Here is a 115343-nt window from a genome sequence, read left to right on the forward strand (position 1 = left end):
TTCGTCTGCAAGCAGGCTGTCATCATTCGGATAAACCGTCGCGTTTAATTGGTATTGCTCAACGACCTTTTGTGCAGCTTCTTGATTAACATCCGTTACAGCTACGATTTCTGCGCCGGACAGCTTGTTCGTGATGCGGTTAATATGTTCTTTTCCGATTGCTCCAGTTCCAATTACGCCAATACGTAAACTCATTGACAGCCACTCCTTCTGTTGATTACATAATTTTGCTTTCTGTTCCTTGCTTTACTTGGCTCTGAGGAGATCCGTAGAGTTCCTCTTGAATTTGTTCAAGCGACTTGCCAGACGTATTCGGCGCAAAGAGCAGCCCGATGATCATACTGGCCGTCACACATCCGAGAAGAATTGCAGCCATCGTTCCAATGCCGAAATTGGTGATAATCATTGGGACAAACAGACTCCAAATCCCTATTGAAATACGGACAAGGAAAAACATCAGTCCTTGTGCGGAAGCACGATATTGCGTAGGAAAGATTTCGCTGGCCCATAACTGATAGTTCGCTTGCTGCCCTGCTCCGTTATTGATGCCGATCACGACAATAAACAGGAGCAGAATCGGCAGGCCTTCAACTGGCAGCAGAAACAGTGTCCACCCGATCACCGCCATGAAAGCGGCGATTCCAAATACGGTTTTTCTATATTTGTCGGCAAAGGGCATGAAGATCAAGGCGACCCCCAATCCTGTGAAGATAAACAGCCCCATTTGCAAAAGGTTGGCCATGTTGGCAGATACACCGCCGACCTGCTGATAAATGTATGGCATAAAGAAGCCCATGACCCCGGCGGCTAGGTTCCAAACCAAGTACACACCCATCAAAAACAGTATGCTTTTTAGATACATAGGCTTGAGCAAATCAAAATACGATGTCTTATTCAATACAGCCGGCTTCTCTGCCTGAGCTTCCTCCGGCTGATTTTTTGTCTGCCAGGCGTCTGATTCCGGAAGCCTGATTCTCAGGATGTACGTAATCAGCGCAATCACAAGCAGATGGGCAAATACGATTTTATTCCCCAAGAGTCCCAAGTCACCGGCCAGTACGGAGAGGAGCAGTACAACGACAGCGCCCGCGGCCCAAGCGACTTGTGCTACGCCGCAATGCCTGGCCCGATTCTTCTTTGGCGCATTTTCCGCAATAATGGTCCATGACGCGGTTATGTCAGCTCCTACTGATAAACCGATAATGATGTAACCGCTTAACAACATGGGGAAATTAACCCCGAACAAAACCAAACAAATCCCTAGTGCATAAACCAGCATACTATTGGTATAAACAGCCTTCCGTCCGACTTTATCAGCCAAAAACCCGCCAAGCAGCGCACCGACAGCGGCAGAAATCGCATTTGCGCTCAGCGCGCCAAGCAGCCCGATTTGCGTATCGGATAGCTTAAGGTAACTGACCCATAATGATAAACCGGCGGAGCCTGCCACAATTGAACCGGCATCAATATAGTTGGCCAATGCTGCCGCGATTGTCCGTTTATTGAAGGCTGAATCTCCATTGGTATTGCCCATATGTTCATTCCCCATTAAGCCAGATCCAACAACTGCTGATCAATATAGTTTCTCGCAATCAATGCATACTCCAGCGGGTTTGCAACATCGGGGTCTTGTTCAGCTTCAATGACAATCCATCCGGAATAACTGTGCTTCAACAGCAGCTGATATACTTCTCTAAAGTCAATGCAGCCGTCACCGGGAACCGTAAACATGCCTTTTAAAAATGATTGCCGGAACGATTGTCCTTCGAGCCTGCATTGTTCCATGACATTCAGGCGGGCATCCTTAAAGTGCACATGCTTAATGCGGCCGATATGCTTCTCAAGCATCCCCATGTAATCGCCGTCAGAAATATACGCATGGCCTGTATCATAGAGGAGGTGTACATGCGCAGGGTCTGTTCCTGCCATCAGGCGGTCCACTTCTTCCGCTGTTTGGACACCAGTGCCGAGATGATGATGATAGACAAGCTTCAAGCCATGCTGAGCGGCAATTTCGCCAAGGTGATTCAGCCCTTCGCAAAGCCGCTCCCATTCATCATCCGTAAAGTGCGGCTTCTCTGTGAACACGTTTTTCTCCAAGCTTTGCACGCTGTACGTTTGTTCAGAGACAACTGCGACATCCGCGTTTACTTGCTGCAAATACTCACAATGCAGGGTAAATGTCTTTGCCGCTTCACCAAGTCCGTCACGCAAAATAAAACTGCTGAACCATTTTCCTGCAATGCGTAAGTTCCGAAGCTTCAGCTCTTTGTTCAGGATGGCAGGTTCGGGGAAAAAGCCCCCGACCTCCGTGCCTTGAAAACGTGCGACAACGATATCACTTAACAAATGCTGAAGTGTATTTCCCGCTCCAATTTCAGGCATGTCATCATTCCGCCACCCAATGGGAGCGATTCCCCACAGGATTTCATTTTTGCCCATCTATGGTGCCTCCCCTCTAATACTGCTTCGCAGATTCCAGCTTTTTCTCTTTTGCTTCGTATGCTTTCTGAACGCTTTCTTGTTCAGATACCTCTGCCACCCCGACATGCCACCAGCTGTCATAGCCGTCCGTCATTGTTTTAGGCAGCACCTTCATTTCAATTAATGTTGATACATTCTGTTTCTTCGCATCCTCTAACGCCGCTTTTAATTCTTCTACTGTGTTTGCGCGGTAGGTTTTCGCGCCGTATCCCTCAGCGACTTTCGCGTAATCGACATTCAGGATTTGGTTGTCGTCTGTGCGGAACTCGCAATAGTAGCTGCCGCTGCCGTGATCCATTTGCAGGTTGTTGATGCATCCGAATCCTGAGTTGTCAAAGAGCAGCACATTGATTTTCTTGTTGTATTGAATCGCCGTGATCAATTCAGAATGAAGCATCAGGAAGCTGCCGTCTCCGACGATTGAATACACTTCTCTGTCAGGGTGGGCCAGTTTAAGACCGAGTGTCCCGGACACTTCATAGCCCATGCAAGAATACCCATACTCCAGGTGATACGTATTCGGAACATTAGAATGCCACAGACGCTGCAAATCTCCTGGGAGTGAGCCTGCTGAACAGATGATGACACTGTCTTCAGGAATCGTCTCGTTGATTGTCAGCAATGCCGTTGTTTGCGGAAGCTCCGTATTCAACGCGTCAGCATATTCATTCAGGACCTCTTGAGAAAAATGATGTTTGATTTCCGGATCAAATGCTTCCCGCTTAAACGTCACTTTGCTGAGACGCTCGCGTTCAGCTAGCCATTCGTCCTTCAGCTCCCGAATCGTTGTGCCGAACTCGCTCTCATAGCCTTCAAGCAAGGCATGCAGTTTGCCAAGCGTCACTTTCGCATCTGCTACCACTTGGAATGCATCAAGTTTATACGCCTGCATTCGGCTGACGTTAATGTTCAAAAACTTCGCCTTATCAAAATCAAAAGCGGTCTTAGAGGATGTCGCAAAATCTGTATACCTTGTGCCGATGCCAATAATCAAATCAGCTTGGCGGGCCGCTTTGTTTGCCGCAAGTGTACCTGTGATGCCCATTCCGCCAAGGTTGTTCGCAAAATCAGCCTCAACAGTAGACTTTCCTGCCTGCGTTTCAACTAACGGAATGTTATAGGCTTCAGAAATGGCGACCAATTCATCGCGCGCACCGGAATATTTTGCGCCTCCGCCGACGAGAATCACAGGTTTTTTGCTGGATTTAATCAGCTCCGCCGCTCCTTGAAGCTCGCGCTCGCTCGGCTGCATGCGATCAATATAGTGAACCCGTTTGACGAAGAAACTTTCATCAAAATCGTATGCTTCCCCTTCAACATCCTGAGAAATACAAATCGTTGCCGGACCTGCTTTTGCCGGATCAGTCATGACTTCAAACGCGCGCAGCAAACTGCTCATCAGCTGCTCAGGGCGCGTAATGCGGTCCCAGTATCTCGATACAGGCTTCAATGCATCGTTTGTCGTAATCGCCGCACTGTATTCTTGCTCCATTTGCTGCAGTACAGGGTCTGGCTGTCTTGTCGCAAATGTGTCTGCCGGAATCAAGAGAACTGGGATATTGTTTGCCAATGCAGTGCCGGCTGCCGCCACCAAGTTAGCCGCTCCAGGTCCGACGGATGTAGACACCGCATATATTTTTCTTCTCAGCATTTGCTTGCTGTACGCCATGGCCGCATGCGCCATTCCTTGTTCATTTTTCCCTTGATAGACTTTCAAATGGCCTGCATCCTGCTCAAGCGCCTGCCCGATCCCTAATACGTTTCCATGACCGAAAATCGTGAAGATCCCTTCGACAAAAGGCTCTTCCTTTCCATCTACATGGATGTACTGCTGGTTTAAGAATTTAATCAGCGCCTGTGCTGTTGTTAAGCGAATTTTCTTGCCCACAAACGATCCCACCTTTACTCGATCTTTTTCAATTATGACTGTGCTTCAATAAGCTGTACGATTTCATCAGCAGTCGGCATCGCTTCTGACGAACTGTGCTTGCTCACCACAATGGAAGCTGAAGCACTGCCGTATTTCAATGCCGTTTCGATGTCTTTTCCGGTGACAAGGCCATAGATAAAGGCTGACGCATAGGAGTCACCGGCTCCAAAAGTTTTCAGCACTTTTGTCTTGTACGCTTGAGCGCGGAATACCTCGCCGGATTTGCTGTATGCGTAAGAGCCTTCGACGCCGTGTTTGATGACAACGAGGTCGGCTGAATGGCCAAATAAATGATTGACGGATTCTTCATTGCTTCCGCCTGTGCGGTTTTCCATCACATCAAATTCATCGCGTGTGCCGATGACGATATCAGACTGCTCGGCAACCAAAGAATAATAAACGGCTGTTTCATCTGATGACTGCCACGTATACGGGCGGTAATCCAGTTCGAACACCACTTTAACCTGATGCTTCTTCGCGTATTGAACAGCTTTTAATACCGCTTCCCGTGACGGGCTTTTGGCGAGCGCTGTCCCGGAAACAAGCAGCATTTTCGCATTTGCGATGTAGTCCTCGCTTACATCTGAAGGCGCAAGATAAAGATCCGCCACATCATCGCGATACATTAAAATGCTGCATTCTTCAGGGCTGAGGATTTCTGTAAATGCAAGGCCTGCTTTGTGTCCATCTTGATCAACAACCATCTGTGTTGTATCAACGCCGGTCTTTCTCATATAGGACTCTATGAATCTTCCATGCTGGTCATCTGGAATTTTGCCGATGAAGCCCGCTTTTAAGCCAAGCTTCGCGCTGCCGATCGCGATATTCGCAGGTGAACCGCCGACATATTTCGAAAATGTCATCGTTTCTTCCATTGGGCGGTTGTATTCGACTGCGTTCAGATCAATACATGCCCGGCCGATGGCAACAATATCAAAAGCCTTCTCTTCATTGAATGTATACTTCATCGTAAACAGCCACTCCTCACTTGTTAACGTTCTAAAATCCATTCATGCGCCGGGTCATTATGAAACTTCCATTTCCGCGTCGGCCCTGCCATGACATTTAAATAGTAGGATGTGTATCCGTCCGGCACACCTACCGGGTGGTATCCCGCAGGAACGATGACAACGTTTTCATTTTCTACAGTCATTGTCTCATCAATAGAACGGTCATCTGTGTATATGCGCTGAAACACAAAGCCCTGCCCCGGGTCTAACTCATGGTAGTACGTTTCTTCTAAGAAAGATTCTTCCGGCAAGTTGTCTTGATCATGTTTGTGAGGCGGGTAGCTGGACCAGTTGCCGCTGTCTGTATAGACTTCAACTACTAATAGGCTGTTAGCTGAAGGGTCTGAATCCGGAAGAATGTTATGAACAGTACGTTTGTTTGAAAACTTCCCGCGATGCTCAATTCCGTTGTCTTCCGCTTTGATTAGCTTTGTCGGCAGCTGTTTTTCCGATGGAGAATAGCAAAGCGCCACTCTTGCGTCGCTGACCGCTGTAATCTCAAATGCACGGTCATTTGACATATAGACGCTGTCTGTCGGTTTTCGTTCAAATACGCTTTCACGCGTACCGATATTCTCAAAAGTCGACTCATGGTCCGTCACTGTAATTTTTCCCGTTACCGCCACAATACAGATTTCTTGTTTATTCAATTCTTCTGCATAGCTGGAACCGGAAGCTAGATCTAACACCTTAAACTCTACATAAGTGAGATCAGAGTTGGATTTCGTTACTTCGTGCACGAGTTTGACCCCATTAGACACTTCATGCGACTGCGGCTTACGCAACAAATAACTCATAGAGAAGCCCTCCTCTTTCTATTGGCAGAATGAGTCCGAACAGCGCACATGGACGCCGTTCGGCTGTTCGTCGTTTAGTTGAAATCAGGTGCCGGATATCTTGCCGTCACCACTTTTTTACGTGTATAGAAGTCGACGCTGTCTTTTCCGTTCGCATGCAGCGTTCCAAAGAATGAAGATTTCCAGCCTGAGAATGGGAAGAACGCCATTGGAGCCGGCACACCAAGGTTGATGCCTAGCATTCCCGCATCAATGTTTTCACGGAAGTAGCGGATTGCGTTTGAGTTGGATGTGAACAAGCAGGCGCCGTTCGCAAACTCAGACTTATTGGCGATTTCAATCGCTTCTTTCAGGTTTTTCACACGGATGACAGATAAGACCGGAGCGAAAATTTCATCTTTCCAGATCGTCATTTCTGTTGTGACATTGTCAAAGATCGTCGGGCCGACAAAGTAGCCGTCGTCAGACACATTTTCACGTCCGTCACATACGAGTCTGGCACCTTCTTCAAGACCTTTTTCGATATAGCTGAGCGTGCGCTTCTTGTTGTCTTCGCGAATCACCGGTCCTAAGAACACGCCGTCATCAAGGCCGTTACCGATTTTAATGTCCGCCACTTTTTCCTGCAGCTTCGCCATAAATTCATCGGCGATTCCTTCTTCAACCGTCACAACCGCACAAGCCATGCAGCGTTCACCGGCAGAACCGAAGGCAGCTCCGACGATGTTTGTGACCGTGTCTTCAAGATTCGCATCGTTCAAGACAATCGTATGGTTTTTCGCGCCAGTCAGAGATTGAACGCGTTTTAAGTTTTCGCTTCCTTTTTTGTAGACGTATTCGCCGACTGGCTTGGAGCCTACAAATGAAATCGCTTTAATCTCGGGATGCTCGAGAATGCCGTTCACAACGTCATGCGCACCGTATACGACGTTGAATACCCCTTTCGGAAGGCCCGCTTTTTCAAAAAGCTCAACCAATTTCTCTGTTAACAGCGGAGTTCGCTCAGATGGTTTTAAAATAAATGTGTTGCCGAGCGCGATCGCCATCGGGAACATCCAGCAAGGAACCATCATCGGGAAGTTGAATGGCGCGATTCCGCCGACAACTCCGATTGGGTAACGGTAGTTCGCCGCTTCAACGTCCGTTGCGATGGAAGCAAGTGAGTCACCCATCATCAGGGAAGGTGCTCCAGCGGCGAACTCTACGTTTTCAATCCCGCGTCCCACTTCACCTAAAGCTTCTTTTGTGTTTTTTCCGTTTTCAATGGTAATCAGATGAGCCAGTTCTTCTTTATGCTGGGACAGCAGCTGCTGGAAGTTAAATAGAATTCTGGCACGGCGCGGAACCGCCACCTTCGACCATGTTTTAAATGCTTCAGCCGCTGTTTGCGCTGCGTAATCAATATCTTCTTTTGTAGAAATCGGCACTTGGCATAGCACTTCTTTCGTCGCCGGATTGACGACATCTTCATATTGATCTGTTTTGCTTTCAACCCATTCACCGTTGATATAGTTTTTTAATTTTCTGATTTCTGCCATTCTTATTGCCTCCTTCATTAGTAAACACATACACTTGTATGGATGGTTCAGGATAGATTCATATCAATATCCACTTTTCAGTAAGCCAAGAATTAAACGCTTTCAAAAAAACCAAAAAAATAAATGGCGGATGCATATTTACATACAAGCAACCATTTCATGCACAACAGGTTACTTTTTGGTCATTTCTTGGTTATATTCTAATCGCATAATACCCATAAGTCAATCATAAACACTAAATTTTTTCATTATTTTTATTATATTAATCTTTTAATCAAGTAAGAGAGGTAAGAGAAGGCCGTAGAATCTTGCAAAAGATATACACCGATGTTATCATTTTTTAAGCAACTATTGATTAACTTTTGGTTTTTATTATATATTTATGTTACGTAAAGATTCAAGAAGGAGTTTTTTATATGAAACTGATGCGGATTCAGGAAATGGAGGAGTACATTTTATCGCATGGCACTGTTTCCTTAGATGAGCTGTGCCAGGTGTTCAATGTCTCCAAAAACACAGTCAGACGTGATATCAACAAGCTAACAGAAAAGGGTGCGATTGAAAAAGTATACGGCGGCGTAACATCTATTGAAAAAACCGCATTAGTTCCTTTTGAAAATCGCACCATTCAGCACCAGGATGAAAAAACAAAAATCGCCCATTATGCTTCCCGATTTATTGAAGATCACGATTTGGTCTTCATTGATTCAGGAACGACGACAAAGTCTATTCTTGATACGCTTGATCCAGCCAAAAATGTCACCATCTTAACCAACAGTTTAGACATTATCAATGCGGCGTCAGCTTTGAAGAATATCAACTTAATCATTATCGGAAACAACTATAAGAGAAAAACCCGCTCCTTTGTCGGCATGGACGACCCGGCTATGCTTGATAAGTACAATATCAACAAAGCCTTTATGTCCGCTACCGGAACGACGCTGACTCACGGATTGACCAATTCGGATCTGCTGGAGTATGAAATTAAAAAGAGGATTTCGGAAAAAGCAAAAGAAGTGTATCTATTGGCTGACCATTCTAAATTCGGAAAATCAACGCTTCTGACGTATGCACCGTTTGACAGGCTGCATTGCATTGTGACCTCTCAGCCATTAGACGACGAGTACACGCAGTACTGCAATGAGCATCAAATCGGCATTCATCTGGCCTAACGTTTACAATAGTGTTGAGAGTCTATCATCCATTTTATTCTAGGAGGCAGATCATGAAAAAAGCGAAGCTCGGAAAATCAGACTTGCAGGTATTCCCTATCGGATTAGGAACAAATGCTGTCGGAGGACATAACCTCTACCCGAACCTAAATGAAGAAACCGGAAAAGAATTGGTGCGCGAGGCGATCCGTAATGGCGTGACAATGTTAGACACCGCTTATATTTACGGGATCGGCCGTTCCGAAGAATTAATTGGTGAAGTGCTGCGTGAATTCAACCGTGAAGATGTTGTCATCGCTACAAAAGCCGCTCACAGAAAACAAGGCAATGACTTTGTCTTTGATAATTCACCAGAATTTCTTAAAAAATCAGTTGATGAAAGCCTGAAACGCTTGAATACCGATTATATCGATTTGTTCTACATTCACTTCCCTGACGAACATACGCCTAAGGATGAAGCCGTTAACGCGCTGAATGAGATGAAGAAAGCCGGAAAAATCCGCTCCATCGGTGTATCCAACTTCTCTTTAGAGCAATTGAAAGAAGCAAACAAAGACGGTTTGGTAGATGTATTGCAAGGCGAATACAACCTGTTAAACCGTGAAGCGGAAAAAACATTCTTCCCGTATACGAAGGAGCATAATATTTCATTTATCCCTTACTTCCCTCTCGTATCAGGTTTATTGGCAGGAAAGTATACAGAAGATACAACGTTCCCAGAAGGCGACCTGCGAAACGAACAGGAACACTTCAAGGGCGAGCGTTTCAAAGAAAATATCAGAAAGGTCAACAAGCTTGCGCCGATTGCCGAAAAACACAACGTGGATATCCCTCACATCGTATTGGCCTGGTATTTAGCAAGACCGGAAATTGATATTTTAATCCCGGGAGCAAAACGTGCCGATCAGCTGATTGATAACATCAAAACAGCCGACGTGACGCTTTCTCAAGAGGATATTTCATTTATTGATAATCTGTTCGCATAAGAAGAAAACAGCCTTCTCCAATGGAGAAGGCTGTTTTTTTGTGCGATAAATTCCTAAATAACTGATTTTGAAGCAAAACCTTACAAAATGAGCCATAAATCCGATAAAATAAAGGTAGTTTATCTCAGAAAGAAAGTGATTGAGAAAGCAAAAGTATGAAACGTTCATATCATCCAGCTCATATGAAATAAAGCTGACCCAGCTTCTTTTATTTGCTGGTCAGAATAGCAGACCGTTTCGATGGTCTATGGGGGAAACCGAATGAAACTTAAATATGTAAAAGCCTTAGTTGCAGTAACCGTTGCTTTAGGTCTACTGCTGCCATCAACGATTTCTCATGCAAAGAGCTTTAGCGGCCGCTCATCATCTAGTTACAGCAGCCGGAGTTCAAGCTCGTCATACAGCGGAAGCTATAAATCAAGCCCGAAATCAAGCTACAGCTCAGGATCAAGCTCTTCTAGCAAAAAATCCAAGACGTCTGACGATTCATCATCATCGATTTCGCTTAAAAAGAAGCCTTCGGAAAAGGCAAGCTCATCAAGCTCTAAAAAATCGTCAGGGACCTTTTCCGGCGCTACATCAAAAGTAAGCGGAAAGACATACAGCGGAAAAACGTCTAAAGCTTATGTTGGCGGACGTTATGTTTCAGTGAATCATTACTATCACGCAGGTTTCGCGCCATCAGGATGGTTTGGATATTATAGCGGATTTACAATGGGTATGTTCATGATCAGCATGATGCACCCATGGGGTTACACCTATCATCCAGTCGGAGGCCCAGGCTATGTTTCGTATGGCGCTTCACCCATTGCCTGGATCGTTGATATCATTGCTTTGATCATTATTTTAATCATTGTCATCGCGTTGATTCGCGCATTTAAAGCACCGAAGACGTACAGAAGGAGATTTTAGGCAATGAGATTAATATTAAATGAGCAAGAAATTGTAGACGGAATTTGCGTGTATATTTCCAATGAAGAAGATATCTACCCTGAAGACGTTGAAGTAAAAGAACTATCGTACAACAAGCGTACAGGGTTCTTCGCTGAAGCCACATTTGGCCTGCACCACAAGCAGCTTATGTCAGATGACATTTCAGAAGGCATTATTCAGTTCTTAGAGGAATACCACAACTTCAATCCGGACGTTACCGTCGTTGAATTGCAATTTGATAAGAAAAAAGGCTTCTCCGCCTTGGTTTTCGTCAACGAAGCAGAAGAATAAAAATGTCTTAATCAAAACCTTACTCCGCGCGGGTAAGGTTTTTTTAATGGTTTCTCTGAGCATAAAGTTATTTCGTTTTTCCTAAACTCAGCGGATCTGTGATCATCTCTTTTGGCTTTAATGTTTCCGTTTGTTCAAAACAAATGTTTCAAATGAGATAGGAAATGGGTACTAATCTATTAACTTTGTTATACATTTTAGATACTCATTGGCTCAACAACTGAGGAGGAGACATTTGTGAAGAAAGACACAAGGAAATATATGATCTACTTTTTCGGCGCTTTAGGGGGACTGCTATATGGTTACGATACAGGCGTTATCTCAGGAGCACTCCTGTTTATCAATAACGATATTCCTTTAACGACATTGACAGAAGGATTGGTTGTCAGCATGCTGCTCCTTGGCGCGATTTTCGGTTCTGCCTTGAGCGGCACATGCTCAGACCGCTGGGGCAGGAGAAAGGTTGTATTTGTCCTTTCCATCATTTTTATTATCGGTGCGCTCGCTTGTGCATTTTCTCAAACAATCGGCATGCTGATTGCATCTAGGGTGATACTCGGGTTGGCCGTCGGCGGTTCAACGGCACTTGTGCCCGTGTATCTTTCCGAAATGGCACCGACGAAAATTCGCGGGACACTCGGCACAATGAACAACTTAATGATTGTCACCGGGATTTTGCTCGCCTATATCGTTAACTACCTGTTCACACCGTTTGAAGCGTGGCGCTGGATGGTCGGTCTGGCCGCAGTACCTGCCGTGCTTCTATTAATCGGCATCGCGTTCATGCCGGAATCGCCAAGATGGCTCGTGAAGCGCGGCCGTGAAGAAGAAGCGAGACGCATCATGAACATCACTCATGACCCCAAAGACATTGAAATGGAATTGGCAGAGATGAAGCAAGGAGAAGCGGAGAAAAAAGAAACGACACTTGGCGTGCTGAAAGCCAAATGGATTCGCCCCATGCTTCTGATTGGCGTCGGCCTTGCCATTTTCCAGCAGGCGGTCGGCATTAACACGGTCATCTACTACGCGCCAACCATTTTTACGAAGGCCGGTCTTGGCACATCAGCTTCGGCGCTCGGCACAATGGGAATCGGCATCCTCAACGTCATCATGTGTATCACTGCCATGATCTTAATTGACCGTGTCGGCCGCAAAAAACTTCTGATCTGGGGAAGTATCGGCATCACACTGAGCCTTGCTGCTTTATCAGGCGTGCTCCTAACGCTCGGACTTTCCGCATCAACAGCGTGGATGACAGTAGTCTTTCTAGGTGTCTATATCGTCTTTTACCAGGCGACATGGGGTCCGGTAGTGTGGGTGCTCATGCCTGAGCTCTTCCCGTCCAAAGCACGCGGAGCCGCGACAGGGTTCACGACTTTGGTGTTATCGGCGGCCAATCTGATCGTGTCGCTCGTCTTCCCGCTGATGCTAAGCGCGATGGGCATCGCATGGGTCTTTATGGTTTTCTCAGTCATTTGTCTTCTCTCATTTTTCTTCGCGTTCTACATGGTACCGGAAACCAAAGGGAAAAGCTTGGAGGAAATTGAAGCAAGCCTGAAAAAACGGTTTAAAAAGAAGAAAAGCACCCAAAACCAAGTGCTGAATGAGCGTACATTATAAAAAAAGGAATCGTCTCCTTATGGGACGATTCCTTTTTCTGTTTACACCATGACCTTGCAAATATTGTTCGTAAATTCCACAGGGTCCTGAATCGGCAGGCCTTCGATGAGAAGCGCCTGATTGTACAGAAGGTTTGTGTACAGGCTCAGCTTCTCTTTATCTTGTTCAAACGCGTCCTGCAGCGTTTGGAATACCTCGTGATTCGGGTTGATTTCCAGCACTTTTTCCGCCTTCACATTTTGGCTGTCAGGCATCGCGTTTAAGATTTTTTCCATCTCAATTGTCACTTCGCCGTCAGCAGCAAGGCAGACTGGATGTGATTTAAGCCGTTTTGAGATTCTGACGTTTTTCACTTTGTCTGACAGAATGTTTTTCATTTCCTCAAACAGATCCTTATACTTGTTTTCCTCTTCCTCGGACTGCTTTTGATCCTCATCCGTGTCTATGCCAAGGTCTCCGCTTGATACGGACTTGAATTCTTTTTCCTGATAAGAAGCCAGCATTTTAATTGCAAACTCATCGATGTCCTCAGTAAAGTAGAGGATTTCATAGCCTTTGTCCGCCACCATTTCCGTTTGCGGCAGTTTCTCAATGCGGTCGTAAGAATCACCGGTCGCGTAATAAATGTATTTCTGCTCCTCTGGCATTCTGGAAACATACTCGTCTAAGCTGACCAGTTTTTTCTCTTTTGAAGAGTAGAATAATAGGAGATCCTTCAATTGATCCTTATTCGCGCCAAAATCATTGTACACGCCGAATTTCAGCTGTCTGCCGAACGACTTGTAGAACGTCTCGTATTTCTCGCGGTCTTTTTTCAACAGGCTTTGCAGCTCGCTTTTGATTTTCTTGCTGATGTTTTTCGCGATCAGCTTCAGCTGGCGGTCATGCTGCAGCATTTCTCTGGAAATATTCAGCGACAGATCCTCAGAATCGACCATGCCCTTCACAAAGCTGAAGTGGTCCGGTAGCAGGTCTGCGCACTTATTCATGATCAGCACGCCATTGGAATACAGCTCCAAGCCTTTCTCATATTCCTTGGAATAGTAGTCAAACGGCATGTTTTCAGGGATGAATAGAATCGCGTTGTAGCGAACGGCTCCATCCACGCTGATATGAACGTGTGTGAGCGGTTTATCAAACCCGTAATGCTTTTCAGCATAGAATTTTTCATAATCCTCATCTGTCAGCTCGCTTTTGTTTTTTCTCCAGATCGGCACCATGCTGTTGACCGTCTGCTCTTCCTGCACCTCTTCAAATTCATTTTCGCTTCCTTCCTTCGGCTTATTAATGGTGGTATCCATTTTGATCGGGTAGCGAATGAAGTCGGAGTACTTCTTGATGATCGCTTTTAAACGATATTCCTCTAAAAACTCGTCATAGCTGTCATCTTCTGTGTTCTCTTTGATTTTCAGGATAATGTCTGTACCGACAGAATCCTTTTCACACGGCTCAATCGTATAGCCGTCTGCACCCGCAGACTCCCATTTATAAGCCTCTTCGCTGCCAAGCGCTTTACTGATGACTGTCACGACATCGGCAACCATAAATGCCGCGTAAAAACCGACACCGAACTGCCCGATAATGTCATGTCCGTCTTTCAGCTCGTTTTCCTTTTTAAACGCGAGGGAACCGCTTTTTGCAATTGTTCCAAGATGCTGTTCAAGCTCATCCTTTGTCATTCCGATCCCCGTATCAGAGATGGTTAATGTTCTCGCATCTTTGTCAGCTGCGACCTTTATGTAGTAACTGTCTTTATCAAACGTAAGCGCATCGTCCGTAAGCGCTTTGTAATAGATTTTGTCAATCGCATCACTCGAATTGGAGATTAACTCGCGCAGGAAAATTTCTTTTTGGGTGTAAATGGAGTTAATCATCATATCCAGCAAGCGTTTAGACTCTGCTTTAAACTCTTTTTTCGCCACTCTTGATCGCTCCTTTACCATTATGTAAACCCTTTTCAGCATCTATTTATCACATAAGATGACAATTGTCAATTAGATTGATAGATGCATATATATGTAAATTTAACATTAGTTGGATTTGTTTTCACTCTTTTTCTCACTCATTCTCATAAAAAAGAGAGGCTTCATCATCCTCTCTTTTTTTCTGTGTCATTCCAGCGGCCAAACTCCCGCTTCATCCATATATGCACCGGGTAGAAAAACAAACCGAACGGTATTAAAAACAATAGATTATGCCATGAAGCATTCAGAAATGCGCTTGCAGTCACCGGAAACGTAATCTCTTGCAATAAAAAAGAGATGACAGTCAGCACAACAAATGCAGATGGAATGGTAATGAAGCAATAAAACTTGAGCTCCTTCTTATGCTGTACCTTCAAACATACAAACCTCCCAACAATTTCTAATTCATCTTAACATATGCTGGCCTTTCTTTTCTCGCATGTTTATCACTGCACATAGCGGGAAGACAAATAGAAAAAGGAGGTCTCGTATCATGGGAAGACTTGAAAACAAAACAGCAGTGATCACAGGCGCCGCGACAGGCATTGGGCAAGCGACGGCAGAGGTTTTTGCCAATGAAGGCGCGCGTGTGATCATCGGAGATATCAATAAAGATCAAATGGAGGAAACAGTTGACACAATCAGAAAAAACGGAGGACAGGCAGAATCCTTTCACCTCGATGTGTCAGATGAAAACAGTGTGAAAGCATTTGCTGATCAAATCAAGGATGCATGCGGAACGATTGATATTCTGTTTAATAATGCCGGCGTTGATCAGGAAGGCGGAAAGGTGCACGAATATCCGGTTGACCTGTTTGACCGCATTATCGCCGTCGACCTGCGCGGCACGTTCCTTTGCAGCAAATATCTGATTCCGCTCATGCTCGAAAAAGGAGGCTCCATCATCAATACCTCCTCCATGTCAGGCCGGGCCGCGGATCTCGACCGCTCCGGCTACAATGCTGCAAAAGGCGGGATCACGAACCTGACTAGAGCGATGGCGATTGATTACGCTCGAAACGGCATCCGCGTCAATTCTATCTCACCGGGCACGATCGAAACACCGCTGATTGATAAACTGGCAGGCACCAAAGAACAGGAAATGGGCGAACAATTCCGCGAAGCCAACAAATGGATCACGCCGCTCGGACGTCTTGGCCAGCCCAAAGAAATGGCAACAGTGGCCCTGTTTCTCGCGTCAGACGACAGCTCATACGTCACGGGAGAAGACATCACCGCAGACGGCGGCATCATGGCGTACACATGGCCTGGGAAGATGCTGATTGATGAGAAATGGAAGGAAGAAACGAAATAAGAGAGGGAGCCCCCTCTCTTTTTGTCTTTTAAAGCAATACAACCTTATATTTCTTCACATCCAAAAACTGCAAAAACTCCCTCGCCAGCACTTCTGGCTCATGTGTCTTTCCTTCATCCAGCCGATACAAAAGCAACCCGATAATCATTGCGGATACATAATGGGCATAAAGCTTTTTCTCTGCGTGAATATCAGTTTGCTGATGCAGATAAAACGATTCCAGCGCTTTGAACATATCAGGTATCACATGAGGAACACCCCATTCCCGATTGAGAAAATGGACAATGGGTATGTTTGACAAAGCAGAAAGCAGACTGGCGAGCGCCTTCTCCGCTTCCTTTAAGGAAAATTCATTCGGGCTGGAGGCAATCGTCAGGTGATCAATGATCTCCGCACATGATCGCTGTATCATGGTTTGGAGCAATTCCTCCTTATTGGCATAGTGATCATAAAAGGTTGCACGGCGGATATTGCTTTTCCGGGTAATATCCGAAATCGTGATGGCTGCGTAGTCTTTTTTCTCCGCCAGCACGTCCAGAAATGCCTTCTGGAGCGCCTCTCTCGTTCGAACCACCCGCCTGTCGATTTGCTTGTCCTTCTCTCGCTCTCCTGGCACAGCTTGTCCAAACAGCCAATAAAATCTCTTTTGAGAAACAAGCTCCCATACCTTTTGGCTGATAGCTTCCGGAGTCGCGGCCGCATCCTCATTCAGCCAATACAGGATGATCGCGTACGTGTACAAGGCCCGGTAATGTCCGTAAATTTCCCGTTCGATCGGCGTCAAATTCACATGGACCGGAGTCAGCAGAACATCCTGCTGAAACACATCCTTAAAAAAACGATGGAAATGCCCTCTGTTCATCATCACAGAAAAAAAGGATCGATGTTCATGAACAAAGGATAGCGTCGGATGCACCGTTTGCCGTTTTTTGTTCAAATGGAGGGTATCCATATGACTGAAGGCGTCAAAAAGCGCTTTGCCCAGCCCTTCCTTCATGTCTTCGATTAAATCCTCAATGATTGAAAACTTATCCTCATAATAAAGGTAGAGCGATCCGCGGCTCACTTTGGCCTTCTCAGCGATTTCTTTCATTGTGATGTGTTGAATATCTCTTTCTTTCAATAAGGCCAGCAACGCCTCTTTCACTTGAGCTTCGGCAGATTCCGGCACAAAAGACACCCCCAATCATTAGACAAATGTTCGATATATGTACGGTAACGTATAGATGGTTCACCGTTGTCTTTCTTACAGAAAAGGTACCCCCTTATAATAGGTCCGAGAAAAGAAGAAAGCAAATGAGGGGGATTTTACAATGGAACAGCAAGTAAAGGACGACATTCAGCGCGTTTTTCAGCTTCAGAAAAAACAGCAAAAAGCCTTGCGCGCTTCAACAGCGGAACAGCGGAGAGAAAAGCTTCAACGCTTTTTAGATTCCGTCATCGCCCATGAAGAAGAAATCATCGAAGCGATCCGCAAAGACGTCCGCAAACCATATCACGAAGTCAAAAAAGCGGAAATCGAAGGAACAAAAAAAGCGATCAGAGATAATATGAATAACCTGGAACAATGGATGGCGCCTAAAGAAGTCGGTTCATCGTTAAGCCCTGACGCAAACGGAATTCTTATGTACGAGCCTAAAGGCGTCACACTCATCCTCGGCCCGTGGAACTATCCGTTTATGCTGACGATGGCGCCGCTTGCCGCTTCTCTCGCAGCCGGAAACAGCGCGATTGTGAAGCTGTCCGATTTCACGATGAACACGAGCAACATTGCCGCTAAAGTGATAAGAGACGCTTTTGATGAAAAAGAAGTCGCGATTTTTGAAGGAGAGGTTGAGGTGGCAACCGAACTACTTGATCAGCCGTTCGACCATATTTTCTTCACTGGAAGCACAAATGTCGGGAAAATCGTCATGACAGCGGCTGCCAAACACTTGGCATCTGTCACACTTGAGCTTGGCGGCAAGAGCCCGACGATTATCGACAGTGAATACGATCTGATGGACGCAGCGAAAAAGATCGCCGTCGGGAAATTCGTAAACGCCGGCCAAACCTGCATCGCACCTGATTACCTGTTCATTAAAAAAGACGTTCAGGACCGGTTCGCGGGGATTTTACAAACAGTCGTCAACGCTGGATTTATGGAGGATGATCACAACCCAGACCGCAGCAAATTTACGCAGATCGTCAATGACCGCAACTTCAACCGCGTCAAAGATCTGTTCGACGATGCCATCAAAAAAGGGGCGGAAGTGGTGTTCGGCGGCGTATTTGATGCCAGCGACCGCACGATTTCGCCAACCGTTTTGAAAAACGTCACGTCCGACATGAAAATCATGCAGGAGGAAATCTTCGCACCGATCCTGCCAATGATGAACTATGAAGACATCGACGAGGTCATCGATTACGTAAATGACCGCGATAAACCGCTTGCACTTTATGTGTTCAGCAAAAACCAAGACCTGATTGACAACGTCCTCCAGCACACGACATCAGGAAATGCCGCCATCAATGATGTCGTCGTCCATTTCAGTGACGTCAACCTGCCATTCGGCGGCGTCAACACAAGCGGAATCGGCTCCTATCATGGGGTATACGGATTCAAAGAGTTTTCTCATGAGAAGGGTGTATTTATTCAGGCCTCTAAATAATCGTAATGAAGAGAATCTGCATCACCTTGCAGATTCTTTTTTTATCTTTATATCACCTAAATAAAGAGATTAAAAGTGATAAAATACCATTTTCACTACGAGACCAAATTCCTCTAGTCTATCTCATTGAAACCCTGCAGCCTCTAACGTATAATATCCCAGAAAACTTCAAAGGAGTAAAATGATACATGGAAAAACCAGCAGGATTTTTTGAATCGGGCAGCAGCCTCTATTATTGATGTATTCATTATAGCTATATTCTCTTTCATTATGATTTTCATTAACACCTTCATTGTGTTGCCACTCATTGATGCAGCAGGTACACACATGTCAGAAGCCCAATATGAGTTTTTCATGTTGATCATTGGCACAATCCCTGTTTTGGCCATCATATTTATTTTCGCTATTCTTTACTATAGCTTGCTGACTTCTTCAAACATGCAAGCAACATTGGGAAAAAAACTCAGGGGCATCATCGTTGTCAATCAGTATGGCGAGCGTATTTCTTTTTGGCACAGCTTCGGCCGTTTCTTCGCTTACACATTATCTAAGATCTTATATATCGGTTTTATCATGGCGGCCTTTCCCTCTAAACTGGCATTACATGATTATATTTGCGGGACAAAGGTTCTCTATAAAAATAAATATCTTGATTGATCAAAAAAACAGGCTGGCGAGGTTAACCTCGCCAGCCTGTTTTACTATTTCCCAAAAGCCATCAGCTTCGTATAACTTCCAATATAAAGTGTTCCGTCCTCAGCGAGCTGAGGAGAAGACACGACGTTACTGTCAGTTTGATAGCTCCATAATTCATTGCCGTTTGCGTCTGCCGCATAAACCTTCATATCATCTGACCCGAAATACACCGTTCCCTTCGCGTCAATCAGCGGCGCCGTTCTGACAGGGCCGTCTGTATAGAATGACCAGTTCATATCCCCGTTTTTGCTGATGGAAAACAGCTCGCCGCTTCCTGAGCCGATGTAGATATTGCCATTATGATCAATCGCAGGAGATGAGCTGGAGAACCCGTTTAGCGGGAATGTCCATTTCAAACTGCCTGTTGATGTATAAGCATACAGCTGTCCATCTTGGTTGCCGGCATAAACGTTGCCGTCCTTATCAATCACCGGATATCCTTTAAACGCATTTGACGTCGTTCTGGACCATTTCACCTGTCCGGTTCCGGAGTTGATCGCATAAAACACGTAATTATATGTGCCGACATACACGGTGCCGTTTTTGGCAAGCACCGGCACAGAGCTGACGACACCATTTGTTTTCAACTTCCAGCGCTCTGTCCAAGTTGATTTTGACGTCGGTTTGATCGCGTGAACATAATTATCAAGTGTTGAGAAATACAACGTCCCGTCTGAACCGATCACCGTTTCAGAGCTTGGCCCGCCGCTTAACGGAACCGTTGTTAAAATTTCTCCCGTTTCTTTGTCAATAAAATAAATCTTTTTGTCATAGGATGCCAAATAGATAACGCCGTTGGTCCCAAGTACAGGAGATTGCGTATATGTTTTTCCAAGATTGCCCGTCACCCATTTGACTGAGCCGTCTGGATTAAAGGCTTTCATTTCCCCGTCTCTGGAATGAAGATATACTGTGCCGTCTCCGTCAATCACAGCCCCCGCTCCATTTTGCGGAGTCGTTCTGATGTCGTTTTGCCATTTCAGCGTCCCGTCTGTATTTCCGGCGAACCGGCTTTCGCGTGACCAGTTAAACATGGCAGGCGCCATCGCTTGTACCTCATATCTTCCTGTCAAAAAGCCAGATGCTCCATTATTTTGAGAAAATACCGTTTCCGCCGCATAAGCAGCTGTCGGCTGAAACACTTTGGCAGCGGGCACATCAGAAACAGCACCGGCCGAAACAGCCGCCGCCACCGCAGCTCCCGCAATCAAAGCTTTCATACGAAATGACTTGACCATCATTGAGACCCCCATTATATGTAACTTCTAATTTGTGACCATCATAACATATTCATCCATTTTATAAATATATTTCACAAAAACATCACAAACTAGAAAACTATGTAAGAGTATTCACGGACGTTTTTTCAGCACCCGGCCGAAATGCAGCCACAAACCAAATGACGTTGACAGCAGCCGCAGCGAGACTAATTCCGAAAACAAAGATCACCTCAGAAAGCAGATGGTCACTAAAGAAACTAAACATCAAGATAAAACCGGCCGAAGACAAATGAATCAAAAGCCCGAAGCCGCAAAGCACCGCCATGACATACCTCATTGCATCGACTCCGAGCATATAAACGAGAAATGGAATGAAATACAATACAAGGATCATACCGACAGCTGACCACATGCCAACCGAATTAAACTGATTGGCCGCCGCTCCCGTTCCGGCCAGCGGCGAAAGTGAAGCCGCCACAATCACGGCGCAAAAAAGAAACGCAGAAATGGTTGTCATGATCGCCACGCTATTTTTTTTAGACATCAAACTCCTCCTTTAATAGAAATATTAACCTTTTTTATTATAAGTAAGTTGAAAGTTATATTCATTATATTTTTTAAAAATCCAGAACATACAGAAATGATATGATTATTTCTAGTATATTTATATAGTAAAAAACAAAGGATAAAAGACTCATTTTTCTGTAATATCAGGATTTTATCACCATACTATATTGCATGTACTTGTTTTTCAAAGTATACTATTCCAGATTAATTCAGAGGAGAGAGAAAAATACATGGAAAAACCAGCAGGATTTTGGATTCGTTTTTTAGCTTATTTTATTGATGGCATTATTGTATCTGTTCCTAGTTATATTATTCTATTTGTGATCAATTCTGTTTTTGTAGCTGGGGCTGTGGCAACAAACCCTTACATGACGGAAGAAGAGTATTTAGTGAAATACATGACGCTTGCATTTTTGCCTACTATGCTGATCATGATCGTCATCAGCGTGTTATATTACGGGCTGCTCACAGCTTCTAAAATGCAAGGCACACTTGGCAAAAAAATTCTTGGCCTGAAAGTGGTCAATGAACAAGGTGAACGGGTTTCTGTCGGACAGGGAATTGGCCGTTACTTTGCCTATATCTTATCTGGAATCATCTTTTATATCGGGTTTATCATGATCGCCTTTGGAGAGAAAAAAGGCCTGCATGACATCATTTGCAAAACACGTGTCGTGTATAAATAATAGAAAAAAGTCTAGACGCCAATAGGCATCTAGACTTTTGTTTTCTTTACAATAGGCTGCCACGACAGATACGTAGCGCTTCTCCACAGCCACTCAAACGGCCCCATCCGAAAGACACGAAGCCAAAGGTGGCTGAAGACCATTTGAACGGCACAAACAGCAATTGTAATGAGCACACCGGCAGCAGGGTACACTTTTCCATACAGGCCCAAGCCGTAATGATAAAAAATCCAAGTACATACAATAGACTGCATCAGATAATTGGTAAATGCCATCCTCCCAACAGCGGAGAATGATTGCAGCACTGTTCTCACTCTTGTTTTATGATAAAGATAGACAACCGTTGTAACATAGAAAAACATGAGGAAAGGCGCGCCAATCAGCAAACATATTTCTTTATCCGTTACACTGTACAGCACCTGGGCGCCGATGCCGATGACAAGCCCAGCCATCCACAATCGTTTTAGTCCTTTGCGATGCTTTTCTGGTTCATGCAAGTACCGAGATTTCGCTGCCGCAGCTCCCAGCAAAAACATGCTGAAATATGGAATGGATGCAAAGAAGAAGTTGAGCGGATTATACGTAAGCATGCCATTCGAAGACATGTAAACAAGACGGTCGTGGATCCGCTGTTCTGCAATATCCTTCAGGCTGCCGCTTCCATAAACATGAATCGCTTGTTTTGCCTGCTGTGTTACCGCTTGTACCCATTCCTGTCCATTTGATTGATCAAAACTTGTCAACATGAACGGAATGGAAAACAGAAGATACAAAGAGACCGCCCATATCAGCAGTGTTTTCGGCTTTGCTTTTCGAAACAAGAGCAGGACAAATCCGAGCAGGGCATATTCTGTTAAAATATCCCCGTCCCATATCAAAAAGGCATGAATCGTTCCAAACAAGAGAAGCGCCATTAACCTTCTCACATATAACGGAACAAACCGTTTCCCTTTGTTTTCTGCTCTCTCCATCATGACAACCATGCCAAATCCAAATAAAAAGGAAAACAATAAAATACATTTTGTTTGAATGAAGAATTTCAGTATGTCTGCGGCGGCAAAATCAGCTTCAGACCACTTATCCATGAAAAAATTCTCTTTTCCAAGCATAGACAAATACATATCCGGATAACTGAAATGTGCCAGATTGACAAATAAGATGCCGAAAATCGCCATTCCTCTCAGCACATCAAGCACACCGATCCGCTCATTTGCCAAAGTCGGCTGTAATGAAGACATAGCCATCACGCTCCTTTTTTCTGTACCTTAAGGGTATGAAAAAATGAAGCGCGGAAACATCGATTTAGGTGTCAGGCCGGCATGAAAACCTTACAATCTTGTCATCTTTATGGTTTCATCACCTTTAAATCTAATGCTTCGATATTCTGCAAAACGCGATCAAAACGCAAAGCCTGAGGCTCACATGGGAAGATGTGGCCTTCATACGGGTCGCCCAACGTCCGGAAAAACGGTTCAAATAAACCAGGAACCAATACGCCCACCATCTTTGTATAGTGAGAATCAAGGCGATAGGAGTGAACGGTATTTGCAGGGACATGCAGGAAATCTCCCGGATTCAGCTGAATTTCCTGGCCATCTGCCCACATCGTCATCTGGCCTTCAAGGCAATAAAATGTTTCTGTATGATGTTCATGGTAGTGATCAACGATTCGGTCACCTTTAGGGCCTTCAGATGATACGACGATAAACTGGCCATCTGTATTTTTTTGTGCAGCCACAATGCGGTGAAGCTGATCTCCAGTCAACAGGCGATCTCCTTCTCCAGATTCAAGAACGTATGGAACGGCTCCATCTGGCAGCTCTGTAAGTTCCGCTAATTTGGCCGAACATGCAGGCTTTTCTTCATCTAGAAATACAATGTCCGCTACAGCGGCTGCTTCTGCAAATCGCTCGTTTGAGACTTCTTCGCTTGCGTACGGCGGATGTTCAGCGTGATCATACGGATTCCCAATAACGGAATACAAGTGCGCTACGTTTCCTTTCATCGTGTAAGATACCAGTCTTGTTCTGTGGCTCTGCATCCGGTAGCTGTGCGGTGTTCCCGCCGGAATGTTGGCATAATCACCTGATATTAATAAATAGCGTTCACCATCAAGTGTCAGTTCCAGTTTCCCGTCCAAAACGAGAATTCCTTCATGTGTGTCCTTGTGGACGTGAAGCGGAAAGGCATCTCCTTTTCCCCCGGAAAGAAGCACGATCTCAAACAAATCACCTGTGCTCCTCCCATTCGCCATCACCGTGGCAACCTGTCTGCCGAACAGATAGCGCTCGCCTTCTCCGCTCCGGAGCAAATAAGGCATTTTTTCTTTAGGCAATGAATGTGTACATAATGTTTTCATATTATCGCTTCCTCCAATTTAGACCAGTCTATATATTATCATTTATTTGTCTAGACCGTTCTATATAATTGTAGGAGAAAGGATAACAAAATGCTACCCTTTTTTTCTCACCAGCACTGGTATTTGTTCGGCAATGAGAAGAAGGGGCGTTTTGTCTTTATTCGTTAACGAAAGCATGATGCCGCCCTCAATCATCGAATTAATCAGCGTTCCAAGCTGATTTGCTTCTTCTTCTGCAAATCCGTTTTCCATTAATTTTCTGGCAAAAACCGCTTCCCAGCTTTTAAACACCTTCATGCAAACCGTCCGCAGCGGTTCACTGATTAACGCTGTCTCACTCGCCAGCAAACCGACTGGAATACCTTTAATGCTTTCTGTGTTATCAAATTGGCTGGCTGTTTTTTTGATAAAAAGCTGAATCGCTTCTGTTGGATCAGAGGACTCATCCATGCTTTGCTGTATCAGATGTTCAACAATCTTACCTGTATATGTAACCGCTTCAATTGCTAATTCTTCTTTGCCATTCGGAAAAAAGTGATAAAGCGATCCCTTAGGAGCACCGCTTTCCTTTACAATCTGGTTCAAACCTGTCGCGTGATATCCTTGCAGCTGGAACAGACGTGACGCCGTGTGAAGGATTTTTTCACGTGAATCTCCTCTGCTAGTCATTAAAACATTCCCTCCTAGGTATGGTAGAGCGACTTATATAATATAAAAAAGAACCCTGTGATTGTCAAAAGGGGTAAGACCCTTCCGGATGGGGTAATGTACAAAAACAGCGTCTAGGAGGGATCTCTCAATGACAATCGATCATTCAGTCACGAATACAGAACAGCTTGAACGACAAAACCCAGCCGTAAAAACAAAGCTCAAACTGAAAAAGCTTAAGGATCAGGTGATCGTCATTACCGGCGCTTCAAGCGGAATCGGACTTGTCACGGCGCGAATGGCAGCTGAAAAAGGCGCAAAGGTCGTGGCAGCAGCGCGAAATGAAGACGCGCTGAAGGAGCTCACTGATGAACTAAAGAAAAAAGGGCACGACGCCATATGGGTAAAGGCGGATGTCGGAAAAGAAGAGGACGTCAACCGCATCGCAGAAACCGCGATCAGCACATTCGGCCGCTTTGACACATGGGTCAACAATGCGGCCGTCTCGACTTTCGGACATGCCATGGACGTCACCGTCGAAGACATGAAGCGCATGTTCGACACAAATTTCTGGGGACCTGTTTACGGAACAAGAGCGGCTGTCAAACACTACACCGGCAGAGGTGTGCCGGGCGCACTCATTAATGTAGGAAGCCTGTTCGGAGACAGGGGAACAGTCATTCAATCCACATATGCGTCTGCCAAATTTGCGCTTCACGGCTGGACGGAAAGCATCCGAATGGAGCTTGAAAAGGAACAGGCGCCCGTCTCGGTAACGCTCATCCACCCGGGCAGAATTGACACACCATATAACGAGCATGCGCACAGCTACCTCGACAAACAGCCGGCTCATTACCGCTCCATGATCTATCCGCCGGAAGCGGTCGCCGAAGCGATCCTGTTTGCCGCCGAACACCCTAAGCGCGACATGTACATCGGCTCACAGGCCAAAGCCATCGCCATGCTGGGCGCGCTTTTTCCTCGTCTGACCGACAGACTGATGGAAAAAATCATGTATCACAGCCAGCATGCCGAAAGACCGTCCAAACCGAGAGAAGAAAGCGCTCTTTATGATGCGGGCTGCGGTATGCATGACAGAGGCACAAATAAAGGATGGATGAGGTCAAGAAGCTACTACACAAAAGCGACGAAGCGCCCAATTGTATCGGCGGCTGTTGTTGCCGGACTAGTGGCTTGGGCTGCCGCCAAACGATGCAGGTAATCTCTGACCATAAGAAAAACCCATGCTGTTCCAGCGAACCATGGGTTTTTTAGCTGTTAATCGATAAAAGCCTTGTTCATACGCTGCAGCAGCTCGCCGAACATCTCTTTTTCCTGTGTTGACCATTCTTTCAGCATCTGTTCATAACGTTCAAGGCGCTTTTGCTGATCGGCTTTTAATAGTTGTTTGCCGAGTTTTGTAATGGTAAACAGGCTGACTCTCCCATCAGATGGGTCTGAGAAACGATAGATGAGCTCCTTTGCCTCTAATGCAGCTGCTTGTCTTGAAAGAGTAGAAATATCAAGCTTAAACGATTCAGCCAATTCCTTAACACGAGCAGGCCCAAACTCATCCAATTGTCTCAGTAATAAGTACGAAGATCTCTCCAAATTCCCTGTTCTTTTCTCTGATTGATCCAGATAAACAGCTCTCCTGATAAAAGTCGTCAGCTCATATTCAATTAATTCAACTGGATTTTGATTTTGCAATCGCTCTCGCTCCCTATTCCAATCTCCGGCATTGACAACATCATATATACTTGTATAATACAAATGTACATTAACTGAATAAATACAAGTCGTTATATGACTAAATCAATTATTATACTTGTATAGTACAATCATATAAAAAGAAAGTAAAGCGATTCCTCAGAACCATCCTAGAAGCAAGCACCAGAAAGGAGGAAGCTGTTCTGATTGGAGAGCAGCACTTGATGTGAAAGTCATACGAATTATCTTGCAAGTGTTGATATTATATGTATTTTTTATGATCGGGGAAGCCATTCAGCATCTGTTTCATTTACCCGTGTCAGGAAGCATCGTTGGATTGGTATTGCTTCTGATCTGCTTGGGCCTCCGTATTGTTCCCGTCTCCATCATTGAAGACGGAGCAGGGTTTTTATTATCCTTCCTTCCATTGTTGTTCATCCCGGCAATGACAGGAGTGATAAACTATCCGTCTCTCATTTCATTCAATGGTCTGATGCTGCTGATTACAGTCGTTCTGAGCACCATCGTCACGATCATTGCGGCTGGATTCGCCAGCCAGCTATTAGAGAAAAAAGCAAAAAAACGGGAGGAGAAAGAGAAATGCAGCAAGCATGTATCGCGATCATTATAATTCTTTTAACAGTTGCCGCTTATTTAGCGATGGTCAAACTCTATAAGCGATTCCCGCTTCCATTTCTGATCCCCGTTCTCACAACGACCATTTTGATTGTAGCGGCTTTGATGATGTTTCATGTTTCCTATGAAGGCTATATGATCGGGGGGAAATGGATCAATTCTTTGCTTGGGCCGGCTGTTGTGGCGCTGGCCTATCCGCTTTATAAGCAATGGCATATCATTGTCAAACATTGTGTTCCCATTTTAGGCGGCGTCCTGGTCGGATTATGCATGGGAATGATCAGCGGGCTGATCTTCGCAGAAGCATTCGGGATTGATCATGATCTCTTATTATCCATTCTGCCAAAGTCGATCACAACCCCTGTCGCTATTCAGATCGCCGCCGGTCTTGGCGGCGTCCCTTCCATGACAGTCGTATTTGTCATGATTGCGGGCTTTTCAGGCGTCATCCTCGGGCCGCTTTTCCTAAAATGGCTTCGCATACGCAGCTCCCTAGGACAAGGCATTGCATTAGGCAGCGCCTCCCATGCACTGGGCACCTCCAAAGCATTGGAATATGGGGAACTGGCCGTATCCATGAGTTCCGTCTCCATGACGCTTTGTGCGGTGCTCGGCTCATTCTTCGGCCCGCTCGTCGTCTGGCTGTTTCATATTTAACAAAGAAAGACTGCCCCGGGGGAGGGCAGTCTTTTTTGTTTAAGAAGCAAAAAAATCAATCAGCGGCTGAAAGTCCTTAGATAAATCAACGTCATTCGGTTCTGCTTGAAGCAGGCGGTCAATCATGTGCTCCAGTTCCTCAATATGATGTTGATCTGTATATTCAATGAAGTTTAAGCTTTCAAGCCAATCCCGATATGAATGTTTGGCTTTGCCATAGCTGTTCCCAAAGACAAGGCAAGGTGTTTTGGTGATAATCGAGAAAATCATCGCGTGAAGGCGGTCGGTAATCACCAATTTACTGGAGCCAATGCGGTCTAGCATCTCCATAAAATGCTTTTCACGATCGGCGTAGTCGATGGTGTCGACCGTATCCAGCACCGTATCGGTACGCTCTGTGTAAGTTGTTTTTTCTGCCCATTGCTTCATCTGTGAAATAAAATCTTCGTCAGTTACTTTCTCCTTATCCGCTCTTAAAATAAAGAGAACGCCGTCCCGCTCGAGCTCTCGCGGCACAATATCCAAGGAAAGCACCATGTCCGGTGTAAAGATCACATTGGAGTTGAAGGTCTCCTTCACAACATCCAGTGTTTGCGTCTCACGCGCAGCAATCGTTAAATTTGTATTTTGATGGTACGCATCCTGTGTTTTTTTCTTTTCCTTCTGTCCTTCCTCTGTATCCTCAAAATAAACGGATTGTGGCAGAGAAATTGATTTGTAGTCTTTAAACGCCGAAAAGACCTTTCTTCTGTCTTCCTCAATATCAAGATAAAGGTTTCCTAAATTCCCTCCGCCTGTAAAGCAGACAATATCGTCTTCACGAATGATCTCCTTCACCAGTTCAATGCCCTCATCCGTCGCATAATCCATAATCTCAATGTATTCATAATACGGAAAATGATTTTTGATAAATTTCTCTTCCGCATACGCAATCGCTTGGTCGCCAATGTTTGTGTAACTAGGGGAACCAAACAAAAATACTTTTCGTTTATCATTTAACAGAGCTTCCGGCTCCACATTTGGCGCAATGCCTTTTACTAGTTTTTTTCCTTTGATTTCTTGTACAGTCATATCTGCGTCCTCCTTCTGGGATGAATTCCTCATTGTGTGTTAACTGTCTCTACCCAAAAAGAAGGATGGCTATGCATTGGCGTGTGCATCGGCTATATCAGAAACATCGTTTTCGCCAATTGGATAGACGCTGCAATGTCTCGCGCCGTTCTTTCCATATATTCCGCGGCATGTTCAAACGCGTCTTCTAGCGGCACGGCTCCGGGAACGATGCTGAAAAGCGCATCGATTCCGTGTTGATAGACGGCATCACTGTCTCGTGATACTGATCCCGCAATACCGATGACGGGCACATCATATGATTTAGCCGCTTTGGCTACGCCGATCGGCGTTTTTCCATGAACCGTTTGGCTGTCGATCCGTCCCTCGCCGGTAATCACAAGATCTGCATCCTGAACGATACTTTCAAAATCAACCGCATTAAGGACAATATCAATGCCTCTTTTCAGGTCAGCCTGAAGATAAGTCAGCAGGCTCCATCCAAGACCGCCCGCTGCACCGGCGCCCTCTGTATCTCGGAAGGTTGATCCGAGCTCTTTTTCTGCCATATCAGCGAAATGGCTTACGTTCTGGTCTAGTACATCCAGCATGTCGGCCGTCGCGCCTTTTTGCGGCCCGAAAACAGCCGTAGCACCCTTTGGTCCTGTTAACGGATTGTCCACGTCACAGGCAACTTCCAGTTTGACATTCCGCAATCTGGAATCAAGCCCGCTAACATCTATTGATGCAAGCTGAGATAACGCGCCGCCCCCTGGGCCAATCTCGCTGCCTGAGTTATCAAGAAGCCTTCCGCCCAATGCCTGAATCATCCCGGCTCCCCCGTCGTTCGTGGCGCTTCCGCCGATTCCGATGATCAATCGCTCCGCTCCCGCATCAAGAGCTGCTCCGATTAATTCTCCCGTTCCCCTTGTTGTAGTGATGAGCGGATTTCGCTTATCTACAGGCACCAGATGCAATCCTGAAGCAGCAGCCATTTCAATCACAGCTGTTCTCCCATCCCCCATCATGCCAAAGAAAGCTCTCACCGGTTCCCCCAGCGGCCCTGTGACAACTTGCTCTATGATCCTTCCGTTGGTCGCATCGACCAGAGATTGAACAGTTCCCTCGCCGCCATCCGCCATCGGCAATTTTCTGTAATCAGCACCCGGAAAGACCGACTTGAAACCTCTTTCTATCGCGTCTGCGGCCTCCAGAGCTGATAAGCTTTCCTTAAAAGAATCAGGTGCAATGATGATTTTCATCCAAATCGCCTCTTTCAAAACATGATTCACTTATGCTAGTTATCTCCAATGTACCATATTCCATTTAGAAATAAATACCATAATGATTAGGAAAAATTTTATTAAAAATTAGAAATGAAAGTGTTTGCATAAAAGAAATATTCACGTTATCATACTTGTATACAAGTATACTTCTTGAGTGAGGAAGGTGAGTGTATGCTAGACTCCAAAGACCTGTTGTATCCCGCAAAATGGCTCTCAAAAGCGTCAACCGGGGTTCGTGTCGCATACGAGCTGAGAATGCGGATCGTTTCAGGCCTGATTGAAAGCGGTACCATTTTATCAGAAAATACAATCGCCGCCGAGTTTTCAGTAAGCCGTTCGCCGGTTCGCGAAGCGCTAAAAATACTCGCATCCGAAAAAATCATCCGCTTAGAACGAATGGGAGCGGTCGTAATTGGTTTAACTGAGAAGAAAATCGCGGAAATTTATGATGTGCGTTTACTATTAGAAACATTTGTCTTTGAACGGCTTGTCAAAATAGACATTGAGCCTTTAGTTAAGGATCTCAGCAAAATTCTTGAAATGATGAAAGTCTCAATCAAATATGAGGACGCTGACGAATTTTCATTTCAAGATGTGCTGTTCCATGAAACCATTATCCGAGCGATTGATCATTCATACATTCAGATGATCTGGAACAATCTAAAACCCGTCATGGAAAGCTTTATTCTTTTATCGATGCGGGTACGGTTAAAGGAAAAGTATGAAGACTTCACAAGGATTTTAGATAACCACGAGCTTTATATTCAAGCCATCAAAACAAAGGATAGGGCGCTGATGATTCAGTCTCTTCACCAAAACTTTGATGATGTGCAGGATAAGGTAGAAGACCTATGGCTCTCACAACAAATGCTGGCAAAAGGAGCTGAATACAACAATGACTAGTTATATGTTAGGAATCGATATCGGCACGACAAGCACAAAAGCTGTGCTGTTCAGTGAAAACGGAGATGTGGTACAGAAAGAAAGCATCGGCTACCCGCTCTATACACCGGACATCTCAACAGCTGAACAAAATCCGGAAGAGATTTTTCAGGCAGTCATCCATACAACAGCGAGAATTACAAAACAGCATCCCGAAAAACAAATCTCTTTCATTTCGTTCAGCAGCGCCATGCACAGCGTCATTGCAATCGACGAAAATGACAAGCCGCTGACGCCATGCATCACATGGGCCGACAACCGAAGTGAAGGCTGGGCGCATAAGATCAAAGAGGAATTGAACGGACATGAGGTGTACAAACGGACGGGAACACCGATTCATCCGATGGCACCGTTAAGTAAAATTGCCTGGATCACGAATGAACGGAAAGAAATCGCTTCCAAGGCAAAGAAATATATCGGCATCAAAGAGTACATTTTTAAACAGCTGTTTAATGAGTATGTCATCGATTACTCCTTGGCATCAGCGACAGGCATGATGAACCTGAAAGGCTTGGATTGGGACGAAGAGGCACTGCGCATCGCAGGCATCACGCCGGATCACTTATCCAAACTCGTGCCAACAACCGAGATCTTTCAGCACTGCAGCCCTGAAATAGCGATCCAAATGGGAATCGATCCGGAAACGCCTTTTGTCATCGGCGCCAGCGACGGCGTGCTGTCCAACCTCGGCGTCAACGCCATTAAAAAGGGCGAAATCGCCGTCACCATCGGTACAAGCGGTGCCATCCGTACGATTATTGACAAGCCGCAAACCGATGAAAAAGGGAGAATTTTTTGCTATGCCTTGACGGACAAGCATTGGGTTATTGGGGGACCTGTGAACAATGGGGGCATCGTCCTTCGCTGGATCAGAGACGAGTTTGCCTCCTCCGAAATCGAAACAGCGACACGGCTGGGCATTGATCCATATGACGTGCTGACGAAAATTGCCCAACGCGTCAGACCCGGTTCTGACGGTCTGCTGTTCCACCCATATCTCGCCGGAGAACGCGCTCCGTTGTGGAATCCGGATGTACGCGGCTCATTTTTCGGCCTGACCATGTCGCATAAGAAAGAGCATATGATACGCGCGGCATTGGAAGGCGTCATTTACAACCTGTACACGGTGTTCTTGGCGTTAACTGAATGCATGGATGGCCCGGTAACCCGCATCCAAGCGACAGGGGGATTTGCAAGGTCGGAGGTTTGGCGCCAAATGATGTCGGATATCTTCGAATCAGAGGTTGTCGTTCCGGAAAGCTACGAAAGCTCATGTCTCGGCGCCTGCATTTTAGGCCTGTATGCAACAGGAAAAATTGACTCTTTCGACGCCGTGTCCGACATGATCGGCAGCACATACAGACATACGCCGATCGAAGACTCAGCCAAGGAATACAGAACATTAATGCCGATTTTCATCAATCTATCAAGATTATTAGAAAATCAATATACACAAATTGCAGATTATCAGAGGGGCTTAATCACACACAAATAGTACATGACATGAAGGGGAGGGCATTACCATGCCGTTAATCATCGTTGCACTTGGGATCTTAGCATTACTATTTCTGATTATGGGCTTAAAATTAAACACATTTATTTCCCTGCTGGTCGTATCGTTCGGCGTGGCACTGGCACTCGGGATGCCGTTCGATAAAGTTGTCAGCTCCATCGAAGCAGGAATAGGGGGGACTCTTGGCCACATCGCGCTCATCTTCGGACTCGGTGCGATGCTGGGCAAGCTGATCGCGGATTCAGGAGGCGCACAGCGCATTGCGATGACGCTCGTCAACAAATTCGGCGAGAAAAATATTCAATGGGCCGTTGTCATTGCCTCATTTATTATTGGGATTGCGTTATTTTTTGAAGTAGGACTGGTTCTATTAATTCCGATTGTCTTTGCGATTTCAAGAGAATTGAAGATTTCTATTTTATTTCTCGGAATCCCGATGGTCGCGGCACTATCCGTCACACACGGTTTCCTGCCGCCGCACCCGGGACCTACGGCGATCGCCGGTGAGTATGGCGCAAACATTGGAGAAGTGCTGCTGTACGGCTTTATCGTTGCTGTTCCGACAGTGCTCATCGCAGGGCCGTTATTTACAAAGTTCGCGAAAAAAATCGTTCCTGCATCATTTGCGAAAAACGGCAATATTGCATCACTCGGCACACAAAAAACGTTTAACCTTGAAGAAACACCCGGCTTTGGAATCAGTGTCTTTACTGCAATGCTCCCGATTATCATCATGTCGGTCGCGACCATTATCGACCTGCTTCAAGAAACAATCGGGTTTGCAGATAACGGAGTTTTAGCTTTTATCAGATTGATTGGAAACGCATCGACTGCTATGATTATTTCGTTATTGGTCGCAGTCTATACAATGGGCATCAAGCGCAACATTCCAGTCAAAACCGTGATGGATTCTTGTTCAACTGCCATTTCACAAATCGGCATGATGCTTTTGATCATCGGAGGAGGCGGCGCCTTCAAACAAGTGCTGATCAACGGCGGTGTCGGCGATTACGTAGCAGACTTATTCAAAGGAACGGCATTATCGCCAATCATTCTGGCATGGCTCATCGCGGCGATCCTGCGCATTTCTCTAGGATCAGCGACTGTTGCCGCACTAAGCACAACAGGTCTGGTCATTCCGTTATTGGGTCATTCTGATGTTAACCTGGCGTTAGTCGTGCTCGCAACAGGCGCCGGAAGTGTCATCGCTTCACACGTCAATGACGCCGGCTTCTGGATGTTCAAGGAATACTTCGGATTAAGCATGAAAGAAACATTTGCCACATGGACATTGCTGGAAACCATTATTTCCGTTGCTGGACTGGGATTCATTTTATTGTTAAGTTTAGTTGTATGAAATTAAGAAGGAGCTGTAACACATGTTCAATACGATTGGTGTCATAGGCTTAGGCGTAATGGGAAGCAATATCGCCTTAAACATGGCAAATAAAGGCGAAAACGTCGCTGTCTATAATTACACCAGAGATTTAACGGACCAGCTTATCCAAAAGCTGGATGGACAATCTCTCAGCCCGTATTACGAGCTTGAGGACTTTGTTCAATCGTTAGAAAAACCAAGAAAAATCTTTTTGATGGTCACAGCGGGAAAACCCGTAGATTCCGTCATCCAATCATTAAAGCCTTTGCTTGAAGAAGGCGACGTCATCATGGATGGAGGAAACTCCCATTATGAAGACACAGAAAGAAGATATGACGAACTGAAGGAAAAAGGGATCGGTTACCTGGGAGTCGGCATTTCCGGCGGTGAAGTCGGTGCATTAACAGGGCCTTCCATCATGCCGGGCGGAGATCGCGACGTCTATGAGAAAGCCGCTCCTATCCTGACGAAAATCGCAGCCCAAGTCGGGGATGACCCTTGCTGTGTCTATATCGGACCAAAAGGGGCAGGGCACTTTACAAAAATGGTGCACAACGGCATTGAATATGCAGACATGCAGCTGATTGCAGAAGCGTATACGTTTCTAAGAGAAACGCTTCGTCTGCCGCTAGATGAAATTGCATCTATTTTTGAAACATGGAATCAAGGTGAGCTGAAAAGCTATTTAATAGAGATTACAGCTGAGATTTTACGCAAAAAAGACGAAAAAACAGGACAGCCTCTGATCGATGTCATCCTTGATAAAACCGGCCAAAAAGGCACTGGAAAATGGACGAGCATGCAGGCGATTGATAACGGTATCCCGTCCACGATCATCACAGAGTCCTTGTTCGCCCGCTACTTGTCATCCTTAAAAGAAGAACGGATGGCAGCTCAAGACGTATTAGCAGGCCCGGAAGCCGAAGAAAAACACTTGGATAAAGGCACCTGGATTGAATACGTCAGACAGGCTCTTTACATGGGGAAAGTATGCGCCTATGCACAAGGCTTTGCCCAATATAAGATGTCATCTGAGCTTTACGGCTGGAATCTGCCGCTCAAAGACATTGCCTTGATTTTCCGAGGCGGCTGCATCATCCGCGCTGATTTCCTAAACGTGATCAGCGAAGCATTCAGTGAGCAGCCAAATCTGGCTAACCTGCTGATCGCGCCTTATTTCACAGATAAGCTCCATGCCTATCAAACAGGCCTGCGAAAAGTCGTTTGCGAGGGTATCAGCACTGGAATCTCTTTCCCATGCTTAACTACCGCGCTCTCTTATTACGACGGCTACCGCACAGGGCGTTCCAATGCGAACCTCTTGCAGGCACAGCGCGATTACTTTGGCGCTCACACGTACGAACGGACTGATATGGACGGCGTTTTCCATACGAATTGGTCTGAATAACCTGTCATCAACACGGTCAGTTTTCAACTGAACCGTGTTTTTTTCTTCTATCCCAAACAACAGAAGACATAAGTTATGTTTTAAATATCATAAACAGTGATACAATAATAGCTAGAAACAATCCCCAAGATCATCATGTGACAGCAGCTTGCTGTTCCGTTCTATTCTGCTTTTGGCCATTGTCCTTTGCCCTTGACCATGGTGTCATAAAATGTTCAAATGCCAAAACGGCCTGTCATTCTGATTTATAAAAGTCCCTGAAAACCTTGTCTAATTGAGAATCAGCCTCTCATTTGTTATAAAAGAAATGCATAAATCCTACCTGTCACACCTTTAGTAAGATGAAAAAAAGTAGGTTATGGCTTGACAAAAAATATATATTAATTAATAATTCATATATAATTAGAATTATTATTGAAAGCGAATATGCTTTCTAATACATTTTTAGGAGGAATATACATTATGTCTTTAATCGGTAAAGAAGTACTTCCATTCGAAGCAAAAGCATTCAAAAACGGTGAATTCATCGATGTAACAAACGAAGATTTGAAAGGCCAATGGAGCGTATTCTGCTTCTACCCAGCAGATTTCTCTTTCGTATGCCCAACTGAGCTTGAAGATCTTCAAGAACAATATGCTGCTCTTAAAGAATTAGGTGTTGAAGTATACTCTGTTTCTACAGATACTCACTTCGTACACAAAGGCTGGCATGACAGCTCTGAAAAAATCAGCAAAATCACTTACGCAATGATCGGTGACCCATCTCAAACGATCTCTCGCAACTTCGATGTTCTTGACGAAGAAACTGGCCTTGCTGACCGCGGAACATTCATCATCGATCCAGACGGCGTTATCCAAACTGTTGAAATCAATGCAGGCGGTATCGGCCGTGACGCAAGCAACCTTGTAAACAAAGTAAAAGCAGCTCAATACGTTCGTCAAAACCCAGGTGAAGTTTGCCCGGCTAAATGGGAAGAAGGCGGCGAAACTCTTACACCTAGCCTTGATCTAGTAGGTAAAATCTAAGGAGTGCATTCAATTGGTACTTGATGCAAATATCAAAGCACAATTAAATCAATATATGCAGCTAATTGAGAATGACATTGTTCTCAAAGTTAGCGCAGGCGAAGATGACATTTCAAAGGACATGCTGGCTCTCGTTGATGAGCTGGCTTCCATGTCATCGAAAATTTCAGTTGAAAAAGCTGAATTAAACAGAACGCCGAGCTTCAGTGTCAATCGTGTCGGAGAAGACACTGGCGTGACTTTCGCCGGTATCCCTCTGGGCCACGAATTCACATCATTAGTGTTGGCGTTGCTCCAAGTGAGCGGCAGACCGCCTAAGGTGGACCAAAAAGTCATTGATCAGGTGAAGAAGATCAGTGGTGAATACCACTTCGAATCTTATATCAGCCTGACATGCCACAACTGTCCTGATGTTGTACAAGCTTTAAACATGATGAGCGTGCTGAACCCGAACATTACGCACACGATGATTGACGGTGCAGCATACAAAGCAGAAGTTGAAAGCAAAAACATCATGGCAGTGCCGACCGTTTACCTGAATGGCGAATCCTTCGGAAGCGGCCGTATGACGCTTGAAGAAATTCTTGCGAAAATGGGCAGCGGCACAGATGCATCTGAGTTTGCTGACAAAGAGCCGTTTGACGTTCTTGTGGTCGGAGGCGGACCTGCTGGTGCAAGTGCAGCGATCTACACTGCACGTAAAGGCATCCGCACTGGTGTTGTCGCTGAGCGCTTCGGCGGACAGGTTCTCGACACCATGAGCATCGAAAACTTCATCAGCGTCAAAGCGACGGAAGGACCGAAGCTTGCGGCAAGTCTTGAAGAGCATGTGAAGGAATATGATATTGATGTCATGAACCTTCAGCGTGCGAAACGCCTTGAGAAGAAAGATCTGTTCGAACTTGAACTCGAAAATGGCGCTGTCCTGAAAAGTAAAACAGTGATCCTTTCAACAGGTGCACGCTGGCGCAATGTCAACGTACCTGGTGAACAAGAGTTCAAAAACAAAGGTGTCGCATACTGCCCGCACTGTGATGGGCCATTGTTTGAAGGCAAAGACGTAGCGGTTATCGGCGGAGGAAACTCTGGTATCGAAGCAGCAATTGACCTTGCAGGTATTGTCAATCACGTTACCGTGCTAGAATTTGCGCCGGAACTGAAAGCAGACGAAGTACTGCAAAAACGTCTCTACAGCCTGCCTAACGTTACTGTCGTGAAAAACGCACAAACAAAAGAAATCACAGGTGATCAGAGTGTTAACGGCATCACATACGTAGACCGCGAAACAGGCGAAGAAAAACACGTTGAACTTCAAGGTGTATTCGTCCAAATCGGTCTCGTGCCAAACACAGAATGGTTAGAAGGAACAGTTGAACGCAACCGCATGGGCGAAATTATTGTCGACAAACACGGCGCAACAAGCGTACCAGGCTTATTTGCTGCCGGCGACTGCACAGACAGTGCGTACAACCAAATTATTATTTCTATGGGATCAGGTGCAACTGCCGCTCTCGGCGCGTTTGATTACCTAATCCGTAACTGATATAAGAAAGCCGCAATTGCCAGATTGGCAGCATTGCGGCTTTCTTTTTTATTCCAAAAATATTGCAAGTTTTATACAACTGTAATATAGTTGTAATGTTAGTGATTGGTCACTTCACACTCAGCATATTTGCTGTTTTTAAAGCGATACGCACTGATTTTCTATTTAACGTGCCCTGATACTTTTTGACCTTTTTTTTCAGATCTTTAATGGTTTTTTCCTTTTTGGCATTTTCTAATGCCATCAGCGCTTCCCAGCGTTTCGCTGTTTCTGTGGAACTGCAGCCGCTAACTGTAGTCACAGGCGGAAGAAGCTTCGTATTAGATAGTTTTTCGTCAAAAGGAACGGTATCAGGAATCGCTTTCTCTTTATAAATATGGTCTAATTCATTTTGATTCAAGAAGCTGATGAAATGGTCAAAGTTTTGCGCTTGCCGTTTCTCAGGCTGATGAAAATCAAGTGTTTCAATTAATTCTGACAGTTTTGTCTGATCGGTTATCTCATTTGCCATGACATGCGTTAATTGATGGTACTCAGCTAATTCACGCATTCTGGCATCTTTCGGAAGCAACAGGCTCGGTGTACCGGCAATCGTCGCTGCGATATTTCCATGCAGCCTTGCGCCAAAGCTCAAATCGGCTTTTCTCAGGAAATCCAGCCAAGTCGGCACATTTAAAAAGAATCGGACTCTATCATTCTGATAAGCCGGGTCTTCCATGCTGACCGGATAATTATCAGCAGGCTTCGCTAGCGCAGGCGCACCCGCATACGTCAGAATCATTTCTTTTCGCCATTGCGGGATAAAGTAATGATTCGGGAACTCTTTCATGCTTCTCGTAATGAAGTCCAGCACATGCTTTGGAGACAGCCTTGATGAGTTAACCGTCACCATAGATTCTGTTGTGATATTAGTTTCTCTTATCTTCAGTTCTCTGCCAAACGCATACATAGAAGGACACCCAATCACCGTATGGTCAATGCCTTCACGGAAACCTAATCTGGAAAGGTATTTCGCTGTAATTTCACCGCGGACACCGATCATATTTGATCTCTCCAGCACAGCACTTACAAACGCTTTTACATCCTCATCAAAAGGAAAACCTTCATTTAATTTTGGTTCAAACGGAGCCCGCAAACCAACACCAATCACAACAACCGGAATGGTTAGTTTCTTAATTAATTGGGTATATTTCCGTAAAGAAGGCACGAAATCCTCGCGGAATGCATCTGCCAGCGGAATAATATACATATCATAATTTTTATTAATTTGTTCAGCATCCGCTGGATTAATCCGATAATAATCAGGAGTAATCGTCGTTCCTTCTGTCATCAGCGTGCGAAACACACTGTAGGCATATACTAGGTTTCCTACGTTGCCGCCAATGGAGTTGCGAACAATCATTTCAGCTGCATTAAATGTATCAAATGGTGATATGCCAGCTCTTATTAAAATGTTTTTCAATGTGATGTTGCCCCTTCCTCGCCAAATTTTTTTCAGGAGATTTGCTTAGGGAACTCTATCATGATCTTAAAACTTCAGCCGGACACCCGCTTTCATCCCTTTTTACTCACAAACTCTCTCCCTTTCTTCCATTCTAATATTAAATTATACAAAAAAGGATCTTACAGGTGAAATCATAACATACAATCAGCGCTAGTAATCTATTCCCATTATTGGATATCGGGTCGGATCATGCCAAAAACCCGAACCAGGCACTCCGGTAAAAGTGCTCGATTCGGGCCAGCTTCTTATAGTTCCTCGCCATTCGTTTGAATGACATTTTTGTACCACTCAAAGGAATCTTTCTTATACCGCTTCATGGATCCGTTTCCTTCATTGTCACGATCAACATAGATCATGCCGTAGCGTTTTTTCATTTCGCCAGTTGTGAAGGAGACAATATCAATAATGCCCCACGGCGTGTAGCCAATTAAATCAACACCATCGTACGTGACCGCTTTTTCTAATGCTTCAATATGCGATTTTAAATATTGAATGCGCTCCGGATCATGAACCTTGCCGTCCTCCTCCAGCGTATCCACTGCGCCAAAGCCATTTTCAACGATGAATAACGGGATTTGGTATCGGTCATAAAAACGATTTAACGTATATCTCAGCCCGGTTGGATCAATCGCCCATCCCCAGTCACTCGAAGTGATGTACGGATTTTCGACACCATTCGGCAAGCCGCCATTTACAATATCGCCAGTGTTATCATTTTTCACATCGCTTTTCACAGTTGTTGACATGTAATAGCTGAAGCCTAAGTAATCGACGGTTCCGTTTCTTAAAATCTCATCATCGCCGTCTTCGAATGTGATGTTGTAGCCTTCGCGTTCAAATTCCTTCAACGCGTAGCTTGGATAATAACCGCGCACCTGCACATCAGGGAAGAAATAGCGCTGCCTCATTTCTTCTTCAGCCAGCATCACATCTTTAGGATTGGAGGAGAAAGGATAAATCGGCACGTGTGATACCATGGCCCCAATCTGGAACTCTGGATTGATGTCTTTTCCTTTTGCCACTGCTAAGGCGCTCGCCACTAATTCATGGTGCGCCGTTTGATACATGACTTCCTTGGCGTTTTCGTTTTCGTCAACCACAACACCTGAATTCGTCCATAGGAACAACGGATTGTTCACATCCATTTGGTTGTTAATCTCGTTAAATGTCATCCAGTACTTCACTTTATCTTTGTAACGGGTAAAGCAAGCCTCTGCGAAGTTGACGAAGAAGTCCACGACTTTCCGGTTTCTGAAGCCGCCATATTCTCTTGCCAGGTGCAGCGGCATTTCAAAGTGAGACAGGGTAATGACCGGCTCGATCCCATGCTTCAGCAATTCATCAAACACATCATCATAAAACTGCAAACCAGCTTCGTTCGGTTCAGTCTCATCGCCTTTCGGAAAAATCCGGCTCCAGCCGATGGACGTCCGCAGACATTTTAATCCCATTTCCGCAAACAAAGCGATATCTTCCTTGTATCTGTGATAGAAATCAATGGCTTCATGGTTTGGATAAAATTCGTTTTCTTCAATCGTGTCCGTGATTTTTCTCGGCACGCCGTGCGCACCCGCTGTCATCACATCGACGACACTCGGCCCTTTACCGCCTTGATTCCATCCGCCTTCAAATTGGTGGGCAGCTAAAGCACCGCCCCATAAAAAATCCTTTGGCATGTTTCCCATGTTTAATTCCTCCTCAGCTTACGACTGTAAATATTTTTTGATGTAATGCACTTTCCTCAATCTCTTCAATGAAAGCTTATCAAACTCAACAAGCACTTCGCCTTTTTTGACGGTATCGCCTTCTTTTACCTTCAAGGAAAAAGGAGTGCCGCCTAATGTCACCGTATCCAGCCCGATGTGCGCAAGCAATTCGACGCCGGACGCTGAACGCAGGCCAATCGCATGCTTTGTAGTCGCAACCATGACAACCGTAATGACGCCGGGATGGTAGCATCGATTTCACGATATCCTTCGCTTTAGGGGTAGACCGCTTCAGCACCAATCGAAGTCTGGTAGCGCAGCGAGAAGCCCCAATCACATTCTCTTCCCCGCCTACGGCCTCTAAAATGTCTTTTGCTAGTCTCGTATAATCTCTCACTTTCCCCGACATTTCACCCACCCCTTTGTTTTGGTTGCGCTTTCATTATAATTGTACCGGTATAATATATCAATACCGAAACAAAATATTTACGCACTAACTATCATTGTAAGCGGTTTATGCTATAATTTTGGCAGTGAAACTAAACGAATAAATGAGGAATGCGTATGTTAAAATACCAGCAAATCGCAGCGGAAATTGAAACATATATAGAAGAACACCAGCTTCAGCAGGGAGACAAACTGCCAGTCCTAGAAACCCTCATGGCCCAGTTTGAAGTCAGCAAAAGCACAATCACAAAGTCCCTCGAGCTATTAGAGCAAAAAGGCGCGATCTTTCAGGTCAGAGGAAGCGGCATTTTCGTCAGAAAACATAAACGAAAAGGCTATATCAGCCTTTTGTCGAATCAGGGATTTAAAAAAGACCTCGAGGATTTCAACGTCACCTCAAAAGTCATCGAACTGGACGTGAGAAAGCCAACACCGGAAGCGGCGGAAAATCTGAACATCGAAATAAACGAAGACATCTACTATGTCAAAAGGGTCCGCTACATCAACGGCCAGACCCTTTGCTACGAAGAGTCTTACTACAACAAATCGATCGTGACGTATTTAAACAACGAAATCGTCTCCCACTCCATCTTCCATTACATCCGGGAAGGACTGGGGTTGAAGATTGGTTTTTCTGATTTGTTTCTGCACGTGGACCAGCTTAATGAGGAGGAAGCGGAATATTTGGGGTTAGAGGCTGGACTGCCGAAGCTGTATATAGAAAGTATTTTTCACCTGACAAATGGGCAGCCGTTTGATTACTCGAAGATTTCGTATAATTATAAGCAGTCGCAGTTTGTGATGCAGGCTAATAGTTTTTTATTATAGGGCTGCTTCACTATGGAAGGTGATCGACATGTACAAAATTATCATTCCTGCCATACTAGCCATCTTTGCGCTCTGGATACTCTTACAGATTTCACTAGAGATGAGCATCGTTAAGAATCCAATGAACTACTTTATCGTATTCACTATCTTTTTCCTCTTTGTAAAGCTGGTGAAAGAAAAACAATAATAGTTTGGGCGATGCAAACAGAAAAACATCCTTCCCTTAACAAACTCAGCCAGTCACATGCATTAATCTTGATGTTAATGATATATAGGTGCACATAAAAAGCTACTTCATTGTGAAGTAGCTTCCTTTATTAAATGCCCATTTTGATCCATCTAGTTTTAGAAAAGCGAAGGACAATCGCATTTATGATAATGATTGAAACTAAATACAAAATAATAAATAAAACATCATTACTCCCAAGTGTCATGTTATCAGATTGCAGCACTCTTTCTATTCGGGGATACATAGTGTTACCTGCCTCAAAAGGAGCAATGAAACCAAACGTTTTATTGCTTATAGCTACTAAGATAACAGAAGTCATCCAATAAACGATACTGACACCTATACTAATTAATATATTAGGACATAACATGCTTATAGTTCCGATAATTAGAATATACTGCAGTATAACTGCAGAAAATAAAAAAAGTAATAATGCAAAATGCGAAAAATCATGGTACATCAATGATATGATTAGCAGGCCTAGCGTTATAAATGCAAAACATTCCAAAAATAAAACAGCTATCTTTTTATAAAAGAAAGTATAGATGTTCTCTCCAATTAATTTGTAAAAGAGAATATTTTTGTTTGAATACTCTCTATTAATAAAGAAAGCTATAACAAATGAAAATAACATCAAACCAAACTGGGTTGCAACAGTATAGGAGCTAAAGAAAAACATTTCAGGTGTAACATTGCTGACTTTATCAATTCCAACAAGTAAAAAATAACCCAGCAAAAATAAAAATACAAACATTGCTCCTAAAATAATGATAACTTTGTTGCTAATACTCTTTTTAAACTCTAATTTCATCTCAAGCCCCCACTGTTTTATTACTCATTTATATACACTTCAATTAATTTATCCACTGAATGATATTGTTGAATTTCTTGGTGATTAAATATATAATAATCCCCTTCTATCGCCTTTAAATCAGACAAATCATGTGTAATGTTGATGATAATCTTCTCGGGGTTCTCCTGAATATACTTGTTTAAGAAGCCATGAATCTCTATAACCGTTTTTTTGTCTAATGAATTCGTTATTTCATCTAAAACAATAATATTTTTATCCTCTAATAAGAAGCTGAGCAATTTTAATTTTTGCTTTTGTCCATCACTCAAATTTTTGATCAGAACTTTCCCATCAATATTATCCAGATTAAGTAAATGTGCAATTTTATCTATCATTTCTGCATTAAATTTTTTACTCAAAAAGTGTAATAAAAAGTCCTTAGAAACATCATTAGGTATATTCGACGAGCTGGATATTAAAGAAACATTTTGACGAATATCTCTACCAATTCTTTTGCTATTATTCAACAAAAAGTCTTTAGCAAGCTGTGATTTACCGACTCCATTTTTTCCAACAACGTGATTAATTTTCCCGCTCGAAAAATGCAAGTCGGTGTCCTGAAGTAACGTTTTGCCTTTCACTTTTAAAGTATAATTCGCTATATTCATATACATACTCCTAGGAAATATTTGTATTTTCAAGGTATCTCTTTCGTTTCCGGTTTGGAACTGTAAGAAATGTTTTTCGATGATTAATCTGGATATCTTTTACTCTAGTTTACAATATATAACACTCAATGTACAACAACGGCAGTTTCCTCAAGGCAATTCCATACAAGATAACTGACAAACAAGCTAAATAAATGGATCGTCAATACCATATCAATGCATATTGATAACAACAATAAGGAGGATACTGAACCTTTTAGCCTAAGCCCTTGACTAAATAACCTCCTCCGTAGATTCTGCTGAAAGGTTTTTCAGCTCTAGCTGCCTTAATCTTTCACTCGTTTTAATTGTCTCTAAAAGCAGTTATGCGGTACTATCATATAAAGGTCCAATGTTTAAAAATAATGACATACTTTTAAATTCACCTTATCATGCACATGATCATATATAGGGGTTTATTCTAAAAAGGGGATGGACGATTTTGGAAAGCAAGTACCTAGATCTACTCGCACAAAAATACGATTGTGAAGAAAAAGTGGTAACAGAAATCATCAATTTGAAAGCGATACTGAACCTGCCAAAAGGCACTGAGCATTTTGTCAGTGATTTGCACGGGGAGTATCAGGCATTCCAGCACGTGCTGCGTAATGGTTCAGGACGAGTCAAAGAGAAGATACGCGACATCTTCAGCGGTGTCATTTACGATAGAGAAATCGATGAATTAGCAGCATTGGTCTATTATCCGGAAGACAAACTGAAATTAATCAAACATGACTTTGATGCGAAAGCAGCGTTAAACGAGTGGTATAAAAAAACGATAAATCGAATGATTAAGCTCGTTTCATATTGCTCCTCCAAGTATACCCGCTCCAAATTACGCAAAGCACTGCCTGCCCAATTTGCTTATATTACGGAGGAGCTGTTATACAAAACAGAACAAGCTGGCAACAAGGAGCAATATTACTCCGAAATCATTGATCAGATCATTGAGCTTGGCCAAGCCGATAAGCTGATCACCGGCCTTGCTTACAGCGTTCAGCGATTGGTGGTCGACCATCTGCATGTGGTCGGCGATATTTATGACCGCGGCCCGCAGCCGGATAGAATTATGGAAGAACTGATCAACTATCATTCTGTCGATATTCAGTGGGGAAATCACGATGTCCTTTGGATCGGCGCCTATTCCGGTTCCAAAGTGTGCCTGGCCAATATTATCCGCATCTGTGCCCGCTACGACAACCTGGATATTATTGAGGACGTGTACGGCATCAACCTGAGGCCGCTGCTGAACCTGGCCGAAAAATATTACGATGATAATCCAGCGTTCCGTCCAAAAGCAGACGACAACAGGCCAGAGGATGAGATTAAGCAAATCACAAAAATCCATCAAGCGATTGCCATGATCCAATTCAAGCTTGAGAGCCCGATTATCAAGAGACGGCCGAACTTTAATATGGAAGAGCGGCTGTTATTAGAGAAAATAGATTATGACAAAAATGAAATCACGCTGAACGGAAAAACATATCAACTGGAAAACACCTGCTTTGCAACGATTAATCCGGAGCAGCCAGATCAGCTATTAGAAGAAGAAGCAGAAGTCATAGACAAGCTGCTATTCTCTGTCCAGCATTCCGAAAAGCTGGGCCGCCATATGAATTTTATGATGAAAAAAGGCAGCCTTTATTTAAAATATAACGGTAACCTGTTGATTCACGGCTGTATTCCTGTCGATGAAAACGGCAATATGGAAACGATGACGATTGAGGATAAACCGTATGCGGGCCGTGAGCTGCTCGATGTATTTGAACGATTCTTGCGGGAAGCCTTTGCCCACCCGGAGGAAACCGATGACCTGGCGACAGATATGGCTTGGTATTTATGGACAGGCGAGTACTCCTCCCTCTTCGGAAAACGCGCCATGACGACATTTGAGCGGTATTTCATTAAAGAAAAGGAAACGCATAAAGAGAAGAAAAATCCGTATTACTATTTACGCGAAGACGAGGAAACCTGCCGAAACATCCTGGCAGAATTCGGCCTCAATCCAGATCACGGCCATATCATCAACGGCCATACACCCGTAAAAGAAATCGAAGGAGAAGACCCAATCAAAGCAAACGGAAAAATGATCGTCATCGACGGCGGCTTCTCCAAAGCCTACCAATCCACAACAGGCATCGCCGGCTATACGCTGCTATACAACTCCTACGGCATGCAGCTCGTCGCCCATAAACACTTCAATTCCAAGGCAGAAGTCCTAAGCACCGGAACCGATGTCTTGACGGTGAAACGATTAGTGGACAAAGAGCTTGAGCGGAAGAAAGTAAAGGAAACGAATGTCGGTGAGGAATTGCTGCAGGAAGTTGCGATTTTGGAGAGTTTGCGGGAGTATCGGTATATGAAGTGAGGGGTGTGGGGTTCAGGGATTATTTTCTCTGGGCTCTTTTTAGGCTATCCAGATTCCAATTCCAAAACACCAGTTTAATGTAAATATTTTAACATTATATAAATACCCACTAATTTACGATTTGCATAAATTTATCCCATACTGCCCCTATGATTAAAGATTCATATTGCATCATATTTATTTTTTGGAAAAATAGTGTATAATTTTATTAGCGTGTGGCTAGATCTTTTCGCTTGTGTTTCGCAAGTGTTGACAAAAATGGTGGGAACATTTGCTTCTCCTATTCTCATATTGGTGTATTCGCCGATGTATCCGATAGTTACCGCATAATGAGTAGCCACACGTTTATTTATATGGGGGATTTTTATATGAGGGAATTTAACGATATAGGAACACGGAATGAACTTGCAGATTTTCTGAAAATTCCTAGAAAACAGCTTAGTTATATATTGTATGTAAGGGGCGTTAATAACTTATACACATCGTTTGAAATACGTAAGAAAAATGGTGGTGTTCGTAAAATTAAGGCTCCATTAGAGGAACTCAAAGACATTCAAAGAAAACTCGCAGAAGCTTTATATAAACATAATAAAAAAGCAGGGAAAAAAAATAATCTTTCTCATGCATTTGAAAAAAACAAGAATATTATAACTAACGCAAAAATTCATCGGAATAAAAGGTTGATTTTGAATATTGATTTAGAAAATTTTTTTGAAAGTTTTCATTTTGGTCGTGTTAGGGGTTTTTTCACTAAAAATAAAAATTTCTTGCTACCTAGTGAAGTGGCCACAGTTATTGCACAATTATCATGCTATGAAGGAAAACTACCACAAGGTGCTCCAACTTCTCCAATCATCTCGAACTTAATTTGTGGGATACTTGATTATAGATTATTAAAAGTCGCAAAAAAATACAAATTGAATTATACACGTTATGCAGATGACTTGACTTTTTCGACTAATGATAAAAATTTTCTGAATCTACAGACGAAATTTCATGAGGAAATATCCAAGGAGTTAATACAAGCCGGATTTAAAATTAATGAAAAAAAGACAAGGCTGCAATATAAAGATTCAAGACAGGTAGTAACTGGACTTGTTGTTAATAGGAAAATAAACGTAAATAGAATTTTTTACAAAGAAACTAGGGCCATGGCACATCAACTTTATAAACAAGGAAATTTCAAGATTAATGGTAAATATGCCAATCTTAATCAATTAGAAGGAAGATTTGCCTTTATAAATCAATTAACTCGGTATAATAACAAAATAGATGGTGACAAACATAGTTTTTATAATTTAAGTTCCAGAGAACTTCAGTATCAAAAATTTCTATTTTATAAGAACTTTTTCGCTAATTCAAAACCACTAATCGTGACGGAAGGTAAAACGGATATTGTTTATTTAAAAGCGGCATTAAAAAAACTCTGCAACGAATATCCTGATTTAATTTCTAAAGATATTGATGGAACATTTGAGTTTAAAGTATCTTTTCTAAAAAAGACAAAGAGGTTAGGATACTTTTTAAATATTCAAGATGGGGGCACTGGACTAAAGAATTTAAATGATTTTTTTAATTCTAATAACGCTAAAAAATCAGCTACTAATTATTTGAGTTATTTCAAAAAAATTAGTAATACTTTACCAAAAAAACCTGTAATTTTAATGTTTGATAATGAGATTAAAAGTGGAAAGAGGAAACCTATAGGTGATTTTCTTAATCACGCAAAGATTGATGATGAAAAAGTAGAACTTTTGAAAAGTGAATATAAAATTAATGTTATTGATAATTTATACCTTTTAACAGTACCTCTAATTGGCGGAAAGTCTGAATGCGATATAGAAGACTTATTTGACAAAACTACTCTCTCTCGCAAAATTAACGGGAAGGAATTCACAAAGAAGGATAATTATGATACTTCGAAATACTATGGCAAAGACATATTCTCCAAGTATATTCTAGATAACTATATTAATATTAACTTTAATAATTTTAGATCTGTTTTAGATAACATAAACAATATAATAGACATTTACACGAAAAGAAGAGTAGATACAGAACACAACATTGAAGCAAAAAATATAGACGAGAGTAGCGAAAAAAAAATACCTTTAGAAATCTAGTGTTAATAATACTTTTCAAAATATTTGTAGTGAGTTTTTCAACATGACGTGCTAGAACAAATCAGACGTAAACATTTTGAAGAAATTTTAGAAACACATTTAGAAGAAGTTGATAAAATAAATATATCTCTAGTTAGATTCATTTTAAAGCGTTTGACTGCAACATATATTAGATTTTCTTATTAGGAACATACACAAACTTTCTAGTTGTTAAAGAGGTAATTGTTTTACTTTCAAACAATTGAACTGCACAAAGAAACCAAAAATCAAATTGGCTCACAGCTTTTTAATATTTATTTGTATGGATTCGTTTGTAAGACATGTTAGATACAAAAAAATATGGATACTAAGTACATTTACACATGATAATAAATGGAATAATTCAGACAGATTTCACAAGATAATATATAGAAATAACTGACCAGTATACCCAAAGACAGTTAATATTGGAAATTGGGAGAACTGGCTTGGATCATTGGTATCGTCCTAAAAGGAGAAATTTCTCTGAATTAACTCCTTGTTAATAAGAGCATTTTTAGCAGCCACAAGTTGTTTGTCTGGCAATCAAGCTCAACACTGGTATCGTTCTTTACCACGACTTAACTTACTCGGATTTGAAGAAACAAAGTGGGCAACTGCAAATCGCTTTTCTTATTATGAAAAGCCACTTCTTTAAAAAGAAGTGGCTTTCTATTTAAAACTAGAGTGTTAGAAAACACCAAAGTTCCATATATATTAAGATATAACATCGTTTATATGAAACAATCTCCGTGTTTTAATCTATATTTTTCATAAAAATAAGGTTACCTCTTTTAAAAATTAATGCTCCTCATTTGAAAGACTTATTTTCATTCCAAATCATCATTGTTTAGTTTAGCCTTTACTTCTTTTATAAAATTATCAAACATTTCATTATTAAAGTATTTAGATATGTACTCTTTAAGAATATTAAACCTTTGTGTTGGTGTTCTTTTCTTAATTAGTAACATTTCAATATCAAAGTATAACTTATCAGTAACTTCCATTCCATTTGTCATTTCATCTAGCTGTTTATCATTCTTTTCTAATTTAATAATATCTTTGATATTAAAGAAGCTCATAATATTTGGCCCCATTAATACCACTTTTAAATTATTATAAGGCTCTCTCTCTATAATTCTTCGAATATGCATATCATCTTCAAAAATAAAAACTTGCTCTTGTTTTTCATTTAACAGTTGGATCAAAAGTTTCTCTGACATTATTGCCCCACCTAAAGAAACTACGTTAACTTTTTCATATCCTAATATTTCGACAAGATTTTTTTCTTGGATTAACAAGTCAAAAAATACTTCTTCTATCTTACCTTCTACATAAATTGTCAATTCAGATTTATTTTTATTATCAAATGTAATTTTTTCCTTTTTACTTTTTTCAAATTGTTTGTAATAGGACTGTATTCCATTAATCCTCCGAGCTCTCTTAAATAATGGAATCCAAGAGTTATTGTCGCTCCAGATAATTGGAAGCGATGTATTTGGAGTATTGAAGTCAAAAGCAATTAAACTTCCAATTTGACCGAAACCAAAAGGTTGTTTGGGATAAGCTATTTTCCCATAATATTCAATTCTTTTCTTTATACGCTCTCGCTCTTCATATGTAAATCCTTCATAAAACTTTCCGTCAAGATCAATAATTGTGTCTTTAGTTGAATATTCAATTGCAGAGAATGTGTATGCTTTTGTTTCTTCTTCAACCTTTCTTATACCATCTTTCATTCCACAAACAGTCAGTAAGAAAATATTATTCACACCAGATGGCGTAACCTTCTCTGTTAGCTTATTTATTTCTTTTGTAGCTTGATGCCCCGTTGATAAAATATCGTCTATCAGAACAATGTTTTCTATATTCCCTGACTCTATTAATACATCATTATCACTGAAGTTCTCTTCTGATAATTCGTTAATCACCCTAAAATGATAACTTATCATTGAGCCACTTTTTCCATTCTCACCAAGACCTGCAAACAAGGTATTTCTATGGGTAATCTTTGTTCCTTTCTCTATTGATTTTCTTATTAGTTTAGAGTATGCAATTGCAAGTGAATTCTTAATGTCAGCAAAATTCAAGAAATTTATATGTTCAATAATTCTGATAGCTAGCTTATAATCTTCAGAATCAAATTGTAAAATCCAATTTACAACATCTTCGAATGGAATTGAACTGTTCCAGTTTCTGTGAATCTCTTTTACTCTTTCAAGCTTATCTATCAACTTTTCTGGATATCTCATTTTAATTTTCACCTTTAAATATTTTATATATGCTTAATTACGATTGTATTTATGGTTTCTGTAATAGTAGAATTCCATTTCATTAGCAAATTTTCTATAACACTAATACTAATTAAAAATCTTTTATTTCTAAATAAATATGTCAAAAAATTCTCTAACATAAGTTAAAGCGTAAAAATCTTTCAACATATAATCAGAATAAAAACTTCTAAATTAACCTCATTTACTTATGATAAGGCTCCCCACGATTAATCCGAAAAGCCCGATAAACCTGCTCCACCAAAATCAACCGCATCAACTGGTGAGGAAACGTCATTTTCGAGAACGACAGCTTTTCATCCGCTCGCTTCATCACGGCGTCGCTCAATCCGAGTGATCCGCCGATGACGAAGGTGACTTTGCTTTTTCCATATGTAGCCAGCTTATCTATTGTATCGGCTAGTTCTTCGGATGTTTTCATTTTTCCTTCGATGGCGAGGGCGATGACGTAGGCGTCGGGGCTGATTTTTGATAGGATGCGGTCGCCTTCTTTGTCTTTTATGATTTTCATGTCCTGGTCGCTTAGGTTTTCCGGCGCTTTTTCGTCCGGGAGTTCGATGATGTCGATTTTTGCGTAGGCCGAAAGTCGTTTGGTGTATTCTTCAATGCCTTGCTTGAGGTATTTTTCTTTTAGTTTTCCGATTGTCACAATATTGATATTCACAGGTCATCCCCACTTTAAAAACAAGTTATTCATATATGTTGTCCACAATTGTGGATATCTTTTCTGTATTTTGTGTAAGATCATTCGTTCCCCACTATATATACTGCGGGGTCTCCACATAATTCACAGGCTGTGGATAAACTGTTAGTATGTTCGATTTTTCTGATTTCGGGCGGCAGCTCGTGGTCGTCTATGTACATATCCAGCACCGTTTCGATGTGTTCTTCACAAGAATAATACGCTTGTTTCATGTTCAAATCCTCCGATGTTTTCTTCCATTTTTACAAATGTTCTCTTCTCAATATAACCTATTTATTCACATGTTAGTAGTGCTTCGGGCTGAGTTTTATCCACAATTCGACAAACAAGCTGTTGATGACTCTATTTCGCTCGTGTGTTAGTTTGGATGTAACCGATGTGTGGGGAGGTCTGCATTTGCGCTTTAGATGGGTTTGGCTTTTTGTGATCATGTTGCTGCTTGCTGGGTGTCAGCCGTCTTATTGGGTGTTGGAGAAGGATCGACTTGATGAAGTGACAGATATAAAAATGTACGTAAATGATCTTCAAATGCATGATGACGTGAAAGGATATCAAGTCTTCACCATTTTAGAAGGGAGAAAAATGGTTATTGTGTCTCTCGGAAGCAGCGAGAAAGATAAGAAGCTTGAAGTGTCAGACGTCAAATTCTCACCTAAAGAAACGATTGTAACTGTGAAACGAAAACCTGCTCCTACGGCAAATGAGAAAAACCCTTATATTTTGATTGGACTGGACAAAATCGCAGGGGATTTCATCGTACAGGATGAAACGGGAAGTCGATTTGAAGAAACGGATTACCAGCAATAAAGCCGGCGTTCTGAGAACGTCCGGCTTTTTCTTTTACTTCAATGTTCCATGCGGGTCGATGACGAATTTTTTGGCTGCGCCTTTGTCGAAGTCGCTGTAGCCTTTTGGCGCGTCGTCCAAAGAAATGACAGTGGCGTTGACGGCCTTTGCGATTTGCGCTCTGCCGCTCAGGATCGCTTTCATCAAATTGCGGTTGTATGTCATGGCGGGTGTTTGTCCGGTGACGAAGGTGTGGGCTTTGGCCCAGCCGAGTCCGAAGCGGATTTTTAATGAGCCTGTTTTAGCGTCCGCATCCTTTGCGCCGGGATCTTCGGTCACGTATAAGCCTGGAATGCCGAGGCTGCCTCCGACCTGGGTGACGTCCATGATTGAGTTCAGCACGGCGGCTGGCGCTTCCCCTTGATTGCCGTGCCCAGATGCTTCAAAGCCGACACAGTCCACTGCGGCATCAACGGTTGGTTCACCTAGTATTTGTTCAATTTGTTCGCCAAGGCGGTCGTGTTTTTGCACGTTGACCGTTTCACAGCCGAAGCTTTTCGCCTGTGCCAGCCTGTCTTCGTTCAGATCGCCGACAATCACGGTAGAGGCGCCTAGGAGCTGAGCGGAGTGTGCAGCTGCCAAGCCGACAGGACCCGCTCCCGCGATATAAACGGTTGAACCTGTTTGCACGCCCGCTGTGTAAGCTCCGTGGAAGCCGGTCGGGAAAATGTCGGACAGCATGGTCAAATCGAGAATCTTTTCTAACGCCTGTTCTTTATCAGGGAATACCAAAAGCTGAAAATCAGCGTATGGCACCATGACATATTCAGACTGGCCGCCGACCCAGCCGCCCATATCGACGTAGCCGTAAGCCGATCCCGGCCGGTCCGGATTGACATTCAGGCACACATGCGTTTTCTGCGTTTTGCACATCACACAGCGTCCGCAGGCAATATTGAAAGGAACGGATACGATATCTCCTTTTTTGATAAATTCAACATCACGCCCCGTTTCAATGACTTCTCCCGTAATTTCATGCCCGAGCACCAAGCCTTCTGGCGCCGTTGTGCGGCCTCTGACCATATGCTGGTCGCTTCCGCAAATGTTGGTTGTAATGACTTTGAGAATAACCCCATGCTCACATTTTCGATTCACATTCGCCTTCGGGACGCCGGGCCCGTCCCTCAAGATTAACTCCGGATAACCGATATCCTCCACCGCTACAGTCCCTTTGCCTTTGTACACAACCGCTTTGTTTCCTGTCAACGCCATTCCTCCCATTCATGTGTTTGGACTCTCCGTCCTTGAACATGACTTCGGTTCGGCATGACTCTTTCCCTTTCTCACGACTGTTTTTTCTGTATTCTTATAACAACAAATATGCCAAGAAAGCAGCCAATAATGGTTCCGCCGATGTCTAAGAAGTCGACTTTACATCCATTTAACAGGAACACAGTAATGGCCGAAACCAGGCTGATCATTACTGCCAGAAGAATAACCCGTTTGGTGCGCATGTAATCCCTCCTTTAGATTCGTTTCTAAAACATACCCAAAATCTCTGCAAACTTCGGTTCAACAAAAAAAGAGACTTCACACCAGTCTCTTTATAATTAGAGATCAATTAAAAAATTTCCTGAGAAATAATGTGACAATACTGGTTACTAACGCAATCGCCGTATATATAACAACCCAAAACATGAATGAGCTATTGCCCGAAGCTAACGTAACTAACAATATCAAGCTCGCGATAAGGACGATGAGCGGTGCCACCCAAAATCTCTTAAATAAAAAATGACCCACTATACCAAATACACCTGCGATGATCGGAAAACCAAAAACGATAAATAAAACGGCGATGGCTCCCATACTACCCTCCTTGCCCTAAAACCCCTTCATCACCTCAACATCATACAGCTTCAAATGACTCTTCGGCGTCACGACATCCTTTACCTTCCCAATCTCTTTTTCTTTCATTTTCTTTCCGGTTTTCAGACTGTACTGTTCAATGTAGGCAGGCTTGTTATACGTGTATGTGAAGAAATAGAGGCTGCTGCCTTTTTGGGTGATTTCTTTGAAATCGGCTTTCATTTTGTCCTGAGAAAGGGTGAAGGCGATGTTTGTTTTTCCTGTCTTGGCATCGATTTTGTGTACCTTTCCGAAGCCGTCAATGAAATACAGGTTCCCGTCAAAAGGGAAAAAGCTGTTTTTAAAGCTGAAGGGCATGGAGCTGTATATCGTTTGTTCGTCGTTTTTGTATTCGGCGATGTCGTGCAGCTCTACTTTGCCGCTTTTTTTGTTGATCTTGACCATTTGATAGAGATTGCGGGCTTTTTGGCCGCGAACCATGACATACACAGCTTGATCGTCCACGGCAAGCTGGGATTCGACTGAGGCTCCTTCCCGGTACTGCCATTCCGTTATCTTGTGGTAAGTGAGCTTCCTTTGATCTGCTTGAATCTGAAGGAGCTCATAGCCTTTTTCGTCAGTTGTCGGGACAAGTGCGTAAATGGCGCCGTCATGGAAACCGGAGGCTCGGATGTAGTAGGAGATGACGTCTTTTTTCCACTCACCGTCCATCTGCCGGTACAGCTCTGAGCGGTATCCGTCTTTCTTTTTGTCGTAGCCGGAGTTGTATAAGGTGTAAAAGCCGTCCGTGTTTTGCAGAAAGCCTGCGCTGTCGCCTGTGTGCTGATAGGCTCTTTTATGGGAGCGCAGGCCGTTTTTGATCGTATAAATCGTGTTTTTGTCCTCCAGCATCACGCTGTCACCGTGAACCTTTGCTGAGCCCAGCTCAAGGCCCTTCATCTTAAAGGAAGACAGCGTCCCGTCCTGGCTGATAAACAGGGCGTAGCTTTTCCCGCCGCCAAATGCATCTTGATCTGCAGAGGATGAAAAATACAGCAGGACTTCTTTGTCTTCCAGGAAATCGGGGTTTCTGAGATCCTGCTGACTTACGGTTTTATGGCTTTTGAGAGGAGAAATGAAGACAAATAATGCGATTCCTGCGAGAATCAGCATGGCGATGGTAATCATCCACTTTTTCATATCCTTCTCCTTAGTAAATGGTCATGATGGTTGTCGTATACGAAGAACTTGTGATGTCGCGCGGATACACGCCTAAGCCTCCGTTGCTGTCTATATCAATGCCTGCTTTCAGCAAAAAGGCAGACCATAGGAGCTTTGAACAGTTTTTGGCGCCGTCATGGCCAGTATTTCTGTTATTGACGAAGTTAAATGAGTATGGGTCGCCGACTTTTGATACCGCCCAGTCGGCAGCAGCTGTTTTTTGAGATGAGGATACGCTGACGGTTTGCACAATGGAGTTGTCTTCCACGTCTCTGGCATTATACGCGATCTGCCTGACGCCGTCGCTCGGGACAGATTCAACAATTTTGTCAGAGGCGGAGTACATGCCGACGTGGCCGTGATTGTAGTAGGCTGTGTAGGAGTTCGTGTAATAGATATTGCCTTTCGCGCTTGTCGGGAGTTTTTTCGTGCCGGACGACCCGCCCATGATAGACATGCCGCTTTCCTTGGCGAGCCGGTCTCCCTCTGCTTTATCAGCCGTGATTTCCTTATAGAACTGTTTTAGGATAACGTCCTGCTTTACGTGCTGCTGTTTGGCAATCTGGCTGGCAGATTTCATGATTTCTTCCGGTGTCGTGCCTGGCTGCAGTGCGGCGATTTCTTCAGCATAATTTGTGGTCTTTACGGCTTTGGCGGGAGAAACAAACAGGCCGCCACACATTGTAAGCGCTACCAAAAACATCGACACTCGTTTCTTCAACTTCATTACATCTCCTCTTTTCTTGTGAGTGTAGGAAAGGTAATTTCCTCACCCACATTATATTAGGAAAATAAGGAAAGTAACTAGGTTATTTACAGAATTTTTAGAAATCATTTACAGAAAAAGGCCTTTATCAGGCCCTTTTCGTTAAATCTTCTTGCTCATCACTACGTCTGTTTCTTGAAATCCGGTTTGCTCATATAGCTTTCGCGCCGTCTGATTATGGGCAAAGACATGAAGGGACAGCTTGCGGATTCCCATACTGCGTGCCGTTTGATCTAATGCCGCCAATGCTTGCTTTGCGTAGCCCTTGCCGCGGTATGGTTTATATAATCCGAAATCATAAATAAACGCTTCCTGCTGCGGATGCTCCGGTTCAGCATGTATCCAGAGCCAGCCAACGATATCCTTTTCATTCAGCTTGAGGCTCCACAAATGGTGATGGGGTGTTTCCAGCCCTCTCGGAAGCAGATCAGTAAACGCCTGCTTAGACAAAAGCTGTGCATCTTCAGGCAGCCATGTTCCCGCTTTTACCTTTTCTTTCGCGTAATGCTTTGTTGTGTATGTGAAATAAGACCGAAATTCTTCTGTCTGCATTGGGGTCAGCATGATTGTCATATCATCTCTCCTTCATATATTGACTAGAGGATTTTACATAAAATAGAAAGAGGTGTTACTATCAGAATAAGCAACTGAGATTGATAAGTCACTAGAGAAAGGAGTTTCACATGAATAAGATCGCACCCGCAGAAATCGCTAGCATGCTCAATGATTGGTACCTTGCCATCAAGAAACATGAAGTTGAAGAATCCTCCCGTTTATTTGAAGAAGTAAAGCCTTTATTGGATGACATGGAAGAGGATCAGGAGGTGCTGGCCTACTTCTCCTTATTGGAACTGCGCCACAAGGTTTTGCTTCACGAGGCGAGAGGACAGGGCTTTCAGCATGAGGAGCCTTCTCATATGAATGCTACGTCTGACATGCTGAAATATTACTTTTTTCTGTTTGAAGGCATGTATGAGGCCTATAAAAATAATTATGACATTGCCATTGGGCTGTATAAAGATGCAGAGCAGTATCTCGACAACATTCCCGATCCGATTGAAAAAGCCGAATTTCACCTGAAGGTCGGAAAGCTCTATTATAAGCTGGGACAAAATATTGTGTCCCTCAATCATACACGGCAAGCGGTCAAAACGTTCAGGGAAGAGACTGATTATAAAAAGAAGCTGGCTTCAGCACTGATTACCATGTCAGGCAATTTTACAGAGATGAGCCAGTTTGAAGAAGCTGAGGCTTATTTGGACGAAGCAATTCGGATCACGAGTGAATTAGAGGATCATTTTTTTGAAGCCCAGCTTTTGCATAACTTCGGCCTTCTTCATGCGCAAAGCGGCAAATCAGAAGAAGCGGTTTCGAAATTAGAGGAGGCTCTACGGAACGATGAGTATGCCCGCTCCGCCTATTATTATCATTCTGTCTACTTGCTGATACGAGAGCTGTTTAAGATCAAAAAGAAAGAACAGGCCTTATCTTATTACCAAAAAGTGAAGGAAAAATTGACTGCTGAGCCGAATAGAATATGTGAGGCAAAAATAGACATTTTATATGCCATTTATGCAGAAGGGGGTCATGCGGAAACGTTTCACTTATGCAAACAACATATGGATGACTTGTTGTCCGAGAAAGAGTATGACAGTGTAAGAGAACTTTCCATTTTGGCTGGCGAACGGTATAGGGAACTTGAGCTTTACAAAGAAGCTGCCCACTTTTTTTATGAAGCATTACAGATTGAAGAACTGATTAAACGAACGGAGGTTATATAAATGAAAAGATTTCTGATTGGCGCAGGCGTCGCAGCGGTGATTTTATCAGGTTGGTTTATTGCGGACCATCAAACCCATTCACAGGAAATGAAAGTCGCTGAGAAAATGATTGGATAAATGAAAAACCCCCCGCGGGTGCGGGGGTTCAATTTAACGAAAGAATCCTAAAACGGTTTGTAGTTTTAGGATTCTTTCATCTTTTCAGCGTGATTGAAAACCCTTGAAGTCTAGGAAGAACGAGCATTGGAGCGCAGCGAATGTTTGGAATTCGTGAGCACCGAAGCGCAGGCCTGACAACGAATGCGAGGGTTTGTCGACACGCTGAAACCCCCGCGGGTGCGGGGGTTTTCTTATTATAGCAGCTTCTTCCCTAGCAGGGATTCTACGAGCTCTACTGCTGTTTTACCTGTTTTGTTTTTGTGATCAAGGATCGGGTTAACCTCAACGAATTCGGCTGAGGTAATGATGCCTGCGTCATACAGCATTTCCATAGCCAAATGGCTCTCCCGGTAGCTGATGCCGCCGACGACAGGGGTTCCGACACCCGGTGCGTCGTTCGGATCAAGTCCGTCCAGATCAAGGCTCAGATGGACGCCATCACATGCTGATAAATAATCAAGGGTTTCTTCAATGACCTTTGTCATGCCAAGACGGTCGATTTCGTGCATTGTGTACACCTTCATGCCGCTTTCCTTAATGTACTTGCGCTCCCCTTCATCAAGTGACCGGGCGCCAATGATGACGACGTTTTCCGGTTTGATTTTAGGCGCGTAGCCTTCGAGGTTAACCAGTGACTCGTGGCCAATGCCGAGGCTGACCGCGAGCGGCATGCCGTGAATATTGCCCGATGGTGAAGTTTCAAGTGTATTCAAATCGCCGTGCGCGTCATACCAGATGACGCCGAGATTATCGTAATGCTTCGCTGTGCCTGCCAGCGTGCCGATCGCAATACTGTGGTCACCGCCCAGGACAAGCGGGAATTTTTTCTCTTCAATGACTTTGTTGACCTTTTGCGCGAGTTTTTCATTTCCCGCCAAAACGGAATTCAGGTTTTTCAGTTCCTCGTCATTTTTGATTTTTTCGCGGTTGATCGGAATGTCACCGAGATCTTCAACCGTATACCCCATGTCTGACAGCCGCTCGATCAGATGAGCGTATCGGATGGCACTCGGGCCCATATCCACTCCGCGTCGTGCTTGTCCTAAATCCATTGGCATTCCAATAACCGAAATCGTTTTATCCATCTGTGATTCCACCTCAACATTTAAGATAATGTCCTATGCGGGTTCTAACAAAGATGACTTGCGGACAACGTTTTTAAAGCTCTAGCTGACGATTCGCCTGCTGGCGTTTTTTAATGACGACATGATAAATGATGTAGCAAATGACCATAAACGGTACACCGCAATACAGCGCGATACGCTGCTCCGGATCAAATGCGAGGCTGATGAGCACGACCGTATTTAATGTTAGGCCGATCAGCGGAAGCACCGGGTACAGCGGTGTTTTAAATTTCAAATCTTCTATCTTCCCGCCCTCACGGATATATTTGCGTCTGAACATGATTTGGGAAAGCGAAATCGCGATCCAGCCGACCTGCGCACTCATGCCCGCCAATGATAACAGTACCATATATACGGTTTCAGCCGCCGCCACTTTTGAGAGAAGCGACAGGCAAGCCACAGCCATCGTTACAATTAACGCGTTTAGCGGCACACCGCGCTGATTTGTTTTGCCGAGCGCTTTGAAGGCCTGTCCTTCATTCGCCATCGCGTACAGGATACGCGTTGATGCGTATAAACCTGAATTCGCAACAGATAACAGCGCGATTAAAATAACAAAGTTCATAATATCAGCGGCATATGGGATTCCGATTTGTTCAAATACGGCTACAAACGGACTTTCCACGACACCCGCCTGTTTCCACGGAATCATGCCGGCAATGACAATGATTGAAAGCACAAAGAAGACAAGCGTTCTCCATACTGTCTGTTTGATCGACCGCGGAATCGTTTTTTCAGGGTTTTCACTTTCTCCGGCCGCAACCCCGATCAGCTCAGTTCCCTGGAACGCAAAGTTCACGGTAATCATCGTTATCAATATGGCCTTTATGCCGTTCGGAAATAACCCGTCTTCATAAAAATGTGTCAAAAACGGCGCCTGCTCTCCGCCCTTCAGATCAATCAGGCCAAACATGGCAGCTCCGCCGAGAATAATAAATAAAAGGATAATCAAAATTTTAATGCCCGAGAACCAGAATTCAGATTCCGCAAAGGCTTTTGTGGTGATCGCATTTAAAATAAACATCAGTGCCGCAAAGACCAGACACCAAATCCATACGTCTATATGCGGAAACCAGCGTTGCATCAGCTGCCCCGCTGATAAGAATTCAATGGCGCATGTAACCGCCCAGCCGAGCCAGTACAACCAGCCGAACGCAAACCCGAAAGCCGGGCTGATAAATTTTGTCGCATAGGTCTGGAAGGACCCCGACACAGGAAAGGCGACTGCCAGCTCTCCTAAGCAGAGCATGGTCAAAAACATGATAAAGCCGCCCACTAAATAGGACAGAACCGCGCCGAGCGGTCCCGCTTGGTTAATGGTAAACCCGGTTCCAAGGAAGAAACCGGTTCCGATCACTCCGCCCAATGAAATCATGAACAAATGGCGTGATTTCATTGTCCGCTGGAGCTGATTTCCGTTATCTTGGTTTGTATTCACTTTCTGCACCCCTTCAGCAACTTGTATTGGATCTAAGCTGGAACATCTGCATGGTGCTATCCCAGTTTGCTGTCCAAAGAGTCTCTATCTATTTAATATAAAATTCACTTCTTCTCATAAAGATACATTATACTAAAATACTGTAGCTGAGCAAATAGGGAGTGCTGATTTTTCTGTTGTAAATTTATACAAACGAAGTGAATATCCCGCCATGGTGCGGATTTATGCGTTTTGCAGCACGTGCTTAATTTTCTCTATTGCCCAATCCAAATCCTCTTTGGAAATGATTAATGGCGGTGCAAAACGAATGACTGTATCATGCGTTTCCTTGCATAAAAGCCCTTCTTCCTTCAAACGCTCACAATACGGACGTGCCGCTTCAGTCAATTCCACACCGATAAACAGCCCTCTGCCGCGGACTTCTTTAATAACCGGGTTGTCAATGCTCTCAAGCTCGCTTTTAAAGTATTCTCCAAGCTCAAGAGAACGATCCGCCAGCTTTTCATCCTCCAGCACTTCTAATGAAGCGATAGACACTGCACATGCAAGCGGGTTTCCGCCAAATGTTGAGCCGTGTGAGCCAGGGTTAAACACGCCTAGGATCTCGCGGTCCGCCGCAATGCATGAGATCGGGAACACACCGCCGCCAAGCGCTTTGCCCAAAATATACATATCAGGGACAATGCCGTCCCAGTCACAGGCAAACGTCTTGCCTGTACGTCCGAGACCCGTTTGAATTTCATCCGCAATAAACAAGACATTCTCTTCCTTACAAATCGCCGCCGCTTCCTGTAAAAATCCTTCAGGCGGAATCACAATGCCCGCTTCGCCTTGAATCGGTTCAAACAAGAATGCCGCTGTATTCGGCGTAATGGCCTGTCGAAGCGCTTCCACATCGCCGTAAGGAATGAGTTTGATTCCCGGAAGCATCGGGCCGAATCCTCGTTTATATTCCTCTTCAGAAGAAAGAGATACCGCCAGCATCGTGCGGCCGTGGAAGTTCCCGACACATGCGATAATTTCCGCTTGATTGTCAGCTACGCCCTTCACTTCATACGCCCAGCGTCTCGCCGCTTTCACCGCGGATTCAACCGCTTCGGCTCCTGTATTCATCGGCAGAATCATCTCTTTGCCTGTCAGTTTAGCTGTTTTTTCGTAAAACGGCCCAAGCTGATCGTTATGAAACGCGCGTGACGTGAGGGTGATTTTATCAGCCTGATCCTTTAATGCCTGAATGATTTTCGGGTGTCTGTGCCCCTGGTTTACCGCAGAATAAGCACTCAGCATATCCATATATTCATTGCCTTCCGGGTCCTTTACCCAAGAACCCAGCGCTTCAGAAATAACAATCGGGAGCGGATGATAATTGTTGGCTCCGTAATGAGACGTCTGATCAATAATTTCTTTGGATTTAGATAAAGCTGACATATTTGAATTCCCCCTTGTTTTCTGTTTCAACATGTTATCCTGCTTTCCCTTTATATAAATGCAAGTTCTGTGCCAAATCAAGAATTCGTGTGTTTTCTACAATTTTCGAGGACAAGGTGCAAAAACATTCTGATATTTCGAGCAAAAATTCCAGCAAGTGCAAAATTCTTTTGCATATCCTCTCCATTTTTTTATAAAATAGAAGCAATATTAAGAAAACTGAGGGAGGTTCATACAGTGGTCAAAGACAGCGAATTCCTCACATTGGTTTTTCAGAGCATTTTAGATGAAATCGATGTTGGCCTGCACGTGGTAGACGAGCATGGAAACACAATCGTTTATAACAATAAAATGATGCAGATTGAAGATATGGAGAAGCATGACGTCTTGAATAAAAACCTGATGGATGTGTTTATGTTTTCAAAGCAGCAGGACAGCACACTGGTACAGGCTCTTCAGGAAGGAAAGACGATTAAAAACGTCAAACAGAGCTATTTCAATAATAAAGGCCAGGAAATTACGACGATCAATCATACATATCCCATCGTCCAAGACGGCAAAATCAAGGGCGCCGTTGAAATTGCCAAGGATGTGACAAAGCTTGAACGGCTGATCAGGGAGAATATGAACAAAAAAGGCAGCACAACCTATACGTTTGACAGTATTCTCGGCACCAGTCCGGCCATTCAAGACGTCATCGAAAACGCCAAGCGGGCAACCCGTACGTCATCATCTGTCCTTCTCGCAGGCGAAACCGGCACGGGAAAAGAACTGTTCGCGCAAAGTATCCATAATGGAAGCGATCGTTCTGGCGGCCCGTTTATTTCGCAAAACTGTGCGGCACTGCCAGACAGCCTTGTGGAAAGCATTTTGTTTGGGACGAAAAAAGGCGCGTTTACCGGCGCTGTCGACCAGCCCGGCCTGTTTGAACAAGCCCACGGCGGCACGCTGCTGTTAGATGAAATCAACTCGCTGAATCTCAGCCTTCAGGCGAAGCTGCTGCGCGCCCTTCAAGAACGGAAAATCAGGCGCATCGGTTCGACAAAGGATACACCGATTGACGTACGTATTATTGCCACGATGAATGAAGACCCAATTGATGCAATTGCAGGCGAACGAATGCGGAAGGACTTGTATTACAGGCTGAGTGTCGTCACACTGATCATCCCGCCGCTTCGGGAACGAAAAGAAGACATTTTGCTTCTCGCGTCGGAGTTCATCCAGAAAAACAACCATCTGTTCCAAATGAATGTTGAACACATCAGCGATGACGTGAAGCAATTTTTCCTTTCTTATGACTGGCCGGGAAATATTCGCGAGCTTGAGCATATGATCGAAGGCGCAATGAATTTCATGACGGACGAGCAAACGATTACGGCTTCCCATCTGCCCTATCAATACCGAATGAAAATCAAGCCGGCTGACATCCCAGAGCCTGAAACACCAAGACACCAGCCGGCCGCGGACTTAAAAGAAAAAATGGAAAGCTTCGAAAAATATGTGATAGAGAACGTGTTAAGAAAACACGGCCATAACATCTCGAAAGCTGCTCAGGAGCTTGGCATCAGCAGACAAAGCCTCCAATATCGGCTGAAGAAATTTTCTCACTCGTCTAACGAATAATCCGGAGCAGGAAGCCTGATCAGAAAAACAGTGCCTCTGCCGATTTCACTTTTCACTTCAATCGTCCCATTGTGATTGTCGATAATCGATTTCGTTATAGCAAGGCCTAATCCCGAACCTCCATATTTCCGGGAGCGGGATGGGTCTGCCCTGTAAAACCGGTCAAATAAATGCGGCAAATGCTCCGGCGCGATGCCTGTGCCATTGTCTGCTATCATCAGCATCACGCCGGAACTGCCTTTTTGCAGAGAAATGGTGATGGCACCGGTTCTCTCATTTGTATACTGCACCGCGTTATAAACCAAATTCAGAATGACCTGTTTCATCTTATCCCGGTCAAACACCGCTTTAGCGTCATCCTCAAGCAGCAGCTGCAGCCTTCTTTCTTTCGCAAGCAGACTGAGCTGCGGCTCCATCTCCCTTATGAGCGCATCGAGATTTCCTCTCTTCATTTCAAAGCTCGGCACCCGATCAATTTTTGCTAAAAACAACAGATCCTCTATCAGCCGAGTGGCTCTCTTCGACTCTTCATACATACTATTCAGCGCCCTATCTCTCTGCTCCGGCTGAAGCGCGGCGCCACGCAGCAGCACTTCGATAAAGCCGTGTATGGACGTTAAAGGCGTTCTCAATTCATGTGAAGCGTCTGATACAAATTGCCGGATGCGCTCCTTCGCTTCTTTTTCAGCTTTAAATGACGTTTCAATCCGCTCCAGCATGCGATTAAACGAAATAGCGAGCGTGTCGATTTCCATTTGTTTTCGATATACAGGAAGCCTTTTATTCAAATTTCCTGCATTGATTTCTCCCATCATATGTACCATTTGTGATAACGGTTTAAGCGTATGTCTGACCACAGGCAAGAACGTGAAAAGCCCGAGCAGGAGCGCAACCAGCGAGAGCGTGGAATAAATGCTGATTTGCCGGAGCAGTACGTCCTTCAGTGGTTCTGTTAAAGTACTCATTTGGATCACGCCTGCTTCTTTTCCATCAATAGTAATAGCCTGAAACACAATCAGCACTTCCTCGCCGGATTCATTTTTCGTGATTTTGTAATGCAAGGCCATCGTATCTTTTAATGCCTCATCATATACACTTTTTTTCACTGTTGGCGGTGCTCCCGCATATGGATCGGTCGACAATACCGTACTGTCTTTTGTTTTCTTATCGATAAAAACAATGGTCACGCCCGGATAGATAAAGGCGGGACGGACAGCACCATCTGACTTTTCCGAGCTGTCGGGATGGCTTTTGTATGTTTTAATATTATTCCAGATGGTTGGCTCCGTTGAGTTGATATAACTTTGAATGCTGACAGCTCGGTTTTCATATAAGAGGCGTTTTCCAAACACATATTGCATAGCGCCGACAAACACCAATAGAAGAACGAGAATGCATAATGAACGGAATAAAAGCTGAAAGCGCAGTGTTTTGAATCGTTTTTTCATTCAATATCCACCCGATAGCCCGCACCCCGAACCGTTCGGATCACTTCATGCTTTTTGTCATTCAATTTTTCCCGCAAGGAACGAATGTACACTTCAACAATATTCTCTTCTCCATAAAAATCATACCCCCATACTTTATCCAGAATCCTTGCTTTACTGAGCACAAGGCCGTGATTCAGCACCAAAAACTTTAAAAGCTCGTATTCTGTTGCTGAAAGCTTGAGCACCTCTTCCTGATAGCGGATTTCTCTGCGCCGATCATCAATTCGAAACGGACCGAGCGCGAATTCTTCAAACAGGTTGGGAAAGTGATCCCGAATTCTCGCATAGATTCGCGCCAGCAGCTCTTCAAAGCTGAAGGGTTTGATCATATAATCATCAGCGCCCTCTGTCAGCGCTTTTACCCGAACCCCCACCTCATCCTTGGCCGTAAGCATAATAACCGCGGTATGGCCGGTTTTTTTTATCATTTTTGATACTTCCAGTCCATCCATTCCGGGCATCATCACATCCAAGATGGCCACATGCGGCTGAAATGTCTTTACGGTGTTCATCGCTGTCATTCCATCAGCTGCTGTCTTCACTTCAAAGCCTTCATTTTCAAGACCCATTGTCAAAAAATCTAATATCGCCGGTTCATCGTCCACGAGCAAAATCTTGATGCCTTTCATCCTATTCATGCTGTGCTCTCTCCTTAGTTGGCATAAACCTCTGATTAGTTTTTTCCCTTCCCCTCCTATTATTCGTTTTTAACTGAAAACAAACTGAATCTTCCCTAAAAATCAGCTGAATTCAGCAAGTTTTCAGCCAGCCCTCATTTGATTTTCAGCTTCGGCCTATACAATTGCCTTAGTTGGTACAGCCAACAATGAAATAAAGGAGGAATCTCACATGAATATCACTAAAGTTTTATCAGGAGCTGCACTGGGAACGATTATTTCAATCAGTTCTTTCACTTCTGCTCACGCCGCTGTCATTCAAAAGGATGATACATCAACGAAGGTTGAGACGAAGCAACAGGCTTCCATCACAATAGCAAAGGCAAAACAGGTTGCTTTGAACAAATGCAAAGGTACTGTTCAAACGGCCCAAATGAAGAAAGTGAATGGCACATACGTATATGTTGTGAAAGTTCTCGGTGAGGACGGCAAACAGCATACGATGAACGTCAACTGCAACAGCGGCAAAGTTGTGAAACATGATGTTCAAAAGAAACAAAGCTATATCAGCAAAACAAAAGCCCAATCGATCGCTTTGAAAAACTGCAAAGGTGCGGTTCAATCTTCTGAGCTGAAGCAAGAAAACGGTGTTTACGCTTACGTCGTGAAAGTAATGGGTGAAGACGGAAGCCTTCACACGCTCCATATCAATGGAGAAAACGGCAAAGTCGCAAAACACGAGCAAAAGAAACAAGCACATCTTTCTAAAACAAAAGCGCATCAAATCGCACTCAACAAATGCAAAGGCGCAGTTCAATCTTCTGAACTGAAGAAAGAAAACGGCGCATACATCTACGTTGTCAAAGTGCTTGGCGAAGATGGAAAAACTCATAAAATTCATGTCAACTGTGACAGCGGTAAAATCGTAAAACAAGAAGTGCAAAAGAAAAACGCAGCCGTTACAAAAACAAAAGCACATCAAATTGCACTAAATAAATGTAAAGGCACAGTGAAATCTACTGATTTGAAGAAAGAAAACGGCACATTCGTTTACGTGTTTAAAATCACTGCCCAAAACCACACTGAACATACAGTGAAAGTGAACGCTGAAAACGGAAGCATTTGCAAATAAAATAACTGCTTGCCAGCAGTAAAATAACTGAAATTCAACGTATAACACCAGTCTTGTTTTAACACAAAGTTCTAAGTTCATGTCTACCTTTTTCTAAATACTCTTTTAAACTGAACGTGTGTGACCCGCGTTCAGTTCTTTTTCTAAGGAGGACCTACAAATGAATATGAAAATATGTTCTGCAGCTGCTTTAGGCGCGGTCATTTCAATCAGTTCTTTATCATCCGCACACGCGGCTGTTCTGCATAAAGAAGACACTGCTAAAGTTCAAACCCAGCAGCAGGCTTCTATTACGCTCTCTAAAGCAAAAACTGTCGCTATAAAGAACTGCAAAGGCGCAGTTCAATCAGCACAAATGAAGAAAGCAGATGGCGTTTATGTCTATGTCATTAAAGTGCTTGGTGAGGATGGCAAAATTCACACCTTTAACATTAACTGCAGCAGCGGAAAAATCGTCAAGCATCACGTTGAAAATAAACAAGCCGCGATCACAAAAGCAAAAGCACAAAGCATTGCGTTGAACAAATGCAAAGGCACCGTCACATCTTCTGCATTGAAGAAAGAAAATGGCACCTATGTGTACATCATCACCATCACAGCCAGCAACCACACGGTACAAACCATTAAAGTCCATGCAGAGAACGGAAGTATTTACAGCTAACTGCTATTTGCTGTTTCACGTGTAACATCCATCTTGTATTTTTCTTCATATTCGATATATCCTTTTCAACTGAACGGGCGTGACCCCCGTTCAGTTTTTTTGCATATCAAAACAGCCTGGCAAACGATGCCAGACTGTTTTGATTAACTTCCTAATTGGTCTGCGGACGACAGCTTGATGTCAACAGATTTTTCTTTTCCGCCGCGGTAAAACTTCACCTTCACCCGGTCACCGACTTTTTTCTGATAAAGCCGTTTTCGCAGGTCAACAATATCATTTACTTTGTAACCGTCAAATTCCGTGATGACATCGAGTTCCTTCAGTCCCGCTTTTCCGGCAGGTGAAAAGGCGTCTACACCCATCACAACCGCTCCATTGGTGACGTTCTTAGGAAGCTTTAATGTTTCATCCCAATGATAGCTTGCGATGTCGCTTAGGGATTTCATCTCAATGCCAAGGAACGGGCGTTTGACCTTTCCGTATCTCTCTAAATCCTCTATCACAGGGATCACGAGCTTAGACGGAATGGACAGGCCAATCCCTTCAACCGCTGACTCGGCAATTTTCATTGAATTGATGCCAATGACCTTCCCATCCATATTTAACAAAGCGCCGCCGCTGTTCCCAGGGTTAATGGCCGCATCTGTTTGCAGGACTTCTGCGTTCCAGTCAGGCTGTCCATCACCGTTTGAATCTACTGGGATCGCCCTCTCCGTACCCGAGATGACGCCTTGTGTGACAGAGCCAGCAAACTCAAGGCCTAACGGGTTCCCGATCGCAATAACCGGCTCCCCAGACTTCACTTTATCTGAATTTCCGAAATCGGCGACTGCTTTAATTTTATCGCTTTTCACCCGTAAAACGGCAAGATCCATCAGCTGGTCGCTGCCGACAAGATCAGCTGATACACGCGATCCGTCTTTCAAGCTGATTTCAATTTGGGAAGCGCCTTCGATGACATGATGGTTGGTCACGACATAAGCGGAATGGTCATTTTTCTTATAGATGACGCCAGAGCCGCTCCCAGCCTCGCCGCTCTCTCCCCGTATATCTGATTTTTGGATGTTCACAACACCGACAACGGCGGGCGACACATTGCTGACAATCTTGGTGACCGTATTGTTGACACTGACATTCACCGTCCTGATTGATTCCCGGCCGTTATTGTTCCGCTGCTGATCTAAAGCGCCCGTATCCAGCCCTTCATTTGAAAGGTACGGCATGATAAACGCCATTAATACGGCACCGACAATCACACCAATCAGGCTTGAAAGAAAATATCCTTTTTTGCTTCTCTTTGGCTGTTCAGGAGTAGTATGTTCTTCCTCACGTTCGTAATCCACCATATTCCATCCTTTCCAAGAACGTTAATATGGTTATATTGTGGGTTAGAAGCTCCTAGAATAGTCATGATTTACATAGAAAAATTATACAGCGCAAAGCGGAGTGGCCTTCTTCGGATCAGTGTCGTATAAGTCAAATGTCTCACCCGTCATAAATCCTTTAGAAGCCAATGTCTGCTGCACAGACATTCTTGCCAGCTCCTTCATGTTGTTGTCCTGGCTCAAATGCGCCAGGTAAATACGAGACGTCTCATCGCCAATGACATCCGTCATCGCCAAGGCAGCATCTTCATTTGACACGTGCCCGACGTCACTTAAAATCCGCCGCTTAATGCTCCATGGGTATCTTCCCATTTGCAGCATACCGACATCGTGATTGCTTTCAAACACAAACACATTCGCTGAACGGATAATGCCTTTCATTCGGTCGCTGACATATCCCGTATCTGTCATTAACGCGAGCTTTCGGCCGTTATAATGAAACACATAAAACATCGGTTCGGCCGCATCGTGGGAGACGCCAAACGATTCAACATCAAGTCCGCCGAACGACTTTACCGTCTCCATCGGAAATACAAACTTTTGATCGGTGTCAATTTTGCCGATTTGATTCTCCATCGCTTTCCAAGTCTTCTCGTTCGCATAGATCGGAAGCTTGTACTTTCTGGCGACGACACCAAGGCCCTTAATATGGTCACTATGCTCATGCGTCACAAAAATGCCGTCTACATCATCCAGCTTACGCCCGATCTGCGCCATCAGCCCATCCATGGCTTTCCCGCTCAAACCGGCGTCCACTAAAAATGCGTGATCCTCTGTTTCGAGGTAAAACGCATTTCCCGTACTCCCGCTCGCAAGTACGCTAAATTGCAAGCTCATGTTTGTCTCACTCCATTATTTTCATTGATCTGTATCTAAAATCGTACTCTCCAAAGCATTCACAGTAAAATACTCTTGTACTGTCTTTTTCTCACCGTTCACTTTTTTCTCGTACTCGACCGTAATTCTCCATACCGGCGCCAGCACCTGCGTACTTGTCAGCGGATATTGTGCTACATAGCCGAATTTACAGCTCTTCACAGTGCTGTATTCTTTTAATTGATTTTGATAGTACAATAGCTCAACCGCATCCATTTCAGTAATTAAGCTTTCTTTCTGGATTTGCTTGAAGGTCTCAAGCGTAGTCTGGTCGTATGACACAACCTCGTTTTTACCGTTTAAGTGCAGCACCACTTGCCCGATCATATTAGAGGGATTGTCGGTCTTTTGGTAAATATAATGACCTTCGTACGTTTGGAAGAAAATAATTTCTTTCTTCGATTTATCAACCTTCCAAAGCTTATATTTTTCGCCATCTTGAATTTTCGAAGAAACAAGTGCCTGAGCATCGTCCTCGATATCCTTCTTTGATAGGGCGATTGGATTTGCAAACTTCATTTTCAGGCTCGTTACTTTATGATCATCACTAGGCATGTCCATTAAAGGCTTTTGATCCTTCAGCGCCTCAATTTCCTCCTTGGAGAAAGACTTTTGATTTGCCGTGATCCGATAACCTTCTGTCGCTTCCTTATTCAAACCTTCATACGTGATATGATCGGCCTTCATGTCATGCTCGACATCATTTTTAATGACTTCATATTCTTTGCCGGTAGCCTGCCATTTTTGAAAAAACTGATAGCCTAAGAAAATATCTAAAATGAGGAAGGCAACGATGAAGATTGATTTTGTCTTATTCCACTCCACTGTTAGCCCCCTCCTTCCTCAATAAATCCTTTGTAATCGGCACAATTTTTCCATTTACTTTCATCGCCCAAACCGGTTCCAGTTCAACGAGAGGATCATCGTTGGTTGATGTTGATACCAATTGATAAGCAAGGAAGATCTGATCAATTTTGTCCGTATCATAAGCGGTTTGTTTCGAAAGCAGCATCCTCACTTCGCTGCCGCTCATGAGCTCTGTTTCACTTGTTTTAATCGGATTCGTTCCGAGACTGTAATTCGGCCGCTTATAGCTGAGAATATCATCATTCGCCCATTGCACCGTAATCGCCGATGTCGCTCCGAAAGGTTTGGCGGTGCTGTTAATGACCGGGATCTGATCCATAAAGATATAGAAACTCAGCTGCTGGCTGTCATTGATACTGAAAAATTGATAGTGATCCGTCCAGCTTCCGGTATCCTCAAGGTATTTTTGGCTCTTTTTGATTAACTCACCTGTTTGATAGGATGTGCTCTGCACCAAATTGCGCTGCTGGAATTGCACCTGTCGCTGGCTTAGATTCACATCTAAACGGCTGATCCCATCTGTCAGCACATTTCTGTTGTTGTAATTCGAATCTTCCCTTACGATGCTCGGATCGCTAAACAAAGCCTGCTTAAAGGTATTTGTTTTAATCGATTCAGTGACAAATTCTTTTTTGTCCATCGTAAGCGGTTTGTTTGGCAGCAAAAACTCTTTCTTTGAGCCAATGGAGAACAAACTGAACGCCGGCATATTTGATTGCCTGTTTTTCAAGTCGTTCATAATGTTCCGGTAGTTTGCCGATTCAACCGTCACTTCAAGAATGAGCTGTTTGCTGTAAGACACCAAATAGATCTTCTTGTTCGCTTTTGTTTCATTGAACGGGATCAGAATATGGTCAAACGAACTGTATTCAAACGACTGATTAGACCATTTAAACAGCGTTTGGAAAATATCAATCGGAATCGTATCGCTGAATTGCAAGTCAAGCTTGGCTTCAGAACCGCCTATTCCATAAAACCAGCTCTTGAATCCAGACTTGTCATACTGATCCGAAATATCTTTAATTCCTTTTACATCCCAATGCGGCAAGTCAGACCAGATTTCTTCATAGAGGGCATTGTCATCCACTTTGTAATGAGCGCCGTCATCATGGATAAACATGTCCCTCGGCCTTACCGTTTCAGACAGCTTTTGGGTCGTTTTTTCGATTTTGTGTTTCTCACGCACAGTAGACTCTGTTGAGGATGAGCCTTCAGAAAAGTTTGGCTGGAACGTCCATATCCCCCATGTAAAAACAAGACTGATGACGACGAGTACCGTAAGTAATATCGTTTTTATATTTTCACGCTTCATCCCAATCATCCTCTTGTTCCTCTTTATATGGAAGAGTAAATGTAATCGTCGTGCCTTTTCCTTCTATGCTGTCCGCCCAAATATCTCCGCCGTGCGCCTGTACCATTTCCTTGGCAATCGCCAATCCCAGACCGGTGCCGCCAAGCTTTCTCGTTCTCGCTTTATCCACCCTGTAGAAGCGGTCAAAGACTTTTTCGACATCTTTTTTCGGAATACCAATCCCTTCATCCTTCACGCTGATATAGAGAAGTTCTTCCCCTTCATTGACATCAATCGAGAACGTGACATGTCCGCCTTCCGGTGAATATTTTAAAGCGTTAGAAATAATATTATCGAGCACCTGCGTTATTTTATCCTGGTCAATCTCGACGTACAGATCTCTGTCCGGCAGATTGCGGATAAACTCCACATGCTGCTCTTTTGTCATTTCAAAACGGTCAATAATAAGCGACATAAACCGGACAATCTGAATCCATTCCCGGTTAAATTGATAATCCTTGCTGTCAAATTTCGACAGCTGAAGCAGATCATTGACAAGCCGGATCATACGCTCTGTTTCATTTTGCGTCACCATTAAGAAGCGGGGAGCAATGTCTTTATTTTCCCACGCGCCTTCAGCTAACGCTTCTAAATAGCTGCGCATTGTCGTAAGCGGCGTCCGCAGCTCATGTGATACATTCGCAACGAATTCTCTGCGTTCCTGATCCATTTTCTCTTGTTCGGTTACATCGTAAATGACAGCGATTAAACCATCAATTTTGCCGTGTTCCCTTTGAATCACAGAGAAATTCACGCGAAGCACCGTTAATTCATCATCGCGCTCAATTTCAAGCAGCATAGAATCCTGCTGCTCCACTAAATCTTCAAAAGTATAATTCTCTTGAAGCCCCAGCAAACTCGTAATCGGCATTTCTAAGGCTGTTTCACGTGAAACGTTCAACAGTTCCAGCGCCGGGCTGTTTAAGAGAATAATCGCTCCGTTTCGGTTTGTGGCGATAACGCCGTCTGTCATATAAGCAATGACAGAGGCTAGCTTTCTGCGTTCTCCTTCAGTCATCGCCTGGGCATCTTCAAGCTCTCTCGTTAAGTGGTTAAACGTTGTGGCTAGCTGCCCAATTTCATCATGCCCGTACTTTTTAACCTTCCTCGAGAAATTCCCTTTCGCAAGCTCCATCGCCTGCTTTCGCATATCTGAAAGCGGGTGGGTAATGGTTCTTGCCAGAAAAATACCGAGAAGAGCCGTCAAAACAAGTGCCAAACCTGTGCCGGACGCCAGTATCGTGTTGATCGTCTTCATTTGATTAAAGACATCTTCCATACTCGCGACAACATAGATCGCGCCCACAACCTCTTGGTTTTCAGTCATGACGGGCTTCGCGGAAATAAGAACTCTGATTTTGCTTTTCGGGTCATAATATTTTCTTAAATACGACTGTTTGGTAGAAAAAATTCTTTTAAAAATCAGATCGGTCGTTTGTTTCCCAGCTACTTCCTCACCGTACGGCTTTGAAGAACCGACCACTTCATAGCTTTTATCTACAAAGCTAATTTCCCGAACCTCATCACTTTTCGTGAAGTCATTCAAAATACGGCTGACGTCATCCTTTATGACGGTACTGTCGTTATCGCTCTTATATTCTTGTTCGATATAATAAGAAAGGTTGTCGATTCGCTGATTCAACGATTGTTCATAAGAGCTGATCAGCGACTTCTCTACCTGATTGACAAAATACACACCAATGATTTGCATGGCAATGATAATCAAAAGCACATAAATCAAGGTAATCTTAAATTGGATCGACCGAAAAAAACCAACCTTATTCATATGGGCATTAGTCCTGTTCTGGGTTTCTCAAGTAATAACCTACACCGCGGCGTGTGACGATCCAATTTGGATGGCTCGGGTTGTCCTCGATTTTTTCACGAAGCCGGCGGACTGTTACGTCAACCGTTCTGACATCGCCGAAGTAATCATAGCCCCAAACGGTTTGAAGCAAATGTTCACGGGTCATCACTTGTCCGATATGTTTTGCTAAATAATGAAGCAATTCGAACTCACGATGAGTCAATTCGATTGTTTCATCTCGTTTTGATACAACGTACGCGTCAGGGAAGATGACGAGAGAGCCGATATGAATCTCGTTAGAGGAAGGCTCTTCCTCCGCAGGCGCTGTTGTCAGCTGGCGGCGCAGGTTCGCTTTTACACGTGCCAAGAGCTCACGTGTGCTGAATGGTTTTGTGACATAGTCATCAGCACCGATTTCAAGCCCGATAACCTTGTCAATTTCTGAATCCTTAGCCGTCAGCATAATGATTGGCATATCGTATTTCTTTCTGACTTCGCGGCATACTTCAACGCCGTCTTTATTCGGGAGCATAATATCTAAAAGAATTAAATCAGGCTGAAGCTCTTCTACCATTTCAACGGCTTCGTTTCCGTCGTGGGCACAGTGCACTTCATAGCCTTCTTTTCTTAAGTTAAATTCCAATATATCTGCAATCGGTTTTTCATCATCTACTACAAGGATCTTTTTATCCATCATTTTGATTTTCCTCCTGCCGAATGACTTCATTTCATCTATATAACATTCGTTTCATCACTTATGGCCCATGTAAAGAATGGGTCCTTGTCTATTATAACGGTTTAAGGTCAAAAGATAAAAAAAATAAAGGTTTAGAAAAAAAACACATGTTTCACCTTTATCGCCAGTTGTTTATCTATTGTCATGCTGGTCAACTTTTTTTAAAAAAGATAACTTTATTGAAACCTCCTCTCACCGGAGTGCGTCTTTATCAATGACGTCTTCTTCTTTGAACCGGCCGAAGGGCCGGTTCTCCCTTTTTCTTCTATTATAACACTCCTCATGTTTGCCTTTTTCCTAAAAGAAAAAACGCACCTACGATTGCAGATGCGTTTGGTAAGTGGCTCGGGACGGAATCGAACCGCCGACACACGGATTTTCAGTCCGTTGCTCTACCAACTGAGCTACCGAGCCAAATGTTTTATTTTTCTCTACTAAGTAAAGTAAAATGGCGGTCCGGACGGGACTCGAACCCGCGACCTCCTGCGTGACAGGCAGGCATTCTAACCAACTGAACTACCGGACCTTACAGTAATTGCCCGGAGAGCTGTCGTGTCAGCTCTCACAGACAAATAAGGAATTTAGCAATAACGCTAAAGTAAATCAATGACCCGTACGGGATTCGAACCCGTGTTACCGCCGTGAAAGGGCGGTGTCTTAACCGCTTGACCAACGGGCCTTCACGAAATGGTGAGCCATGAAGGACTCGAACCTTCGACCCTCTGATTAAAAGTCAGATGCTCTACCAACTGAGCTAATGGCTCTTAAAGATGTCGGAATTTCTATAGAGCAAACGACTTAGATCTAGTTCTTATCTTGTACTCTATTGAAGCAGTTTCCGTAACAACGAGATTTATAATATCACGAACAAATAGAAGTGGCAATAACTTTTTTGGTTTTTTTTCATATTTTTTTCTCAGACCAACTTATATGCGGCTTTCAAACAAAAAACAAGCCCCTGATATAGGGGCTTGCAGACATATTCTATTTAGTTCGCACGGTACACACTGCGAAGGACATTTGTTTGTGAGCGGTCTGGACCGACAGAGAAAATAGAAAGCGGAATGCCTGTCAGCTGAGACACGCGCTCAAGATAATGGCGCGCATTTTCCGGAAGCTCGCTCAAGCTCTTCGCACCTGTAATATCCTCAGTCCAGCCTGGCATTTCTTCATAAACCGGCTCACATTCAGCAAGTGCCTTAAGACTTGCTGGGAATTCTTCAATGATTTCCCCTTTGTAGCGGTACGCCACACAGATTTTCAACGTTTCAATTCCTGTTAGGACGTCAATTGAGTTCAGAGAAAGATCTGTAATTCCGCTCACACGGCGGGCGTGGCGGACAACAACGCTGTCAAACCAGCCGACACGGCGCGGGCGGCCTGTTGTTGTTCCATATTCGCGTCCGACTTCACGGATTTGATCGCCGATTTCATCTTTCAGCTCAGTCGGGAAAGGACCGTCGCCGACACGAGTCGTATATGCTTTTGATACACCGACAACGTGCTTGATTTTGGTCGGGCCGACACCAGAACCGATCGTGACACCGCCGGCAACCGGGTTAGATGACGTAACAAACGGGTATGTTCCTTGGTCGATATCGAGCATAACCCCTTGTGCGCCTTCAAATAATACACGGCGCCCTTCATCAAGAGCATCGTTTAAGACAACAGATGTATCGCAAACATATTTTTTAATCTGCTGGCCGTATTCATAATATTCGTCTAAGATATCCTCAAGTTTAAACCCTTCTGTCTCGTACATTTTCTCGAGAAGACGGTTTTTTTCTTCAAGATTGCGCTCAAGCTTTTCCGCAAACGCGTCACGGTCTAACAGATCCGCGATGCGAATTCCGATGCGGGCTGCTTTATCCATGTAAGCAGGGCCGATTCCTTTTTTCGTTGTGCCGATCTTGTTAGCCCCTTTACGCTCTTCTTCCACTTCATCCAATTTCAAATGATACGGCAGAATGACGTGAGCTCTGTTGCTGATTCTCAGATTATCTGTACTCACGTTGCGCTCATGAAGATACGCAAGCTCTGTGACTAATGCTTTCGGATCTACAACCATTCCGTTTCCGATTACACACGTTTTATCCTTATAGAAAATTCCAGACGGGATTAAGTGAAGCTTATATGTGATTCCGTCAAACTTGATTGTATGCCCTGCGTTATTTCCGCCTTGATAACGGGCGATCACTTCTGCATTTTCTGATAGGAAATCTGTAATTTTACCTTTTCCTTCATCGCCCCATTGCGTACCTACTACAACTACTGAAGACATGTCCGTGCACCTCCGTTAACCTTTCAAAACGATTCTATTCAAACAAATCAAGTTTATCAGTGAAGAAACAGAAAGTCAATTGTAAATCCGAACATTAAATTATTCAAAATCTATATTCGTTCGCTTCCATTCGTTTTATAAGCGTTTTCTCACTGTTTTGTCATAAAAAGCTTGCGAAACTTTCATCCTTTAGCATAAGAAAGAATCACTTGCCTGATATCCCTTTTGAATTCATAAAAACGACCCGCCAGCCGTCCGGGTCCTCTATCGTCACGCCCCCATTGCTCCAGTACGGGTTCTCTGATTCGACCTCTTGATAGCCCATATGCTTTAGCTTTGAAGTGATCGCTGCCAGTTCATCTGCATTCGGCACATAAAAAACAAGAAGGCTGTCGGGATGGGGAACGGGAGCAGTGCTTCCCCCTTCATACTGGGTGAATTCCAAATGATAATCGGCATGAGGAAGGCCGAACATGACACCGTCATACCCGTTATGCTTTGAAAATTCTCCTATTCGTTTCAAACACAGTCCCTCTTCGTAAAAACGAATAATCTCATCAAGCTGACCCGTAGGACGTGCAATTCGGACTTGTGCTGCGTGAAAAGACGAAAAACGTTTTCCCATATTGTTACCATCTCCTTTTTGCACCATTTTATTAAAACGCTTTCAAATTATCATCCGCTGAGCGAACGGTATTTCTTCCATCTTTCGAATGAAAAAACCCCAAGAGCAGCTCTTGGGGCTTATGCGCCGGGCGGAACGCCTGCGTCATCAAAACGCCGTTCCAGGTTGACGAATTTGTTGTATTCTTTTACGAACGCAAGAGACACGGTTCCCACCGGGCCGTTACGCTGTTTGGCGATAATAATTTCGATAATATTTTTATTCTCGGTTTCTTTGTCATAGTAGTCATCACGATAAAGGAACGCGACAATATCCGCGTCCTGCTCGATACTTCCTGATTCCCGGATATCAGACATCATCGGACGTTTATCCTGACGCTGCTCAACACCCCTGGAAAGCTGAGAAAGCGCGATAACAGGGACTTGCAGCTCCCTGGCAATCGACTTCAGTTCACGGGAAATTTCAGATACTTCCTGCTGACGGTTGTCCTTTGAACGACCGCTTCCCTGAATCAATTGCAGGTAATCGATCAAAATCATGCCCAGCCCGCTTTCCTGCTTCAAGCGGCGGCACTTGGCACGGATTTCACTCACTCGAATACCCGGTGTATCGTCGATGTAAATCCCGCTGTTCGACAGGCTTCCCATTGCCATCGTCAGCTTGCCCCAATCCTCTTCGGTCAGGTTACCTGTACGGAGATTCTGGGCATTGATATTTCCCTCGGCACAAAGCATACGCATAACGAGCTGCTCTGCACCCATCTCAAGACTGAAAATCGCTACGCTCTCATCGGTCTTCGTCGCCACGTTTTGTGCGATGTTCAGGGCAAAGGCTGTTTTCCCTACTGAAGGACGGGCAGCCACAATGATCAAGTCGTTGCGCTGGAAACCCGCAGTCATCCGGTCAAGCTCCGTAAACCCTGTTGGAATTCCCGTGATATCACCTTTTCGATTGTGAAGCTGTTCGATATTATCATAGGTCTGGACAAGGACGTCCTTAATATTTTGGAAGGCACTCGTGTTTTTGCGCTGTGCCACTTCCATAATCGTTTTTTCCGCTTCACTGAGTAAATCCTCTACCTCATCCTCACGGGTATACCCGTCTTGAGCAATCGTTGTCGCAGTTCTGATTAATCGGCGAAGAATCGATTTTTCCTCAACGATTTTCGCGTAATATTCTATGTTAGCCGCTGTCGGCACCGAGTTTGCGATATCTGTCAAATATGAAATGCCGCCTACTTCTTCCAGCAGGTCTGTGTTCGCAAGCTCTGATGTGACTGTCACCAGATCAACCGGTTCACCTCGGTCTCCGAGCACCAGCATCGCATTATAGATTTTTTGGTGGGACATTCTATAGAAATCATCTGGAATCAATACTTCTGAAGCCAGTGTTAAAGCAGACGGCTGTAAAAAAATAGCGCCTAACACGGCTTGTTCGGCTTCTATATTTTGCGGAGGAAGCCGGTCATTCAGAAGGTCTGTCATGCTAAGCACCGTCCTCTCATTAAAAAATCTCCAACCTCCATTCTACCATTTCTACAGAAAAAAAATAGAAAAATTGTCTGTTTCCTGTTTTTTTCAGTTAGCAGATTGGATCGTTTCGGACAGTAACAAGGCGGGAAAAATGCAATAAAACATGAGGGAGGAATGAAAGATGATAAAGAAATATGCGATTACGCCTAATGTTGATGCGGACGGCTGGTTTATTGAGGTGGAGAATGTAGCGCCGACAGCTTTGTATACGTCTAAAGACGCCGCTATTGAAAAGGCCAAACAGGTGGCTAAGGAAAACAGTCCGTCTAAGCTTGTAATTTATGACCAGTTTAAAAATGTGGAAGAAGAACACTCATTTTAATGAATGAAAGCCTTCGCTGCAGCGAGGGTTTTTTAGCGGTTATCGGTTTATTTCATCCATTGGATGCCTATGTGCATCATCAAATCTGCCGCTTTTTGATACAGATCCCACTCCCCGATCGAAGCAAATTTCCCCATCAGCTCCTGAAGCTTTAGCCTCACTGCTATATATTCTTCGAAAGTGACAGCTTTTTCAGTGTCTATTTGGTGTTCCTTCAGCATTTGTTTTAATAAGGATAACGGTGCGTGCATAAGAACCCTCCTTACCTCTTTTATAACGGTCATTTTCCGATTGCTCTATTCCTTTGTGACATCTTCTTACATTTCACAGCTGATTCTTGTACAATGGACAGAAGAGAGGAGGGATCTTTTGTGAGACCTTTGCAAATTTCTGCTGAAACTGCACAAAAGCTTGCAGAGTCCTTGAATCTGCCGCTTGAACAGATCATGCATATGCCTCAGCATATTCTGCTTGCCAAAATGGCTGAACTGCAAAAAGAGGACAAATCATAGCCTTCATTCACATACTTGCTTACCTGTTTCGGGATAATATCATGTATATGTTAGAAAAGAGGAGTAACTGCTTTGCCACATCCACATAATAAAAAAATCCAATCATTTTGGCTGATCACCGGCATTATCTTTATCGCCTTTAACTTACGGCCCGCGATCACTTCAGTGGGTCCGGTCATCAGCTCTATCCGGGCAGAGCTGCACATGTCCAATGGGGCAGCCGGTTTTTTGACCGCACTGCCGCTGCTTTCGTTTGCAGTTCTTTCTCCACTTGCACCTAAGCTTGGACAGCGCCTCGGAAATGAGCGAACTTTATGGCTAGGTCTCGTGATACTGCTTATCGGCGTTTTGACTCGTTCTACCGGCTATACTGCAGCTTTGTTTTTCGGAACGGCACTTATCGGCGTCGGGATTGCGATTGGTAACGTACTTTTGCCAAGCTTAATCAAACATAAATACCCTGAAAAGCCAGGGATCATGATCAGCCTGTATACGACATCAATGAATATATTCGCAGCTTTAGCATCAGGTGTCAGCGTTCCTTTAGCGACCCAGATGAATGGCGGATGGAAACAGGCTTTTCTCTTATGGGGCGGGCTGGCTTTACTTGCATTGCTAATCTGGATACCTCAGCTGCGCCATCGAGATACGGCAAACCAGACAATGAAGCTGCAATCCAGTTCCATTTGGGCTTCCAAAATGGCATGGTATGTCACCATCTTTATGGGCCTGCAATCGTTTTTATTTTACAGCAGCATCGCTTGGTTTCCTGAAATTCTCCGTTCACACGGAATTGATACGGCAACAGCCGGATGGATGGTATCACTCATGCAATTTGCGAGTCTGCCTTCCACTTTTCTGACACCAGTTTTAGCTGACCGTGTGAAACAGCAGCGCGGTATCGTTGCGGCGCTGGCCTCAGTTTATCTGATCGGCCTTTGCGGATTATTAGCGGGCGGAAGCCATACATTGCTTGCCATCTGGATGATCATTATCGGTATCGGACAAGGCTCCAGCATTAGTCTGGCGCTCACTTTGATTGGTCTCCGCAGTGAAAATGCCCAACAGGCCGCTGCGCTGTCAGGCATGTCTCAGTCATTCGGCTACCTGCTGGCAGCAGTCGGGCCAATCTTTGTCGGCTATCTCTTTGACCAGACGCATTCTTGGACGATGCCTATTGTGCTTCTCATTGCTGCCCTGATCGTAATGGGAGCAGCCGGACAGGGAGCCGGACGAGATCGATACATTTTCCAGTCAGAAAAACAAAGAAATTCAGCATAAAGCGGGGAAGATATCTCCGCTTTTTTCTTTGAATATTTATGGTTTATTCATAAGTTTTTCATATTTGTTTTTTACAATGAGACACCATAAAGAGGTGAAAAACGATGAAAACCAAACGATTCGACGCAGCCCTTATTCTTATTTTGCTGGCAGCAGCTTTTTTGAATACGTATCACATTTGGCAGGATGATACAGCAAACCAGTACTATTTGGCGGCTGTAAAAAGCATGACGCAAAGCTTCCATAACTTCTTTTATGCGTCATTTGACCCTTCTGGATTTGTGACAGTAGATAAGCCTCCTGTCGTGTTATGGATTCAAACGATTTTCGCACTGATTTTCGGTGTTCACACGTGGAGTGTCATCATTCCCCAGGCTCTTGCCGGAGTTGGATCTGTCTTCCTTCTCTACAGAATGATCAAGCCGACTTTTGGAATTGGAGCGGCCCGCATTTCCGCACTTGTTATGGCACTGACCCCTATCGCAGTAGCTGTCAGCCGGACAAACAATATTGACAGCATGCTTGTCTTTACCTTACTGCTCGGTTCAGCTTGCCTGCTTCGGGCAGTAAAACAAGGCAAGCTGGTTTGGCTGCTGACGGCATTTGCCCTAATTGGGCTCGCCTTTAATATGAAGATGATGCAAGCGTTTATGGTATTGCCTGCATTTGTGTTATTCTACCTGGTTGCATATCGGGTTTCTCTGAAGAAAAAAATCGGGTCCCTGCTTCTGTCTCTTGTCCTTCTGACAGGCCTTTCACTCTCATGGGCGATTGCAGTGGATTCAGCCTCTTCCTCAAGCCGGCCTTATGTAGGAAGCAGCCAGACCAACTCAGTGCTAGAACTGGCCTTTGGCTACAACGGCACAGAGCGTCTGCTTGGGCAAACTACGGGCCTGGCAAAGGGTGATATGAATGCTGCTGGCGGAGGGAAGATGCAGAATCAAGACAACATGCAAGCGCCAAATGGCAACGGTTCATCTTTTTCTCAGAACGGAAATCAATCATTCGGAAACCATTCACAGGCGCCTCAGCCGCCTAACGGACAAACCGGCGCTCTCAATGGAGGCGGAGGTACACCTCCCACAGGTGGCAACGGACCTGGAAATGGAGGGCCTGGCGGTGGAGGCGGAAAAAGCGTGAATATGTTCGGCACCGGTGATCCTGGACCGCTTCGTCTCTTCCAATCAGCACTTTCCGGCCAAATCAGCTGGATGCTTCCATTCTCATTGATCGGATTACTGGGCGCAATCGTCAGCTGGTACCGTGATCGCCGCGGACATGCTGCTAAAATGAAAGAAACGCTATTCTGGGCGGCTTGGCTTGTTCCCGTGGCTGGTTTCTTCAGCATCGCAGGATTCTTCCACCAGTATTATTTGATTATGCTGGCACCGCCGATTGCCGCCCTTTCTGGTATCGGATGGTATACGATGCACCGCTTATACAAAAATAATCAAGACTGGTCCAGCTATCTTCTGCCGGCAGCCGTTCTGATCACAGCCGCCTTCCAGGTGTATATTCTGAGTGCTTATACAAGCCAAATCGGCAGTGTGTGGATGTATGTCCTGGGACTCGTAGGACTTGGCATCACCCTTGCACTTCTGATGCTTAAACGCAGCCATACGTTCAGTAAGCAGCTGACCATCATCAGCTTGTACGTTCTGCTTCTCACACCTGTTTACTGGTCAGCAACGCCGCTTCTATACGGTGGCAACAGCGTCCTTCCTGAATCCGGCCCGCAGCTCAAAGGCTCAGCAAACGGCGGGAACATGTTCTCTTCAGAGGTCGACAGCGGGCTCCTGTCCTATCTGAGAAAACACAATACCGGCGAAGAATATTTATTTGCTACTTTGACAACCGTAACAGCTGCGCCATACATCATTTCCGAAAATGAATCTGTTATGGCAATGGGCGGATTTAACGGCACGGATCCCATTCTGACTGTGTCGGAACTAAAAAAACTGATCAAAGAAGGCAAAGTGAAATACTTCCTTCTGTCAGAAAACAACTCAGGCAACAGCGAACTTGTTTCCTGGATTAAGAAAAACGGAAAAGAAATAACATCTGACGAGTACAGCGGTTCCTCTAGCAGCACAAACAGCGTGCAGGGAATGCGAGGAGGACCTGGCGGAGAAAGCCAGCAAACTCTTTATCTCGTGGAATAAAAAAAAGAGGCTTGGATGAATCCAAGCCTCTTTTCAATTAAGCTTCTTCTTTTACATGTACCTTTAACACAGCCTGCACTTCAGGATGCAGCTTCACAGGCACGTTCGTATATCCTAATGCACGAATGCCGTCCGGCAGTTCAAGCTTCCGCTTATCTACTTTAATGTTATGGTCTTTTTGGAGCTGTTCAGTAATTTGCTTGCTTGTCACTGAACCAAATAAACGGCCGCCCTCACCTGATTTTGCGCTAAGCTCAACAGTCAGTTTTTCTAATGTCTCTTTCAAGCTATTAGCCTGCTCAAGCTCAGCAATGGCTTCTTTTTTCTCTTTCTGCTTTTGTCCGTTTAGCGCGCTGATGTTTGAAGCGTTCGCTTCAACCGCGAGGCCTTTTTTAATTAGAAAGTTATGCGCATAACCGTCTGCTACGTTTTTGACTTCGCCTTTTTTTCCTTTTCCTTTTACATCTTGTAAGAAAATAACCTTCATCTCTGTACGCCTCCCTCAAAATACTCATCTATGGCGTGCTTCAGCCGTTCCAGCGCTTCAGAAATTGAAATGCCGGACAACTGAGTCGCCGCATTTGTTAAATGCCCTCCGCCTTCCAGGGCCTCCATGATGATTTGAACATTTACCTCGCCAAGCGACCGCGCACTGATACAAACCGTTTGTTCATCCCTTCTCGCCACCGCAAATGAAGCCTCAACCTCACTCATCGACAGCAGCGAATCGGCAGCCTGCGCAATCAGCACTTGATCGAAGTATTCCTCTTCATTTTCAGGAAGAGAAGCAATCGCAATGTTATCTTTATAGAGGACCGTATGCTGGATCAGCTTCGCCCGTTTAATATAGGAATCAACGGTTTCTTTCAGGAACTTCTGCACCAGCACCGTGTCGGCTCCTTTTGCCCTTAAATAAGAAGCCGCATCAAAAGTCCGCGAGCCCGTGCGGAGAGAAAAGCTCTTTGTATCCACTATTATACCAGCTAATAGGGCTGTTGCTTCAATCATATTGATTTTTAAACGCTTCGGCTGATATTCAAGCAGCTCTGTCACCAATTCCGCTGTGGAAGAAGCGTATGGTTCCATATAAACAAGCAGCGGATCTCTGATAAACTCCTCACCTCTTCGGTGATGGTCGATGACCACGATATGTTCAATTTTATTGACCAGCCGTTCCTCCATGACGAGTGACGGCTTATGTGTATCAACGATCACAAGCAGTGTGTCATCATTGGAAATCTCCATTGCTTCTTCAGGCGTAATAAATCTTGACCACAGTTCTTCATATTTTTTGATTTCCCCAATCAAACGCTGCACACTTGATCCGATTTGGTTTGGGTCAATCACGATAAAACCATCTTTGTTATTTGCCTGAGCCACCTTTAAAATCCCGATCGCTGCGCCGATAGAATCCATGTCGGGGAATTTATGCCCCATGATAATCACATTGCTGCTTTCGGTGACGATTTCCTTTAAGGCGTGAGAAATCACGCGGGCCCGCACCCTTGTTCGTTTCTCCATTGGGTTTGTTTTACCGCCGTAAAACTTCACCTTGCCGTTTGGCAGCTTAATGGCTACCTGGTCTCCGCCGCGTCCCAGTGCTAAGTCCAAGCTGGATTGCGCCAAATCGCCAAGTTCTTTCAGGGAAGAGACTGAAGCCCCGACACCGACGCTTAACGTCAGCGCTACACCGTCAAATGAGGTTTTTTCCCGCACTTCATCAAGAATCGAAAACTTCGAATTTTCGAGTTCAGTTAAGATGTGTTCATTAAGTACAGCGATAAAGCGTTCTGAAGACGTCCTTTTCAAGAAGATCCCGTACTCCTGCGCCCAAGCGTTCAGCAAAGATGTCACCTGGCTGTTCATCGTGCTTCTCGTCTGGTCATCCAATCCTTGTGTCACATCATCATAGTTATCAAGGAAAATATATGCCAAGACGGTTCTTTCGTTTTCATATAGCTTTTCAATCTGAATTTGTTCTGTTACATCAAAGAAATATAAGAGACGCTCATCCCGTTTGATGACAACCCTAAACTTGCGGTCATTCAATGTAACCGTTTCCGATTCCACCTCTTGTTTGATAAGCGGCACTACCGATTCACAAGTATCGTAAAGTGATCTCCCCACTAAAGTGCTTTCATTAAAACAAGAGGAAAGAAACGGATTTGCCCATTCTATATAATATTGGTCATTAAAAAGCATGATTCCAATCGGCATTTCCATCAATGCCTCTTCACCGACTTTTTTCAACCTGTAGGACAACGTAGAAATATAAGCATCAATCTCTTGTCGAATAAGAGAATCAGCACGCTTAATAAAAAACAAAATAACTGCCAGCAGCAGCACTTCGACGGTTCCTAATATCCAGTTAAAATAAAAGCTGATGAGGATTGTAATAATTGACAGAGCAATCAATGCATAGATGGGATACCGAAACAGCGGTTTTTCATAAAAGCTTGGCATTTCTATCACTCCCCACCATGTGAGTAAAACTCATGTTCACTTCACCTTATTCCTTATATGAAAGCCCATATCTAAAACGCCTAAAATGCGAATGGCTGCCATGAAGACCGGATGCACAAACCCAAGTATGACAGCAATCACAGCCGCAGCCTTTGGATATTGTTTCTTATGGCAATAGAAAAAGATAAATGATAACCCTTGGATGAAAATCAGAAACCCGAGTATAAACTCCCCATTTAAAGCGATAGAGTACAGCATTTGGCCTTTTTCTAAAGGCAAAAATGAAAGCATGACAATAATCAAATACAGTACTACAACACTTTGCGGAAACTTCAACTCTCTAAAAGGCTTTAGATTAGGAATATCGGGGGAGAATCGCCTTAAGAGCGGCTTAGCGATAAGGTAACTGAGGAAAGAAAAAATAACTCCTACCATCACAATAGCTGTTGGAAAAAGATATTGAACGATACCCAATTGTTCTTCCATCAGTTTTAATTGCTTCTCAAACTGTCCAGCATTGCCCGACTGCTTCGCTACAGTTTCTACAATATCAAGAGATTGCCGGTATTGTGCCATCGCCTCATCAATGATATTGATACCCAAAAACTGAATGCTTATCACAAAATAGAAGACAATACTAAGCATATAAATAAGAGCGCCCGAAATAATGGCGTGCCCGGGCTCTTTCCTTTTGAAAAAATGTCCCATGGCAATGCCGGCGCAAGCTGACATAAAAGCTACAATAAGCCCGTTAAAGGACCCGACAATAAAAACAACCGGAAGACTGACAGCGCCCATCCATATCCCTAGCTTCAATCCATGTCTGATCGTATACAAGATCATTGGCAGCGGCAGTGCAAATAACAGAATTGTTCCAATCACAGGAACATAAACGACCAGAAGCGTGATGATCGCAAACAGACTGATTAAAATAGCACCTTCCATTAAAGCTCTCGTTTGTTTCACTTAGTCACCTCGTATCATCCTGAACATACGAATAGAAAAGAGCAGCATAAACGACTGCTCTTTTTCATCGCTGCAACATACGTTGCACCGAATGTTTTTATATCATCTCTAAATTTTACTTTTATATTTTAACATAAGTCCAAATCGCAAGTAAAATAACGCTAATGTTTCATGTGAAACATGAAAAATGAAAAGACATTCTTTGAAAAGAATGCCCATCACAATTAATGTTTATCATCCATAAAGCCAGAAGATTCCTTGTTTTTCTTTTTCGTTTTTCTGACATACATAAAAATTAAGATCACCAGTAAAAGGGTTGTTGCTTGCAGAACGCCGCTGCTAAACAAGAAAAAGTTCTTTATCATGTCCCACATTGTGTTTCACCTCTTTGTGCATGTTCTCAACCCGTATCCTATATAAGGTGAATTTCCCTTTTTAAAAACTTCAAAACATCATGAACAACATTGAGCATTGGGCATATGCTGATATGGAATCTGATCGATAAAGGAGAATTTTCACATGGATGAACGCAGAACATTGGCTTGGCATGAAACATTAGAAATGCACGAGCTGGTTGCTTTTCAATCAAACGGACTCATTAAACTGAAGAAAATGATAAGAGAAGTAAAAGACCCTCAGCTCAGACAGCTTTATAACGTGTCTATTCAGGGTGTTGAGCAAAATTTGAGAGAGCTTCTTCCGTTCTTTCCACAGGCTCCGCACAGAGAAGATGAGGAAGAAGAACGCGCAGATAACCCATTTTACAGCGGTGACCTGCTCGGTTTTGCCAAAACATCTGTCCGCAGCTATGCCATCGCAATTACAGAAACAGCAACACCTCAATTAAGAAACGTACTGGTCAAACAGCTGAATGCTGCCATCCAGCTGCACGCCCAAGTTTATCGATACATGTATCAGCATGGATATTATCCGTCTTACAACCTTTCTGAACTGTTGAAAAACGATGTCAGAAACGCCAACAGAGCCATTTCAATGAAATAAAACAAGCAGCAAAGGAGTTTTCCCTTTGCTGCTATTTCTGCTGATCCTTCAGTAAGCCGTTCGAACGATAAGATTCCAGCACGTCTCTGTTGGATTCTCCCCATTCTTTCATTTGCAAAACAATCGGTTCAAGCGTTCGCCCGAATTCCGTCAGAGAGTACTCAACCTTGGGCGGCACCTGTTGATAAACCTCCCGATGCACGATGCCGTCCGCTTCCAGCTCCCTCAGCTGAAGAGTAAGCATTCTTTGAGTAATACTCGGGCAGATTCGCCGAAACTCATTAAATCGTTTCTTGCCATCTATCATGTGATAAAAAAGAATTCCTTTCCACTTTCCGCCAATGACATCTAGAGTAAATTCAACTGGACAGCCTTCTTTGTTCGGGTATATATTCTTTTTTCCACTCATTCTTGACCCTCCAATAGTACCTTTTTTGATACTACATTACATTTTGCAACTAAGCTACCCAGTATTTTACACACCTTTTCTCCTTAGCTCAAAGAAAATGCTTCTTATTCACATCAATTTTTAAGGGTTTGCATGATTACACCTGCAGCCAGACGTGTTAAACTATATAAAGATTACACTACTTAAAAAAAGGATAGGAGCTATCATGGAAAAGATACTTATTTTCGGACACCAAAACCCAGACACAGATACGATTTGTTCTGCGATCGCTTATGCTGATTTGAAAAACAAACTCGGCTACAATGCTGAGCCTGTCCGTCTCGGACAAGTCAACGGCGAAACACAATACGCGCTTGACTATTTCAAACAAGAAAGCCCGCGTCTTGTTGAAACAGCTGCAAACGAAGTAAACGGCGTTATCCTGGTTGACCATAACGAACGCCAGCAAAGCATCAAAGACATTGAAGAGGTTCAGGTTTTAGAGGTTATCGACCATCACCGCATCGCTAACTTTGAAACAGCTGAGCCGCTTTACTATCGTGCTGAGCCTGTAGGCTGTACGGCTACCATCTTAAACAAAATGTACAAAGAGAATAACGTGAAAATCGAGAAAGAAATTGCCGGCCTTATGCTGTCTGCGATCATTTCTGATTCCCTGTTATTTAAATCTCCAACTTGCACGGACCAAGACGTAGCGGCAGCAAAAGAGCTTGCGGAGATCGCTGGCGTAGATGCTGAAGAATACGGCTTGAACATGTTGAAAGCAGGCGCTGATCTAAGCAAAAAAACAGTGGAAGAGCTCATTTCTCTTGATGCGAAAGAATTTACACTCGGCAGCAAGAAAGTCGAAATCGCACAAGTAAACACAGTGGACATTGAAGATGTAAAAAAACGCCAAGCTGAATTAGAAGCTGTGATCTCAAAAGTTGTGGCTGAGAAGAATCTTGATCTGTTCCTTCTCGTTATCACAGATATCTTAGAAAATGATTCACTTGCTCTTGCAATCGGTAACGAAGCAGCGAAAGTGGAAAAAGCGTTCAACGTTACATTAGAAAACAACACAGCCCTCTTAAAAGGCGTTGTTTCCCGTAAAAAACAAGTCGTTCCTGTCTTAACAGACGCAATGGCTGAATAAGCAAAAAGCATCCCGCGTCGGGATGCTTTTTCTTATTCACCCAGCTTCTCAATTTGTCCCATCACATCAGTAATTTGCTTTGCGTTTTGGACCAGATCTGACTGCTCCAATTCTTTAAGCGATACCTTGCCTTCCTCGGCTTGTTTCAACACCTCTTCAGCGCTTTTCTGCAAGGTTTCGTTATGCTCCTGAATGGTTCGATGAATCTCCGCTGCGGCATCAGGCGGCGTTAATTCATTAAAATCAGCGGCATCCTTCTGAATCGACTCAAGCTGCGCTTCAAGTTTTTCTTTCGCCTCGGTGTCATTTACAGCTTTCTCAGCCAATTCAGGCGCTTCCTCTGCAAATGTCTTCACCTTCTCCACATACCCCGCTGCTTCACTCGTATAGTTCAATCCGTCGTTCACCTGATCAAGCATGCCGCATCCGCCTGCACTCAAAAGTCCCACTCCGGCAAGTACTGTCAAAATGATCTTCATCTTCAGCCCCCTCATCGTTTCTTTTTCATTTTTTCTTTTAAGATCGGAATCAATTTCTCTTTCGCTAACGGCAGCCCTTTCCTCACCAATTCACGCTTCAGCCACTTTTTCAGCTTAGACATTCTGATGCTCCTCTCCCTTTTTGATAAAAATGAAAAAACTCCACCAATTTGGTGAAGTTCCTGAAACAAAAAGACCTTCACCAAATCAGATTTGGCAAAGGTCTCGCTAACAATGAGATTGCCAGCAAAGCCGAGGACACCTTGTCCCGTAATGACGACTTTACTGTGAAAGCTACTCCCCTTTGGAGTGTTCATTTTTATTACTTTCATTCTAAAGCACCGATCTGTTCCAGTCAAATTCCAGCCGTTTATATAAAAGCGCGCTGTGGTATTTAAAATTTGAATGGTTTTTCCATCAGGAGATCATGCTATGACAGAGGAGGTTTTCATCATGAGTCAAGAGCGCGTGAAACGGCCTGGGCATACCAGATGGTACATATCTTCGTTACTTAGCGGCATTATTATTCTTAATTATTTTGACCGAGTGGCCATCTCGGTAGCGGCCCCTGCGATACAAGATTCGTTTCACCTTACTGCAACTGAACTCGGCATCGTGTTTTCCATTTACACCTATTCCTATACACTGATGCAGCTGCCTGTCGGAAGTTTGCTGGACCGTTTTGGGGTCGCATGGGTCACGAGGGTTGGAATGACGATATGGAGCTTTTTAACGATCCTTCTTGCTTTTTTGCAAGGAAAATTGCTGTTGTATCTGTTCCGGTTTCTCATTGGGCTGACGAGCGCCTCTGCGTTCCCTGCTGCCTCTAAGGCAACCGCTCTCTGGTTTCCTCCAAGTGAGCGGGGATTGGCAAACTCATTGTTCGATTCGGCCGCCAAATTTTCAAACGTGATCGGCGCGCCATTGGTCGCGTTTCTTGTCACAACATTTGACTGGCGTGTCGCTTTTTTGACGATTGGATGCATCAATGTGCTGTTTACGATTTTTTTCTGGCAGTATTATGAACAGCCTGAACGGCACAAACGCATTTCTAAAAGTGAACTAAACTATATTCAAAAACACAATGCCATTACAACAGAGCAAATCCCTTACAAAACGGGCCCGCTTTTAAAAAAGCTTTTCACCAATCGGAAAGTATGGGGCTTAATGATCGGATTTACAGGGTACGGGTATACATTCAACCTGCTGCTCACCTGGCTTCCGACTTTCTTTAAACATACATACGGTATGGATCTCATGTCGTCCGGTTTATTTACGGCAGTGCCGTGGCTGATCTCAACCATTTCCGGAATTGCCGTCGGCGGCTGGCTCGTCGATTATTTTATTAAGAAAGGCTATCCTAACACCAAGGTGTACCGAACCGTAATCATAGTCGGAATGAGCTTTGGCTTTTTCTTTTTAGGCTCCATTCTGACGAACAATATTACCGTAGCCATTATTTGCATTTCCATCGGACTCGCCGGAATTTCAGCAACCGCTCCGGTCGGCTGGTCCATCTCCGCAGAACTCGCGCCGATCGGTTCCGTATCCATGCTGAGCTCCATGGTGAATCTCGCAAACAACCTGTTCGGAGGCATTATTGCTGCGTCACTGACAGGGTATTTGTTTGATGTGACAGGCTCCTTTACCCTCAGCTTTCTGGTAGCTGGTTTTGTGCTGTTGCTGGGATTGGTTTTTTATGTGTTTGTACTAGGGGATGTAAAACGAATTAAACTGGAATGAAGAGTGCTTGCTGAAAAGCACTCTTTTCTTTGAATCCGCCAGGTGTTATTTTCTTTCTCCCACATTCACTAGTCTGTCTTCGGACGAAAACACCACCATTTTATCCTTGACTCCAACCAAAGGTAAGGCCTCATAGTGAAAGAAGAAAGGAGGAGTCGGATGGTGAAATTAACAGTAAAAGAACTATCCAATATTGCGAATGTCACAATCAAAACGCTCTATCATTACCACAAAATCGGCTTGCTGGCCCCAAAGGAAATAAGCGAAGCCGGATATCGGTACTATGGTGCTGACGAACTAAAAAGACTGCAGGAAATCCTTTTTTACAAAGAATTAGATATTCCTTTGTCAGAAATTAAAACATTACTAAATGAGGATGCTAAAAGAACAAGTACATTAGAAAAACAAAAAAAGCTGTTTGAAAAGAAAATTGAAAAGTATCAGCATCTCATTCAAACAGTCAACACATCTTTAGAATACGCGAGAAAAGGCGAAAACATGGATCATAAGGTAATGTTTAAAGGATTTGAAAGCGCTGAAGAATGGAAACAATCTTTAGCAGAACAAAATGGGTATTTAAAAGAGCGTTACGATTTTGAATTGGATACACATACAATCAATGTCGATGAAATGAACAAAATGGCAATAGAGGCTAAACATTTTCTTGATAGGATGGCTGATTTTTTAAGAAATGGTGTAACGTATTATGACCCTTCCGTGCAAGAGCATGTCATGAATCATCTTAAGTTCCTAAATCAGAACGGGCATCCGACAAGTAAAGAAGATTACGTAAAACAAACACGTTTTTTTATGCAAGATGATTTCCATAGAGGAATGTTAGAAGAGCAGCAAGCCGGTTTATCTTATTATTTGGTTGTCGTTGCAGAACACCTGTAGTGTTTTGTCACCCTTTATAGGGTGACAGCCATCAGGATTACGAGACAGCACCGCCAACAATCGAAACATTCTGCCGGTCAACGGCAAAACGCCGTCCGTTCCATTTCAATACAGTTTGAACATATCCCAATGAGTCGGCGTTATACCTTCCCGCTATCCGCTGGTACGCCAATAATTCGTATACGCCGTCTCTGTCAAAATCAACCGGATACAAGCCCGATAAAGGATTCACCCATCCTTCTATCGGCATTTTTAACACACCTTGGCTGTTATAAATCTCATTCAAATATTCCCTGCCTTTGTAAGTAAGGTCGAGGATATACGTTTCGTTTTGCTGATGACTGATGACGCTCGCTTTATATTGATTTTGATACCTCACACTGTACTTTAATTCATCATTCAATACATCTGAATTGAAAATTCGCCGGAACTGCCTGTTTAGATAGGCAAACACATATGCATAAATAGCACCGCCACTTCCCCCTGTATCCATTACCACTGCCACATCTTCAATCTTGTCGCCTGTCATATCCCCCAGAAAAAGTGACGGATTGTATCCCATATTGTTTTGAAGCTGAATCTGCTGCTCCTGATGGGTTCTGCCATCACGGATCACCAATGTGATATCTCTCCATAACGGGCTGCCGGGCATTTGATTTCCAGTTAGAAAGACCTCGTCAATAACGCCGTCTCCCGTTACATCACCGTGAGTAGATGCAATGATTGCACGTGAGGAGACAGGCTGCCGAAATACGTATGGATGTTGAACAAGTCCTCTGCCTTCATAAAACCAATAAGGAGTATAAGGAGCCATTCTGATGTCATACACATTCAATTGTGTCACCTTCCCTAATCAGCTGAATGAATCATTATATGCAGGAATGGCACATCAAAGACATATCTTACACACCAATTAAATCCGTACCATATGAATTATCAATTACACAAAGCCACTCGTCTTGCGCATTCTTCTTAAATACATAGGTCGCCCTTCTTTCCATCGCATACTCGGAGTCCTTTTTATCCGAATCAAGCAGTGTCTGAGAAAGGACGAGTACCGTGTCACCTGCTTCCAACAGGATCATTTCCCCTTGTGTCGGGACAATATGATGATTGAAATAGTTCGCAATCGTGATAAATGCTTTTTTGATTTCTTCCTTGCCTCGTGCGATCATGCCCGGCTTCACAACTAAAATGGCATCTTCCGAATAATAATTCATCAGTGTATCAAAATCTTCATTTTGGATTGCCAAATCACACGCAGAGATGATGTCTTTCAATTGCTGTTCCAAATGAATTCCCCCAATCATCATGATTGGATATATTATACATCGCTAGACCACTGAAACCTTGAAAACAAAATGAAAAGTATCCTTTTTTCCTATATAATCAAATAGATATATTTAACAAAGTACCCAAGTGAAGGGGTGAACATTATTGTCTGCGGAAGTAACGTTACATGACAATATACATCATGATTTAAGTGCGGATTGCCAGCACTGTTTTGGCCTGTGCTGTGTCGCCTTGCCTTATGCGAAGTCGGCAGATTTTGCTTTTGATAAAGACGGGGGCACGCCTTGCCGCAACTTACAATCAAACTATCAATGTTCTATACATAAAGATCTCAGAGAAAAAGGATTTCGAGGCTGCTCTGCATATGAATGCTTTGGCGCCGGCCAAAAAGTATCCCAAATCACTTATGAGGGAAAGGATTGGCGAAACAGCCCCGAAACGGCCAACCAGATGTTTGACGTTTTTCCTATCATGCAGCAGCTGCACGAAATGCTCTGGTATTTACATGAAGCTCTTTCTATAGATATAGCCAAGCCGATTCATCCTGAACTGAGAACCAGTTTCGAAAAAATAGAAAGGCTCACCAGACTCAGCAAAGAACGCTTGCTGACACTGCAGGTGGACGAGCATCGAGCTGAGGTCAATGAATGGCTGTTAAAAACAAGTGAGCTGGTGCGTGCCCAAGCCCGCCATCCAAAACTCCCGAAAAAGGTCAGCCGGGGAAGTGTCCTGATCGGCGCGAAACTGAAAGGGCTTGATCTGCGAGGAGCAAATCTAAGAGGGGCGCTGCTCATAGCCGCCGATCTGAGAAATGCCGATTTGAGAATGACAGACTTTATCGGTGCAGATATGAGAGACGCTGATCTCAGCGGCGCCGACCTGACCGGGAGCATCTTTCTGACACAGGCACAGGTGAACGCCGCCAACGGCGATTCGAACACAAAGCTGCCGCTGTCTTTACGAATCCCTGCCCATTGGAAATAAAAAAGGACCCGCTAACGGTCCTTTTTTACTGATCAATTCAATCCTTTTTCGTTCCTTTTATCCGGCACTTTCGCACTTCTTGCCAAGTATCCCGACAGCCATAACGCAACCAGCAGCATGAAGGTGATCATACCGACAACGCCCAGCCAGTGAAAACCAGACCAGAATAGCCCTCCGATTGTTCCGAAAACACTTGAACCGGCGTAATAAAAGAACAAATACAGCGATGAAGCCTGTGCTTTGTTGTGAAGGGCTCTCCTGCCCACCCAGCTGCTGGCAACTGAATGCCCTCCGAAAAAACCGAATGTAAAGAGGGCAATCCCCAGAATTTTCACTGCCAGCATATTGTTTATCGTAAATAACGCACCTGCAATGACGATGAAAATATTCATCACCAATATTTTCGGATAGCCATACCGATCAACCATTCTTCCAATGAAAGACGAGCTGAAAATGCCTACAATCATCACAATAAAGATCCAGCTGGAAAATGCTTTATTAAGCGAATACGGCGGGCCCAACAGCACATACACAATGTAATTAAACAAGGCAACATTGCTTCCAAGCAGCAAAAAACCAATGAGAAACAAGCTGAATAGTTTACGGTCCCTCAAGTGGCCGATCAGAGACATTCCCAATTTCCCGAGCTTCAATTTTCTTGGCGTAAAATGCCTGGATGGCGGCAAATTTATAAAAAATATAACACTAGCAATCAAACTAATGACACCAATTGATCCTATCGCCATATGCCAATTCAAGTACTCGCTCAGGAGCCCGGAAACGATCCTTCCGAAAACGGCGCCGATTGCATTTCCGCTGATATACAGCCCCATCGCCGACCCAAGACTTCCGGGTTCAATTTCTTCCCCGAGATAAGCCATCGCAATCGACGGAAGGCCTGCGAGCGCAACGCCTTGAATGGTTCTCAATACGAGCAGCGTATGAAAGTTTGGACTAAAGGCCGATGCCAGACAGAGAACCGATGCGGCCAGCATGGAAATACCCATAATCGGCTTGCGCCCCCACACCTCGGATAATGAACCAAAGACAAGCATGCTCACAGCTAACAGCATTGTGGTAACAGATAAAGAAAGACTCGCCGCAGTAGGCGTTACATGAAATTCCCGCGTGAATTCCTCCATGAGCGGCTGTACGCAATATAGAATCGCAAATGTATTGAAACCCGCAGCGAAGAAAGCAAACGTAATTTTTCGAAAAACCGGTGTGCCTTTTTGAATGTATGTCATCGGGACTTTATCGGTCCCTCATCATGTTGTGGAGCACTGCCATTCATAAACAATCATCCTTTATTTCTTCCGAATTCAAACATCCTCGAGTCTGTTTATATTACTATCTTAGCACCGTTGATATATGTTGTATAATGCATATAAAATATCATTTTCATGCTTATATGTAATAAAGGAGGGATGATAATTGGAATGGGAACAACTTGAATATTTTCAAACACTGGCCCGAATGCAGCACGTCACGAAAGCCGCAAAAAGCCTCTCCATCACACAGCCTGCGCTTTCACGCTCTATCGCCAGGCTGGAAAATCATTTGGGCGTGCCGCTATTTGACAGGCAAGGACGATCCATTAGCTTAAATCAATACGGACACATTTTTTTGCGGCGGGTTCAGGCGATGATGAAGGAGTACACCGAAGGAAAAGAAGAAATCCAAGCCTTATTAAAGCCAGACCAAGGCGTAGTCTCTCTCGGTTTTTTACATACATTAGGCACCACGCTCGTGCCCGATCTCATCGGCTCCTTTCAGCAGGAATACTCCAACATTTCCTTCCAGCTGAAGCAAAACCACTCTTATTGGCTGCTTGAACGATTAAAATCCGGGGATCTGGACCTCTGTCTCCTCGCTTCGATTAAGCCTGAAAATCCGATCCAATGGATCAAGCTGTGGAGTGAAGAACTCTTTGTATTTGTGCCAAATGATCACCCATTAGCCAGTCGCGAAAGCATTACCCTGAATGAGATTGCCGGGGAGCGTTTTATTTTATTGAAAAAGGGCTATGCGCTTCGGATGACGGTCGATGAGCTGTTTGAGAAGGCTGATATACAGCCGAACATTATGTTTGAAGGAGAAGAAGCAGCTACTGCCGCAGGTTTTGTGGCAGCCGGACTGGGCATATCTATTCTCCCAGACCTGAAAGGCTTAGACCAAAGCAAAATCACCAAAATCCGCGTCAGCTGGCCGGAATGTCAGCGTGTCATAGGAATTGCCTGGATAAAAGGCAGGTTTTTATCACCGGTTGCTGAGACCTTTAAACAATATGTGATCAGCCATTTTTCTGAGTAGGGAGGATTCAAACATGAATGTCAAAAAAATCACGTCAGAACAGGATTTACATACAGCTTTTGAAATCAGAAAGGCAGTATTTGTAGAGGAACAAGGCTGTCCCATTTCGGATGAATTCGATGAGTTCGATACACTCCACGGTGATTGCCAGCACATCCTGGCTTATCATCAGAATGTACCTGTTGGCACTGCACGTGTCCGTATCGTTGGCCACACGGGGAAACTGGAACGAATCTGCATTCTGAAGTCTTACCGCAAATTCGGTTTGGGAAAAGTGATCGTCGATGCATTAGAACGTATTGTGAAAGAACAAGGCATTTCTGCCTTCAAACTGCACGGCCAGACACAGGCGGCAGGCTTTTATGAAAAGCTCGGCTATCGGACTGCATCAGAAGAATTTATGCTGGACGGCATTCCGCATGTGCTGATGACAAAACAAGACGATTCTGCGCTATAGATTGTTCACAATTTTGTCACTTATGAGCATGAACAGTTCATTGGTATACTAATCATCGATTATGGAGAGAAGGAATGATTGTATGCCAGCAAATAAAAAAGAAGGCCTTATATTTGGCGTGATGATGTGCTTTGGAATGGTTTGCGTCATGTCGATTTACAATGCCATCATCAACGGAGCCATCCACGATTTTTCACTGATGACCGTTTTTGAAATGGTCATCGGTTTTATGGTCGCCCTCCTGTTAGATTTACTGTTAGTGGGCCCCCTCGCCAAGAAGATTGCATTCCGCATGCCGTTCGACAAGACTAAAAAAATTTATGTCATCCTTGCCATGTCAACTTGTATGGTGATTGGCATGGTACTTTGTATGTCTGTGTTCGGTTTAGTGACAGCGGTTCTAGCAAATGGGCTGAACGGGGACGGCCTCTTCAGTGCTTATCTTATGATTGTGTTGAAAAATTTCATCCTGGCCTATCCATTGCAATTACTGATTATGGGCCCATTAGTCAGAGGGATTTTCATGAAATTTGTAAAACCAAAGCTCACAGCCGCAATTTAAATAGAATAGGAGTGAGCCTGACACTCACTCCTTTTGCTCATGAATCGAATGTAAAACAAGCTCCGCAAAAGCCTCTGCGGCAGGCAGCTGCCATTTTTTCTTTTTGGGTGTGAGTAAATCGGATCGAGGGCTTCACCATGCTGGAGATTTTTCAGCTTATGTTTTTCACTTCCATTAATCCCTATACCTTACCACATAGTTTTTATACAATTCTTCGTTATAAAGGATTTCTTCGCCATGTGAAGAGCAAATGAGCGTTGGTTTGATTTGATCTATGATTGAGCCGCTGTCGATGTTCTCATTTATATCAACACTGAATCTTCTTATAGGTGGGTGTAAATCCTCCTTACTTGTGATAAAAAGGTCGCCCGTCAATAGCGTACGATCGATTTTATGATAATACACAACATGCCCCGGCGAATGGCCAGGTGTTAAATAGTATTTCAGAGGCAGATGAGCAAGCGTTTGCTCCGTCAGCGGCTGTACAATATGGGCTACCCCTGTGTTCTCCACTTCATTTTTGTTCGGATATGGCTCTTCCCCATTGATGTACTTTAGTTCTTTCTGGTGCGCAAAAATCGGAATATCAAATCTCTCTAACCATTTTGATGCACCCCCGATATGATCACTGTGGCCATGGGTAAGCAAAATGGCTTTTGGATTGCCGATCGCTAACGCTGCCCTAATTTGAGCATCAGCAAAACGTTCTATTCCCGTATCAACAATATAAACATCATCACCATCTTTGATAAACCAGGTATGAACCGGAATACGAAGAGGCACATCAAGCTCAAATTCACATTGAAAGACATGTTCTGATAGTTGTCTCAAATTCACGCAAACCATCTCCTGTGGAAATTTTTTGATAGTTTTAAAGAAAACAGAAGTGAACGGACTATTTTCACCCACGCTCGAGCTGACTGGATTCTTGAGAGGAAACGCCGATTTTCGCCAGCATCAGCTCAACTTGTTAACGTTGTCCATTAATAATCCCTTTTGTTCCCCTTCTTCACATATTCCCAATCACGTTCTATATTCTTCCTCACTCTATGAAGGAGTGCAGAAATGGTTTCCTTTTCCTCTGAAGTAAAACCGGACAAGGCCACTTCCGTGGAATGTTCTCCTTCTCTTCTTAACAATGGATATACCTTTTTCCCTTTCTCAGTCGGGAACAGTTTTTTTATTTTTTTATTTTGCTCATCCGGCAGTTTTTGAATAAATCCCTGCATTTCCAGCTTCTTAATGGCCCGCGCGGCCGTTGTCCGGTCCACTTTTATCATTTCCGCCAATTTTTCTTGAATAATTCCCGGATTTTCGTATATACGCACGAGATAGAGATACTGCCCTCTTGTTAAGTCTAAATCTTTAAATTCGATGTTGCTTATGGAATCCAACGCTCTTGCTATCATGCCGATCTCACGCAAAATATCATTCATTCCTAAAACCCCTCACGTATTTTTGTTGCAATTACAACAAAAATGTTTTAACCTTACTATTATAAGACCACATGCGTGCTGTACAGTCCAGACTAATATCAGAAAAGGATTGATTCATAATGAATATAAAAAGAATAACAACTGAAGCTGATTTACATGAAGCTTTGAATATTAGAAAGACGGTTTTCATTGAGGAGCAACATGTATCGGAATCCGAAGAGTTCGATGAATTTGATACGCTCCAGGAACAATGCCAGCATGTCTTGGTATATCATGAGAATCAGCCTGTCGGCACGGGCCGTGTGCGCATCGTTGACCATACAGCAAAGCTGGAAAGAATCTGCATCCTAAAACCTTACCGTAAGTATGGATTGGGGAAAGTCATCGTAAGCGGGTTAGAAGAAATCATAAAAGAAAAAGGACTGACTGCATGTAAGCTGCATGGTCAAACACAAGCAGCAGGCTTTTATCAAAAACTGGGCTACCAGATTTCTTCACAGGAATTTATGGAAGACGGCATCCCTCACGTCCTGATGACAAAAGACATATCGCGGATTTAACATGAAATATATTTTTTACGGATTAGGCATACTCATATTAAGTTTGGGCATTTCCTTAACCATACAATCAGGACTGGGCACATCACCCTTCGATGCCCTTTTGGTGGGTCTGTCAAAAGAAGTCGGACTTACCGTAGGAAGCTGGGAGGTCCTTATTTCTGTGATCCTCTTAATCTGCAACGCTATATTAACGAGAAAAAAACCTATTTTGCTGGGCTTGATTACAGCATTCATTACTGGAATAGGCATTGATCTTTGGTTGTTTGTTGTAAAAAACACCCTCTATCTAAACGCGTTGTTAAGCAAACTGATTTGTTTCGGAATTGGTTTGGTGCTCATCGGTCTTGGAACAGCCATCTATCTTCAGACGAAATTCGCATCAACACCCATCGATCATTTAACACTTATTATCCGAGATCTCTCCAAAAGAACAATCTTGTTTTCAAGAACATTGGTATACGCTCTTTTCTTAGTATTAGCCATCATCTTTAAAGGCCCTATCGGCATCGGAACCCTATTAACCGTCTGTTTGGGAGGAATGATCCTTCACGTTTTTATGCCTATTGTGGAAAAACAATTCTTATCAAAAAAAAGAAGGGGTTAAAAAAACCTCTTCTTTGAAAAAACGAAACGCAAAACAAGCTACGTTTCGTTCAATAATTTTATGATAAATTAAAATTTATAGTACCAAAAAATCGCAATTTCATTTGCTGTTGGAAGGTTGGAATAAAGCATCGTATCAACTGCACCTATTATAAAGTGATGTTTGGCATAAAAACGACAAGCTGAAACATTAATATCTTGTGTTTCAAGCATAAGACCACAAAAGCGATTCTCCTTTGCCCACTCAATCGCTTTATGTAATAATGCTGTTCCAACGCCTTTTTGTCTATAGTCTTTTGCAACGGCAATGTCCTCTATTAGTGCATACCCATTCCAGTTAGAACGAATCTTAATCCGGCCGATGCAGTTGTTTTCAACATAATATAAAAAGACAACCTTCCCTTCATCTTCAATATAACTAACATCCATTTCATCATCTTCATATTGTTTAAAATAAGGTTTAGAAAATCGTTCCTCAGTATATGTCCAAACACCGTTTTCAAAAGTAGGTATCATTCTCCCAAAAACAACGAAAGGTTCGTTTGGTTTATTGAAATCTTTCAAATTCATTTGAGTCATTTTCTTGATCATATCAATCCCCTCCTAAACGAGATTATATTAGCATACTCGTTTCGATCGATAACAGCTTCCAAAAGGGCACTCTTTAAAAGAACAGCATCCATTACCTTTTATATATAGCGATTTTTCTATTTCACTGTCTTAATGGGGTATTTCAACAGAGGCTTGTGGTACAGTAAAAAGGAATAGAAACAAGAGAAAAGAAGATGAACCTATGCCCACTAACAATAAACTCAATGAGAAATATCATACTTCCTTCAACTGCCCACAACCCTGTTGACTAGTATCCGTGGAGAGAGGAAGCTTTGACACAGCTTCTGCCATTGGTGACATCTCTATTGAAGTATCCAAAGGACAACCAAGGATCGCTCTTTGATTTTTTCAAGAAGAAAGTAGAGTGAATAAAGGAGTGATTGAGTATGTTAACAAGAGAAGATATCTTTAAACACGTCAAAGAAAAATACGGTACATCGCCTGATTACCCGTGGGAGAAATACCCAAACTATGCTTCTTTGAGACATACATCAAACAAAAAATGGTACGGTCTTATCATGAATGTTCTCCCAGAAAAATTAGGCTTGGATGGTCATGGCGAAATAGATATTCTAAATCTAAAATGTCCCCCTGACATAAGTGATAGCTTAAGAAACGGGGAAAATATCTTACCCGGATATCATATGGATAAGGAACATTGGATTTCAATTGTTTTAGAACGGACAGATCCAGAAGGCGAAATCTATAACTTAATCGAGCAGAGCTTTCATTTAACCAAGTGAAGATAAAGAGTGTTCCTGCTAATCGAGCTGCGGAGAGTAGTGGGCACTTTCATTTTAGATATTGTTCTTCACTTTGTCCATAAACGCAACTTAGTCGATCTGGTGTGTGAGTGGGAGAAGAATTTCTACCAACTTCTTATGGAAAAGGATGAATAGTTATGACAAATAACTTAAAACAGAGAAGAATCATTTTAGATTTAGCAGTTACTTTAGATGGTTTTATTGAAGGGAAAAATGGAGAAGTTGATTGGTGCATTATGGACCCTGATATGGGGTTTACTGATTTCTTAAATCAAATTGATACTATTTTATATGGCAGAAAAAGCTACGATTTATGGGGACAATATATTCCAAAAAATGAAGACCCTGATACAGAAAAGGAAATTTGGAAATTGGTTCATAGTAAAAAGAAATATGTTTTTTCCAGAACACAAAATGAGATTGATAATCAAGCCATATTTATAAATGATAATATTCTTGAAGAAGTAAATAAATTGAAGAAAAAGTCTGGCAAAGACATCTGGCTATATGGTGGAGCGAGTCTCATTACAACTTTTATAAATTTGGGGCTTGTTGATGAATTTAGATTATCTATTCACCCTGTTGTTTTGGGAGAAGGAAAACCGTTGTTTATTGATGTAAAACAGAGGATAAATTTAAAAATGGTGAATACAAGAACATTTTCCTCTGGCGTTGTGCAAATCGTTTATCATTGGAATGGCTAAAAAAATCTTTCCCTCCAAAATATACATTGTAAGGTAACACTCGACAGTTATTTTTCTTATTGAACTAAAGGGGGAATCCAATGGTTCTCCTTAATACTATTGAATTATCAACTTTAACAGAGCTAAAAATATCCATTCTCTTGTATTAAAAGAAGAAGACTGGAAAGGACGCATTAACATAATTAAACATTATTTTATATTTCATTCTCCCTCTTTTAAGTAAATCGGCTAAGTTTTGTGTTTATAAAAAAACGAAAGAAGGTGATCCTATGCCCACTAACAATAAACCCAATAGATTATTGGCTGAGAAGTCTACTAATTTTACTTCAACATGCTCATAACCCTGTGGACTGGTTCCCTTGGGGAGAAGAAGCATATGAAAAAGCGAAACGCGAAAACAAGCCTGTTCTCGTATCTATGGGGTATAGCTAACGATGGCTAATCTAAAGAACATGCTATTGATGCCATGTTTATTCATTTTACAAAAAAGGATCAACCTTGGATTACTTTCACAAGATTGATCCTTTCACTCATTTAGCGATGCCTCCGCGAACGTTTATATACATTCAAGATTACTAGCCAACAAATAACAATGATTCCTGCAAAAAGTATGAGCATATTGCTATACAAATAGGTAGAGTGATCAACGTCAATAGGCAGCAGCCTATGATCTAGGAAGCCGATAGATAATAAACCGCCTACAATCGCAATACCCGTTCCCTCTGATAAAAAGCTCGTGAAATTAAGCAAACTCATTCCAGCGCCCGCTTCCTTTTCTTTCAAACTGCTAGACACAACTGTAGATATAACTGTTTTTGTGAAAGATAGCCCCCCAAAAACAAAAATTACTATAATTGTCATGATCCATGGTGCTGCATCTATAAAAAAGGCAGCGATTAAAAAGCCGGAAGAAAGCAATGCACTTCCAATAGTTAGTACATACAAGGAACCTTTCCGATCAACAAGCAATCCCCCAATGTAACCAAAGATGATGACACTCATTGTTCCGGGGAAAATAATGCCGCTTCCAATTGCTGCAGTACTTAAATGGTGAACATCTTTCATCATGTAAGGAACCATAGAGACAAATCCTGCTACTGTACCAAATATTAGTCCTCCGCAAAGGGTTCCAATCACAAAAAAGACGTTTTTCCCTAATTCAGGGTCAACAAAAGGGTCCTGAGCTTTCCTAATGTGTTTCACAAATATGAAGAAAGCAAGGATACTGATGATCAGAAAAGAAAATCTATAAGATGTTGTAAACAGCATAAAAAATACGATACCTGCAGACATCAATATAATCCCTGCCATATCAATGTGTCCTCTTATTCTCTCTTCCTTTTTCAACAATTTTATAAGAAATGGAACGGTGATAATTGTTGCAGTTGGAATAAGCAGCAAATACGACCAATGGATATAATGAGCAACCATTCCCCCAATAGCTGGTCCAACACCTTCTCCCATTGCTACTAAGGACCCGATCAGGCCAAATGCTTTCCCCCTGTTCTCTTTTGGAATATAGCGCGCAACGACAACCATCACAAGAGCTGGGAATGCGGCTGCACCAATCCCTTGAATAAACCGGGCTAGAATGAGTATAGAAAAGAAAGAGTGTCCAACAAATCCAATGATCGACCCAAAGCCATTTACCATAATCCCAAATAGAAGCAGATTTTTGATGCCCATCTGGTCTGATAGCTTTCCATATAGAGCTGTTCCAATGGAGAAGGTTAACATAAAGGCAGTATTCACCCAGTTTGCACTTGCTGGCAGTTTATTAAAATCGTTGGCGATATCAGGTAATGAGACGTTCAGAACCATTTCATTTAATACGCTGAAAAATGATAGAACACAAAGCCAAATCAAAACTTGATTGTGCCGTAAAGTTGACTGTGAATAAGACGTATTCACAATTTCCCCTCCATTAATGAAGGCAGACGCAGTTTATAGGGTCATTGATACGCTTCCCTCTTTTAATTGTACCCTGTTCATTTTATTGCACTTCATAATAACTCCCCCTACATTTGATTGATATGATCTTATTATATATAGACTAAGGTTTAAACTTTTACTTTTTTTATAAAAATTTGACCAGATTGCGAAACAAGGAAAAACGTTATTCACATTTATCTCAAGTGGCAAAATGAAACATTAGTTTATATTTTCACATCACAATTATCGATAAGCAGTCAGTTATTGTATTTGTTTAGGATAACTGTGGTAACCTGAATATAACCAACTTAGGAAGAAGGTGATCCCATGCCAAACAAAAGTAAACCCAATAGATTAATTGCTGAAAAGTCTCCTTATTTACTCCAACACGCCCACAACCCTGTGGACTGGTACCCTTGGGGAGAAGAAGCATTTGAGAAAGCGAAACGCGAAAACAAGCCGGTTCTGGTTAGCATCGGTCATCCGACGACTTGTCATTGGTGGCCTGGGATAATCAAATCGTGTGGAACTCCATTAAAAGATAACAGAAGCCATTTTAAACGATAATACTATTTGTTCAAACAATACAGTCTACCTTTTATGTCATTCATTTTTAAAACCTGCAATCCGTAACCATGCGGTAGCAGTTTTTTTTATTTGCTTGACTTAGAGTTAACTCTAAATTGTAAACTAACTTTAATTAAATGAGAGGGATGATGTTGTTGTATTCCATTAGTAAAGCTGCTGAGAAGACTAGTATTAGTTCGTATACATTAAGATATTACGAAAAGATTGGGTTACTTCCACCACCAAAACGAAAAAACAGTGGAAGGCGTTTTTATACGGAGACTGATATTCAGTTCATGTTATTCCTGAAAAGTTTAAAGGAAACAGGTATGTCTTTAGAGGATATTAATGAGTTTGTCAAAGACGGATGCATTTTGGAAAAAATCAATTCGGATGTTAAATCGGCACAACTCTCCCCATCTATAAATAAACGTATTGAGATTTTAATCAAGCACTTAGAGAAAATGGAAATTAAAAAAAGGGAGCTAGAAGAAGTGATTTCTACGACAAAAGGAAAACTGGATACATATTACTCAATTTTGAAAGAGGAAGTGGAAAACAAATGAAACATTTAAATATATACCTGATGTTACTTGGCTTCTCTATTTTTACAGGAGCTACTTTTAATCTTGCAAAATATACGGTTGGATATTTTTCTCCATCGTCTTCTGCGGCATGGCGTTTCGGTTTAGCTGCTGCGGTGATGCTCATCATTTTGATTTTTACTGAAGGTATAAAGAAGAGTCAATTACAGAAAAACGCCGTTTCATACATTGTTCTTGGAATTATAGGAATCTTTGGATTTAATGCCTTGTTTTTCGTTGGTTTAAAATATACATCTCCCGTTAACGGAGCATTAATAATGGGGCTGAATCCTTTATTAACAGCAATTCTCGCTCGAATTATCTTAAAGGACAACATGACAAAAAAACAAGTACTCGGCATATTCTTTGCATTCATCGGTGTATTGTTAGTCATTACACAAGGTTCTATCGAAACCATTAAAACCTTATCAATTTCAGGAGGAGACTTAATAATCTTTACAGGTAACGTTTGTTGGGCACTTTATGGCGTACTTGGACGTCGGTTTGTAAAGGATGGTACACCGCTATCTACAACCACTTATACGATGGTTATCGGTGCTGTTAGTTTAATAGTAGTTTCCTTATTTACATCCAAACCTGTTTCTTTATCGAACATCCCGATTGGAGTTTGGGGGGCAATTGCTTTTATGGCTTTCTTTACAAGTGTTTTGGGTTACCTATGGTGGAATCAGGGGATTAAAGAGATTGGGGCTAGTAAAACATCTTTATTTTTCAACCTTGTTCCCGTTGTAACGATGATTATTTCATTTGCCGTTGGAACACCAATAAAGGTATTTCAAGTTATTGGGGCTGTGTTAGTTATATTAGGCGTTTTAACCGCTTCGGGGGTAATACGTAGTCCTAAGTACAATACTAAAGAACAGTCAGCTATATAAAGAAATAGGGATTATTTTTGAGAAAATGTGTTAAGTTAAATATACACTAATTATAGGAAGAAGGTGATCCCATGCCAAACAAAAGTAAACCCAATAGATTAATCGCTGAGAAGTCTCCTTATTTACTTCAACACGCCCACAACCCTGTGGACTGGTTCCCTTGGGGAGAAGAAGCATTTGAAAAAGCAAAACGCGAAAACAAGCCGGTTCTGGTCAGCATCGGTTATTCGACTTGTCATTGGTGCCAAGTTCGTATAGCTACACTAAAATAAGAATTCAATATAACTGTATCAACGGTGTTTCCAGTATCTATTCACCATTGGTTTTCCTGCTCACCAGTGCAGCCACATCTCTTAAATTAACTTAAAATAAAAATAGAATAGTCTTTCGACTATTCTCTCTCTACTAAGACAAAATATTACCTTTCAAATCAGATATTAAAGTTTAGTCTTTTCAAATTCTTCACCCCAATCCCTCATAACTAAAATTAGTGGCTTTAAGCTCTCTCCCAATTTTGTTAAAGAATATTCCACTTTCGGAGGAATCTGTTTATAGATTTCACGATGTATAATCCCGTCACCTTCTAATTCTCTTAATTGAAGTGTTAACATTCGTTGTGTTGCATCTGGAAGTAATTTTCTTAATTCATTAAACCTTCTTGGACCAGAAAGAAGGTGATATAAGATAAGCGCCTTCCACTTACCTCCTATAACATTAACTGTTACTGCAACAGGACATGCTGATTCATCCGGACAGACTTTACCACTCATCTACATCCCTCTTTCTTTAAGTATAAAAATTGATACTATAATACAAATTTGTTTCTATACTACAAAAATGTGCGTTCTTACCACAAAAATATAATTCATTTATGATTGGAGATGCAAGAAATAATATTTATAAAAAAGGAGTGTCTATTATGGGTTCAAAGCTTTTCTCTCCATTCTACATTAAGGATGTGAAACTTAAAAACCGTATTGTTATGTCTCCAATGTGTATGTACTCAGCAAATGAAGAAGGTAAAGTTTCTGATTTTCATAGAGTGCACTACGCTAGCAGGGCTTTGGGACAAGTAGGTTTAATTATGACTGAATCACTAGCTGTTACTGCAAATGGAAGAATAGCCATGGGTGATTTAGGAATTTGGGATGACTCTCAAATACAAGGATTGAAAGAGTTAACCAGCCTGCTTCACTCTTTCGGTGCAAAAGTTGGCGCTCAAATTTCACACTCAGGTCGCAATTGTAACCTAGAAGGTGTAAAACCTATTGCTCCTTCTGCAATACCGTTTGATAAAAATTCAAAAATCCCTTTAGAAATGAGTAGGGATGGTATAAAACAAGTGGTCCAAGCCTTTAGAGACGCTGCACGTCGGGCACGGGAGGCTAATTTTGATATTCTTGAGATTCATACCGCCCATGGTTACTTATTAAATGAGTTTCTTTCTCCTCTTTCCAACAAACGTGAAGATGAATATGGAGGCAGTAAAGAAAAACGTTATCAAATTTTAAAGGAAATCATAAATGAAGTGAAGAAAGAATGGAAAGGACCACTTTTTGTTCGTATTTCTAGTACTGACTATAAAGAGGGAGGAAATACTCCAGACACATTTATTTATTTTGGAAAACGCCTGAAAGAACAAGGAGTAGATTTGATTGATTGCAGTTCAGGCGGCATTGCCCCTGTATCAGTTGATTCATATCCAAATTATCAGGTTCCAGCTGCTGAGAAAATTAAAAATGAAGTTGGAATAGCAACAGGAGCAGTTGGGCTTATTACAACTGGCACACAAGCAGAAGAAATTCTTACAAATAATCGCGCCGATCTAATATTTATAGGAAGGGAGTTACTAAAGAATCCATTCTGGCCAAGAAAAGCCGCAGAAGAATTAAATGAACAAATTGAAGCACCCGTTCAATATACTCGCCATGGTTCAGTGTGGATATAATACTTAAAAAGAGCAACCTGATTAGGTTTGCTCTTTATCTTTTAATAAAATCATAATTACTAGCATTATTTATCTTCTGTTATTTTCAATAATATTACTTTTGTGCAATAACAATTTGTGGGTGCCAAGTTCGTATAGCTACACACCTATAATTATGATAATCTAGAATTATATTACATTCAGGAAATCATAAAGGGTGATGAGGTGTTGGAGTTAAAAAACAAAATCAAGCGAGTAGCCATTTATCTAAGAAAGTCACGAAATAAAGAGGGCGAAGAAACGGAAGAAACATTGGCAAAACATCGAAAAAGACTTCTTGATATTGCTCATAAAAACAATTGGCAGTATGAAATATTCCAAGAAGTTGGGAGTTCAATGGATGAAATGCGACCTGAATACCAAAGGATGATTAACAAACTCACTGATGGCATATTTGACGCTGTTTTGTCAGTTAACTTAGCACGGGTTACAAGAGATGATGCAGAGACACCTAAATTCATGAACCTTTTACGCCAAGATGACATACTCTTTGTCACTGATAGTGAAAGAGTATATGATCTTGAAGTACAAGAGGACTGGCAAGCATTAAAATTTACTGGGTTCGTTAACAATTGGGAGTACGAGAATATAAAAGCCCAACTAAGAAAAGGAAAAAAAGACAGTGCAAAAATGGGTCGCTGGTCAAATGGCACACCCAACTACGGATATATTTATAACCGTTTAGAAAGAAAATTGGAAATTGATGAAGAGAAAGCAAAAGCTGTAAAGCTCGCATTTCAAATGACTATTGATGGCATAGGTGCTGATAATATAGCAGTAAAACTAAATAAATTGGGATACAGAACAAACAATGGGAAGTTTTTTCACGGTCAAAGCATTGTCAGAATGATTCGATCGGAGATATATAAAGGATGGATTGTTGCTAATCGGTTGAAAGGAAGAAATAAAACAAACGGAAAAATAAGACCACAAGATCAGTGGATTGTTGTTAAAGATGCTGTTAAACCCTGCATTATAGATAAAGATACGTGGGACAAAGCAAACAAAGCTTTAGATAAACGAAAGTTACTTAACCCTAGAGCCAAAATGAGAAAACACGGATTATCCTCTTTAATTGTATGCGGTTTATGTGGAAGAACTCACTCAGTTACTATACGTAAAGATAGAAATAACATGAGAGTAATTCAATCATGTAGAAAAAGAAACCCACTTGGCGAAAAATGCATTAATGGTGGAATACAATATAATATAATGATGGAATTAATTATAAATAATATAAGAATGAAAAAGGATCAGATACAGTTAGAGCTTGAAAAACTAAAAGACGCAAACGAAGCCATTGATACAACTGAAATTGAGATACAAAGCATTAAACAACAAATTAAAAAAGTCGAAAAAGCATTACAAATGCTCCAACTTCAATTAGAAGAAGACTTAATAAGTCTCAGTGACTTTAAAGAGAGAAAAACTATCCGATCAATTGAATTGGATAATCTTCAAAAAGAATTAACCAAATTAAAGGAAACATCAAAAGAAGATAAGATAAAATACAAAGAATCATTCATCGAATACTTAGATCACTTTCTCAATAATTGGTCAGAATTAGATGAGTCGCAGCTTAATAATGAATTGATGTCTTTTATCAAAAAGATAATATGGTACCACCCTATAGGAAATAATAAAGAACATCGTGAAATCAAAATTGATTGGGCTGAATAAGTCAAGCCCTTAATTAAGGGCTTGCTGATTTACTATTCATTTTCTACTTTTTCTTGCTGATTTACACAGTGATAACATTGTCCTTCCCATAATGCAATACTCATATCGCCCCATGCTATTTTTTCACCACACCACTCATTAGGACACTCTTCCATATATAGATTATTTTCTAACATATCAAGTGCTAATGCTTTTAACTGAGCATCGCTTAATGAATTAAGACCTTTATCCACTGCTTGTTTCGCTGAACCGATTGCAGCAGGATGAATTAAAACATCATCCTCTAATATTTGTTCTAAGTAATCATAAAGACCCCAACTATGTGCATCTTCACCTTTATGATCTGAAGCATCGCTTTTTAAACGCTCAACTAAAGAATCAATCTCTAATTTACTAACCACTTGATTACCTCCTCATTTATTTGGAATACCTCTATTGTACTAAACTATGGAAAAAAGGATAATCATTTACTTATCCGTACTCGTTATAACGGTTAAGGAACAGCAGTGACTGAAATAATGTTATAGTCATCTGACATCTATGCAAATGCGAAAATAAAAAAGGTATTGCGTGCGGGCTTTCTGATGCAAAGTGTTAATCAAACTAAAAAAAGAGGAGTAAACACACGGTTTACTCCTCTAACTTTGTCTCTTCACCTTTTGCTTCTTCATAATCTGGTGTTTTCCTTGATAAGCCAAGTCGATCATTTTCTCCATTCCCCGGCATATCAGTCATCTTTTCATATTTATCTCCTATTTTTTCATAATACTTAAATGTTGTTAATTCACGTGAAGAGTTATCCGGCATATAAAATGCAAACTGAATATATTTGCCCCCTTCATAGACTCTAACAATCGCATTCTCTCTTTTAATATTTATCTCTGTGTCATTTCCTTTATGCTCTTTATATTGGCTAATTACATCATCAATCGCATCATCATACTTGCTTCCACCACATGCAGTTAAAACAAACACCATCATCAAACTAAGGAAAATAAAAAGGTTTTTCAAAATAAACATTACCTCCTTTTTCAATATTTAGTATAAACAAACAAATTGATCTTTTCCACCTTTTATCCATTTCCCTTAACCTGCACATTATCGACTAACCAACCATCCTTTTCTTTCTTCATAGTCGTTTGTACAATTAACACTTGATTCGTAGTGACTGAATTTGCAGTTGTGGCGACTTCAACAATGTTTAAAAACAATTCATGAGACTCATCTAACGGCTTTGAATAACTCTCTAGTGATAGTAATTCACTTTGCACGCTGACTGTGTGCTTTTGATCAGAGCGAGAAGGGAATGCATAATCAAACCCTTTTCCAGTTGTGTGCTTCTTAACTGTTTCATATCGTTTATCTATGTCGGAATAATTAAAAAACGCTTCAAAAAATGCCTTATTTTCCGAAGCGCTACTTGTTGATTCTATATGGTTCAATTCCTTAATTTTATCGCTCAAAACTTCATTTTTATCTTTTAACTTTTCAATCTTATATGTTTGCTGTCCATTCGTAAAAAATCCAGTCAGCAATATCAATAATAAACAAGCTGAAGCCCATGCAATATGTGTTTTCATGTTTTCACTCCTAGTTATTTAATGCGTCCAAAAGATACAAGGTGATCTCTCCAGTAACCTGATTTCAGATCAGAATATTCGATTCCACTGTCATTTGAATTAAACATTCTGCCATTGCCTACATAGATGCCGACGTGAGTAATGGCTTTTCCTTCGTATGTGCCGCCAAAGAACACTAAGTCACCCGCAGTCGCTTCTTTTTCACTTATTTTCTTTGTTGCCCCATGTTGTTCTTGTGCTGTTCTAGGAAGAGTGATTCCAGCTTTCGCAAAAGACCACTGAACAAGGCCTGAACAATCAAATCCAGTTTTCGGGTTTGAACCTCCCCAGGCATACGGTTGCCCTTCATATTTCAAAGCTTCTTTCATGACCGTTTCATAGAAATCCATAGAGCCATTCACAGGCTTCACATTTTTATCAGAGCCTTTCACATACCTCATGACATGGTCAACATAACTTGGGTCACCGTAGCTTTTCCAGCCCATTTTAAAAGCTTGCAATCGGCTGAAATCAAGTGCTAATTTCTTTGTGTATTTCCCGCCATTCTTTTTGACATAGTCTATAAATCCAGAACCAAAGTTGTATGCCTGTAAGGTTAAACGAACATCACCACCAGCCTGTTTAAAAACCTTCTTAAAATGTTTAATGCCGACTTCAATCGAACGTTCTGGGTCAGTTATGGAGTTGGGAGGTAAGCCGATACTTTCGGAACTTTGCATGATATCTAAAGAACGCCCACCACTTTCTTGCATGGTGAGCGCCATAATAATATTCACTTGGTCAAAAACGCCTTCTTGACGGGCATATTTCTCAAATACTGCTCTAAATCGTTCCACTTCCGGCGCAATTCCAACTGTTTCATATTCGCCATCCCCGCCGCCTATAAAATCGTCCCCGACTTGATTTTCTCTTGAAATCGTCATAACCACTACGATACATAAAACAAAAAAGAAGATAAAAGGAGCCGAGAATACCAAAGGAAGAACTACCTTTTTACTTATCATCTTGTTCTTTCATCCCTTCTCAGTCGATCTTCTACTTTTGATGAAGAGCGTCTTGCAATTTCATTCAAAGACACTTGGTCAAATGAATTAACGCTTTGTTCAGTCCGTTTAATTGTTTGTGATGAAGGCTGTTTTTCTCTTGATACAGTCTTATTTTCAGCAGGAGCAACAGCCTGTTTTTCATCAACACGAATACCATCTGAATGACTTTTTGCGGGTTCAGATGGTCTGATTTCACGTTCGTTATTGGCAATAGGCTGATTTTCTACTTTTGTAGATTGAGGACTTTCAAAACCGAACTGCGGTTCAGGTTGATTCATCATGACTTTTTGATCTGAACGTTTGATTTCTGCTGTTTTCTCTTGTGCTACAGGCTCACTATTGGAAACAGAATCATCTTTCTGGACTTCAAAATTTTGTTGCTGATCTGTTTCAAGATTCTGATTTTGTTCGTCATAAACATACGCTTTCTGATCAGTACGTTCTGTATCTTTTTCATTCTCTTGTAAGACAGGCGCACGATTAGAAGTAGATTCTTCTTCATGTTGTAATGATGCATCGTCAGTTTGTTGCTGGATATTGGTCTGTTTATGAAGCTGTTCCAAATATTCTTTTTGATCTGTTCGTGCTGATTCATCTTTTTTATCCTGCAAGATAGGTGCTCGTTTGGATAAATCCTCATTTCCTTCATTCAAAGCATCTTTCAGCATAGGAGAGTTTATCCCGTCTTTTCTCAATCTGTCTAAATGGGATTGCTGTTTATTTTCTTTTGCATTTGCAAAGGCTTCTTTTTGTTTTTGCTTTTCTTGTTCTTTCGATAGAGTTTGAGGATTTCGTTTTAAGCTTCGACTGTTATGATTAGCTATTCCGTTAGCTGTTTCTTTTTGCGGGGTTCTTGAAATAGCATGAGTATTATCATATCCCATAGCAGCCCCACTCGGTGAATTACCGCCACCACTTGGAGCACCAGTTACGCCATCAGCATTCGAACCGTCTTTTCTTCCCCCAAAATGTTTTGTAAAGTCAGTAAATACACCGCCTCCGTTACCCCATACTCCACCTATTTTCTTCGCTTGTTCCCAAGCAGGCTGAACAATGTTTTGTCTCATGTTTTCCATCATATTATTATCAACTGAAACAACTTTTCCAGCAGTCACAAACTTGATAATGGCATCCCTCTTGTGAAAACCAATCCACAAGATTGAAGCAAGGACAGCAACATTTAAAAGATACATTCCAAAACCATTTGGCGGTATTAACTTGTCAACGATAAAACAAGTCACGTACACAAACAGAACGATAATCCCTAACATTGCTTTCAGTAGGTAAACACTCCCCAAGCGACCAAGCGTAACAAATCCCGAATAAGCTAATTGAGGAACATACGCTAGGATGAAAGCAAATGGCACAAAGAAAACTATCACTAAAGCGACAACTTGAAGCAAGAAATTAAAGAACGCTAATGCTAAAAATGGTATCCCAATGACAATAGAAGCGACCACAGCGATAAAAGACTCTCCCAGCTGATTAAACACATTTCCAGAAGTCATAGATTCATTTTTATAATCATCAATTTCAGTCTCTTTTATATAATCTTTTTTATCTTTTTCTCCATCCTCTGAAAGCTTATAAGAAAGCAGTTTATCTATACGATTAAGTCCGCCTTTATCTGTATCTTTCTCATTGATTTTCTTTTCGCTTGTTTCATCAAAATTCACAATTAAAAAAGGCTTCATTAAAGCAATGTCAAAGTAAAGATTACGCATAACCGCAACCGTGCCTTCCATTTCTTTTCCTTTTTCAATCGCTGAACTGTCTGCAAAATTGCCTTCATCTTGAACAATGCCAACCAATCCATTTCCCGCAGTTAAAAGCTTTCCTTGCGCTTCTACAGACAAGGCATTCAACGCTTTCATGTAATAACCAGCGTTCGACATCCAAAGCCCACCGATCACCATAACACAAATAAATAGAATACTCCGCCGCATTGCTTCTTTTACGCTACCTCTCACACAGAATAGGTAGACAACATAGGCGCACGTGAAAATAAATAAAGCTTCACCGAAATTCTTTTTCAGTGTTTTATAAACTGTTTTAGAGACGTTTGTAATAGAATTTGCGAATTCGTCAATCGGTTGCAAGTTATACAAAATATCCATCCCCGCATCAACCACACGGACAATGTTT

The 115343-nt window shown here is 42.9% G+C and carries 118 protein-coding genes, 4 tRNA genes and 4 pseudogenes (2 of these 126 running past the window's edge); 51 read left to right on the forward strand and 75 right to left on the reverse strand.

The features are described 5' to 3' along the window. The 7 genes from iolG to iolA all read right to left on the reverse strand — a co-directional run. A protein-coding gene (iolG, locus tag NX903_RS19555; RefSeq protein ID WP_014481414.1) for a bifunctional inositol 2-dehydrogenase/D-chiro-inositol 1-dehydrogenase crosses the window boundary here: on the reverse strand, positions 1-195 show its start. Its footprint begins 840 nt before the window's first position; 195 of the gene's 1035 nt are visible here — the first part of the coding sequence; its start codon is at positions 193-195; its stop codon lies off the left edge, out of view. A 22-nt stretch (positions 196-217) separates the two neighbouring features. Beyond that, the gene (iolF, locus tag NX903_RS19560) at positions 218-1534 is read right to left on the reverse strand and encodes a myo-inositol transporter IolF (protein WP_029318585.1); all 1317 of its coding nucleotides are present in this window, start codon (positions 1532-1534) and stop codon (positions 218-220) included. 14 nt (positions 1535-1548) lie between these two features. Continuing rightward, positions 1549-2442 (reverse strand): myo-inosose-2 dehydratase, encoded by an 894-nt coding sequence (gene iolE / locus NX903_RS19565; RefSeq protein WP_003227062.1) that lies wholly within the window; start codon positions 2440-2442, stop codon positions 1549-1551. 16 nt (positions 2443-2458) lie between these two features. Continuing rightward, positions 2459-4372, reverse strand: coding sequence for a 3D-(3,5/4)-trihydroxycyclohexane-1,2-dione acylhydrolase (decyclizing) (gene iolD / locus NX903_RS19570; RefSeq protein WP_086344515.1), 1914 nt, complete (start codon positions 4370-4372; stop codon positions 2459-2461). Positions 4373-4404: 32 nt separating this feature from the next. Beyond that, entirely contained in the window at positions 4405-5382 is a 978-nt protein-coding gene (iolC, locus tag NX903_RS19575) for a 5-dehydro-2-deoxygluconokinase (RefSeq protein ID WP_086344516.1), read from the reverse strand. A gap of 23 nt (positions 5383-5405) precedes the next feature. Next, positions 5406-6221: a 5-deoxy-glucuronate isomerase gene (gene iolB, locus NX903_RS19580; protein WP_086344517.1), complete on the reverse strand. Its 816-nt coding sequence runs from the start codon at positions 6219-6221 to the stop codon at positions 5406-5408. A gap of 74 nt (positions 6222-6295) precedes the next feature. Continuing rightward, a complete protein-coding gene (gene iolA, locus NX903_RS19585; RefSeq protein ID WP_003243682.1) occupies positions 6296-7759 on the reverse strand; it encodes a methylmalonate-semialdehyde dehydrogenase in 1464 nt (487 codons plus the stop codon). A 416-nt stretch (positions 7760-8175) separates the two neighbouring features. On the opposite strand from iolA, the gene iolR reads away from it, so the two are divergent. From iolR to NX903_RS19610, 5 genes are all read left to right on the forward strand, one after another. Further along, entirely contained in the window at positions 8176-8931 is a 756-nt protein-coding gene (gene iolR, locus NX903_RS19590) for a myo-inositol utilization transcriptional regulator IolR (protein ID WP_003227050.1), read from the forward strand. Between the two features lie 53 nt (positions 8932-8984). Further along, the gene (locus NX903_RS19595; protein WP_086344518.1) at positions 8985-9917 is read left to right on the forward strand and encodes an aldo/keto reductase; all 933 of its coding nucleotides are present in this window, start codon (positions 8985-8987) and stop codon (positions 9915-9917) included. 261 nt (positions 9918-10178) lie between these two features. Beyond that, on the forward strand, positions 10179-10829 hold the full coding sequence (locus NX903_RS19600; protein WP_086344519.1) for a hypothetical protein: 651 nt from the start codon (positions 10179-10181) through the stop codon (positions 10827-10829). Positions 10830-10832: 3 nt separating this feature from the next. Next, on the forward strand, positions 10833-11141 hold the full coding sequence (locus NX903_RS19605; RefSeq protein WP_003227046.1) for a YxcD family protein: 309 nt from the start codon (positions 10833-10835) through the stop codon (positions 11139-11141). Positions 11142-11378: 237 nt separating this feature from the next. After that, positions 11379-12764 carry a sugar porter family MFS transporter gene (locus NX903_RS19610; RefSeq protein WP_063335876.1) on the forward strand — a complete coding sequence of 462 codons (1386 nt, stop codon included), beginning with the start codon at positions 11379-11381 and terminating at the stop codon, positions 12762-12764. Positions 12765-12805: 41 nt separating this feature from the next. Here the strand turns inward: NX903_RS19610 and htpG are convergent, their stop codons facing one another. Together htpG and NX903_RS19620 are read right to left on the reverse strand one after the other, a co-directional pair. After that, positions 12806-14686 carry a molecular chaperone HtpG gene (gene htpG, locus NX903_RS19615; RefSeq protein WP_024572431.1) on the reverse strand — a complete coding sequence of 627 codons (1881 nt, stop codon included), beginning with the start codon at positions 14684-14686 and terminating at the stop codon, positions 12806-12808. Between the two features lie 167 nt (positions 14687-14853). Further along, the gene (locus NX903_RS19620) at positions 14854-15105 is read right to left on the reverse strand and encodes a hypothetical protein (RefSeq protein WP_014481429.1); all 252 of its coding nucleotides are present in this window, start codon (positions 15103-15105) and stop codon (positions 14854-14856) included. Between the two features lie 116 nt (positions 15106-15221). Between NX903_RS19620 and NX903_RS19625 the strand changes: the two genes are divergently transcribed. Further along, positions 15222-16043, forward strand: coding sequence for an SDR family oxidoreductase (locus NX903_RS19625; RefSeq protein ID WP_086344520.1), 822 nt, complete (start codon positions 15222-15224; stop codon positions 16041-16043). 28 nt (positions 16044-16071) lie between these two features. Here the strand turns inward: NX903_RS19625 and NX903_RS19630 are convergent, their stop codons facing one another. Beyond that, complete coding sequence (locus NX903_RS19630) at positions 16072-17214, reverse strand: TetR/AcrR family transcriptional regulator (protein ID WP_086344521.1); 1143 nt, start codon at positions 17212-17214, stop codon at positions 16072-16074. Between the two features lie 142 nt (positions 17215-17356). On the opposite strand from NX903_RS19630, the gene NX903_RS19635 reads away from it, so the two are divergent. Continuing rightward, complete coding sequence (locus NX903_RS19635; protein ID WP_086344522.1) at positions 17357-18694, forward strand: aldehyde dehydrogenase family protein; 1338 nt, start codon at positions 17357-17359, stop codon at positions 18692-18694. 210 nt (positions 18695-18904) lie between these two features. After that, entirely contained in the window at positions 18905-19351 is a 447-nt protein-coding gene (locus NX903_RS19640) for an RDD family protein (RefSeq protein ID WP_134983128.1), read from the forward strand. Between the two features lie 44 nt (positions 19352-19395). Here the strand turns inward: NX903_RS19640 and NX903_RS19645 are convergent, their stop codons facing one another. Then, a complete protein-coding gene (locus NX903_RS19645) occupies positions 19396-20628 on the reverse strand; it encodes an outer membrane protein assembly factor BamB family protein (RefSeq protein ID WP_086344523.1) in 1233 nt (410 codons plus the stop codon). Between the two features lie 100 nt (positions 20629-20728). Further along, on the reverse strand, positions 20729-21154 hold the full coding sequence (locus NX903_RS19650; RefSeq protein ID WP_024572867.1) for a DUF5391 family protein: 426 nt from the start codon (positions 21152-21154) through the stop codon (positions 20729-20731). A gap of 253 nt (positions 21155-21407) precedes the next feature. Between NX903_RS19650 and NX903_RS19655 the strand changes: the two genes are divergently transcribed. Then, on the forward strand, positions 21408-21863 hold the full coding sequence (locus NX903_RS19655) for an RDD family protein (protein ID WP_015250840.1): 456 nt from the start codon (positions 21408-21410) through the stop codon (positions 21861-21863). Positions 21864-21892: 29 nt separating this feature from the next. On the opposite strand, the gene NX903_RS19660 is transcribed toward NX903_RS19655, so the two are convergent. From NX903_RS19660 to yxaF, 3 genes are all read right to left on the reverse strand, one after another. Continuing rightward, positions 21893-23101, reverse strand: coding sequence for a DUF418 domain-containing protein (locus NX903_RS19660; protein WP_024572866.1), 1209 nt, complete (start codon positions 23099-23101; stop codon positions 21893-21895). Between the two features lie 107 nt (positions 23102-23208). Next, on the reverse strand, positions 23209-24222 hold the full coding sequence (gene qdoI, locus NX903_RS19665) for a quercetin 2,3-dioxygenase (protein ID WP_003227025.1): 1014 nt from the start codon (positions 24220-24222) through the stop codon (positions 23209-23211). Positions 24223-24315: 93 nt separating this feature from the next. Then, on the reverse strand, positions 24316-24891 hold the full coding sequence (gene yxaF, locus NX903_RS19670) for a transcriptional regulator YxaF (RefSeq protein ID WP_019712606.1): 576 nt from the start codon (positions 24889-24891) through the stop codon (positions 24316-24318). 130 nt (positions 24892-25021) lie between these two features. Between yxaF and NX903_RS19675 the strand changes: the two genes are divergently transcribed. Continuing rightward, positions 25022-26092 (forward strand): SDR family oxidoreductase, encoded by a 1071-nt coding sequence (locus NX903_RS19675; protein ID WP_086344524.1) that lies wholly within the window; start codon positions 25022-25024, stop codon positions 26090-26092. A 56-nt stretch (positions 26093-26148) separates the two neighbouring features. Here the strand turns inward: NX903_RS19675 and NX903_RS19680 are convergent, their stop codons facing one another. Then, the gene (locus NX903_RS19680) at positions 26149-26580 is read right to left on the reverse strand and encodes a MarR family winged helix-turn-helix transcriptional regulator (RefSeq protein ID WP_003243994.1); all 432 of its coding nucleotides are present in this window, start codon (positions 26578-26580) and stop codon (positions 26149-26151) included. A 226-nt stretch (positions 26581-26806) separates the two neighbouring features. Between NX903_RS19680 and NX903_RS19685 the strand changes: the two genes are divergently transcribed. Then, positions 26807-27211: a CidA/LrgA family holin-like protein gene (locus NX903_RS19685; protein WP_009968420.1), complete on the forward strand. Its 405-nt coding sequence runs from the start codon at positions 26807-26809 to the stop codon at positions 27209-27211. Then, positions 27181-27873 (forward strand): LrgB family protein, encoded by a 693-nt coding sequence (locus NX903_RS19690; RefSeq protein ID WP_003227015.1) that lies wholly within the window; start codon positions 27181-27183, stop codon positions 27871-27873. Before NX903_RS19685 ends, NX903_RS19690 begins: the two co-directional genes overlap by 31 nt. A gap of 39 nt (positions 27874-27912) precedes the next feature. Here NX903_RS19690 and NX903_RS19695 read toward each other — a convergent pair whose 3' ends face one another. Together NX903_RS19695 and NX903_RS19700 are read right to left on the reverse strand one after the other, a co-directional pair. Further along, a complete protein-coding gene (locus NX903_RS19695; protein ID WP_024571489.1) occupies positions 27913-28944 on the reverse strand; it encodes a polysaccharide pyruvyl transferase family protein in 1032 nt (343 codons plus the stop codon). Between the two features lie 92 nt (positions 28945-29036). After that, a complete protein-coding gene (locus NX903_RS19700) occupies positions 29037-30185 on the reverse strand; it encodes a glycerate kinase (RefSeq protein WP_024571488.1) in 1149 nt (382 codons plus the stop codon). 195 nt (positions 30186-30380) lie between these two features. On the opposite strand from NX903_RS19700, the gene gntR reads away from it, so the two are divergent. The 6 genes from gntR (at position 30381) to ahpF (ending at position 38019) form a co-directional block, all read left to right on the forward strand. Then, positions 30381-31112: a gluconate operon transcriptional repressor GntR gene (gene gntR / locus NX903_RS19705; protein ID WP_003243132.1), complete on the forward strand. Its 732-nt coding sequence runs from the start codon at positions 30381-30383 to the stop codon at positions 31110-31112. Then, positions 31105-32646 (forward strand): gluconokinase, encoded by a 1542-nt coding sequence (gntK, locus tag NX903_RS19710; RefSeq protein WP_072175864.1) that lies wholly within the window; start codon positions 31105-31107, stop codon positions 32644-32646. Before gntR ends, gntK begins: the two co-directional genes overlap by 8 nt. A 28-nt stretch (positions 32647-32674) precedes the next feature. Then, the gene (gene gntP / locus NX903_RS19715) at positions 32675-34021 is read left to right on the forward strand and encodes a gluconate permease GntP (protein ID WP_003243139.1); all 1347 of its coding nucleotides are present in this window, start codon (positions 32675-32677) and stop codon (positions 34019-34021) included. Between the two features lie 22 nt (positions 34022-34043). After that, the gene (gnd, locus tag NX903_RS19720) at positions 34044-35450 is read left to right on the forward strand and encodes a decarboxylating NADP(+)-dependent phosphogluconate dehydrogenase (protein ID WP_086344525.1); all 1407 of its coding nucleotides are present in this window, start codon (positions 34044-34046) and stop codon (positions 35448-35450) included. A 462-nt stretch (positions 35451-35912) separates the two neighbouring features. Beyond that, positions 35913-36476, forward strand: coding sequence for an alkyl hydroperoxide reductase subunit C (gene ahpC / locus NX903_RS19725; RefSeq protein WP_003243686.1), 564 nt, complete (start codon positions 35913-35915; stop codon positions 36474-36476). Positions 36477-36489: 13 nt separating this feature from the next. Beyond that, the gene (gene ahpF, locus NX903_RS19730; protein WP_024571485.1) at positions 36490-38019 is read left to right on the forward strand and encodes an alkyl hydroperoxide reductase subunit F; all 1530 of its coding nucleotides are present in this window, start codon (positions 36490-36492) and stop codon (positions 38017-38019) included. Positions 38020-38128: 109 nt separating this feature from the next. Here ahpF and NX903_RS19735 read toward each other — a convergent pair whose 3' ends face one another. The 4 genes and pseudogenes from NX903_RS19735 to NX903_RS21000 all read right to left on the reverse strand — a co-directional run. Next, positions 38129-39481, reverse strand: coding sequence for a polysaccharide pyruvyl transferase family protein (locus NX903_RS19735; RefSeq protein WP_015385145.1), 1353 nt, complete (start codon positions 39479-39481; stop codon positions 38129-38131). Between the two features lie 287 nt (positions 39482-39768). Then, positions 39769-41208: a 6-phospho-beta-glucosidase BglA gene (gene bglA, locus NX903_RS19740; RefSeq protein WP_086344526.1), complete on the reverse strand. Its 1440-nt coding sequence runs from the start codon at positions 41206-41208 to the stop codon at positions 39769-39771. A gap of 18 nt (positions 41209-41226) precedes the next feature. After that, positions 41227-41451, reverse strand: coding sequence for a PTS glucose transporter subunit IIA (locus NX903_RS19745; protein WP_394541595.1), 225 nt, complete (start codon positions 41449-41451; stop codon positions 41227-41229). A 28-nt stretch (positions 41452-41479) separates the two neighbouring features. Beyond that, positions 41480-41638 (reverse strand): annotated as a pseudogene (locus NX903_RS21000) (PTS transporter subunit EIIB); the annotation flags it as partial. Positions 41639-41793: 155 nt separating this feature from the next. Here NX903_RS21000 and NX903_RS19755 point away from each other — a divergent pair. After that, positions 41794-42504, forward strand: coding sequence for a GntR family transcriptional regulator (locus NX903_RS19755; RefSeq protein WP_086344527.1), 711 nt, complete (start codon positions 41794-41796; stop codon positions 42502-42504). 28 nt (positions 42505-42532) lie between these two features. Next, positions 42533-42691, forward strand: coding sequence for a hypothetical protein (locus NX903_RS19760; RefSeq protein ID WP_017697258.1), 159 nt, complete (start codon positions 42533-42535; stop codon positions 42689-42691). A 130-nt stretch (positions 42692-42821) separates the two neighbouring features. On the opposite strand, the gene NX903_RS19765 is transcribed toward NX903_RS19760, so the two are convergent. Both NX903_RS19765 and NX903_RS19770 read right to left on the reverse strand, forming a co-directional pair. Continuing rightward, entirely contained in the window at positions 42822-43544 is a 723-nt protein-coding gene (locus NX903_RS19765; protein WP_086344528.1) for a peptide ABC transporter permease, read from the reverse strand. 20 nt (positions 43545-43564) lie between these two features. Continuing rightward, the gene (locus NX903_RS19770; RefSeq protein ID WP_086344529.1) at positions 43565-44194 is read right to left on the reverse strand and encodes an ATP-binding cassette domain-containing protein; all 630 of its coding nucleotides are present in this window, start codon (positions 44192-44194) and stop codon (positions 43565-43567) included. Between the two features lie 481 nt (positions 44195-44675). Here NX903_RS19770 and fbp point away from each other — a divergent pair, with 481 nt between their 5' ends. After that, complete coding sequence (gene fbp, locus NX903_RS19775) at positions 44676-46601, forward strand: fructose-1,6-bisphosphatase (RefSeq protein WP_086344530.1); 1926 nt, start codon at positions 44676-44678, stop codon at positions 46599-46601. 368 nt (positions 46602-46969) lie between these two features. After that, positions 46970-48724: a retron Ec67 family RNA-directed DNA polymerase/endonuclease gene (locus NX903_RS19780; protein ID WP_216995666.1), complete on the forward strand. Its 1755-nt coding sequence runs from the start codon at positions 46970-46972 to the stop codon at positions 48722-48724. 848 nt (positions 48725-49572) lie between these two features. On the opposite strand, the gene NX903_RS19785 is transcribed toward NX903_RS19780, so the two are convergent. From NX903_RS19785 to NX903_RS19795, 3 genes are all read right to left on the reverse strand, one after another. After that, on the reverse strand, positions 49573-50994 hold the full coding sequence (locus tag NX903_RS19785; protein ID WP_144486872.1) for a phosphoribosyltransferase-like protein: 1422 nt from the start codon (positions 50992-50994) through the stop codon (positions 49573-49575). Between the two features lie 223 nt (positions 50995-51217). After that, positions 51218-51697, reverse strand: a complete 480-nt coding sequence (rlmH, locus tag NX903_RS19790) for a 23S rRNA (pseudouridine(1915)-N(3))-methyltransferase RlmH (RefSeq protein WP_086344531.1) — start codon at positions 51695-51697, stop codon at positions 51218-51220. Between the two features lie 80 nt (positions 51698-51777). Further along, positions 51778-51948, reverse strand: a complete 171-nt coding sequence (locus tag NX903_RS19795; RefSeq protein WP_003219122.1) for a CxxH/CxxC protein — start codon at positions 51946-51948, stop codon at positions 51778-51780. 184 nt (positions 51949-52132) lie between these two features. On the opposite strand from NX903_RS19795, the gene NX903_RS19800 reads away from it, so the two are divergent. After that, a complete protein-coding gene (locus NX903_RS19800; RefSeq protein ID WP_086344532.1) occupies positions 52133-52543 on the forward strand; it encodes a hypothetical protein in 411 nt (136 codons plus the stop codon). A gap of 33 nt (positions 52544-52576) precedes the next feature. Here the strand turns inward: NX903_RS19800 and fdhA are convergent, their stop codons facing one another. The 6 genes from fdhA to NX903_RS19830 all read right to left on the reverse strand — a co-directional run bounded on the left by fdhA (position 52577) and on the right by NX903_RS19830 (position 56927). Next, positions 52577-53803, reverse strand: a complete 1227-nt coding sequence (gene fdhA / locus NX903_RS19805; RefSeq protein WP_042976923.1) for a formaldehyde dehydrogenase, glutathione-independent — start codon at positions 53801-53803, stop codon at positions 52577-52579. 62 nt (positions 53804-53865) lie between these two features. Next, on the reverse strand, positions 53866-54036 hold the full coding sequence (locus NX903_RS19810) for a hypothetical protein (protein ID WP_014481459.1): 171 nt from the start codon (positions 54034-54036) through the stop codon (positions 53866-53868). A 103-nt stretch (positions 54037-54139) separates the two neighbouring features. Next, on the reverse strand, positions 54140-54388 hold the full coding sequence (locus tag NX903_RS19815; RefSeq protein WP_086344533.1) for a DUF2651 family protein: 249 nt from the start codon (positions 54386-54388) through the stop codon (positions 54140-54142). Positions 54389-54403: 15 nt separating this feature from the next. Further along, complete coding sequence (locus tag NX903_RS19820) at positions 54404-55567, reverse strand: hypothetical protein (RefSeq protein WP_086344534.1); 1164 nt, start codon at positions 55565-55567, stop codon at positions 54404-54406. 10 nt (positions 55568-55577) lie between these two features. Continuing rightward, positions 55578-56315: a YiiX/YebB-like N1pC/P60 family cysteine hydrolase gene (locus NX903_RS19825; protein ID WP_086344535.1), complete on the reverse strand. Its 738-nt coding sequence runs from the start codon at positions 56313-56315 to the stop codon at positions 55578-55580. Between the two features lie 141 nt (positions 56316-56456). Further along, entirely contained in the window at positions 56457-56927 is a 471-nt protein-coding gene (locus tag NX903_RS19830; protein ID WP_086344536.1) for a GNAT family N-acetyltransferase, read from the reverse strand. 110 nt (positions 56928-57037) lie between these two features. On the opposite strand from NX903_RS19830, the gene rapG reads away from it, so the two are divergent. Both rapG and NX903_RS19840 read left to right on the forward strand, forming a co-directional pair. Further along, on the forward strand, positions 57038-58135 hold the full coding sequence (gene rapG / locus NX903_RS19835) for a response regulator aspartate phosphatase RapG (RefSeq protein ID WP_086344537.1): 1098 nt from the start codon (positions 57038-57040) through the stop codon (positions 58133-58135). Further along, the gene (locus NX903_RS19840) at positions 58136-58252 is read left to right on the forward strand and encodes a Phr family secreted Rap phosphatase inhibitor (RefSeq protein ID WP_003226961.1); all 117 of its coding nucleotides are present in this window, start codon (positions 58136-58138) and stop codon (positions 58250-58252) included. It abuts the gene before it with no gap. 236 nt (positions 58253-58488) lie between these two features. Here NX903_RS19840 and rocF read toward each other — a convergent pair whose 3' ends face one another. From rocF to rocD, 3 genes are all read right to left on the reverse strand, one after another. Next, positions 58489-59379 (reverse strand): arginase, encoded by an 891-nt coding sequence (gene rocF / locus NX903_RS19845; protein WP_003226959.1) that lies wholly within the window; start codon positions 59377-59379, stop codon positions 58489-58491. 73 nt (positions 59380-59452) lie between these two features. Further along, positions 59453-60856 (reverse strand): amino acid permease, encoded by a 1404-nt coding sequence (locus NX903_RS19850; protein WP_077670829.1) that lies wholly within the window; start codon positions 60854-60856, stop codon positions 59453-59455. A 222-nt stretch (positions 60857-61078) separates the two neighbouring features. After that, positions 61079-62284 carry an ornithine aminotransferase gene (gene rocD / locus NX903_RS19855; RefSeq protein ID WP_003226954.1) on the reverse strand — a complete coding sequence of 402 codons (1206 nt, stop codon included), beginning with the start codon at positions 62282-62284 and terminating at the stop codon, positions 61079-61081. 237 nt (positions 62285-62521) lie between these two features. Between rocD and rocR the strand changes: the two genes are divergently transcribed. Further along, the gene (gene rocR, locus NX903_RS19860; RefSeq protein ID WP_015385164.1) at positions 62522-63907 is read left to right on the forward strand and encodes an arginine utilization regulatory protein RocR; all 1386 of its coding nucleotides are present in this window, start codon (positions 62522-62524) and stop codon (positions 63905-63907) included. Here rocR and NX903_RS19865 read toward each other — a convergent pair. Both NX903_RS19865 and NX903_RS19870 read right to left on the reverse strand, forming a co-directional pair. After that, a complete protein-coding gene (locus NX903_RS19865; protein ID WP_131228295.1) occupies positions 63889-65355 on the reverse strand; it encodes a sensor histidine kinase in 1467 nt (488 codons plus the stop codon). The genes rocR and NX903_RS19865 overlap by 19 nt on opposite strands. Next, positions 65352-66035: a response regulator transcription factor gene (locus tag NX903_RS19870; RefSeq protein ID WP_038428106.1), complete on the reverse strand. Its 684-nt coding sequence runs from the start codon at positions 66033-66035 to the stop codon at positions 65352-65354. Before NX903_RS19870 ends, NX903_RS19865 begins: the two co-directional genes overlap by 4 nt. 211 nt (positions 66036-66246) lie before the next feature. Here NX903_RS19870 and NX903_RS19875 point away from each other — a divergent pair, with 211 nt between their 5' ends. Both NX903_RS19875 and NX903_RS19880 read left to right on the forward strand, forming a co-directional pair. Then, a complete protein-coding gene (locus NX903_RS19875; protein ID WP_046381473.1) occupies positions 66247-67146 on the forward strand; it encodes a PepSY domain-containing protein in 900 nt (299 codons plus the stop codon). A gap of 160 nt (positions 67147-67306) precedes the next feature. Continuing rightward, positions 67307-67807 carry a PepSY domain-containing protein gene (locus NX903_RS19880; RefSeq protein ID WP_046381474.1) on the forward strand — a complete coding sequence of 167 codons (501 nt, stop codon included), beginning with the start codon at positions 67307-67309 and terminating at the stop codon, positions 67805-67807. Here NX903_RS19880 and NX903_RS19885 read toward each other — a convergent pair. From NX903_RS19885 to dnaB, 14 genes and pseudogenes are all read right to left on the reverse strand, one after another. After that, positions 67804-67930, reverse strand: a pseudogene (locus tag NX903_RS19885) (hypothetical protein). The gene NX903_RS19880 and the pseudogene NX903_RS19885 overlap by 4 nt on opposite strands. A gap of 20 nt (positions 67931-67950) precedes the next feature. Then, complete coding sequence (htrC, locus tag NX903_RS19890) at positions 67951-69153, reverse strand: serine protease HtrC (protein ID WP_046381475.1); 1203 nt, start codon at positions 69151-69153, stop codon at positions 67951-67953. 81 nt (positions 69154-69234) lie between these two features. Then, on the reverse strand, positions 69235-70029 hold the full coding sequence (locus NX903_RS19895; protein ID WP_046381476.1) for an MBL fold metallo-hydrolase: 795 nt from the start codon (positions 70027-70029) through the stop codon (positions 69235-69237). 21 nt (positions 70030-70050) lie between these two features. Further along, positions 70051-70893, reverse strand: coding sequence for a WalRK two-component regulatory system regulator WalI (gene walI, locus NX903_RS19900; RefSeq protein ID WP_003244037.1), 843 nt, complete (start codon positions 70891-70893; stop codon positions 70051-70053). Continuing rightward, positions 70880-72247: a WalRK two-component regulatory system regulator WalH gene (walH, locus tag NX903_RS19905; RefSeq protein WP_042976993.1), complete on the reverse strand. Its 1368-nt coding sequence runs from the start codon at positions 72245-72247 to the stop codon at positions 70880-70882. Before walH ends, walI begins: the two co-directional genes overlap by 14 nt. Continuing rightward, positions 72237-74072, reverse strand: a complete 1836-nt coding sequence (gene walK / locus NX903_RS19910) for a cell wall metabolism sensor histidine kinase WalK (RefSeq protein ID WP_024572714.1) — start codon at positions 74070-74072, stop codon at positions 72237-72239. The genes walH and walK overlap by 11 nt, the downstream gene beginning before the upstream one ends. A 7-nt stretch (positions 74073-74079) precedes the next feature. Next, the gene (gene walR / locus NX903_RS19915) at positions 74080-74787 is read right to left on the reverse strand and encodes a cell wall metabolism DNA-binding response regulator WalR (RefSeq protein WP_003244363.1); all 708 of its coding nucleotides are present in this window, start codon (positions 74785-74787) and stop codon (positions 74080-74082) included. Between the two features lie 383 nt (positions 74788-75170). Beyond that, a tRNA-Phe gene (locus NX903_RS19920) sits at positions 75171-75243 on the reverse strand. 35 nt (positions 75244-75278) lie between these two features. Next, positions 75279-75355, reverse strand: a tRNA-Asp gene (locus NX903_RS19925). Between the two features lie 81 nt (positions 75356-75436). Next, a tRNA-Glu gene (locus NX903_RS19930) sits at positions 75437-75508 on the reverse strand. A gap of 9 nt (positions 75509-75517) precedes the next feature. Continuing rightward, positions 75518-75593, reverse strand: a tRNA-Lys gene (locus NX903_RS19935). 224 nt (positions 75594-75817) lie between these two features. Further along, the gene (gene purA / locus NX903_RS19940) at positions 75818-77110 is read right to left on the reverse strand and encodes an adenylosuccinate synthase (RefSeq protein ID WP_003226929.1); all 1293 of its coding nucleotides are present in this window, start codon (positions 77108-77110) and stop codon (positions 75818-75820) included. A gap of 205 nt (positions 77111-77315) precedes the next feature. Beyond that, positions 77316-77735: a VOC family protein gene (locus NX903_RS19945; protein WP_046381477.1), complete on the reverse strand. Its 420-nt coding sequence runs from the start codon at positions 77733-77735 to the stop codon at positions 77316-77318. 119 nt (positions 77736-77854) lie between these two features. Further along, positions 77855-79219 carry a replicative DNA helicase gene (gene dnaB / locus NX903_RS19950; protein WP_003226923.1) on the reverse strand — a complete coding sequence of 455 codons (1365 nt, stop codon included), beginning with the start codon at positions 79217-79219 and terminating at the stop codon, positions 77855-77857. 169 nt (positions 79220-79388) lie between these two features. Between dnaB and NX903_RS19955 the strand changes: the two genes are divergently transcribed. After that, the gene (locus NX903_RS19955) at positions 79389-79589 is read left to right on the forward strand and encodes a DUF2188 domain-containing protein (protein WP_003226922.1); all 201 of its coding nucleotides are present in this window, start codon (positions 79389-79391) and stop codon (positions 79587-79589) included. Positions 79590-79636: 47 nt separating this feature from the next. Here the strand turns inward: NX903_RS19955 and NX903_RS19960 are convergent, their stop codons facing one another. Continuing rightward, positions 79637-79840, reverse strand: a complete 204-nt coding sequence (locus tag NX903_RS19960; RefSeq protein ID WP_015250806.1) for a hypothetical protein — start codon at positions 79838-79840, stop codon at positions 79637-79639. Positions 79841-79960: 120 nt separating this feature from the next. Between NX903_RS19960 and NX903_RS19965 the strand changes: the two genes are divergently transcribed. The 3 genes from NX903_RS19965 to NX903_RS19975 all read left to right on the forward strand — a co-directional run bounded on the left by NX903_RS19965 (position 79961) and on the right by NX903_RS19975 (position 83544). Then, positions 79961-80101 carry a YycC family protein gene (locus NX903_RS19965; protein WP_003242786.1) on the forward strand — a complete coding sequence of 47 codons (141 nt, stop codon included), beginning with the start codon at positions 79961-79963 and terminating at the stop codon, positions 80099-80101. 72 nt (positions 80102-80173) lie between these two features. Further along, entirely contained in the window at positions 80174-81382 is a 1209-nt protein-coding gene (locus NX903_RS19970; protein ID WP_003226917.1) for a CynX/NimT family MFS transporter, read from the forward strand. Positions 81383-81486: 104 nt separating this feature from the next. Next, positions 81487-83544, forward strand: coding sequence for a glycosyltransferase family 39 protein (locus NX903_RS19975; protein WP_086344539.1), 2058 nt, complete (start codon positions 81487-81489; stop codon positions 83542-83544). 37 nt (positions 83545-83581) lie between these two features. Here NX903_RS19975 and rplI read toward each other — a convergent pair whose 3' ends face one another. The 4 genes from rplI to NX903_RS19995 form a co-directional block, all read right to left on the reverse strand. Beyond that, positions 83582-84031, reverse strand: coding sequence for a 50S ribosomal protein L9 (rplI, locus tag NX903_RS19980; protein WP_086344540.1), 450 nt, complete (start codon positions 84029-84031; stop codon positions 83582-83584). Beyond that, complete coding sequence (gene gdpP / locus NX903_RS19985; protein ID WP_086344541.1) at positions 84028-86007, reverse strand: cyclic-di-AMP phosphodiesterase GdpP; 1980 nt, start codon at positions 86005-86007, stop codon at positions 84028-84030. Before gdpP ends, rplI begins: the two co-directional genes overlap by 4 nt. A 36-nt stretch (positions 86008-86043) precedes the next feature. Beyond that, positions 86044-86973: a YybS family protein gene (locus tag NX903_RS19990; RefSeq protein WP_086344542.1), complete on the reverse strand. Its 930-nt coding sequence runs from the start codon at positions 86971-86973 to the stop codon at positions 86044-86046. Between the two features lie 224 nt (positions 86974-87197). Further along, positions 87198-87347: a hypothetical protein gene (locus NX903_RS19995; protein WP_003226909.1), complete on the reverse strand. Its 150-nt coding sequence runs from the start codon at positions 87345-87347 to the stop codon at positions 87198-87200. A gap of 145 nt (positions 87348-87492) precedes the next feature. Here NX903_RS19995 and cotF point away from each other — a divergent pair, with 145 nt between their 5' ends. Next, entirely contained in the window at positions 87493-87975 is a 483-nt protein-coding gene (cotF, locus tag NX903_RS20000; protein ID WP_003243364.1) for a spore coat protein CotF, read from the forward strand. Between the two features lie 31 nt (positions 87976-88006). On the opposite strand, the gene hypR is transcribed toward cotF, so the two are convergent. Beyond that, positions 88007-88384, reverse strand: coding sequence for a transcriptional regulator HypR (gene hypR / locus NX903_RS20005; protein WP_014478546.1), 378 nt, complete (start codon positions 88382-88384; stop codon positions 88007-88009). Positions 88385-88589: 205 nt separating this feature from the next. On the opposite strand from hypR, the gene NX903_RS20010 reads away from it, so the two are divergent. After that, positions 88590-89519: a manganese-dependent inorganic pyrophosphatase gene (locus tag NX903_RS20010; RefSeq protein ID WP_017695792.1), complete on the forward strand. Its 930-nt coding sequence runs from the start codon at positions 88590-88592 to the stop codon at positions 89517-89519. 32 nt (positions 89520-89551) lie between these two features. Here NX903_RS20010 and NX903_RS20015 read toward each other — a convergent pair whose 3' ends face one another. Continuing rightward, the gene (locus NX903_RS20015) at positions 89552-89998 is read right to left on the reverse strand and encodes a DUF6376 family protein (protein WP_038428116.1); all 447 of its coding nucleotides are present in this window, start codon (positions 89996-89998) and stop codon (positions 89552-89554) included. Between the two features lie 11 nt (positions 89999-90009). After that, positions 90010-90330 carry a hypothetical protein gene (locus NX903_RS20020; RefSeq protein WP_003226899.1) on the reverse strand — a complete coding sequence of 107 codons (321 nt, stop codon included), beginning with the start codon at positions 90328-90330 and terminating at the stop codon, positions 90010-90012. Positions 90331-90430: 100 nt separating this feature from the next. Between NX903_RS20020 and NX903_RS20025 the strand changes: the two genes are divergently transcribed. Together NX903_RS20025 and NX903_RS20030 are read left to right on the forward strand one after the other, a co-directional pair. Beyond that, complete coding sequence (locus tag NX903_RS20025; protein ID WP_014478548.1) at positions 90431-91741, forward strand: MFS transporter; 1311 nt, start codon at positions 90431-90433, stop codon at positions 91739-91741. 159 nt (positions 91742-91900) lie between these two features. Beyond that, positions 91901-92638, forward strand: a complete 738-nt coding sequence (locus NX903_RS20030) for a MerR family transcriptional regulator (RefSeq protein WP_144486877.1) — start codon at positions 91901-91903, stop codon at positions 92636-92638. A gap of 37 nt (positions 92639-92675) precedes the next feature. Here the strand turns inward: NX903_RS20030 and NX903_RS20035 are convergent, their stop codons facing one another. Together NX903_RS20035 and NX903_RS20040 are read right to left on the reverse strand one after the other, a co-directional pair. Further along, positions 92676-93473 (reverse strand): hypothetical protein, encoded by a 798-nt coding sequence (locus NX903_RS20035; protein ID WP_144486879.1) that lies wholly within the window; start codon positions 93471-93473, stop codon positions 92676-92678. A 67-nt stretch (positions 93474-93540) separates the two neighbouring features. Continuing rightward, on the reverse strand, positions 93541-93930 hold the full coding sequence (locus NX903_RS20040) for a YybH family protein (protein WP_086344544.1): 390 nt from the start codon (positions 93928-93930) through the stop codon (positions 93541-93543). Between the two features lie 145 nt (positions 93931-94075). Between NX903_RS20040 and NX903_RS20045 the strand changes: the two genes are divergently transcribed. Beyond that, positions 94076-94915: a pentapeptide repeat-containing protein gene (locus tag NX903_RS20045; RefSeq protein ID WP_038429955.1), complete on the forward strand. Its 840-nt coding sequence runs from the start codon at positions 94076-94078 to the stop codon at positions 94913-94915. A gap of 32 nt (positions 94916-94947) precedes the next feature. Here NX903_RS20045 and NX903_RS20050 read toward each other — a convergent pair whose 3' ends face one another. Next, complete coding sequence (locus NX903_RS20050) at positions 94948-96162, reverse strand: MFS transporter (protein WP_086344545.1); 1215 nt, start codon at positions 96160-96162, stop codon at positions 94948-94950. A gap of 187 nt (positions 96163-96349) precedes the next feature. Between NX903_RS20050 and NX903_RS20055 the strand changes: the two genes are divergently transcribed. The 3 genes from NX903_RS20055 (at position 96350) to NX903_RS20065 (ending at position 98247) form a co-directional block, all read left to right on the forward strand. Further along, positions 96350-97228: a LysR family transcriptional regulator gene (locus tag NX903_RS20055; RefSeq protein ID WP_038429957.1), complete on the forward strand. Its 879-nt coding sequence runs from the start codon at positions 96350-96352 to the stop codon at positions 97226-97228. A gap of 13 nt (positions 97229-97241) precedes the next feature. Beyond that, a complete protein-coding gene (locus NX903_RS20060) occupies positions 97242-97685 on the forward strand; it encodes a GNAT family N-acetyltransferase (RefSeq protein WP_003226881.1) in 444 nt (147 codons plus the stop codon). Positions 97686-97767: 82 nt separating this feature from the next. Continuing rightward, positions 97768-98247, forward strand: coding sequence for a DUF2798 domain-containing protein (locus tag NX903_RS20065; RefSeq protein WP_086344546.1), 480 nt, complete (start codon positions 97768-97770; stop codon positions 98245-98247). Positions 98248-98271: 24 nt separating this feature from the next. On the opposite strand, the pseudogene NX903_RS20070 reads toward NX903_RS20065, so the two are convergent. The 3 genes and pseudogenes from NX903_RS20070 to NX903_RS20080 all read right to left on the reverse strand — a co-directional run. Next, a pseudogene (locus NX903_RS20070) lies at positions 98272-98414 on the reverse strand (LysR family transcriptional regulator); the annotation flags it as partial. A 7-nt stretch (positions 98415-98421) separates the two neighbouring features. Beyond that, positions 98422-99084, reverse strand: coding sequence for an MBL fold metallo-hydrolase (locus NX903_RS20075; protein ID WP_003226877.1), 663 nt, complete (start codon positions 99082-99084; stop codon positions 98422-98424). A gap of 146 nt (positions 99085-99230) precedes the next feature. Further along, on the reverse strand, positions 99231-99683 hold the full coding sequence (locus NX903_RS20080) for a MarR family transcriptional regulator (RefSeq protein WP_003226875.1): 453 nt from the start codon (positions 99681-99683) through the stop codon (positions 99231-99233). A 119-nt stretch (positions 99684-99802) separates the two neighbouring features. Between NX903_RS20080 and NX903_RS20085 the strand changes: the two genes are divergently transcribed. Continuing rightward, positions 99803-100243, forward strand: a complete 441-nt coding sequence (locus tag NX903_RS20085) for a GNAT family N-acetyltransferase (protein ID WP_024573074.1) — start codon at positions 99803-99805, stop codon at positions 100241-100243. Between the two features lies 1 nt (position 100244). Beyond that, positions 100245-100847: a YczE/YyaS/YitT family protein gene (locus NX903_RS20090; protein ID WP_042976971.1), complete on the forward strand. Its 603-nt coding sequence runs from the start codon at positions 100245-100247 to the stop codon at positions 100845-100847. A gap of 68 nt (positions 100848-100915) precedes the next feature. Here NX903_RS20090 and satA read toward each other — a convergent pair whose 3' ends face one another. Then, positions 100916-101437, reverse strand: coding sequence for a streptothricin N-acetyltransferase SatA (gene satA / locus NX903_RS20095; protein ID WP_014481497.1), 522 nt, complete (start codon positions 101435-101437; stop codon positions 100916-100918). Positions 101438-101844: 407 nt separating this feature from the next. Between satA and NX903_RS20100 the strand changes: the two genes are divergently transcribed. The 3 genes and pseudogenes from NX903_RS20100 to NX903_RS20110 all read left to right on the forward strand — a co-directional run. Further along, a complete protein-coding gene (locus NX903_RS20100; protein WP_086344547.1) occupies positions 101845-102201 on the forward strand; it encodes an MmcQ/YjbR family DNA-binding protein in 357 nt (118 codons plus the stop codon). A gap of 158 nt (positions 102202-102359) precedes the next feature. After that, positions 102360-102926 carry a dihydrofolate reductase family protein gene (locus NX903_RS20105; RefSeq protein ID WP_086344548.1) on the forward strand — a complete coding sequence of 189 codons (567 nt, stop codon included), beginning with the start codon at positions 102360-102362 and terminating at the stop codon, positions 102924-102926. Positions 102927-103195: 269 nt separating this feature from the next. Beyond that, positions 103196-103355: pseudogene (locus NX903_RS20110) on the forward strand (DUF255 domain-containing protein); the annotation flags it as partial. Positions 103356-103460: 105 nt separating this feature from the next. On the opposite strand, the gene tet(L) reads toward NX903_RS20110, so the two are convergent. Then, positions 103461-104837: a tetracycline efflux MFS transporter Tet(L) gene (gene tet(L), locus NX903_RS20115; RefSeq protein WP_086344549.1), complete on the reverse strand. Its 1377-nt coding sequence runs from the start codon at positions 104835-104837 to the stop codon at positions 103461-103463. Positions 104838-104870: 33 nt separating this feature from the next. Beyond that, positions 104871-104933 carry a tetracycline resistance efflux system leader peptide gene (locus NX903_RS21005; protein WP_010886645.1) on the reverse strand — a complete coding sequence of 21 codons (63 nt, stop codon included), beginning with the start codon at positions 104931-104933 and terminating at the stop codon, positions 104871-104873. Between the two features lie 252 nt (positions 104934-105185). Here NX903_RS21005 and NX903_RS20120 point away from each other — a divergent pair, with 252 nt between their 5' ends. The 4 genes from NX903_RS20120 to NX903_RS20135 all read left to right on the forward strand — a co-directional run bounded on the left by NX903_RS20120 (position 105186) and on the right by NX903_RS20135 (position 107177). Beyond that, entirely contained in the window at positions 105186-105425 is a 240-nt protein-coding gene (locus NX903_RS20120; protein ID WP_086344550.1) for a DUF255 domain-containing protein, read from the forward strand. Positions 105426-105574: 149 nt separating this feature from the next. Beyond that, complete coding sequence (locus NX903_RS20125; RefSeq protein ID WP_086344551.1) at positions 105575-105991, forward strand: MerR family transcriptional regulator; 417 nt, start codon at positions 105575-105577, stop codon at positions 105989-105991. Next, the gene (locus NX903_RS20130) at positions 105988-106905 is read left to right on the forward strand and encodes a DMT family transporter (protein WP_086344552.1); all 918 of its coding nucleotides are present in this window, start codon (positions 105988-105990) and stop codon (positions 106903-106905) included. Before NX903_RS20125 ends, NX903_RS20130 begins: the two co-directional genes overlap by 4 nt. Before the next feature lie 71 nt (positions 106906-106976). Further along, complete coding sequence (locus NX903_RS20135; RefSeq protein ID WP_144486881.1) at positions 106977-107177, forward strand: DUF255 domain-containing protein; 201 nt, start codon at positions 106977-106979, stop codon at positions 107175-107177. Between the two features lie 165 nt (positions 107178-107342). Here NX903_RS20135 and NX903_RS20140 read toward each other — a convergent pair whose 3' ends face one another. Further along, positions 107343-107675: a winged helix-turn-helix transcriptional regulator gene (locus tag NX903_RS20140; RefSeq protein ID WP_077670820.1), complete on the reverse strand. Its 333-nt coding sequence runs from the start codon at positions 107673-107675 to the stop codon at positions 107343-107345. Positions 107676-107824: 149 nt separating this feature from the next. Here NX903_RS20140 and namA point away from each other — a divergent pair, with 149 nt between their 5' ends. After that, entirely contained in the window at positions 107825-108853 is a 1029-nt protein-coding gene (gene namA, locus NX903_RS20145; protein WP_144486883.1) for an NADPH dehydrogenase NamA, read from the forward strand. 204 nt (positions 108854-109057) lie between these two features. Continuing rightward, positions 109058-110572, forward strand: coding sequence for a recombinase family protein (locus NX903_RS20150; RefSeq protein WP_250635005.1), 1515 nt, complete (start codon positions 109058-109060; stop codon positions 110570-110572). A 32-nt stretch (positions 110573-110604) separates the two neighbouring features. Here the strand turns inward: NX903_RS20150 and NX903_RS20155 are convergent, their stop codons facing one another. From NX903_RS20155 to conG, 5 genes are all read right to left on the reverse strand, one after another. Further along, complete coding sequence (locus tag NX903_RS20155; RefSeq protein ID WP_144486887.1) at positions 110605-110973, reverse strand: hypothetical protein; 369 nt, start codon at positions 110971-110973, stop codon at positions 110605-110607. Between the two features lie 229 nt (positions 110974-111202). After that, on the reverse strand, positions 111203-111583 hold the full coding sequence (locus NX903_RS20160; RefSeq protein WP_086344570.1) for a DUF4467 domain-containing protein: 381 nt from the start codon (positions 111581-111583) through the stop codon (positions 111203-111205). 62 nt (positions 111584-111645) lie between these two features. Next, positions 111646-112152: a hypothetical protein gene (locus NX903_RS20165; RefSeq protein WP_080624172.1), complete on the reverse strand. Its 507-nt coding sequence runs from the start codon at positions 112150-112152 to the stop codon at positions 111646-111648. Between the two features lie 14 nt (positions 112153-112166). Further along, positions 112167-113156: a bifunctional lytic transglycosylase/C40 family peptidase gene (locus tag NX903_RS20170; protein ID WP_032730587.1), complete on the reverse strand. Its 990-nt coding sequence runs from the start codon at positions 113154-113156 to the stop codon at positions 112167-112169. Continuing rightward, positions 113153-115343, reverse strand: the 3' portion of a protein-coding gene (gene conG / locus NX903_RS20175; RefSeq protein ID WP_086343486.1) for a transposon conjugation system subunit ConG. The gene runs 257 nt beyond the window's last position; the window shows 2191 of its 2448 coding nt (coding positions 258-2448); its start codon lies beyond the right edge, outside the window; the stop codon is at positions 113153-113155. Before conG ends, NX903_RS20170 begins: the two co-directional genes overlap by 4 nt.

The sequence above is a fragment of the Bacillus sp. FSL R5-0576 genome, assembly GCF_038004765.1.
In the GTDB taxonomy this organism is placed as follows: Bacteria; Bacillota; Bacilli; order Bacillales; family Bacillaceae; genus Bacillus; species Bacillus subtilis.

Coding starts and splice junctions, on each gene's coding strand:
- rocD (WP_003226954.1), bottom strand. CDS start 62,284: ATGTCAGCTTTATCTAAATCCAAAGAAATTATTGATCAGACGTCTCAT.
- NX903_RS20140 (WP_077670820.1), bottom strand. CDS start 107,675: ATGAGTGGTAAAGTCTGTCCGGATGAATCAGCATGTCCTGTTGCAGTA.
- NX903_RS19955 (WP_003226922.1), top strand. CDS start 79,389: ATGATAAAGAAATATGCGATTACGCCTAATGTTGATGCGGACGGCTGG.
- NX903_RS19830 (WP_086344536.1), bottom strand. CDS start 56,927: ATGACAATCATGCTGACCCCAATGCAGACAGAAGAATTTCGGTCTTAT.
- NX903_RS19960 (WP_015250806.1), bottom strand. CDS start 79,840: ATGCACGCACCGTTATCCTTATTAAAACAAATGCTGAAGGAACACCAA.
- NX903_RS19880 (WP_046381474.1), top strand. CDS start 67,307: ATGAATATGAAAATATGTTCTGCAGCTGCTTTAGGCGCGGTCATTTCA.
- NX903_RS19625 (WP_086344520.1), top strand. CDS start 15,222: ATGGGAAGACTTGAAAACAAAACAGCAGTGATCACAGGCGCCGCGACA.
- NX903_RS19660 (WP_024572866.1), bottom strand. CDS start 23,101: ATGTCTTCATTACAGCCGACTTTGGCAAATGAGCGGATCGGTGTGCTT.
- NX903_RS19945 (WP_046381477.1), bottom strand. CDS start 77,735: ATGGGAAAACGTTTTTCGTCTTTTCACGCAGCACAAGTCCGAATTGCA.
- NX903_RS20060 (WP_003226881.1), top strand. CDS start 97,242: ATGAATGTCAAAAAAATCACGTCAGAACAGGATTTACATACAGCTTTT.
- NX903_RS19870 (WP_038428106.1), bottom strand. CDS start 66,035: ATGAATAGGATGAAAGGCATCAAGATTTTGCTCGTGGACGATGAACCG.
- rapG (WP_086344537.1), top strand. CDS start 57,038: ATGAATAAGATCGCACCCGCAGAAATCGCTAGCATGCTCAATGATTGG.
- NX903_RS19865 (WP_131228295.1), bottom strand. CDS start 65,355: ATGAAAAAACGATTCAAAACACTGCGCTTTCAGCTTTTATTCCGTTCA.
- NX903_RS20085 (WP_024573074.1), top strand. CDS start 99,803: ATGAATATAAAAAGAATAACAACTGAAGCTGATTTACATGAAGCTTTG.
- NX903_RS19700 (WP_024571488.1), bottom strand. CDS start 30,185: ATGAAAATCATCATTGCACCTGATTCTTTTAAGGAAAGCTTATCAGCT.
- walK (WP_024572714.1), bottom strand. CDS start 74,072: ATGAATAAGGTTGGTTTTTTTCGGTCGATCCAATTTAAGATTACCTTG.
- hypR (WP_014478546.1), bottom strand. CDS start 88,384: ATGAGTGGAAAAAAGAATATATACCCGAACAAAGAAGGCTGTCCAGTT.
- bglA (WP_086344526.1), bottom strand. CDS start 41,208: ATGGGAAACATGCCAAAGGATTTTTTATGGGGCGGTGCTTTAGCTGCC.
- rplI (WP_086344540.1), bottom strand. CDS start 84,031: ATGAAGGTTATTTTCTTACAAGATGTAAAAGGAAAAGGAAAAAAAGGC.
- NX903_RS19785 (WP_144486872.1), bottom strand. CDS start 50,994: ATGAGATATCCAGAAAAGTTGATAGATAAGCTTGAAAGAGTAAAAGAG.
- NX903_RS19780 (WP_216995666.1), top strand. CDS start 46,970: ATGAGGGAATTTAACGATATAGGAACACGGAATGAACTTGCAGATTTT.
- NX903_RS20065 (WP_086344546.1), top strand. CDS start 97,768: ATGCCAGCAAATAAAAAAGAAGGCCTTATATTTGGCGTGATGATGTGC.
- ahpC (WP_003243686.1), top strand. CDS start 35,913: ATGTCTTTAATCGGTAAAGAAGTACTTCCATTCGAAGCAAAAGCATTC.
- NX903_RS19770 (WP_086344529.1), bottom strand. CDS start 44,194: ATGAATATAGCGAATTATACTTTAAAAGTGAAAGGCAAAACGTTACTT.
- NX903_RS19765 (WP_086344528.1), bottom strand. CDS start 43,544: ATGAAATTAGAGTTTAAAAAGAGTATTAGCAACAAAGTTATCATTATT.
- gntP (WP_003243139.1), top strand. CDS start 32,675: ATGCCGTTAATCATCGTTGCACTTGGGATCTTAGCATTACTATTTCTG.
- NX903_RS19875 (WP_046381473.1), top strand. CDS start 66,247: ATGAATATCACTAAAGTTTTATCAGGAGCTGCACTGGGAACGATTATT.
- iolF (WP_029318585.1), bottom strand. CDS start 1,534: ATGGGCAATACCAATGGAGATTCAGCCTTCAATAAACGGACAATCGCG.
- NX903_RS19825 (WP_086344535.1), bottom strand. CDS start 56,315: ATGAAGTTGAAGAAACGAGTGTCGATGTTTTTGGTAGCGCTTACAATG.
- NX903_RS19635 (WP_086344522.1), top strand. CDS start 17,357: ATGGAACAGCAAGTAAAGGACGACATTCAGCGCGTTTTTCAGCTTCAG.
- NX903_RS20020 (WP_003226899.1), bottom strand. CDS start 90,330: ATGAAAGTAATAAAAATGAACACTCCAAAGGGGAGTAGCTTTCACAGT.
- NX903_RS20030 (WP_144486877.1), top strand. CDS start 91,901: ATGGTGAAATTAACAGTAAAAGAACTATCCAATATTGCGAATGTCACA.
- NX903_RS19810 (WP_014481459.1), bottom strand. CDS start 54,036: ATGCGCACCAAACGGGTTATTCTTCTGGCAGTAATGATCAGCCTGGTT.
- NX903_RS20165 (WP_080624172.1), bottom strand. CDS start 112,152: ATGAAAACACATATTGCATGGGCTTCAGCTTGTTTATTATTGATATTG.
- iolR (WP_003227050.1), top strand. CDS start 8,176: ATGAAACTGATGCGGATTCAGGAAATGGAGGAGTACATTTTATCGCAT.
- NX903_RS19895 (WP_046381476.1), bottom strand. CDS start 70,029: ATGAGCTTGCAATTTAGCGTACTTGCGAGCGGGAGTACGGGAAATGCG.
- NX903_RS20105 (WP_086344548.1), top strand. CDS start 102,360: ATGACAAATAACTTAAAACAGAGAAGAATCATTTTAGATTTAGCAGTT.
- cotF (WP_003243364.1), top strand. CDS start 87,493: ATGGATGAACGCAGAACATTGGCTTGGCATGAAACATTAGAAATGCAC.
- NX903_RS20050 (WP_086344545.1), bottom strand. CDS start 96,162: ATGACATACATTCAAAAAGGCACACCGGTTTTTCGAAAAATTACGTTT.
- NX903_RS20130 (WP_086344552.1), top strand. CDS start 105,988: ATGAAACATTTAAATATATACCTGATGTTACTTGGCTTCTCTATTTTT.
- NX903_RS20170 (WP_032730587.1), bottom strand. CDS start 113,156: ATGATAAGTAAAAAGGTAGTTCTTCCTTTGGTATTCTCGGCTCCTTTT.
- NX903_RS20135 (WP_144486881.1), top strand. CDS start 106,977: ATGCCAAACAAAAGTAAACCCAATAGATTAATCGCTGAGAAGTCTCCT.
- walH (WP_042976993.1), bottom strand. CDS start 72,247: ATGAAGCGTGAAAATATAAAAACGATATTACTTACGGTACTCGTCGTC.
- NX903_RS19795 (WP_003219122.1), bottom strand. CDS start 51,948: ATGAAACAAGCGTATTATTCTTGTGAAGAACACATCGAAACGGTGCTG.
- NX903_RS19645 (WP_086344523.1), bottom strand. CDS start 20,628: ATGGTCAAGTCATTTCGTATGAAAGCTTTGATTGCGGGAGCTGCGGTG.
- satA (WP_014481497.1), bottom strand. CDS start 101,437: ATGATCAAGAAAATGACTCAAATGAATTTGAAAGATTTCAATAAACCA.
- NX903_RS19595 (WP_086344518.1), top strand. CDS start 8,985: ATGAAAAAAGCGAAGCTCGGAAAATCAGACTTGCAGGTATTCCCTATC.
- NX903_RS19820 (WP_086344534.1), bottom strand. CDS start 55,567: ATGAAAAAGTGGATGATTACCATCGCCATGCTGATTCTCGCAGGAATC.
- NX903_RS19690 (WP_003227015.1), top strand. CDS start 27,181: ATGCAGCAAGCATGTATCGCGATCATTATAATTCTTTTAACAGTTGCC.
- NX903_RS20100 (WP_086344547.1), top strand. CDS start 101,845: ATGTTAACAAGAGAAGATATCTTTAAACACGTCAAAGAAAAATACGGT.
- fdhA (WP_042976923.1), bottom strand. CDS start 53,803: ATGGGAGGAATGGCGTTGACAGGAAACAAAGCGGTTGTGTACAAAGGC.
- iolC (WP_086344516.1), bottom strand. CDS start 5,382: ATGAAGTATACATTCAATGAAGAGAAGGCTTTTGATATTGTTGCCATC.
- gnd (WP_086344525.1), top strand. CDS start 34,044: ATGTTCAATACGATTGGTGTCATAGGCTTAGGCGTAATGGGAAGCAAT.
- yxaF (WP_019712606.1), bottom strand. CDS start 24,891: ATGACTAGCAGAGGAGATTCACGTGAAAAAATCCTTCACACGGCGTCA.
- NX903_RS19975 (WP_086344539.1), top strand. CDS start 81,487: ATGAAAACCAAACGATTCGACGCAGCCCTTATTCTTATTTTGCTGGCA.
- NX903_RS20090 (WP_042976971.1), top strand. CDS start 100,245: ATGAAATATATTTTTTACGGATTAGGCATACTCATATTAAGTTTGGGC.
- NX903_RS19745 (WP_394541595.1), bottom strand. CDS start 41,451: ATGGTTGCGACTACAAAGCATGCGATTGGCCTGCGTTCAGCGTCCGGC.
- iolE (WP_003227062.1), bottom strand. CDS start 2,442: ATGGGCAAAAATGAAATCCTGTGGGGAATCGCTCCCATTGGGTGGCGG.
- NX903_RS19840 (WP_003226961.1), top strand. CDS start 58,136: ATGAAAAGATTTCTGATTGGCGCAGGCGTCGCAGCGGTGATTTTATCA.
- gdpP (WP_086344541.1), bottom strand. CDS start 86,007: ATGCCAAGCTTTTATGAAAAACCGCTGTTTCGGTATCCCATCTATGCA.
- NX903_RS19650 (WP_024572867.1), bottom strand. CDS start 21,154: ATGTCTAAAAAAAATAGCGTGGCGATCATGACAACCATTTCTGCGTTT.
- NX903_RS20010 (WP_017695792.1), top strand. CDS start 88,590: ATGGAAAAGATACTTATTTTCGGACACCAAAACCCAGACACAGATACG.
- iolA (WP_003243682.1), bottom strand. CDS start 7,759: ATGGCAGAAATCAGAAAATTAAAAAACTATATCAACGGTGAATGGGTT.
- purA (WP_003226929.1), bottom strand. CDS start 77,110: ATGTCTTCAGTAGTTGTAGTAGGTACGCAATGGGGCGATGAAGGAAAA.
- NX903_RS20080 (WP_003226875.1), bottom strand. CDS start 99,683: ATGAATGATATTTTGCGTGAGATCGGCATGATAGCAAGAGCGTTGGAT.
- NX903_RS20025 (WP_014478548.1), top strand. CDS start 90,431: ATGACAGAGGAGGTTTTCATCATGAGTCAAGAGCGCGTGAAACGGCCT.
- NX903_RS20125 (WP_086344551.1), top strand. CDS start 105,575: ATGTTGTTGTATTCCATTAGTAAAGCTGCTGAGAAGACTAGTATTAGT.
- gntK (WP_072175864.1), top strand. CDS start 31,105: ATGACTAGTTATATGTTAGGAATCGATATCGGCACGACAAGCACAAAA.
- NX903_RS19695 (WP_024571489.1), bottom strand. CDS start 28,944: ATGACTGTACAAGAAATCAAAGGAAAAAAACTAGTAAAAGGCATTGCG.
- NX903_RS19600 (WP_086344519.1), top strand. CDS start 10,179: ATGAAACTTAAATATGTAAAAGCCTTAGTTGCAGTAACCGTTGCTTTA.
- rocF (WP_003226959.1), bottom strand. CDS start 59,379: ATGGATAAAACGATTTCGGTTATTGGAATGCCAATGGATTTAGGACAA.
- walR (WP_003244363.1), bottom strand. CDS start 74,787: ATGGATAAAAAGATCCTTGTAGTAGATGATGAAAAACCGATTGCAGAT.
- NX903_RS19755 (WP_086344527.1), top strand. CDS start 41,794: ATGTTAAAATACCAGCAAATCGCAGCGGAAATTGAAACATATATAGAA.
- iolB (WP_086344517.1), bottom strand. CDS start 6,221: ATGAGTTATTTGTTGCGTAAGCCGCAGTCGCATGAAGTGTCTAATGGG.
- namA (WP_144486883.1), top strand. CDS start 107,825: ATGGGTTCAAAGCTTTTCTCTCCATTCTACATTAAGGATGTGAAACTT.
- NX903_RS19995 (WP_003226909.1), bottom strand. CDS start 87,347: ATGTGGGACATGATAAAGAACTTTTTCTTGTTTAGCAGCGGCGTTCTG.
- NX903_RS20120 (WP_086344550.1), top strand. CDS start 105,186: ATGCCAAACAAAAGTAAACCCAATAGATTAATTGCTGAAAAGTCTCCT.
- dnaB (WP_003226923.1), bottom strand. CDS start 79,219: ATGACAGACCTTCTGAATGACCGGCTTCCTCCGCAAAATATAGAAGCC.
- NX903_RS19815 (WP_086344533.1), bottom strand. CDS start 54,388: ATGGGAGCCATCGCCGTTTTATTTATCGTTTTTGGTTTTCCGATCATC.
- NX903_RS19675 (WP_086344524.1), top strand. CDS start 25,022: ATGACAATCGATCATTCAGTCACGAATACAGAACAGCTTGAACGACAA.
- gntR (WP_003243132.1), top strand. CDS start 30,381: ATGCTAGACTCCAAAGACCTGTTGTATCCCGCAAAATGGCTCTCAAAA.
- qdoI (WP_003227025.1), bottom strand. CDS start 24,222: ATGAAAACATTATGTACACATTCATTGCCTAAAGAAAAAATGCCTTAT.
- NX903_RS19655 (WP_015250840.1), top strand. CDS start 21,408: ATGGAAAAACCAGCAGGATTTTGGATTCGTTTTTTAGCTTATTTTATT.
- NX903_RS19605 (WP_003227046.1), top strand. CDS start 10,833: ATGAGATTAATATTAAATGAGCAAGAAATTGTAGACGGAATTTGCGTG.
- htrC (WP_046381475.1), bottom strand. CDS start 69,153: ATGGTGGATTACGAACGTGAGGAAGAACATACTACTCCTGAACAGCCA.
- NX903_RS20015 (WP_038428116.1), bottom strand. CDS start 89,998: ATGAAGATCATTTTGACAGTACTTGCCGGAGTGGGACTTTTGAGTGCA.
- NX903_RS19760 (WP_017697258.1), top strand. CDS start 42,533: ATGTACAAAATTATCATTCCTGCCATACTAGCCATCTTTGCGCTCTGG.